Here is a 91,293-nt window from a genome sequence, read left to right as displayed (position 1 = left end):
TTTGCAGAAATCGCCCAAAAAGGTGCAGCAGTTTTTTGGGAAGGATTCTGTCAAATATGCCGCTTGATTCAAGTTGTTTTATTTCTAGTCAATAACGCCTCATTTCACCGGCGCCGGAGCCACAGGCGGAGGGCACCAATACTGGCAACTAAAGCGCCTCAGGATAGGCCAGTGTTGGCATCTAGGGATGTCCTGCAAAACCTCGCGATCAATCTGATAGATGCTGGTGAGTCATGGCATCCTCACATGCCACCTTTAGGCAACTGGCACATTACTTGTTGGCAGGCCAATGTCATGCTGAAAATGGCAAGCATTAATAACGAAATCAATATAATTAATTATTGATTTGATATAAGACCTAATATCACCAAGAGATAAATCAGATGCATCATCATTATGATGAACGATATTATTCCGCCGTGTAACTATTGCCTGAATTGAATCCTTCCATAATTCCCACTGGACTTTTTCCGCAGCCAATTCAATGCCAACCAGCGCTAACGCCTCCTTGGTTCGGTATACATTTCCTGAAACCAAGTCGTCGACTTCTTTTTTAGTCATGTTGATACTTAGTAGTTTTTTTGATATTAACGAAGAGTCTGATTTTTTCTTTTGACCTAATCGCCACTCTATTACCGACGATGGGATTGCGGCAGATGAAAGTCTTGCATCAATATCCTTTGCTATTTCAAAAACTATTTCTTTGATGCACATCTCCAAGTGAGCACACGCGGAAATTAGAAAAGATTTTGTGTAAAAGTTGACGTTATTGGTTATCAGAGGCGTTGTTTCGGCGCCACCAATAACTGCTAGTTCAGTCTTTCCAACCATGGCCTCGAGCTCACGAAGTCCATCCTTGAAAGTCTCGGATTTCTCGTTCAAGTCCATGATTACACCATTATTGGTTTAAGTAATTTCTCCCAAAGCTCTCGGCGTTTCAAAATTGAAACTTTATTTTGTATACCCCCTGATAGGGTTCGCTGGAATTCGCTATTTTTACATAGCTCCTCGAAGGCCTGTTGAATTTTCGCTTCCTTGCCGATTATCTTAGATTTTTTGTATTTATATAGACTATTCATGAGCAGATCATAGTGAACTATGCTCTGCAGCGGCCTGTCTTTGGTTGTGTCTGTAAATACAGTTTCTCCGAAAATTTGGTGGCAAATGCCAAGGGTGCTGATAAAAGATCCCCTTAACTTCCGTAGCTTTACCTCAGGCGCCTTCGCGTTTTCTCTCATGTATGAATCCAAAAACCGTGATAGACGCCCTTCATAGCCAGCGAGATCATCTTGCAAGGCGAAAAACCGTAGCACTAACTCCTCTCCTTCTCGAGAGTCTTTAGTAGTGTTACCAAAATTCGCGATGGCAGAGGTCTTTGCAAGCTCAAGTAGTAGATCGTTTAGTGAGCCAGGGTATATTGCATGTCTAATTTCCTGGTCTGAAAGTTTTACAGCACCTTGGTTTAGACGAGAAAAAATCTCTTGAATCAAATATTCTGGATTCTCTTTTCTTAGGATAATGCAACGAATTGTCGTTGCTTCCAGTTCAGCCCTATACCCCCCTAACTCTGAGAATTTTTTTCCTTCTAGCTCTTCGAAAGAGGTTAATCCCTCAAGGGAAAATTCATTATTAAAAAATTTCTCAATAGTGGTGAGTCGCTGCACTCCATCTATCACCAAATGCGTGCCATCTTCCTTTTCTGCAAAATAACATGCAGGCAGAGGAATTCTCATGAGGCATGATTCGATAAACCGAGAAGCTCTTTCCCACCCTTCTTTATCCCATTTATATTTTCTTTGAAAATCTGGATCTAGTTTTAGCTTTGGTGGATTTGCACGAATACGAGATGAAAGCGTCTCAAATGGGTAGTCAATTGGATATAGATTAAGCGTTTTATCTGCTTGATTTGATTTTGACATTTATTTTTTACTCATGTGTTTGCTGACTTGGATGGATTTATTTTTGATAGTCTCAATGAAGAAATCTGTTAATCCATTATTATGCCTGAGAATAAAGCGATTTTTATTTTTTCCTAAGCCACCAGCTGCAATGGCTGTTTTTGGAGAGGTCTCACATCAGTCTGCTTGAGGCCGAAATCCGTCTTACGCCAATATCACCATGCACCCCGCACACTGGTCAACCCCAAAATCAGCTTCTAGGGCCTGTCTGCCGTGCGCTACCAGCTACTGATTCAGTAGCAATCTCTCCCCCGCGCTACCCTTTCAACGCAGCACTGCACCAAACACCGGGCGCGTCCTGGGCGCAGACGGTGGTGTGGGCGCAAGTGCCAATCAACTCCTTTTTTGATAGCTGCTCGCGCTTACTGCACGAGCGCTGGAGACCTAAAACACCTCAAAAAAATCCTGCACTGAAATTCGGGAACCGCCTGCCCCCCCCTGTGGCGGCGATGGCGCTGCGGGTGGTGGCTTTTCCTGCCGTGGACGGGCCGCGTGGCGCGGCCACGGCCCAGCCCGGCGCAATTCTGTTCAATACGAACCCCGCGTGTCTCAGCACACTGGGCCTTTTGGACTGAACCGTCAGGGAGGTTTTTTGGTGACCGAGCTTTTGTTTGCGATGGCAACCTTTGCCCTTATCGGATCGATCACGCCCGGCCCGGTCAACGTTTTGGCGGTGCGCCACGGTGCCAGCGCCCGCTGGGGGGCCGCCATGGCGTATGTGCTGGGCGCCAGCCTGAGCTACACCCTGGTCGTCTGGCTCATGGGAAAAAGCAGTGAATTTCTGGTCAACGACCCGGCCATCGCCCAGGCCGCCCAATGGGGCGGTGCCGCTTACCTCAGCTACCTGGCCTGGCGCATCAGCACGGCGCCCTTGGTCAATTTGCAGGCCGATGCGGCGCCAGTGCAGCACTCTGCCCTGATGGCGTTCATGGAAGGGGGCATCACGCAATCGCTCAACCCCAAGGCCTGGATAGTGGCGCTGTCGGGCATCGCGCTGTTCGTGGTGCCACAAGCGGATGGGCAGACTGCGTACTGGCTTTTTTGCGGCGTCTCGCTGCTGGCGTGTTGCTTGGGCGTGGGCTGCTGGGCGGTGGCGGGCCGGGTGCTGTCGCGCTGGTTGGGCCCGGCCCCACGCCAAAAGGCATTCAACCAGATGATGGGCGTTTTGCTGCTGCTCAGCGTGGCCAGTATGCTGCGCTGAGTCCACACCGCCCTATGCCCCAGCACCGCCAGCACCGCATCCATCGCCACCCGGCAGCGCCGTGGGCCGAGCTGCGCGTCAGCACCCAGACGTTCGACTGCTACCGGGCGCACTCACACGCCGAATATTCGGTGGGTATCGTCGACCAGGGTTGCGCCACATTCCACCATGCGGACGGTTCGCACCCGGTCATGGCCGGATCGGTGGTGTTGATCGAGCCGGGCATCGTTCACGCGTGCAACCCCGTTGTCCGGCAGGCGTGGTCTTACCGGATGCTGTTTATCGATGCGGCGTGGCTGCACCACGCGGTGGCACAGGTGTGGGGCCGTGCGCTGCCTTGCGAGGGGCTGGCGTTTTTGTCACGCCACGCCAACGATGCGGCGTTTACGCAGGCGGTGGACGGTTTTTGCCAGCCGATCACGTCCGACTGCGCGGCCAGCGCATTGGCGGCCCAATTGCCGCAGTGGATTGCACGCCATGCCCGCCCAGAAGGCGCGGAACACCCGGCCACGGTGCCTGCCGATCTGGTGGCCGCCATAGACACCATGCACACAGAGATGGAGCGGCGCATTACAGTCAAAGAGCTGGCCCAGGCGTGCGCCATGAGCGATTCACAGTTCATTCGGCGCTTTCATGCGGCTTTTGGGATGACGCCCGGTGGCTATTTGCAGAACCTGCGCATCAATGGCGCAAGGCGGCTTTTGTCGCAGGGCATAGCCTTGGCGGATGCGGCGCACTCGATGGGGTTTGCCGATCAGGCGCACATGCAGCGCGCCTTCAAGGTTCACCATGCGATGACGCCCGGCACGTACCGGCGGCGGCGCTGACAGCGCGGCGGTCAACGGGTCACGGTGGGTGCCACCACGCTCGCGGCACCAGCCACCGCCCCAAAACGCTGGGCACACAGGCGCTCCAAAAAATCATTTTTTGATAGCTGCTTGCGCTCGCTGCACGGGTGCTGGAGGCCAAAAAGACTTGAAATTTTTCAGCAGAATGTGCTCAAGGCTCAAGAGCGCGGCGCGCTGTGGGCGCGCAGCCAGGCGGCAAAGTCTGCTTCGGAGATGTCGCCAGCGGCCACGGCCAGCATGGTGAGCACGCACGAGGCGTCGTCAGCGCGCAGCTCCTGGCCATTGAGGCGCAAAAACAGTTCTGCCGCCACAAAACCGGTGCGCTTGTTGCCGTCGATGAAAGGATGGTTGCGCGAGATGCCGTAGCCATACGACGCCGCCAGCGCCGCAGCATCGGGCGGTGGGTCGCCATAGGCCTGTAGTTGCAGCGGCTTGCCCAAGGCCGAATCGAGCAAACCGGCATCGCGCACGCCTGCGCCGCCGCCGTGCTCGGCCAGTTGCATGTCATGGATGGCCAGGATGACGGCGCGATCCAGCCAGACCCATTCGCGGGTCATTTGGCCAGCTCGTGCAAAACGGCGCGGCGCTCTTTCATGATCTCGCGCGCCACGCGCATCTGCGCTTCAAATTCGGGGTTGTGCGTGGTGATGCGCAGGCCGTCGGGGGTTTCGGTGACATACAGCTCGTCGCCTTTTTCCAGCTGCAAGCGCGCCAGCAACTCTTTCGGAAAGATGGCACCAACCGAGTTGCCGACCTGGGTGAGTTTGAGAGTGTGCATGGAATGCCTTTAAGTAATTACGCCAGTAATACTAAAACTTTATTTCTGGTGGGACAAGGATGTTTTTTGCCCACGGCCCTGGCCACCCACATTTACAGCCAATTCAGCCTCCAGCCCTTTAATTGCAGGTGCTAGTAGCTATTCATTCAGTAGCAAATTCTGTACGCCACCGGCCCTGCGTAGGCCGCGCGTGCAGCAACTAAACCCAGCCGCCTCACCCACCCTGCGTCGCCACCCCCGCCGCTTCAAAGCTGGCCATCTCGCGCAGAACAGCACAGGCCGATTGCAAGAGCGGCCAGGCCAGCGCGGCGCCCGAGCCTTCGCCCAGGCGCAGGCCCATGTCCAACAGGGGCTTGGCTTGCAACTGCGCCAGCATCAGCGCGTGGCCGGGCTCACCAGAGCTGTGGGCAAAGACGCAGCGCTGCAACACCGCCGGTTGCAGGCGCGCAGCCACCAGCACGGCAGCGCTGGTGATAAAGCCATCGACCACGATCACGCGGCGTTCTTGTGCTGCTTGCAGCACGGCGCCGGTCATGGTGGCCACCTCAAAGCCGCCCAGCGCGGCCAGTGCGGCCAGTGGCTCGGTGGCCGTGGCATTGGCGGCCAGGGCCTGCGCCAGCACGGCGCGTTTGCGCTCAATGCCTGCGGCGTCCAGGCCGGTGCCCGCGCCGGTGCAGTCTTGCAGCGATACGCCGCACAGCCGCGCCAGCAACAGCGACGCCACCGAGGTGTTGCCTATGCCCATCTCGCCCAGCAGCAGCGCGTTGCCGGGCAGCGCGCGCACCACTTCCATGCCGTTGTGCAGGGCCTGGGCGCATTGGGCGGCGGTCATGGCGGGGCCGACGCTGGCGTCTTGCGTGCCAGGCGCCACTTTGTGCAACAGCAGTTGCGGCTGGCCGGGGGTAGCCGCGCGCGGTGCGATGTCACGGGCCACGCCGCAATCGACCACCGTGAGGGCCAGGCCGTGCTGGCGTGCCAGCACGCTGACGGCGGCGCCCCCGGCGAGAAAGTTCTCCACCATCTGCCAGGTCACGTCGCTGGGGTAGGCCGATACACCCCGCGCGGCCAAGCCGTGGTCGCCTGCAAACACCACCATTTGCGGCGCTTGCAGGGTGGGCTGGTCGGTGCCCAGAATCTGGCCCAGTTGCAGGGCCAGGGCTTCGAGCCTGCCCAGCGCGCCCAGGGGCTTGGTTTTGTGGTCCAGCTGGTGCTGGAGCGTGCGGGTCAGCGCGGGGTCGGACAGATCGGCGGCGCGGGGAAGCTCAAAAGGCAGTTGCATGGGGATACCGGGGTTTCAGGAAAAAAGCGCAGGCGCCATTGTCCACGGCAGCCCCGGTCTGGCCGGGGGGTGTGGGCCGATCAATCGGGCTTGAGGTTCTGGCGCTCTACGGTCTTGCGGTAGATCTCGTATTCAGCGGCAATTTGCTGCGTGAACTGGGCTGGCGAGTTGCCCACCACCAGGGAGCCAGTGTCTTCGATGCGCTTGCGCACGCCAGGGTCTTGCAGCGCTTTCATGGCGGCGGCATGGACTTTGTCCACCACGTCTTTGGGCAGGCTCTTGGGGCCGTAAATGCCGTAAAAAGCCATGCGGTTCACCGGCTCTTGCCCCACTTCCTGGAAGGTGGGCACCTTGGGCAGCACGCTGGCGCGCGCGGGCGCAGACACCACGATGGGCACCAGCCGCCCTTCTTTGATGAACGGCAGGGCCGAGGGCAGGTTGTCCATGATGATGGGCACCTGGCCAGCCACCGTGTCGTTGAGGGCGGGGCCTGATCCCCGGTACGGGATGTGCGTCAGAAAGGTGCCCGCCAGGCTTTTGAACAGCTCCATTTGCAGGTGACCGATGGAGCCGGTGCCTGCCGTGCTGTAGCTGTATTTGCCGGGATTTTTCTTCAGCTCGGCGACAAAGCCTGCGTAGTCCCGCGCCGGAAACGAGGGGTGTACCGCAATCACATTGGGCGTGGCCGCCAGGTTGATGATGGGGGTGAAGTCGGTCAGCGGGTGGTAGGGCAGCTTGGGGTTGATGGCCGGGTTGGTGGCCGTGGCCGACACGGTGGCCATGCCCAGGGTGTAGCCGTCGGGGCGGGCGCGGGCCACCTCCAGCGCACCGATGGCGCCGCCACCGCCGCCCTTGTTGTCCACCACCAGGGGCTGGGTCAGGGCCGCGCCCATCTTGTCTGACACCACCCGCGCAATGATGTCGGTGGTGCCCCCTGCGGCAAACGGCACCACCAGACGCACCGCCCGCGAGGGGTAGGCATCGGCTTGCGCCAGGGCGGGCAGTGCCCCGCTCAAAAGGCCTGCGGCGGCCATCAACGACAAAATCAAACGCATGCTTGTCTCCTTGTAAATCGCGTCAAAAAAGTGCCTTGCACCGTGGGGAAAACCAAAAACCTTCAGCCCCGGCGCAGCAGTTGGCCCCGGTGCAGCTCGCCGCAGTGGTTCACGCCCAGCATGGCCATGTTGCGGTCCACCTCCTGGCGCAGCAGCTCGATGGCATGGGCCACGCCCGCTTGGCCCGCCACGGCGGCGGCGTAGTTGAAGGGCCTGCCCACAAACACAAAGCGCGCGCCCAGCGCCAGCGCCTTGAGCACGTCGCTGCCGCGCCGGAAACCGCTATCGACCATCACGGGCCAGTCACCCACAGCGTCCACCACGTCGGCCAGGATGCGCAGCGGCGCCACCGCGCCATCGAGCTGGCGGCCACCGTGGTTGGACAGGATCACGCCATCGGCACCGTGCTCGCGGGCCAGCAGCGCATCGGCCACACTGAGCACGCCCTTGACGATGAGCCGGCCTTGCCACTGGCGGCGGATTTGCGCCAGGTGCGACCAATTCAGGTGGTCGCGCGCAGAAAAGTCGCGCAGCACGTTGCGCGAGACGATGGGCGCGCCGCGCGTGGCAAACGAGTTCTCGAAGTGCGGCATGCCGTGTTGCACCAGCGTGCGCAAAAACGTGCCCGCCAGCCAGCGCGGGTGCGTGATGCCGTCCCAGGCCAGGCGCAGGCTGGGGCGCAGCGGTGTCGAAAACCCGGTGCGCACGTTGTTCTCGCGGTTGGCCGAGACGGGAATGTCCACCGTGAGCACCAGCGTCTCAAAACCGGCGCGGGCAGCGCGCTCGACCAGCGCGGTGATGCGCTGCGGGTCGCCCGGCAAATACGCCTGGAACCAGGTGCCGGGTGCGGCGGCAATCACCTCCTCCAGCGGGATCAGCGAGGTGCCGCTCAAGATGGCGGGCACCTGTGCAGCCTGCGCAGCGCGGGCCAGCGCGATGTCGCCCCGGTAGGTGGACAGCGCGCTGATGCCCATGGGCGCCAGGCCAAACGGCGCGGCGTACCGGTGCCCCAGCAGCTCCACGCCAGTGCTGCGGTGCGACACGTCCACCAGCACGCGCGTGGTAAAGCCGTAGTCGTCAAACGCGCTGCGGTTGTCTTGCAGCGAACGGTTGTCTTCCGCCGCACCCGCGATGTAGCCAAAAATGGGCCGGGGCAGCCTGCGCCGCGCCTCGGCCTCAAAGTCGTGCAAAGACAGCATGCGCTGCAAAACACGCGGCGGGTGCGGTGCAGCAGGGGTGTGGGCGGGGGCGGTGGTCATGGGCAGGCGCAAGGAAAACGGTGGTGGGCAAATGCCGGAAGCTGCAATGTAGTCCCGCCCAAAAATTCAAAAAAGCGAAATAATTAGAAATATCCATTTCGCCTTTATCGAAACCACCCCACCGTGCGCCCTGCCGTTTTGCCACCATGACCCTCAAACAGCTGGAAGCCTTTTACTGGGCTGCTACCTGCGCCAACTTCACCACGGCGGCGCAGCGGGTGCATTTGTCGATCTCGTCGCTGTCCAAGCGCCTGACGGAGCTGGAGCAATCGCTGGGCCGCACCCTGTTCGACCGCAGCGGCCACCGCGCCACACTCACCGAGGCGGGCCAGGCGCTGCTGCCCCAGGCGCGCCAGTTGCTTGAAGCCGCTGCCGCGCTGAAGGCGGGCACGGCGGCGCCGCAGGGCCTGTCGGGCCGCTGCACGTTTGGGGTGGGAGAGCTGACGGCGCTGACCTGGCTGCCCAAGCTGGTGGCGCTGGTGCGCCAGACCCACCCGGCCCTGGTGCTGGAGCCGCGCGTGGACATTGGCAGCGCACTGGAAGACGGCCTGGAGCGGGGCGAACTCGACTTTGCAGTGATTGCCGGACGCTCCTCGCGCAGCGGCATCGCCTCACAGTGGCTGACCGAGGCACGCTTTGTCTGGACGGCATCGGCCAGCGTGGTGGGCAACGCCCGGCGCATGTCACCCGCGCTGCTGGAGCACGCAGCCCTGGTCACGCTGCCTGCCGGTGCAGGCACCACGCGCATCCTGGACGACTGGCTGCTGGCCCAGGGCATTACCGCCGAGCAGCGCCTGACCTGCAACCACTGGGGCGCCATCGCCGGTCTGCTGGTAGAGGGCATGGGGATTGGATTTTTGCCCGAGGGCTGGGCCTGGGCGCTGGCGCAGCGCGGGCGGCTGCGCATTCTGGAGAGCAACCCGCCCCTGGCCCCCCTGCCCTACGCTTTCCAGTGGCGGCGCGACAACCTGCGCCCGCTGGTGCCCCTGCTGCGCGAGCTGGCGCTCCAAACGGCAGACTTTTCGGGTGCCAGCCAGTTGTTTTAGCCTCGCTGCCCACCCAAAAAACCACCCGCATCCTGCCAACGGGAGAAAACAAAGCGGCACCGGCCAGTACGGCACACACCGATGACCGCTCCCCCTCAGTCTTCGCTGATCGAATAAACGATGGCCACATCCTGGTCACACCGGCCCTGAAAACGGTACAGAAAGCGGCCTTCTGTGCGGGGCTGCGGCATGTCCTTCGACGCTAATCTCACCTCGTCGCCAAAGACGCCATGCAGTTTCACGCGCGCTCCCCGGTGCAGCACCACTTGCGAGGGCGAGTCATCCACTTCCAGGTCAAAAATGTCACGGTCGGCATCTTCACCGGAGCGCTCGCCACGGCGGGTCATGGTGACGCGCAACTCATCCACGATGTCCAGGCGGCTGCTGCTGATATTCAAGGCATCCTCGGTCGGGTTATCGATCAGGAGGCGACGCAGCATGATGGCCGAGTTCTGGAGATCGAATCCGTCATCACCAGAACCACGGCTGTACACCTCTGCAATGTTCCATTCGCAAAACCCGACGCCCATGACCGACACACCATCCAGGTCGTCCAATCCGTGGGCGTTGTCATGGCGGGCTTTGGCAGAACCATCGGGGGCATCACCGCGCCCCAGGTAGTACGCGCTCAACCGTTTGGCGCGAAAGAAAGACAGCGGCGTGGCGCGCGTCTTGCGAATTTGCATTCCGTCTTTGTCCGCGCGGTGGTGGGCACCGAAAAACCAGACGCCACCGTTGTCTGGGTGCTTTTGCGGTACACCATGGCGGTTGGTGGCGCGGATGCTCAAGCGCCTGGCCTGCAAACTTGATCCGGCATCAAAAATGAGTGCGGCGCGCTGAAGGCTGCCGCCGGGAACGCGGCCATTGATGATGCCGATAGATGCCCCGTCCTCTGCGGTCACAGCCACACCCGCCAGGACGTGCACCTGTTTTGTCACGAGATACAAGCAGCCGCGTCGCAACGTGAGGTGGGCTGTGATGTCATCGGCAATCCGATGCACTTGCTGGGTATTGCCCATCTGGTTGCGTCCTGATTCAAAGGGCGACTGGCGCACCGAATTTCTCCAGGTGCTGGGACGCTTGGGCACGGATATCGGCAATGGTGCGGCGCAGGCCGTAATAGCGGTGGATCAACGAGTCATCTACCCAGGTTTCATTGACCTCGGCCAGCATTTCGTCCAGTGCGTCAATGATGGTTTGTGCATCAGCGGCGTTTTCAATCAAATGCAGATCATCGTCAAGATCCCGAAGATCCTGCCAATAATCGTATATCCATTTGTCTGACGGGTAGTTTCGCAGCGACAAGGTTTTGCTGAACAGCGGCCACAAGATGGCAAAAATTGCCAACAAAATAACCCCCATGCCATCAATCACGGTAGCAACCCAGAGTGGAAAATACTTGAACACGGTTGGCATGCCACCGCCAAAATAGCGCTCTCCCACATCGCTGAGTGGAACTTTATGGTCTAAATACTTCGGAAAATAATCCGGCTTGGAGAAAAACTCATCCCGATTCAAACTGATATTTTCTGCCGCACGCAGAAAAAGCCACTGAATGGCCGGATGTATGTCCCGCTCTGTAACCAGCGTGACGGTGGATGCGAGCAACCTGGTCTCCTGTGGCGGGTAAACATTGGCAATGTCCGCAGCTCCACGCGGCAAGGTCACAATCTCCAAAAAAGGGATTTTCTTGATATAGGCATCTATCAAACCAAAATCGACGAGAGCGCGATCCTTCACCTTGAACAAGCGCTGAACCGTCTCTGCCTCAATGCCATCCACCAAGAACACGGCATCGATTTCTCCACTTTCAAAGCGCGCAACAGCCTCTCTGTGCGACAGCTCCAAATGGTTAGCTCCCACCTCAAACTTCATCCCGTGCAGGCTGAGTATTCTTTCCAGCAGCTTGCGGGTTGTGGTGTCGGGCAGGCCCACTGCCATCCGCCGCCGAAGCAAGTCGGCAAGGGGGTTCTGTGGATCGGGTGCAGCCCCACGGTAAAAAACCCATACCGGTGAGTATTTTTGGCTCCCGAAAGACACCAGATCGGGAGCCCGCTCCGATGGCACCGTACCGGCCATCATGAAACCCGCATTGACCTGGTTATTGACGTCTTGGATATCCCTCAGGCCTTGGTCCAGGCCCGGGGTCTCAACCAGCACCAATTCCACCCCATGCTGGCGAAAGTAGTTGGAGAACTTTTCTGCCAGCGCATAGTACGAGGAGCCTTGCTGCCCTGTGGCGAGATACACCTTTTTGGGCGGAAAGGGATCGATATAAAACACCAACCCCACCAAAAAAACCAAGCAAATGGGAATGTAAATACCAAAATACTGAAAAACCCGAACCCAACCATGCACTTCACGCCGGAAATCCTGGCGAAAGTAGTCGATGAAGTCAGGCCATACCCGGTCTGTGTGTCTGCGTTTGACGGCCATGGTGGATAGCTAACGGTAAAAATTGCCGCAATTGCACATTTGTTGGCTTATGGGTACATCCGAGACCAAAATGCACACCGGTGTTGGGCATAAGCGTCATAAGGCCGAATATCTCCAGGCGCCAACTGCTGCACAGTTGCGCCGCCGCTATACCGAGGCCAGGCAGGCAGCGGGGCAGCCTCTGGCGAACCTGTCCGTGCAAACCCAGACCAATACAGCACCATGTGGTCAGCAAGTTGCTGCGAGGCAAGAGAGAGATCCGGCCCATCTATCGCCGCCGTGTTAGACAGGTTGGGAAACAAATAATTGAGTTCCGAAGAGTGAACCGCACCCAGTGCAAATCCGGGGTCCATTCCCTTGGCAATACCTATGCCCAGCACAGGTGCATTCGGGTCTGCAAATTCAAACTGGTAAATCGCTGGCACCCAGGGAGAAAACGCCTGGGCTGTTTTGAGGTAAAGACAATGGTTGATACCCACCAATGGTGAAAAATCAGACGCCATGGAGCCCATCTTTGCACCGTCAAAGCCGTTGGCTGCACCGTACTCGGCAATGATGGCGTCGTAGGTGGATGCTTTGGGGCCATAGAAAGCGGGCAGCCAGACTTTCTTGAGCGTATCGACATCGAAACGCTGCTCTTTGGGTGGAAACAGCGTGGTGTAGGCCACATACAACCGAAGCTCATCGCGCGCACCACCCATCATGAGCGGAACACGGGCCAGCGCGCCAGAAGCAACCGCATCGGCGGCAGACCGCGGCACCGTGGCGTTGCCGGTGCTGGGGCCGAATGCCATGATCCCGTGGCTGGCTGCACCTTGGGCAGTCAGCAGCTCGTCAACACTTTTGCTGCGCATGCACTCCAGTGCGGCGGCACTGGCAGGGGCGGTATCGGTGTCGCACCCGACGGACCGCGCCACTTTCTTCCAGGTGGGTGGCTCCGCATCCAGCCCGGTCAAGGCTTGTTGCACGGTAGGCATTGCCTGCAAGCACCCACCGCTGATGACAATGGCCTTGTGAAACAAGCCACTGACGCGCTCGGGGCTGATCAGATGTTGGCAAATAGAGCCTGCGCCAGCGGACTCCCCCGCAATGGTGACGTTGCCAACATCGCCACCAAAGGCGGCGATGTTGCGCTGCACCCATGACAGTGCAAAGCGTTGATCCTCCAACCCCAAAGTGCCGTTGCTTGCCGCGTCGAATGCGGGATGGGGCATGAATCCGAACACGCCCAACCGATAGTTGGCCGACACCACCACCATCCGGCCCTCGCGGGCGAGCTTGTCCAGTCGATACAGGCTGGACGAACCACCCACAAAAGCCCCCCCGTGAATCCAGAAAAACACCGGCAGCTTCTCCCCCGGCCTGGCATCCAGCGGCGCACTGACATTGAGGCTCAGGCAGTCTTCGGCATTGCTTTCCTGGGTCAGATCAAACCGCTTTTGCTGTGCGCAGCTGGGTCCAAAATTGACGGCACTGCGCTCTGTCCAAGCCTGTGGAGGCTGGGGCATGACCCAACGCAATGCGCCGACAGGGGCTGCTGCAAACGGGATGCCGCGAAACTCACGCACACCGTGGCGCACCGCGCCTTGAACCGCTCCATACTCCGTTGCAACTGTGGGGCCGCTATCGACTGCGGCGCAAGCGGCCAAGGCCGTAAAACCCATGGCCATTGCCACCAGAAATCTGGCGTGCAGGGACGAACAAGATGGCGACGGAGCACGCACAGCGTGTTGGCTGGCTTCTGATAAAGTTTTCGGCATGGCGCGGGGTTCTGCTGCGGGGACACGGTGTCCGGTGGGGGTGAGTCTAGAAAGCGGCTCTACCGGTAACAAGGCTGTAACTCGACGAGTTCCGACATATTCCGACAGGACTGAATACGCCCATGGAGATCAAAAAGCTAGCGCAGCTTCTGCTTTGGATCTGTGCGTGCCTTGGCAGCCAGGCATGGGCACTGGAAATCGCGGTGGCGGCCACCAACGTCAGCGTGTCGCCGTTGGTGGAGGTGCTTGAAGACCCCACACATGCACTCTCTTGGGAGGAGGTGTCAGCGCCAGAAATGGCTGCACGATTCCAGCCGCAGTCAACCAATGGCGAAGACTTCAATGTCGGCATGAGCGCCTCCACCTATTGGCTCAGGTTTCGGTTGCAGCGCACCACCGACACCCCCAACCACTGGCTTCTGGAAGTGCCCTACGGCAATCTGACGTCGCTATCGTTTTATGCCCCTGGCCAGCCTGCAGTCCACACGGGCAGCCTGTTCCCATTGGCCAGTCGGCCCTACTTTCACCGCTATTTTGTTTTTCCGCTGGACCTGGAAGAAACCCCGGCGGATTTTTATATCAGTGCCACCTCCAGCTACGCACTCACGGTGCCTGTGCGCTTGCACGAAGCCGCAGCATTTGCACAAAAAGAACACCGCGACCTGGCGCTGCAATACCTGTATTACGGCAGCGTATTGGCACTGCTGCTGTACAACTTGTTCCTTTTTGCCGGGCTGCGCGATGTGCGCTTGCTCTTGTATTCGGGCTACGTAGCCACCTTCGGGATGGGCATCTACGCGGGCAACGGATTGGGGCGGCTGGTGTTGTGGCCCGACTCCCCGCGTTTTGATGAAATAGCCCAAGGTGCGCTGTTGTGCCTGGCCACGGTCTTTGCTGCCGAGTTTGCACGCGTGTTTCTCAAAACCCGCAGCCGCTTCAAGGTGGTGGACAAGCTTTTACTGTCCAGTGCGGTGGTGTGCTTGCTCATCTGCGCCGGACTGATCGCCTCCATGGGGTCGACCACGGCAGTCAGCCTGCTGAACCGGCTATTTGCTTCACTGACGGTCTTGACGGTGTTCATCATCCTGGTCGCTTGCGCCAAAGCGTGGGCATCAGGAGAGCGGGAGGTGCGGTTTTTTCTGCTCGCCTGGTTTGCCCTTTCGCTGGGGGGACTGGTCGCTGCCCTGCGTGCCTTTGGCTACCTGCCTACGAACGGCCTGACCGCCTATGCGCTGCAAATCGCTTCAGCCATTGAGATGCTGCTGTTTTCTCTGGCGCTGGCAGACAGCATGCACACAGAGCGCGAACGAATGCAGCAGTCATTGAGTGCAGCACTGGCCACGCAGAAAAAGTCCAACGACATGCTGCACCGCTCAGAAGAACGGCTCGAAAGAACCGTGGCCCAACGAACCCACGCACTGAGCGAAGCCCTGACCAGCCAGAAAGAAACGCTGGCCCAGTACGTGCGCTTCGGGTCATTGATTTCGCATGAGTTTCGCAACCCCCTGGCCATCGTGAGTGGTCAACTCAGCCTTTTGCGCAAAGAGGCCGAGCTGGGCACGCCCCGCTGGGAGCAGCGTTCGCGGGTCATGCTGGCCGCGCTCAAGCGCCTGGATGCCTTGTTTGAACAATGGCTGCGCAAAGGGCGGCTGGAGGGCAGCCTGGAAACCATCCACAAAGAGCCGATTGATCTGTGCCAGTGGCTGCGCCAGTGGATGGAAGACAACGCACTCGCTACCGACCACCAGATACGGCTGGAGTTGGCAGGTGGCATGCACACCATTTGGGCCGACCCGGGGCTTTTGGCCAATGCGCTGGGCAACTTGCTTGAAAATGCGTGCAAATACTCGCCCATTGGCACGGTGGTCAGCATCAGTATCCACCGCCGCCCCGGGCAAGTGGGGATTGCCGTTGCCGATGAAGGGGCAGGCATCGCGGACGATCAGCAGCAAAAGGTATTCGAAGCCTTCTACCGGGTGGCGCCGGAAGGGCCAGTCAACGGCATGGGCTTGGGCTTGAACCTCGTCAAACGCATTGTGGAAGCACACATGGGCGAGATCGAGCTGGCCAGCACCCTGGGCCAGGGCAGCCGCTTCTGTATTTGGTTGCCGCACGAACCCACGGCAGCGCAGGAACCATCAACGTGCACAGCAACAGCAAAGCCAGAATTCTGGTCGTAGAAGACGAAACCGACCTGCGCGAAGCCATGGTCGAGTTTTTCAACATGGACGGCTATGCAGCCGATGGCGTGCGCGGTCTGCGGGCCGCCGAGCACTGGATGCTGACGCATGGCTTTGATGTCCTCCTGCTCGACCTCGGATTGCCTGACGGTGATGGCCTGCACTGGCTCCAAAGCAGAACCGACCTGCTCGACAAGATCGTTCTGATCAGCACTGCCCGCAGCACGGGCAGCGACCGCGTGGCTGGTGTGCGGGCAGGCGCCCATGCTTATCTGGTCAAACCCGTAGCACTGGAGGAAATGAGCGCACTAGTGGCCAATTTGCTGCGCAAGGCAGGCAAGGCCCAGTCACCCGTGTGGCACCTCAATGCCACCGCCTGGACACTGACGGCGCCGACGGGCCAGGTCGTCAAATTGACCCATATTGAAATGAGCTTGCTGAGCTGCCTTGCTGGCGTGCCAGGCACAGCCGTTCAGCGGGACCGCTTGGTCGAATGCCTGGGCCAGTCGCCTGACCTCTACGACCCGCGCCGCATGGAAATCATTTTTCGGCGGCTGCGCAGCAAGGTCAAAACAGCCACTGCCGCCGAACTACCGGTGGAAACCGTGCGCAGCGTGGGCTACGCATTTGCCGGGTATATCGCCATGGACGGCAAGCCGTAGGCGGCGCACAGCACTGGGGGTTGCCCGCCGCCTTTGCATACCCTGGCCAGGAGGGTGGTTTGTTTTAATCCGCCACCAGCGCGTCCAGCACCCCCGCCTGGAAGTGGCGCGCCACATAGTCGGCCATCCCCTCGAACACGCTCTCCAGCGTGGGCACGGCGGCGCCGAACAGGGCTTGCAGCGCGGCGGGGTCTTCCAGCAGGCCGTGCAGGTACAGGCCCAGCACATTGCCCGCCGGGTTCTGCCAGGCCAGCCCCGGCAACACCTCGCGGGCCACATCGCCCTTGGCGGCCATGGCCGGGTGCTGGGCGGTCTGGCCATGGTGGATTTCGTAGCCAGACACCGTGGTGCCTGACAGCCCCGCCCACGGCCCGGCCAACACATCGCCAAAGCACGCCTGCGTGTGGCGCACGGTTTTGGCGCTCTCGAACACCGTGACCAGCGGCAGCAAGCCCAGACCGGGGCCGTTGCCGTCGATGCCATCGGGGTCAATCAGCGCCTCGCCCAGCATTTGCAGGCCACCGCAAATACCCAGCACGGCACCGCCCCGGCCTGCGTGCGCGGCAACGGCGCTGTCGAGTCCCTGCGCGCGCAGCCAGGCCAAATCGGCCGCCGTGGCCTTGGAGCCGGGCAGCACCACCCAATCGCCGGGTTGCAGCCCCCCCAGGTCGGCGGGGCTGCGCGCCCACAGCAGGCGCAGGCCGGGCACGTTCTTGAGCGGCTGGAACTCGTCGAGGTTGCTGATGCGCGGGTAGGCGATGACGGCCACGGTTTTGCACACCACGCCAGCGGCCACGCTGCGGTCGTCAAAAATGCCGTCTTCCTCTGGCAGACCATGCTGCCACCACATGGGCAACGTGGCCACGGTGGGCACGCCGGTCAGCTCTTGCAGCATCTGCGGCGCGGGCGCCAGCAAGGCCGCGTCGCCCCGGAACTTGTTGAGCACAAAGCCATGGATCAGCGCACGTTCGTCTTGGGGCAGCAGCGCCCAGGTACCGTACAGGTGGGCAAAGGCGCCACCCCGGTCGATGTCGGTCACCAGCAGGCAGCGTGCGCCCACATGGCGGGCCACGCGCATGTTGACGATGTCGCTGGCGTGCAGGTTGATCTCGGCGGGCGATCCCGCGCCCTCGATGACGACCACGTCGTTCTCGGCCCGCAGGGCGTCGAGCGCGGCGGCAATCTGCGGCCAGACTTTCTCGCTGCGGCCGCGCCAGGGCATGGCGGTGAGTTCTGCGCTGACCTGTCCCATCAGCACGACCTGGCTGTGCGTGTCGGCCTCGGGCTTGAGCAACAGCGGGTTCATGCGCACCTCGGGCGTGGCGCGCGCGGCCAGGGCCTGAAAGTATTGGGCGCTGCCGATCTCGCCCAGCGCGCCGCTCGGGCCGCCCCCCCCGGCGCCGGACGCGCTGCCGAAGCCGGGGTGCGCCCCCCCGGGGGGCAGCGCAGCACCCGCAGGGGCCAGCGTGGGGGCCACCACCACGCGGGCGTTGTTGCTCATGTTCTGCGCCTTGAAGGGCGCCACCTTGAGGCCCTGGCGCGCATAGTAGCGGCACAGCGCGGTGGTCAGCCAGCTCTTGCCAGCGCCGCTGGTGGTGCCCAGCACCATCACGCAGCGCGCGGGGCCAGGGGTGGTGGGATGCAGGGGTTCAGTGGCGGTCATGGGTTCAGAAGGCAAAGGGCGGGGCTGTCATTCCAGCAGCCCGCGGATCAGGGGCAGCGCCAGCTCGGTGGCGCGCTCGCCTGCCTCGATGGCCACGGCGCCCCGGTGGAAGTCCATCGCCGCCATATCGGGCAGGCGTGGGCGGATCATGGCGTCGGCAGGCTCACCGGCCAGGCGGCTTTGCGTGATGCGCACCTGCATGATGTTGAGGCTGGCGCTCATCACGCCCAATAAAGAGGGCATGTTGTGCGGCACCTGCGGGCCTCCAGCGGGCCGAAAGCGCGCCAGCAGCGCCTCCATCATGCCGCTTTGGGCCAGGGCTGCGGCGGCCTGTACATCTTTCACGGGGCGCCTGCGCCGTGCCACCAGCTCCCAGTTCAAATCCACCGCAATGACGATGTCGGCGCCCATGGCGCGGCACAGTGACACGGGCACGGGGTTGACCAGTCCGCCATCGACCAACAGGCGCCCCTCTTGCAAGGCTGGGGTGAACAGGCCTGGCAGCGCGATGGAGGCGCGCACAGCATCGATCACCGAACCTTCGCGCAGCCAGACCTCGCGGCCACTGGCCAGGTCGGTGGCCACGCAGCCAAAGGGCCTGGGCAAATGCTCTATGCCCGGATCGGCATAGCGCGAGCGGAAAAATGCTGCCAGCTTGCCGCCCGCCATCAGGCCACCGCCCATTTTCCAGTCCACCAGACCAACCACGGATGACCAGGTCAGGCCACGCACCCACTGCTCGAAGCGCTCGTGCTCGCCGGTTGCATAAGCAGCCCCAACCAGCGCGCCAATCGACGTGCCGCACACGATGTCGGGAACGATGCCCGCGCGCTCCAGCGCCCGGATCACGCCCAGGTGAGCCCAGCCGCGCGCCGAGCCGCTGCCCAGCGCCAGACCGATGCGAGGGTGTTTGGGGTGCAAAGTGGGCTCCTGTCTGGGTGGGGCTGCGGTGCTGGGCGGGCCGTGCAGCTTACTGTTGGGCGATCTTGACCATGGCACGGTACAGGTGGTGGGAGCCAAAGTCGATATTGCCGGGCGAGAGGCGGAACTTGTCGTGCGCGTTGGGCTGGTCACGGTACTTATCCGGCACCATGGACAAAAAGTACGGCGAGATGAAGCGCGCCCCACCCTGCTGAAAATCGCGCAGCACCTTGGCGGGCACCGTGGGGTCTTTCCAGGCCTGGGTATGGAACTCGGGCACGCCAAAGACTTCACCGGGCTGTAGATAGTGGCGCCGCAGCAGCGCCATGCTGGCAGAACCACCATACACGTTGATGCCTTTTTTGTAGCGCTGCGGGCCTTGCAAACTGGCATCGGAGGCAAACAGCACCGGATTCCAGCCACCCACCGTGGCCACAGCGATCTGGTGGCTGAACAGGCGGTCTGCGGGCAGGCCCACGGCCACGCTGGCGTCCAGCCAGTGCTCGTAAGCGCGCGTGACCTGCGCCGAGCGGAAGTCCAGCCAATCGCGCGCTAGCGGGTTGTAGAACACCGCCATCTGCTGGGCGGGGCGATCCAGGTAAAACTTCAGTCCCTTGGGCACACCGACGCCTGCGGGCAAGCTGCCCGGGATGGGTTGGATGGCCGCCTGGCTGTTGCCCATCACCGACAGGCTGGTGTGTGCCAGCTCGTAGCCCTTGGGGCCTTCCACCCTCACCTGCAAGGTGTGCTGTCCCCGGGGCAACTGGCTGAAGTCCAGCAGGTAACGAAAACCCACCTGCGCCGTCTTGAGGTCGGGCACCGCCTCGTACACATCCTGGCGGTTCAGGCCGTATTCGGCGTAGCCCAGCGCCACCCCGTTGAGGTAGACGCGAATCTGCTGCCCCGGTGCCAGGCGCTCCAGCCAGCCCTCGACGGGCACCACGCCGTGGGCATAACTGTCAAAGTGCTCGCTGAAATGCGCCAGCCGCTGCGATTGCAGGTTTTTGGACGGTGGCTGCACCTGCGCAAAATCTTGGAACTCGGCGCCCAGTGCCCGGTTCAGCGCCTGCACGCTGCCGTAACGCTGGCGCAACCAACCCTGAAAATCACGCACTACGGCAGGGCTGTAATCGGTGATGCGGATGTTGTCAAAGCGCCCCATGCCGGTCGAAAAATCATCGTAAAAATGGTGCAACTCGCCCGCCAGGGTGAAGGCGATGATTTTGTTGCGCGAGGACTGGGGCAGACCCCGGTACCACTGGCCCACCTTGGCCAGGGCTTTTTGCCGCTGCTGGTTGATGCTCAACCCCGGCTGGTTACTCAGGGTGATAGGGGCAATCTGGCGCTGGAAGTATTTTTCTACCGGCGCCGACTGGTCGGCAAACCGGGCCAGGGCGTCTGCCGCTATCGGAGGCTGTGCGGTGGTGCCTGCAAAGTGGTTGGCAAACAGGTAAATGACCACCGGGCGGTCGATAGCGCTCAGCGCCGTCGTCAGAAAACCAAAGGGGTTGAATTCGCCCTGCGCGGGTTGCTCCAGCAGGTTGATGCCCACGGTGTAACCCACCTGCACCGCCCCTTTGGCGCCGCCGGGCTCCAGCGCGTTCAGGGCGTTGGCCAGCTCTTTCACTCCGGGATCATTGCGCTGGGCACAGAGGGCCAGTGCCTGCTCCAGTTTGGGCGCCGCCTTGCCAGCCTGGCAGTAGCCCTGGCCTTCGATCATGGGTGCAATGATGAACGGTGCTGGCGACGCAGCCTGCACCAGACTGGGCGCCGAGATTGCAAAAAAAGCCAGGGAGGCGCACAGCGCGCGCAAACGAAATGGAGAAGTATTCACGGGTCTGGGGCACAACGGATGGAGATCAGGCGGCCAGGCAACGCCCAGCTATCCATCGGGGCGGCAGTGTAAGGGAATGCTTCAGCGGCAATGCCACGCCCGCCGCAGCGCTGCCTGCGCCTGCGGCGCCAGTACGCCCAGGCGCCAGTGGCCGGGCAAACCGAACGAGGCACAGTCGCGCACCTTGATGCCCTGCGCGCGCAGGTGCGTCAGCAGCGCGGACCAAGCTGGGGAGGAGGCTTCCGTGCCAGCCTCTGCACAGGCCAGGTCGCGGGCCACGGGCGCTAGCACATCGCGCACGCACAAGAAGTTGGCAACGCTGGGCAGCACCGTCCAGCCCAGTTGCTGGCACAGGGCGATCTGCTCGGCTTTCCAGGCGCGCAGGGTGTGCAGCGCGCTGGCCATCCAGTGCTGGCTGGCGTCGTCGCACCAGGCGTGCAGCATGGCGGCGCCGTGTGCGCCCAGCGGCCACGAGGGACACAGCGCTTGCAGCGCCTGCACCGCCGCCTCGGCGCCCACAGGAGCGATGGCGTAGGCGCCGCGCACGCCCGTCAGCCCCAGGGCCTTGTTGGGGCTGAAAAGCTGCCAGACACACTCGCGCTCGGCGCTGGTCAGCGCAGGCTGGCCCGACAGGCGCAGCGGCGCATAGGCGCAGTCGAGCACGCCCACGGCCTGCCCTGGCGCTGGCCCGCATGGCCCCGCCCACGCTGACAAGCCCTGCGGCGCGTGGCCCAGCGGGCTGGCCGGATCGCAGGCCCAGAGCAAGCGCGGGGCGGCGGGCGCAACGCCATCGGCCAGCGCAGCAGATGTAACGCTATCGGCTGGTTGCAGCCGCACCTCCAGCCCCCAGGCTTGCGCGGCCTGGCGGTAGTCGCCGTAGGCATGGGGCGGCAGCAGCACCTGGTGCACGCCCTGGCGCGCAGCCCAGGCGGTGATGCGGAAGATGAATTCACTGGCGCTGGCGGCCAGGGCAATGCGCGCGGGCGCCACGCCGTGGAAGGCGGCCAGCCGCTGGCGCAGCGCGGTGTAGGCCGGGTCGGGGTAGCGGCTGGCGTCGGCCTGCTGCACAGCGGCCAGCGCGTGCGGGCACGGGCCGCACGCGTTGCTGTTGGTGGAAAAGTCGTAGCGCGCCGCTCCCTGCGCATCCGTGCCGCCGTGGACGGGCAAAGCATCAAGCATGGCGCATTCCGTTCATAGCTATCAAAACAAGAGCTACCAGCGCGCACCCCGCCAGGGCTAGAGCCACTTTAGACACTATTTTTTGCGCCTGCTGGGCATCCTGCGGCGTGGGCGCGCGGCCCTCGGCGTGCAGGCAGTAGGTGCCCGGCTTGGACAGGCGCACGCCCAGCGCCAGCGCCATGGCGGCCATGGGCCAGCCGCTGTTGGGCGATGGCGTTTTGCGCGCCTCCTGCGCCAGCGCGCGCAGCGGCACGCCGCCCGCCACCAGCGCCAGCAGCAGCGCCGTGATGCGCGCGGGCAACCACGACAGCACATCGTCGGCGCGGGCGGCCCATTTGCCCGCCCATTCCCAGTAGCGGCCATCGCGCTGGCTGCGGTAGCCCCACATGGCATCGGCCGTATTGGCCAGGCGGTACAGCGCAGCACCGGGCAAACCAGCCACCACAAACCAGAACAGCGGCGCCACCACCGAGTCGTTCAAGTTCTCGGCCAGCGATTCGATGGCGCTCTGGCGCACTTCGTCGGCGCTGAGCTGCGCCACATCGCGGCTGACAAGCCAGGCCAGGCGGGCACGGCCCGCGTCCAGCGATTCGGCCAGCGCGGCCTCGACGGCGCGCACCTCGCTTTGCAGCAGCGCCAGCGCCATCAGCGGCTTGAGCAGCAGGCCCAGCAGCACGCTGGCCAGCAGCAGGCGCAGCACGTCCCGCACCAGCGTGGCGCCCAGCAGTCCCACGCCGGGGCCTTCCAGCGTGTCGCGCGTGCAAGCCATCAGGGCCAGGCCGGGTGCGGCGGGCAACGCGGCCAGCACCGCCGCTTGCAGCGCCACAAAAGCTATCAAAATAATAGCTGCAAGCGCGCACCACGCCAGCGCTCCAAGCCAAAAAGACTTCCAATCTCGCCCGGTGTCGGCAACCGGGGCCACGCGCTGACCTGCCCAGCCCAGCGCCTGCCCCATCCACACCACCGGGTGCCAGCGCACGCTGGGCTCGCCCAGCAGGCGGTCGGCCACCAGCGCCACCAGCAGCGCCAGGGGCACGGTGGCCCCGCCCAGCGCCCACGGGGGGGCGCACCAGCCCAGCCACTCAGACACCGGCGGCTCCGGCGGGTGGCTCGGCCCACAGCGCGCTGGCATGGCCCCAGGTGTTGTCAAACACCAGTGATTCCAACGGCGCGCGCTGCGCCCAGCGCTCGCGCTGCAACATCGGCTGGTCGTAAAACGCCTGCACCGGCCCCAGGCACAGCAGGGCGATGGGCTCGGCACCTGCGGGCAGGCCCAGCAGCTGCGCCAGCGCCAGCGGGTCAAAAATCGACACCCAGCCCATGCCCAGCCCTTCGGCGCGCGCGGCCAGCCACAGGTTCTGGATGGCGCAGCTGGCCGATGCCACATCCATCTGTGGCAGGGTGCGGCGGCCAAACACATGCTGCTCGCGGCCATCGGCCAGGGCCACCACCAGCAGCTCGGCAGCCTCCAGCACGCCCTGCACTTTCAGGCGCATGAATTCTTCCTGGCGCTGGCCCAGCGCCTGCGCGGTGCGGATGCGCTCTTGCTCGACCAGCGCGTGCAGCGGCGCGCGCAAGGTGGTATCGGTGATGCGGATAAAGCGCCAGGGCTGCATGAAGCCGACGCTGGGCGCGTGGTGGGCCGCCTCGAGCAGGCGGCGCAGCACCTCGGGCGCGACGCTGCCGCCGCTGAAGTGGCGCATGTCGCGGCGCTCGTGGATGGCGCGGTACACGCCGCGCTGCTCGGCCTCGGGGAAGGCGTGCGCGGGCGGTTCGGGCTCAGGGCAGGCCATGCCTCAATCCTCAATACCGCGCTGTGCCGGAATGCCCGCTTTGAAGGCGTGCTTGACCAGCGTCATCTCGGTCACGGTGTCGGCCAGTTCGATGATTTCTGGCGGGCAGCGCCGGCCCGTGAACACCACATGCACGTCCTTGGGGCGGTTGCGCAGGGTCTCGAGCACACCGTCCAGGGGCAACCAGCCGTAAATCAGCGGGTAGGTGATTTCGTCCAGCACCACCAGAAAATACTCGCCCGAGAGGATGGCGGCGCGGGCTTTTTCCCAGCCGTCGCGGGCCAGCTGGGCTGAGTGTTCGAGGTCTTGGCTTTTCCAGCTGAAGCCGTCGCCCAGGCCCTCGATGGGGATGCCGATTTTTTCGAACATGCGGTGTTCGCCAAAGCGTGCGGTGGGCACTTTCATGAACTGGTAAATCTTCACGGCCTTGCCGCGCCCGTGCGCGCGCAGCGCCAGACCAAATGCGGCTGTGCTTTTGCCTTTGCCGTCGCCGGTGTTGACGATGACCAGGCCCCGGCGCTCGCCTTCGGGTTTGTCGTAGGGCTTGTCTTGGGGTGGGGTTTCGATCTGCATGGGGACTCCAAAAATAGGTGCGTGTGCGGTTCAGTGCAATGCGATGCGGGTGCGTGTCGATTCAGGCCGACACAGGCGCTGCGGCGCTGGGCGCGGGCGCTGCTGGCCGCTCCAGCCGGGGCAGCGCCAGCCACATGCCGGCGGCCTGGGTGATGGCGATGCGCTGGTCAAACACCTGCTCCAGCGCGCGGTGGCTGGCGGCGTCTTGCGTGCTGCCGTGGTGGCGCAGGCGCCCGGCGGCCAGCACGGCCACGTCATCGGCTTGCAGGGCAAAAGAGACTTCGTGCAGCACGCTGACCACGGTGTGGCCGCGCGCTACCAGCTCGCGCACCAGCAGCAGCCAGTCGGCCTGGTGGGGCGGGTCGAGGTTGGCCAGGGGCTCGTCCATCAGCAGCACCTGCGCCTGCACGGCCAGGGCGCGCGCCAGCAGCACGCGCTGGCGCTCGCCGCCCGAGAGCTGGCCCAGCGCCCGCGTGCGCCAGTCCCAGGCCTGGGTGGCGCGCAGGGCCTGCTCGACGGCGGCGTGGTCGGCGCTGCTGGGCGGGGCCAGCCAGGCCTGGTGTGGCAGGCGCCCGAGCATGGCCACGTCGTACACGGTCAGGTCGTCGGCGGCGCTTTCGTTTTGCCCCAGCCACGACAGCGTGCGCGCGCGCTCGCGGCGGGGCCAGTCGGCCAGCGCGCGGCCCAGCAGCTGCACGCTGCCGGTGCAGGATTGCAGCCCGGCCAGCACGCGCAGCAGGGTGGATTTGCCCGCGCCGTTGGGGCCGACGATGCTCGTCCAGCGCCCCGGCGCCAGCGCCAGGTGGATGTCGTGCAGGATGGCGCACGGCCCCATGTGGGCCGTGATGGCGTGGGCGCTGAGGGCGCTGGCGGGCGTAGCAGAGGGGCTGCTCACCATGGGCGCCCCCGCAGGTACATCGCCGCGCCAAATTTTTGGATTTTTTGACCTCTAGCCCTTGTGTGGCGGGCGCCAGCAGCTATCAAAATCATAGTCGTGGTGTGCATTACAAGCCCCCTGCCCCGGTGCGCCGGTGCATCAGCCAGAGCAAATAGCCGCCGCCCAGCACCGCCGTGAGCACGCCCACGGGCAGCTCCTGCGGGGCGATGAGGCCGCGCGCCAGCAAATCGGCGCTGGCCAGCAGCACGGCGCCCATCAGGCTGGCCAGCACCATCAGGCGCTGGTGCGCTACAGGGGCCACGGCGCGCACCAGGTGCGGCGCGGCCAGGCCGACAAAAGCGATCAATCCGGTCTGCGCCACGGCAGTGCCGGTGGCCAGCGCCAGCACGGCCACCAGCGCGGCACGCAGCGGCGCCAGCGGCAGGCCCAGGCTGTGGGCGGTGGATTCGCCCAGCGCCAGCCCATCGAGCACGCGCGACAGCGCCAGCGCCGCCAGCAGGCACAGCAGCCACACGCCCGCCATCAGCAGGCACGATGTCCAGCCCACAAACCCCGTGGAGCCGAGCAAAAACGCCTGCATGGCCTGCATGGCATCGGGCGAGAGCAGCAAGATCAGCGACGTGAACGCCCCCAGCACCACGCCCACGATGACGCCCGCCAGCAGCAGGCGCAGCGTGTGCTGCACGCCACGCGCCAGCACCAGCGTGAGCAGCACGGCCAGGACGGCACCCACAAACGCCGCCCCGGTCAGCCCCAGGCGCACCAGCCAGTGGCTGGAAAACACCGACACGGCCACCGCCGCCCCCGCGCCGCCCACCAGCGCGTTGCCCCCACCCATCAACGCCAGCGCCGCCGCCACGCCCAGCGAGGCGCCCGAGGCGCTGCCCAGCAGGTACGGATCGGCCAGCGGGTTGCGAAACAGCCCCTGCGCCACCGCACCCGCCAGCCCCAGCAGCGCACCCGCCATCCACGCGCCCAGGGTGCGCGGCAGGCGGATATCGGCCACGATTTGCCAGGCCATGGCGCGCTGGGCGCTGGCGGCGGGATCGGCTGCATCGGCGCTGTGCGGCCACAGCCAAGGCCAGAGGTTTTCCAGCCCCATGCTGCCCACCGCGGTGCCCAAAGGAATCAGCAAGGCGCTGGCGCCCAGCAACACCCACACCAGCCAGCGCCCGCGCACGATCACGGGGTGGACGGAAACACCCGGTGCGCCCGTACTTGCCAGATGCGCACGCGCACTGGCACCACAGGACGTTGCGCCTGAACCAGCGCTAGCGCCCGAAGTGGCCTCGGCACGGGCGCCCTCGCCCAAGGAAAGAGGCTGGCTCATCGCGCAGGCACACCCGGGGCCGTGCTGGCAGAAGCCGCAGCGGATGCACCCTGCCCCGCTTGCACCGCTGCACCGGCACGCAGCGCCTGCGGCCGCGGCGCCTTGTCACTGAGGCAGCGGGCCATCAGGCGGGCGCCTTCGGCCATGCGCGGGCCGGGGCGCACCAGCACGTCGGATTCGGTGGGCGTGAACACGCACAGGCGCTCTTGGCGCAGGGCCGTGAGGGCATGCCAGCCGGGGCGCTCGGCCAGGCCCTCCACGCTGCGCGCGCCCACCATGATGATGTCGGGGTTGGCGCGCACCACAAACTCGGGGTTGAGCTTGGGAAACGGCCCCAGCGCGGCAGGCAGGATGTTGCGCGCGCCCAGGCGGGTAAGCGTCTCGCCAATGAACGAGCTGGCGCCCGCGCCGTAAGGCCCCCGGTTCACCTCAAAGTACACCCGCGCGCCGCGCGCTTCTGGCGGCACCGACTGCGCCGCCGCCTGCACCCCCGCATCAATCACGCGCCAGACGCGCTGGGCATCTGGCACACCCAGCACCTGGCCGACCTTGCCCAGCACGCGCTGCACATCGGCATGGCTTTTGGGCTCCAGCGCCACCACGGGCACGCCCAGGGCTTCGAGCCGCGCCGCTGCGCGCGAGGAGGTGGCCATCAGCACCACCTCGGGGCGCAGGGCCACGATGGCCTCGATGTTGGGGTCGAGGCCACCGCCCACCTGGGGCAGTTGGGTCAGGTGGGCAGGCCAGTTGGAGTAGCGGTCCACGCCCACCAGGCGCTGGCATTGCTCCAGCGCGCACACGGTTTCGCTCAACGAGGGCAGCAGACTGACGATGCGCTGGGGCGCGCGCGGCAGCACCACGGTGCGCCCCCGGTCGTCGGTGACGCGCACAGGCTGCGGGGCGGGCGGCTGGGCCGACGGCAGCGGCTGCGCATTGGCCAGGCTGAACATCAGCAGCAACAGACCCAGCAGCACGGCCACCACGATCAGGATGCGCTTGGGCGGGGTGGGCTTCATGCGGTGTCTTTCAGGGTCAGCGGCAGGCCCGCCGCCATCAGGGTGACGCGCGCGCACACCTGGGCCATCTGCTGGTTGAGCTGGCCCAGCGCATCGACAAAAGCGCGCACCTCCCGGCCCAGGGGGATGACGCCCAGGCCAATCTCGTTGCCCACCAGCACCACGGGGCCAGGGGCCTGCGCAATCGCTCCTGAAAAGAGAGCTGCTTGCGCTTGCCACGCGAGGGCTGGAGGCGGATTTGGCTCTGAATTCTCTGCCAGCGGCAGCGCTGCGCTATCGGCGGGCATCAGCCAGTTGGTCAGCCACAGCGTCAGGCAGTCCACCACGATCAGGGTATGCGGTGTGCTCTCGCGCTGGAGCACGGCGGCCAGGTCGAGCGGCTCCTCCAAGGTGGCCAGACCGGGCACGCGCGCGGCGCGGTCGCGCTGGTGGCGCTGGATGCGCGCGCGCATCTCGTCGTCCCAGGGCTGGGCGGTGGCAATCAACAGCGCACTGTGCTGCGGCGACTGGGCCAACCAATCGCGCGCCAGCAATTCGGCACGGCGCGATTTGCCGCTTTTTTGCCCGCCCAGAATCAGCTCGCTGCGGGCAATGGGGCTGGGGGTGGCCGTCATGCGAATGCGCCCAACAGCGCGGCCACGGCGCGCGGGTGGGAGGCAAACCAGGCGTGGAAGTAGCTGGCCTGCACGCTGGCGTGGCGGTACAGCGCTTCGCCCTTGTCGGCCTGCGCGGGCTGGCCCGGGCGGCTGCTGCGCGCCAGCTCGGGCATGGCGCTGTCCAGCCGCGAGTAATGGAAGGTGTGGCCGCGCAGCAAGCCCTGGTCGGTGGCCAGCTGCTGCATGCCCAGCCCGGCCAGGCGCGGCTGCAAGGTGGCGCGCCCGGGCAACAGGCCCCACAGCGGCTGGAACTGGCCGTCGCGGTCGGTAATGCCTTCGCACAGCGCCACCATGCCACCGCATTCGGCCCAAACGGGCAGGCCAGCGGCGATGTGCGCACGCAGGCCGTCTTGCAGCGTCTGGTTGGCGCGCAGGGCTGGCGCGTGCAGTTCAGGGTAGCCGCCGGGCAACCAGATGGCATCGCACACTGGCAAGGCATCGCCCGCCAGCGGCGAGAAAAATGCCAGCCGCGCGCCCATGGCCTCCAGGCAATCGAGGTTGGCCGGGTAGATGAAGCTGAAGGCGGCATCGCGCGCCACGGCCACGGTGCGCCCTTGCAGCCAGGGGCCGGGAGGCTCGTCGGCGGCCAGGTCGGGGCCGGGCGCGGGGAACTCCACGGCCCAATCCTGCCAGTCGGCCCAGGAGCGCTGGCCCAGCGCGGTGGCGTCCAGCGCATCGGCGGCAGCGTCCAGGCGCTCCAGGGCGTCGTGCAGCTCGTGTGCGGCCACCAGGCCCAGGTGGCGCTCGGGCAGCAGGGATTTGTCCGCACCCTGCTCCACCCGCGCCAGCGCGCCTTGCCACAGCGCGGGCTCGCGCAGGCCGGCGCGCAGCAAATCAGCGTGGTGCTGGCTGGCCACGCGGTTGGCCAGCACACCGGCCCAGCGCAGGCCCGGCTGGTAGTGCACCAGCCCATAGACCAGCGCGCCAAACGTTCCCGCCATGGCCGCCGCATCGACCACCGCCAGCACCGGCACACCCAGGCGCGCGGCCAGATCGGCGGCGCTGGGCGTGCCATCGAACAGGCCCATCACGCCTTCGATGAGGATCAGGTCGGACTCTTGCGCGGCGGCGTGGAGGCGCGCGGCCATGTCGGCGGGGCCGGTCATCCAGCCGTCGAGCTGGTGAACCGGCGCACCGCTGGCCAGCTGGTGCCAGTGCGGATCCAGAAAATCCGGCCCGCACTTGAACACGCGCACGCGCCGCCCCTGGCGGGTATGCAGGCGTGCCAAGGCAGCCGTGACGGTGGTTTTACCCTGGCCCGATGCCGGGGCGGCAATCAGCAGGGCGGGACAGCGGGGGGTGGCGGTCATGGTGCGGCGGTGCTTTGCGGGTTCAGGTCACTGGGGCGCCCACTTCAGGCCCACATAGAACGTGCGGCCTGCGGTGGCGTAGGTGCGCGCCAGCTGGTAGTCCTTGTCGGCCAGGTTGTCCAGGCGCACCAGCACGGTGTAGTCGCGCGCCAGGCGGGTACTGGCGTACAGGTTGACCAGCCCATAGCCGCCCAGCACCCGGGTATTGGCCGCTTCGTCAAAGCGCTGGCCCGATGCCTGCACCTCGGCACCCAGCGTCCAGCCAGCCCATTGCGTGTCGGCGCCCAGCGTGGCGTGGCGCTTGGCGCGGCGGGCCAGTTGCTTGCCGGTGGCGGTATCGCGCGGGTTTTGCAGGTCGATGGAGCCGCGCAGGTTCACCCCAGCGATGCGGTAGGCGCCCGCCAGCGTGACGCCTTCATAAACGGCGCGGGCGGTGTTGCCGTAGCAGCCCCAAGGAGAAACGCAACTGCCCGCAGCGCCGTAGGCAATCAGATTGCGCACGCGGTTGCGGTAGGCCACCACCGAGAAGGTGTTGCTGCCCTGGGCCCAGCGCAGGCCGATTTCCGCATTGCGGCTGGTTTCGGGCTGCAGCGATGCCAGGCCGTAGTCACTGAAACGGTGGTAGAGCGTGGGCGCCCGGAACGCCGTGCCCACCGAGGCCGTAGCGCGCCACTGTGGCGTGATGGCATAGCCATACGAGACGCTGCCCGTGCCTTTGCCACCGAATTCGCTGTCGGAGTCGTGGCGCGCGTTGAGCTGCACCGTGTGCGCACCGGCCTGGTAGCCATATCCCAGGGCCAGTGCGTCTTGCGATCGGCTGCGGTCAATGGGGGCGTTGGTGAGGTGGTCTTCGCGCCGCTCCAGCGCAGCGGTGAACTGGTGCGCGCCATAGCGCCATTCGTTCTGGAGCAGGTAGCCGCGCAGCTTGGTTTCGGTCAGGTAGGGCGAGGGCGAGGTTTCATACTGGTCACGCCCATCGGTGACGGACAGGCGGGTTTTGTAGTTGGCACTCCACTGCGCCTGCCAGTGCAGGCCCAGGGCATGCAGCCGGTGCTGGTTGCGGTCGTCCTTGCCCAGGCCGTTGTCGTAACCGCTGTTGATGTCGTTGGCCAGCAGCGTGCCCTCGATGCGGTGGGCAGCATTGATTTGCAGCCCCAGGCGCGCGTTGCCGGAGGTGGAGCGGTAACCATCGGCATCGGGGTTTTGCCCGGCGATGGGGCGGGCGTTGAAGCCATCACTTTCATCCCGTGCAATGCCCAGGGCGTAGTCCAGCGTGCCGTTGGCGCCGCTGATGCCAGCATCCATCTTGTACGTGCCCCGGCTGCCCACGCCCACGCCCACGTAGGGCGCTACACCCGCTTCGCCCCGGCGCGTGAAAATCTGCACCACACCGCCCAGCGCGTCCGAGCCATACACCGCGCCTGCCGGGCCGCGCAGCACTTCAATGCGTTCGATCAGCGACAGCGGAATGGCCTCCCAGCCAGCACCACCCGTGGACTGCGAATCGATCCGCACGCCGTCGATATACACCGCCGTGAAGCGCGACTCGGCACCGCGCAAAAACACGCTGGTAGTGGTTCCAGGGCCGCCATTGCGCGAGATTTCCACGCCGGGCAGGCGCGCCAGCACATCGGCCAGGCCGGTGGCGCCGCTGGCCTCGATGGTTTCGCGGTCCACGATGGACACATCGGCTACCAAATCGGCCAGGGGCTGGGGCGTGCGCGTGGCAGCCACCACCACATCGGCCAGAGACGGTGCGCGCAGGTTCTGCGCCAGCAAGGTTGCGCTGCCCTCTTGCGCCTGGACAGTGCTGGCGGTCAGGGCCGCCAGTGCCAGCACGCCAAGGCGCAAGTTCAAGGGCACGGCCAGGCGTGCGGGGAGTGGAAAATTCTTCATGGGAGTCAAAGCAGAGAATGACCCGTGCCGGCTTCCCCGCCGACATTGGGCAATACGACAGCACGGCCCCCAGGGGCACGCACCACCACCGTGTTGGCCGGTATCCGGGCTGGCGGCGCGCTCTCCAAAGCCTTCCCAGGCGCTTGTTCAAGGCACCCAGTGACTGTGTGATGGAGAGTGAATCAAAGGATTCGGCCGCTGACCGTTGCGGGGGCAGCGCAGGCTGGACGGTGACTGTGGCTGGCACTGGCACCGCGTCCCTGCTTCCCGTTGAACTGCGGCCTGTGAACCACGCCGCGAGCACCAACGGCGCGGATTCTACGGCGCTTTGGCCTGCAACCCTACAATTGCGGCCATGGCCTCTTTGCCCCCCATTGAACAAATCGCCGAGCGTGTAGAGCGGCTGCTACTGCGCCTGGCAGAGCTGCAACGCACCAACGCACAACTGGCACAACAGGTGGCCGCACTCACGCAAGAGCGTGATTCCCTCAAGTCGCGACTGCAAACGGCGCGTGCGCGCGTACAGGCCCTGACACCGCCCGCAACCCCTGTCCCGAAAGACGACGCCGAATGAAGCAAATTGAGGTGCAGATCATGCAGCAAAGCTACTTGCTGGGCTGCCCCGAAGGGCGCGAAGCGCGCCTGCTTGAGGCCGTGGAACGGGTGGACACCGCCATGACGCGCATCCGGGACGCAGGCAAGGTGCGCTCGCGCGAGCGCATTGCGGTACTAACGGCACTGAACATCGCCTTCGATCTGGCCGACCGCGAAGCCAACGACCTGAGCGCCGCCGCGCAGGCCGCTGGCGCCGAACATGCACAACAGCCCCCCGCCGATCCACCAGAGCACCAACAGCAGATAGCCGCATTGCTACAACGCCTGGACGATGCGCTGGGCGGTGCACCCCAGAACCCCTGACGACGGCACGGCTGCACGCCTGCAACACCGCGCCAAACCCCTACAATGGCTGCGTCTGCGGTGCTGCCGGGCTTTATATTTCCTTGAACCAATGCTCATTGAGCCCGGGCTTGGTACATCGGCTGGTGAGCGTGATCATCTCGCGTCAGATGAACCCAACGCCAGCCTGCCCTCGCCCACCTGAACCCCCGGTTCAGGATGCCGGTCCGGCGGCACTTGCAGACACCTGATTTACCGCTGGGCTGGCGCCGCTATTGGGCCGCAACGTCCCACGGGCCAACATTTCCTCCCCAGCATCTTCTTCAGGCCCCTGTGTGGCCCCTGCTCCATGCTCAGCTCTTTTTTGATAGCCCAACTCGTGGCGCTGGGTCTGGCTACCGGTTTTCTGGCAGGCCTGCTGGGTATTGGCGGCGGCATGTTGATGGTGCCGTTTCTGACCTACTTTTTGGGCCAGCACCAAGTGGCACCCGATTTGGCGGTCAAGATGGCGATCGCCACCTCCATGGCTACCATCATGTTTACCTCCTTGTCGAGCGTGCATGCCCACCACCGGCGCGGCGCCGTGCGCTGGGATCTGGCGCTGCGCCTGGCGCCAGGCATCATGCTGGGCAGTCTGGCTGCCAGCCTGGGGGTTTTTGCCTGGCTCAAAGGCTCTTTTCTGGCGATTTTCTTTGGCCTTTTTGTGGGGTTTTCTGCGTTGCAGATGTTCAAGGACCGCAAGCCTGCGCCCTCACGCCAAATGCCCGGCACCGCTGGTCAATTGGCCGCAGGCAGTGGCATCGGTTTTCTGTCGGGCCTGGTGGGCGCGGGCGGGGGCTTTGTCAGCGTGCCCTTCATGACCTGGTGCAACGTGCCCATCCACAACGCCGTAGCGACCAGCGCTGCGCTGGGTTTTCCGATTGCGCTTTTCAACGTGCTGGGCTACGTGGTAGCGGGGCAATCGGTACCCGGGCTGGCTGATCATGCTTTGGGGTATGTCTGGCTCCCCGCATTGGCTGCGATTGCCACAGGCAGCATCTTGACGGCTCCACTGGGCGCACGGGCAGCGCACCGCCTGCCAGTTCGCCAACTCAAACGGGTTTTTGCCAGCCTGCTGCTGTGCCTGGCGGCTTACATGTTGTGGAAAGGCTACGCAGCAGCCTGAATACCATGCACGTGGGCCAACCCACGCTCATTGGCACCACAGCTCGGGGCCGTGGACGGCGCCCAACCACAGGGCCCACACTGCCACACCGCACAGCAAAGCCCCTGCCAGGCGCGTGCCTCCACCATCGTATTTGGCATTCAGACGGTCACGCATCCGTAACCAGACCCAAGGCCCCGCCAACAGCCACAACCCGCTGCCCACAGCAAACAAGGCCATGGTGACTGCACCCTGGAGCGCTCCGCCGCTGAGCGAGGCAACCAGCAAAGCCGAATACAACAGGCCGCATGGCATCAGCGACCACAAAAAACCAGCAGCAAAAGCCCCCCCTGGCGCTGCCACCACTGGGCGTACACGGCCCCAGACAGCACGCCCGGCAGACTCTACCCAGGCGGGTTGGCGAGCCTGCGCCACCATCATCAAGCCCCACGCCAGCACCAGCACATGCAACATCGTCCAGGCTGGACGCAAGGCAGCTGCTTGCACCGTCAACCAGGCCAGGCTCTGCATGGCCATGGCGGCCAAAGCCCCGACACTGGCATATCCCAGCAAGCGGCCCAGGTGGTAAGCCCACAGCCGCCGTTGCTGTCCCCCCCGGGATAGTGGGCGCAGAGGCTGCTCTACTGGCGCTGTGCTACCACCTTGGCCAGTTACTACACTGCACGGCGCAGCGCACATGGCAAGACAATGGGGCCCACCCACGAGCCCCATGATCAAAGCAGTCCAGGCAACAGAAAAAAGCATGAGGCCTAGATGATGCGCGAAAACCGTGTACGGTTGCGGTCAGCCTGCAAATACCGGTCAAAGACCATGGCAATGCCGCGCACAAAATACCAGCCCATATCGGTAACGCGTGCACCCTCGGCATCCAGCACTACCAGCCCTTGGTCGGCCATGTCCTGCAACTGCGCCAGTTCCGCTGAGAAATACTGCCGAAAATCAATCAACCAAGCCTGCTCCATGGACTCGAACAACAGCTCACCCTGGCACATCAAGGCCATGATGGCTGCGCGGCGCACCAGATCGTCGCGCGTCAAGGCCAGCCCGCGCACGATGGGCAAGCGTCCTTGGTTCAAGTGGTCGTAGTACTCATCCAGTGTCTTGGCGTTCTGGCTGTAAGTAGCGCCCACACGGCCAATAGCGGACACCCCCAGGCCAATCAAATCACAATCGGGCTGGGTGCTGTAGCCTTGGAAGTTGCGGTGCAAACGGCCCTGGCGTTTGGCAATAGCAAGTGCATCCGTGGGCAACGCAAAGTGATCCATGCCCACATACACGTACCCAGCTTGGCTGAAAGCATCGAGCGAACTGGCCAACATGCCGACTTTGGCAGACGCAACGGGTAAATCAGCGCTGATGATGCGCCGCTGTGGCTTGAAGCGATCAGGCAAATGCGCATAGGCATACAACGCAATGCGGTCTGGACGCAACTGCGCTACCTGCGCCAGCGTGCGGTCAAACGAGGCGCTGGTCTGGCGTGGCAATCCGTAAATCAAATCAATATTGACCGACTCAAATCCCAAGTTACGCGCGGACTCTACCAACGCAAACACCTGCTCAGCAGGCTGGATACGGTGCACCGCTTTCTGCACTTCGGGATCAAAATCTTGGACGCCAAAGCTCAACCGGTTAAAACCCAACTGCGCCAGCAACGCCAGCCGCTGTGCGTCTACCGTGCGAGGATCGACTTCAATCGAATACTCCCCACCGGGCGCCAGCGTGAAGCTGCTTTTGAGCAGCGCCATCAGGTCGCGCAGGCCATCGTCCGACAAAAAAGTGGGGGTGCCACCGCCCAGGTGCAACTGACTGACGACCTGACCTTTGCCGCAGTGCGCCGTGTGCAAGTCGATTTCGCGTGCGAGATAGCGCAAATACAGATCCGCACGATCTTGGTGCTTGGTGATGATCTTGTTGCATGCGCAGTAGTAGCACAGGGACTCACAAAACGGAATATGCACATAGATAGACAAAGGCAGCGCTTTTGCAGCGGTTCCCAGTCTGCGCTGTTGCAGGGCGAGCACGTAATCGCCATCACCAAAAGCCTCGACGAACCGATCAGCCGTAGGGTAGGAGGTATAGCGCGGCCCGGGCACATCAAACCGGGTCAACAATTCAGGGGAAACAGCGGTCATTGGAACGTCCTTGTGTGCTGAAACACTGTGCCGGAAACCACCACCAGCCTCCTTGACCTTGATCAAGCAGCCTCCCAAAAGCGGATTGGCACTCACCGCCGAAGGGATGGGTGATAATTTGATACATGTCAGCCGCCCACCGCACTTCCATGGCCCTTCATCTTGGCGCCGTTGATGCGCTTGACCCTCAGCCTGATACTGGACACGTGTCTGCCCACATGACCCCACAAACCATCAAAGTCGCCTGCTCCAACTGTAATCTGCGAGAGCTTTGCATGCCACTGGGCCTCAATGACGATCAACTCAAACGCATTGATGACATCGTGGCCACACGGCGCAAGGTCAAGCGTGGGGGCACGCTGTTTCGCAATGGTGAGTCGTTCACGTCGCTTTATGCCATTCGCACCGGTTTTTTCAAAACCTGCGTGGCCACAGAAGACGGGCGCGACCAGGTTACGGGCTTTCAGATGGCCGGCGAGGTGATAGGCCTGGATGGCATCGTCAATGACCACCACACTTGTGACGCCGTGGCACTGGAAGATGCCGAAGTCTGCGTGATGCCGTTTGACCGCATCGAAGAACTCTCGCGCGAAGTCACAGCCTTGCAAAGCCATGTGCACAAGATCATGAGCCGCGAGATTGTGCGCGAACACGGCGTCATGCTGCTGCTGGGCAGCATGCGTGCCGAAGAGCGTCTGGCGGCTTTTTTGCTGAATCTGGTGCAGCGCCTGCATGCGCGGGGCTTCTCGCAATCAGAGTTGGTGTTGCGCATGACGCGCGAAGAAATCGGCAGTTACCTGGGCCTCAAGCTCGAAACGGTGAGCCGCACTTTCTCCAAGTTTGTCGAAGAAGGTATCGTCGAGGTCAAGCAGCGCCACGTGCGCATTCTCAGCACTGACGCACTCAAAGGCATCGTCAATAACCAGCAAGCCTGCCACTGACCATGCACGGCACGGCCAGCTACAGCAGCCGACGTGACAAGGTGACGCACAAAAAAAGCCATCCACAGCTTGGAAAGCTGTTTTTTTCCCAGTAGCATCGACCATGCCAGTGGAGAATCAGGTTTTCGCTGGTTCCACCGACTACTCCCAAAAAAGGAAAATCCAAGATGGCAACTGCAAAAAAAGCCCCGGCCAAGGCCGCCCCCGCCGCCAAGACTGTCGCCGTTGAAAAAGCCGCAGCTCCCGCCAAAAAGCGTGCGCCCAACGCAGCCTTCATGAAGGCCCTGACACCCAGTGCAGCACTGGCCGCCGTGGTGGGTGCAGCGCCATTGCCACGCACCGAGATCATCAGCAAGCTGTGGGTTTATATCAAAGCCAACAACCTGCAAGACGCATCTGACAAACGCATGATCAACGCCGATGCCAAACTGAAAGAAGTTTTTGGCAAGCCCCAGGTGTCCATGTTTGAAATGGCTGGCCTGATCGGCAAGCACGTCAAATAAGCACTTTCGCGTGTTTTCGCTTCAAGGCCGGCTTTGCCGGTCTTTTTTTTGCCCGGCCCCATAACAACTTGTTGTGGAGACGCATCAACGCAAATGAGAACGCCTATTATTTGATTTAACATTGCGTGCTTGACGATGCACAGCCAGTTTCACAGCCACTGCCTCGCGCCCCTGCCGACACGCTTTGCCGTGTCGGTTGCAATATTCCCAACCGATGGAGGCCAGATTGGCACAGAAACGCACCCACTCCCCGAAAAAACCGCTGTCCTGCGCCACGCAGCACACCACCCCGGCAGTCAACGCATCGTCCGACAAAGCGCTACTGCCCCTGGGAGCACTCATGCTGGCCGCCTCGGTTGGAAGTTGGGCACAGACCAGCGATGCGCCCAGTGCAACGCTTTCGACGGTGACGGTGCGCGAAAAAGCGCAAATCCAAAGCAAAGACACCTTGCAGGTTCAGCAAACGACCATCGGCAAAGGTAACCAGGCGCTGCGTGACATTCCGCAAAGCGTGACCGTGTTCACCGAGCGGCTGATGGCCGACCGCAACCAGGACGATTTCCGTGAAGTCCTGCGCACCACCTCGGGCGTGACCTTCCAGGCGGGCGAAACCGGCGAGGAAGATGTGCGTCTGCGCGGCTTCTCGCTGGGCCAGGCGGGCGACATCTACATCGACGGCATGAAGGATGCACCGTTGTATGAACGCGACACTTTCAACAACGACCGGGTGGAAGTGCTCAAAGGCTCGGCCTCCATGCTGTTTGGCAAGGGCTCTACGGGTGGGGTGGTCAACCAGGTGAACAAAGCCCCCTTGCTGATCGACCAGCACGAAGCCGCTTACACCCTGGGCAGCGGCAAAGAGCACCGGCTGACAGGCGACTTCAACTTCAAAACGGGTGAAGATGCCGCTTTCCGGCTCAACGCCATGGTGCACAACGCTGACAACCACGGCGCCATGCAGAAAAAACGCGGTATCGCACCCACCTTCAGCTGGGGCGTAGGCACCCGTGACGAATTCTCGGTCGGGCTGTACTACCTCGACATCCAGGGCCGTCCGCTCTACAACCACCCCTGGTTTCAGAGCAACGGCGTGATCGTGCCCTCGCTGCCAGCCAAAAACTACTACGGTCTCAACAGCGATTACCTGAATTCTTCGGCCCAGTACGCCACGCTGTCACACATTCACCGCTTTGACGACAACGGCGAACTCAAGACACGCCTTCGCCATGGACGCTACGAGCGCGATCTGTGGGCCAGCGTGATCCGCTTCGGCGCAGGCACCACCATCGACAACATCAACAGCAGCACCGTTGTCACCCGCTCTCCCAAGGGCCGTGTGGGGGTGAGCAACCTGACACAGCTACAAAGCGATTACACGAACAGCTTCCAGTGGGGCGGCAAAAAGCACGACCTGATCGCTGGCATCGACATCTACGAAGACGATGCCAAGCGCAACCAGAACTTTGCTGGCACGGCCAGCGGCATGGACACCACCGTGGGCACGCCCAACAACGGTGACTGGCGCCCCGACAACCGTGGCAATCCCACGTTCAACACTTTCAAGGCACGCAACGTCGGTTTGTATGCGCAAGACACCGTGGCCTTGACGCCGACACTGAAACTGGTGGGTGGACTGCGCTATGACCATTTCAAGGCCTCCTACTACAGCAGTGCTGACCTGAACCATGCGCGCTCAGATGGCCTGTGGAGCCCGCGCATCGGTGCGCTTTACCAGCCCGATGACAGCGCCTCGTACTACATCTCTTACGGCACTTCGTACAACACCTCGGGCGATACCTACCAGTTCTCCAACCCGAACGCAGGCACCGAGAAAACCGCCAATACCGATGCGGAAAAAAGCCGCAACTTTGAAATCGGCGGCAAATTCGAGCTGTTTGAAAAACGCGCCAGCCTGGGCGTGGCCGCGTTCTACAGCGAAAAATACAACGAGCGCAACACCGACCCCGACACCGCGGCCCAGCAGCAATTGCTGTCGGGCAAGCGCCACGCCGCCGGGATGGAGTTCAACCTGGCGGGCCGCATCACGCCGGCCTGGGAAATCTTCTACAACCACACCTGGATTCCCAGTGCCAAGATCGACGAAAGCAACGTCGTGCTGGCGGCCAATGGCGGTGGCGCGCAGGTCAAGGGCGATCGCCCTGGCCTGACGCCCAAGCACAGCGGCAGCCTCTGGAGCACCTACGCCGTGACCCCGCAAGTGCGCATCGGCGCTGGCCTGAACTACCGTGGCAAGCAAAACCCCGAGGGTTCGCGCGCCGTGGTGGCAGACAGCTTCATCACCGCCGATGCCATGGTCGAGTACAGCGTGGACGAGCGCACCTCGCTCAAACTCAACGTTACCAACCTGACCAACAAGCTGTACGCCGACACGCTCTACCGTGGTTTTTACGCGCCGGGTGCTGCCCGTACCGTGCAACTGACCCTGAAAACCCGTTTCTGATCGAAGCGTCCACGACCAAACCCACCCTGCTACCTGCTGGTGACTCCGTATGTTCTTGCACCTCAAAAACATTCTCACGCCCGAAGAAGTCCGGAGCGCCCGCAGCCTGCTGGGCCACGATGCACCCTGGGTGGACGGGCGCACCAGCGCAGGCGATCAGGCAGTGGCCGCCAAGCGCAACGAACAGCTGGCGCAAGACAGCACCCAGGCGCAGCAACTGCGCGCCCTGGTGCTGGCCGCGCTGCACCGCGATGCGCTGTTTTTCTCTGCGGCCCTGCCGCACAAAATCTTCAATCCGCTGTTCAACCGCTACAGCGGCGAGAGCAACTTCTACGGCAACCATGTCGATGGCGCCGTGCTGCGCTCACGCCATCCTGACCAATGGGTGCGCAGCGACATCTCCTGCACCCTGTTCCTGGCCGACCCGGCAGACTACGACGGCGGCGAGCTGCTAATCAAAGAGCCACAGGGCGAGCGCGCAGTCAAACTGCCTGCGGGCGACATGGTGCTCTACCCCAGTTCGACCGTCCACCAGGTGGCCCCGGTCACGCGCGGCGCGCGCATCGCCAGCTTTTTCTGGGTGCAAAGCATGGTGCGCTCCACCGAGCAGCGCCAATTGCTGTTTGACATGGACATGGATTTGCTGCGCCTGCGCAGCACCATCGGCGACCACGCCGACCCCGTGGTCGGGTTGACCGGCACCTACCACAACCTGCTGCGCATGTGGGCCGACGCCTGAATTTCGCATCCCTGCAAATCCATCAAAAAAGATAGCTGCTAGCGCACGCCAGTATTGGCACGGAGGCCATTTTGACCATAAAAAACGTGCCCCCACTACAGCGGCACGCCATCCCCCCTGGCACGGCTGCGCTGGCCGACCACGAAGCACTGGCGCGCCAGCACCTGAACGACAACGCCTGGGCGTATTTCAGTGGCGGTGCTGCCGATGAAATCACACTGCGCGCCAACCGTACGGCCTGGGACACGCTGGTGCTGCAGCCGCGCATCTTGCGCCCCCTGGCCGGCGGGCACACCCGTACCACGCTGCTGGGACGCACCCTGGAACACCCCATTTTGCTGGCCCCCATGGCTTTCCAGCACCTGGCACACCCTGATGGCGAACACGCCAGCGCCTTTGCTGCGGCCGCGTTGGGCGCCGGACTGGTGCTCAGCACCCAGGCCAGCACGCCACTGGAAGACGTGGCACAGCGCTTTCTGGCCGACCCGGCGCACGGCCCGCTGTGGTTCCAGCTCTACCTGCAACACGACCGGGGCTTTACCCGCGAACTGGTGCAGCGCGCTGAAGCCGCTGGCTACGAAGCGCTGGTGCTGACGGTGGACGCACCCACCCACGGCGCCCGCGACCGCGAGCGGCGTGCCCTGTTCCACCTGCCTGCTGGCATCAGCGCCGTCAATCTGGCCGGGCTGGCGCCACCGCCATCAGCCCCGTTGCAACCCGGAGAAAGCGCCCTGTTCGACCGCCTGCTGCACCACACCCCCACCTGGGACGATGTGCAATGGCTGCAATCCACCACCCGCTTGCCGGTGCTGCTCAAAGGCGTACTGCACCCCGATGACGCACGCCAAGCCGCCGCGCTGGGCGTAGCAGCGCTGGTGGTGTCGAACCACGGTGGCCGCACGCTGGACACCGCCCCTGCCACGGCGCACGCGCTGGCCCACATTGCCGACGCGGTGCAAGGCGCCTTGCCGCTCCTGGTCGATGGGGGCATCCGCCGGGGCACCGACGTGCTCAAAGCCCTGGCCCTGGGCGCCAGTGCGGTACTCATTGGCCGCCCGGCCCTGTGGGGGCTGGCCCACGCCGGCGCAATGGGGGTGGCACATGTGCTGCGCCTGCTGCGTGATGAACTGGAAATCGCCATGGCCCTGACGGGCTGCGCCACGCTGGCGCAAGCCACACCGGCTTTGCTGCAAAACCACGCCACAGGCCGTATGGGCATCTAAAATTCCACGCGACTGCTAATGCGACGGATTCTCATTTATAATCCATACACTTCTTCCATTACCCGCCCTGTGCGGCCCAATTCCCATGATCGTCTGCGTCTGCCGCCGGATTTCCGACCGTGAAATCGCCCGCCATGCCCATGCCGGTATGGGTTTCGATGAAATCCAGTTTGAGCTGGGCGTGGCCATGCAGTGTGGCCGCTGCGAAGGCTGCGCCCGCGACGTGGTTGCCCAATGCCACGCAACCCGCCCCGTCGCTGCCTTGCGCCAAGAGACAGCAGAGTCTGCCTCAGGCGCCTGCGCTGTGTGAATTGCCTATGCTGCTCTCTGCGCTGGTGGGCAGCATGTTTCTGGTGGCGTTGGCCGCGTGGTGGATTTTTCGCTTCTGATTTCAATCAAATCGGCTTGTAACCCAATGCTGGCAAGCGCTGGCAGCTATCATTTTTTATGCCTTCTACTGACCGTTTCACTGCACCCAGCGCCTGGGGCCGCTACGCGCTGATCTCTGGCGGCGTGGCGCTGCTGCACGGGGCTGCATTGTGGGCATTGCAAACGGGCCTGGTACCTACAGCGGCGCCCACCATCGTTCCCGCCGAAGTGATTGCAGAATTCATTGCGCCGCCCACCCCCGAAGTAGCTCCGCCGCCACCGGCACCGCCTGCCCCACCCACCCCCAAGTCGCCCCCTACACCGCGCCCCGCCGCAACCAAGGCACCCGCGCCACGCCCGACGCCTGCACCGCTGGCAGTAGCCAATGCCGCCCCCGATGCACCGCAAGTAGCAGCCGCAGCACCTGCACCCGATCCTGCCCCGGTATCAGCTCCCGCTGCGGCACCGACCGCTGCACCGGCCACACCCGCGCCGCCCGCACCACCGCGCATTGAACTGCCATCCAGCAACGCTACGCACCTCAACAACCCCTCTCCCGGCTATCCCGCCATCAGCAAGCGCCTGGGTGAGCAAGGCCGGGTCATGCTGCGCGTACTGATCGGCGCCGACGGACTGCCGCAAAAAGTCGAAGTCAGCCAATCCAGCGGCTACGAGCGCCTGGACCGCCAGGCCCAGGAGGCCGTCATGCGCTGGCGGTTCGTTCCCGGCAAGCGCGGTGGTGTACCCGAAGCCATGTGGTACGCGCAGCCCATCAATTTTGTTCTCGAATAATTTTCAGGAGTTCTCATGGAATCGCAATTTGGCATCGCCAACGTCTGGACGCAGGGCGACTTTGTTACCCGTTTTGTGGCCATCTTGCTGCTGGGAATGTCGCTGATCTCGTGGATCGTCATCATCGCCAAGGCGCTGGACATCGTGAAATTCAAAAAACACGCCCGCGCCGCACAGGGCTTCTGGCACAGCGAGGACTTTGCTGCGGGCCTGGAAAAACTCGGTGCTGATCCGCTCAACCCCTTTCGCCAACTGGCCATCGAAGGGCGCGAAGCCACCGCCCACCACCGCAACACCAAAGGCCAGCTGCACGACAGCCTGGACGTGAGCGACTGGGTCACGGGCTGCCTGCGCAACTGCATCGACGAATTCACCGCACGCCTGCAATCGGGTCTGGCGGTGCTGGCTTCGGTGGGCTCAACGGCACCGTTCATCGGCCTGTTTGGCACCGTGTGGGGCATTTACCACGCCTTGATTGCCATCGGCACTTCCGGCCAATCGACCATTGACAAGGTGGCCGGCCCCATCGGAGAGGCACTCATCATGACGGCACTGGGCCTTGCCGTGGCTATTCCCGCCGTACTGGGCTACAACGCGCTGGTGCGGGGCAACAAATCGATTCTGATTCGCCTCAACAGCTTTGCGCACGACTTGCACGCTTACTTTGTGACCGGCGCACGCGTCTCCAGCAGCACCGCCGCTGCCAACGTACACCCCCTGAAGAAAGGTGCCTGAGCATGGCCTTCGGTACCCAGGACGATGCCGACGAGGTGATGAACGAGATCAACATGACACCGCTGGTGGACGTCATGTTGGTGCTGCTCATTATTTTCATCATCACCGTACCGGTGATGAAGCACTCGGTGAACGTGGATTTGCCCAGCGCCGTGAACCAGCCCGAACGCATCCAGCCCGAAACGGTGCGCCTGAGCGTAGCGGCCGATGGCCAGTATTTCTGGAACGGCATGCCCATCGACGACAGTGCGCTTGAGGCCAACCTCCAGACAGAGGCGGCCAAAGACCCGCAACCCGATCTGCACATCCGCGGGGACAAAGCCGTGCGCTACGAGCGTGTAGCCCAGGCCATGGCGGCAGCGCAGCGTGCGGGCGTACGCAAGATCGGGTTTGTGACAGAACCGCAGCCGTGAGCCCTGCCATGACCATGTCCGCCTGCACTCCTGCCCCCCTTTCATGCAGCGCTGCTGCACACGCCGCAACACACAATGCGCCTGGTATGCCGCCTGCCAACCCCAGCGCGCTCCCGGCAGCCACGGTACACAGCCAGGATTTGCTGCAAGGCCACAAGAGCGTCACCATCAGCCACAACGGCACCCTTTACCGCCTGCAAGCCACGCGCATGGGCAAACTGATACTGACCAAATAGTTTTCATCGTGGGGCGACTCCCGGACTGGCCACCAGTCCGTCAGGGTCGTTTTGGCCAGCCAACGGGTCACACCCGCGTAGCCAGGCTTTTTTTGTGCGCCATGCCCCAATGGCGACCCACAGCAGCCACGCACCAAAACCCCTACCAAAATTAGGTAACGGTCACCTGGTCTTGTAAAGCCCCACAGGGGCACCACCTAAAATCTTCCAGCCTGCGCTGTGCAGGTCACTCAGGAGCAACATCATGAACGACCGTTTAACGGCCATCCACTCCTCTGCGGACTACGGCTACGGTATCTCGCAGGAGCAGCGCCACAAGGTGCTGCGCAATACTTACTGGCTCCTCGCACTGAGCCTGCTGCCCACGGTACTGGGCGCCTGGCTGGGCGTAGCTACCGGCATCACCCAATCGCTGCGCGGCGGCGTCGGACTGATTGTGTTCATGGTCGGCGCCTTTGGCTTCATGTATGCCATCGAAAAAACCAAGAACTCCGCAGCGGGCGTTCCCGTTCTGCTGGCCTTCACGTTCTTCATGGGTCTGATGCTGTCGCGCTTGATCGGCATGGTGCTGGGCTTCAAGAACGGCTCGGAACTGATCATGACGGCCTTTGCTGGCACAGCGGGTGTGTTCTTTGTCATGGCCAGCCTGGCCAGCGTCATCAAGCGTGACCTCTCGGGCATGGGCAAGTGGCTGATGGTGGGCGCCCTGGTGCTCATGGTCGGTGCGGTCATCAACGTGTTTGTGGGCTCCACTGCCGGCATGATGGCAATTTCAGTGGCCGCCATTGGTATCTTCAGCGCCTACATGCTGTACGACCTCAAGCAAATCCTGGATGGTGGTGAAACCAACTACATCAGCGCCACACTGTCGCTGTACATGGACATTTTCAACGTTTTCCAGAGCCTGCTGGCTTTGTTGGGAATCATGGGTGGCGAGCGCGAATAAGCAGCGCAACCGCAGCAAGAAGGCTCCGCAAGGAGCCTTTTTTGTGCCTATTGCCAAGGGAATAGCTCAACCCGCGTGGCGGGTTGCCGATAATGAAGAACATGTTCCAGAAAGACCCCACCATGCCGCAACGCCTCGCTGCCACTTTTGCGCTGCTTTTGCTTGCAGGCTGCGACATTCCAGGGCTGGGCCCCGACCCGCGCGCCGTCCAGCGTGAGGCCGAGGCCCAAGCCATAGGCGGCGCTTGCCGCCATGCGCTGCGCGGCCTGGAAGACTGCTACACGCTCAACCCCAAGTCCCCCAAAGCCGCTGTTTTTGCGGGCTGGAAAGACATGGATTCGTACATGCGTGAAAACAAAATCGAGGGCGCGCCTTCAGTGCTGGGCAAAGCGCCACCACCCAAAGCAGCCCGCGATGAGGCCGCCGAAACCGAAACACAGGGCACAGCCAGCACCAACCGCAGCTAAGCGCACGCCCCACAGAGTGGCCTGTTAGGGCGTCTGCGCCTTGGGGAAAGTCTTCAGGCGCGCTCGAACACCGCCATGCTCTCAACGTGCGCCGTGTGCGGAAACATGTTGACCATGCCTGCAGCCGTACAACGGTAGCCCGCCAGATGCACCAACAAGCCAGCATCACGCGCCAGCGTGGCAGGGTTACAGCTGACATAGACAATGCGCTGCGGCGGCGTCCAGCCTTCCGCACCAGCAGGCAGCGGGCCTGCGCCTTCGGCACCAATACGGGCCTGCTCCAGGTCAGCCAGTGCCTTGGCCAAGGCAAAAGCACCTTCGCGCGGTGGATCGACCAGCCATTTGTCGGCCACGCCATCGGCTACCAACATCTCAGGGGTCATCTCAAACAAGTTGCGCGCTACAAAATCTGTAGCTGCAAGCGCTCGTCCTGCGGGCATTTGAGCCTGATTTGATTCATAGTTTTCACGGGAACGCGCCACCAGCGTCTCGCTACCTTCGATACCCAGCACTTCACGGGCCTGAGTGGCCAAAGGCAGCGTAAAGTTGCCAAGACCACAGAACCAGTCAATAACGCGCTCGTTGTTCTGCACTTCCAGCAGACGCAATGCGCGCGACACCAGCACCCGATTGATATGGGGATTGACCTGGGTGAAATCGGTAGGCTTGAACGGCATGGTGATACCAAACTCAGGCAACGCATATGACAACTGCGCCCCACCCTCATCCAGCAATTTCACCGTATCCGGCCCTTTGGACTGCAACCACCACTGTACGCCATGCTCAGCGGCAAACGCACGCAGACGGGCCAGATCATCGCTCGACAAGGGCTCCAGGTGACGCAGCACCAGCGCCGTGACGCTGTCGCCGCAGGCCAGCTCGATTTGCGGGCAAGTATCGCGGGCATCCATGGCGGCAATCAGGGCGCGCAACGGCATCAGCATGGCACTGACGTGCGGTGGCAGCACAGGACAGACCTCCATATCGGCCACATAGCGGCTTTTGCGCTCATGAAAACCCACCAGCACCGTGCCTTTTTTAATGACATGGCGTACCGACAAACGGGCGCGGTAACGATAACCCCAGGCAGGGCCTTCAATGGGACGCAGCAAGGTTTCTGCCTTGACCTTGCCCAAATGCCACAGGTTGTCTTCCAGAACGCGCTGCTTCACAGCCACTTGGGCACCCACGTGCAGATGCTGCATTTTGCAGCCGCCACAAGCACCAGAATGCAGACCAAAGTGCGGGCATCCCGGACGAACGCGCTGGGGCGATTCACGGTGGACAGCGGTCAAGCTGGCCTGCTCCCAATTGTTCTTCTTGCGATGGGTGTTGGCAGTCACCCATTCAAAAGGCAAGGCACCGTCAATGAAGACCACCTTGCCATCGGGCCGGTGCGCTACACCTTGGGCGTCCAGATCAAGAGATTCCACCTCAAGCCAATCGGGTGGATACAGGCTTTGTTTGTCGTTCAGATCACTCATGCGCCTATTGTCTCAGGCTGGGATCACATTCATGCCTTGCAAGTAATGGGTATTCATAACCCCAACCACGCCAACCAGACCAACAAGGCCTGCCACCGCCTTACTGCGGCTGGTCTTTAGGTGGCGTGGCCGCATGGTTTCGCCCCTTCAATGCAGGCGTAAGGGCCTGCTCAGAGCTACCCAGCGTTTGATTGATTTCGACTCCCTTGCGGTAGTAATCATTGTCAATCACAGGATCTGGGGCACTAATGGCCAACCAAAGCGTATAAAAACCTGCCACCACCACCACCGCAGGCCCCGCAATAATCAACCATACATAACCAAACTTCCACCAGGGTGGAGTCGCAGAATTAGGAATAGGGGGCGACATCATCAGCGTATCCTGACCAAAAATAATATGTACTACTCGTCCGCGCGGAAAGGTTTAACGTGGAACCAGAAAAATAGATTTTTCAGTCACATGGGCACTGGTGCCGAGCGCTTGCACATCAAACTGCACGGCATGAGAACCAGCATCCGCAGACCCGTAAGGAATCTGCAACCTGACAGCGACCCAGCGTGATTGGGCAGCATCAATGGCAACCTCCGGTTCAGAAGCCAACTCCAGACCATCCAGACCACGCGCACTGATACGATAACGTTGCGGTGCTTCGGTTGCATTCATGATCTGTAACCGATAAATATTTTCCAACTTGCCTCCAGCCACAATGCGCGACAAGGCCGCCCGGTCTCGCTCCACATCCACCTTCAGAGGCGTACGCGTTACCAGACTGGCGAGCATGGCGACACACAAAGCCACCAGAATTCCGGTATAGACCAATACCCGAGGACGCAGCACACGACGCAATATCTCTGCCCTGCCCCAGCCTTTGGATACGGCACTCTGGGTAGAAAACCGAACCAAGCCACGGGGGTAATGCATTTTGTCCATGACAGTATCGCAGGCATCCACGCACAAACCGCAACCAATGCACTCATACTGCAAACCGTTGCGTATATCAATACCTACTGGGCACACCTGGACACACAAAGTGCAGTCAATGCAATCGCCTAATCCCTTGGCTTTGTAATCCGCAGCCTTGGTACGCGGACCACGGGGCTCGCCACGCTCTTGGTCGTAGGTAACGATCAATGTGTCTTTGTCAAACATGGCGCTTTGAAAGCGCGCATAAGGACACATGTATTTGCAAACCTGCTCGCGCATAAAGCCTGCATTCCCATACGTGGCAAACCCATAAAAAATCACCCAGAAAATTTGCCAACCGCCTTGCAATGCCATCAACTCAGTACCGAGTTCGCGGATAGGAACAAAATAGCCTACGAACGTGAACCCTGTCCAGATAGACAACAAAATCCAAAGAAATTGCTTAAGTGATTTTTTCCATATTTTTTCAGCCGTCCAGCTGCTACTGTCCAGACGCAACCGTGCACTGCGGTCACCCTCGACCTTGTGCTCGATCCACATGAAAATCTCGGTGTAGACCGTTTGCGGACAGGCAAATCCGCACCAAAGGCGTCCTGCTACGGCGGTGAACAAGAACAGCGATAAGGCTGAAATAATCAATAACCCAGTCAGGTAAATGAAATCCTGCGGGTAAAGTACCAAACCAAAAATATAAAAACGCCTTGCCCCAAGGTCAAACAGCACCATCTGGCGCTGTCCCCACTCCAACCATGGCAAGCCGTAAAAAATCAGCTGCGTGAGAAATACCATTCCCCAGCGCCAGCGTGCAAAAATTCCACTGATGGAGCGCGGGTAAACTTTCTTTTGCGCCTCGTACAGAGAAACAATGTCTTTGTCTGTCGCAGGCTCTGAAGCTACAGGCGCAATCGGGATAATCTTGCGGGGTTTCCCATCGGGGGAGTTCATGGTGAAAGCGCTTTTCAAAAAGTGGCCGACATGGCAGCCAAAAGAAGATGGCGCCGAAGCGCCATCTTTATTTCTCCAGTTTAGCGAGCAGAGCCCGGTTTGTTTGACATGCCCCACACATAGGCCGTCAGCACACCCAATTGGGCCTCAGTCAGTTTCTGAGATTGTGCAGGCATCTGATTAACCTTGCCATTGTTGATCATGGCTGTGATGGCTGCCTCACCCCAACCATGAAGCCAGATGTCATCCGTCAGGTTAGGGGCGCCCAAAGCCTGCATACCTTTGCCGTCGGCACCATGGCAAGCAGCACAAGCGACAAACTTGGATTTGCCCAAAGAAGCACGCAGGGAATCGTGTGGACTGCCAGAGAGGCTCAGGACGTAATGCGACAGGTTGCGCACATCCTCAGGCGATCCCACCGCAGCAGCCATGGGAGGCATGTTGCCGATACGGCCCTTTTCCAGGGTTTCACGAATTTTCTCGGGGGTACCGCCATGCAACCAATCGCCGTCGGTCAGATTGGGAAAGCTCTTGCTACCACGGGCGTCAGAACCATGGCATTGTGCGCAGTTGTTCATGAACAAACGCTCACCAATGGCCATTGCCTGCGGATCTTGGGCCACCTGCTCTGTAGTCATCGAGGTAAACCGCGCGTACAAAGGCTCCAACTCAGCCTTGGCTTGAGCCATTTCAGCATCGTAGGCACCGTACTGGCTCCATCCCATTTTTCCAGCAAACTTACCCAGACCCGGATAAATGGCCAGATAAGCAAAAGAAAAGATGATGGTCAGCACAAACAACCACATCCACCACCGTGGCATGGGATTGTTCATCTCAGTCAGGTCTTCGTCCCAGACATGGCCAGTAGTGTTGTTGCTATCAGATGCAACTTTTTTCCGTGCCGTAATCCAGAGCAGCAGCAAACATGCCACGATGCCAGCGATCGTGATACCGGCTACATAAACCGACCAGAAATTGCTAGTGAAGTCACTCATAGGGTGTTCTCGTTCTGGTGGTATTTAATCTTGTTGAAATGGGAGCTGGGCCGCCTCGTCAAACCGAGATCTGTTGTTGCGAGCGTAGGCCCACACCCAGATACCGACAAAACATGCGAAAGAAACCAGCGTGACCACAACGCGCATGACGGTGACATCCATGACAACCACCTTTCTTACTTAAGCGCACGGCCCAAGACCTGCAGATAGGCCACGAGCGCATCCATTTCAGTTTTTCCCTTGACCTCATCTGCCGCAGCAGCGATCTGCTCATCGGTATAGGGAACGCCCACTGCGCGCAACGCCTTCATACGCGGTGCAAGTACTGCGGGATCCAGCGTATTTTTTTCCAGCCAAGAATAAGCAGGCATGTTCGATTCAGGAACCACATCACGGGGATTGTTCAAGTGAATACGGTGCCATTCATCGCTGTACCTGCCGCCCACGCGGTGCAGGTCAGGACCGGTGCGCTTGCTACCCCACTGGAACGGGTGGTCATAGACAAACTCACCCGCCACAGAGTAGTGGCCATAGCGCAGGGTTTCTGCCCGGAAGGGGCGAATCATTTGCGAGTGGCAGTTGTAGCAACCTTCGCGCAAATAGACATCGCGCCCCGCCAACTGCAAAGGAGCGTAAGGCTCCACCCCCTTCACAGGCTCGGTGGTGGACTTCTGAAAGAACAAAGGAACGATTTCAACCAGGCCACCCACAGCAATTACCAAAACGATCAAAACGATCATCAGGAAGTTGTTGGTTTCCACCGTTTCGTGGGAGAACCCCGTCGAAGCATTGTTGTTATGTTGGGACATGAAATGGGACTCCTCGGGTCTCAGGCGTGCGCTGGTTTAGCGACAGGAATGGCCACAGTGACCGAGCGACCGGAAATACTGGTCATCCACACGTTCCAGGCCATCATGACCATGCCAGTCAGGTACAGAACACCGCCCGTGAAGCGAATCACGTAGAACGGATAAGTGGCCTTTACACCTTCCACAAAGGTGTAGGTCAGTGTCCCGTCTGCATTGATGGCACGCCACATCAGGCCCTGCATCACACCGGCAATCCACATAGCGGCGATGTACAGCACGATGCCGATCGTTGCCAGCCAGAAGTGAATTTCAATGGCTTTGACAGAGTGCATCTTTTCCTTGCCGAACAGACGAGGAACCAGGTAGTAAAGGGAGCCCATGGTAATCAGACCTACCCAACCCAAAGCACCAGCATGCACGTGGCCCACGGTCCAATCGGTGTAATGGCTCAAGGCATTGACAGTCTTGATGGCCATCATCGGGCCTTCAAAAGTGGACATGCCGTAGAAAGACAGCGAAACGATCAGGAAGCGCAGGATGGGGTCATCGCGCAGTTTGTGCCAAGCACCCGACAGGGTCATGATGCCGTTGATCATGCCGCCCCAGCTGGGAGCCAGCAAAATAAGCGAGAACACCATGCCCACCGATTGCGTCCAGTCAGGCAGCGCGGTGTAGTGCAGGTGGTGTGGGCCGGCCCACATGTAGGTGAAGATCAGTGCCCAGAAGTGAACAATCGACAGACGGTAGCTGTACACCGGGCGGCCTGCCTGCTTGGGAATGAAGTAGTACATCATGCCCAGAAAGCCTGCCGTGAGGAAAAAGCCCACAGCATTGTGACCATACCACCACTGCACCATGGCATCTTGCACACCGGCATAGGCAGAGTAGCTCTTCATGAAGCCCGCAGGAACCGCAGCGCTGTTGACAATGTGCAGCACAGCCACGGCCAAAATGAACGCACCGTAGAACCAGTTGGCCACATAAATGTGACGCACCTTGCGAATGCCAACCGTGCCGAAAAACACAACCGCATATGCCACCCATACCAAAGCGATGAGGATGTCAATAGGCCATTCCAGCTCAGCGTATTCTTTGCCTTGGGTGTAACCCAGAGGCAAGCTGATGGCGGCAGCCAGAATCACCAGTTGCCAGCCCCAGAACGTGAACGAGGCCAGCTTGCCAGCGAACAGCCGCACCTGGCAAGTACGCTGCACCACGTAGTAGCTGGTAGCAAACAGTGCGCTACCACCAAACGCAAAAATCACCGCATTGGTATGCAGTGGTCGCAAACGGCCGTAACTCAGCCAGGGAATACCGAAGTTGAGTTCGGGCCAAGCCAGCTGGGCGGCGATGAAAACGCCAACCAGCATGCCAACCACCCCCCACACCACGGCCATGATAGAAAACTGCCGTACAACGGTATCGTTGTAGTGCGCAGCATCTGCTTGTTTTGGTATATCCATCGGGCACCTCTTGATTTGAGCGAAAGTATTAACTGTAGAAAGGGTAGTGTTTTTGACAGTGGTCAATTATCGCGAAGAATGCGCTCACCTTCTTGCTCTACGTTCTCGAATTGACCTCGGTACACGGCCCACCACAAGCCCAGCAGAATCATCAGCACGAGCACAACCGACAAGGGAATCAACAGATAAAGAATGTCCATGTGCGGACTCCTGTATTTTTATGCAGCCACGGGTTCAGCGGAAGACGCACCAGCGACTGCCTCGCCCAGTTCGCCTTCTAGCGCAGGCAAAGGCAAAGAAAGGCGTGCCGCATTGAGCACCACCAGCAACGAACTCAGGGCCATGCCAAGCCCTGCCAGCCAAGCTGGCATATAGCCTGCAATGGCCAGCGGCACGCTCAATGCGTTGTACCCGGCGGCCCACCACAGGTTCTGGCGCACCACGCGCAACGTGCGACGCGCCAACAGCACCGCTTGCGGCACCAACCACAGGCTTTCGCCCAACACTACAAAATCAGCCTTCGATTGTGCCAGCGCTACCGACTTGCCAAAAGCGAACGACACGTGGGCACCCGCCAGCACTGGCCCGTCATTCAGCCCGTCACCCACCATGGCAACACGCTGCCCGCGCGCCTGCATGGCCCGCAGCGCTTCCAATTTGTCCTGCGGTGTGCAGTCTGCACGCCAATCGGCAATGCCAGCCTGCCCGGCCACCCGTGCCACAGACTTGGATCTGTCGCCCGACAGCAACTGCACCTGCAATCCGGCATGGGTCACGGCACGCACGGCGCCGGCTGCTTGTGCCCGCAGGTCTTCCGCCAGATCAAACCGTGCCAGCTCTACCCGTCCGGCATGCCCATCCTCTCGCACCAGAAACACCTGTTGCGCTTCGGTGCTCTCGTCAAGCACGGCACCGGTATGCCGCGATGAGCCCAGCAGCACACGACCAGCAGGCAAAGCGCCCTGCAAATCCTGCACCCAGGCGCTCAACCCACGGCCCACTTCCTCCTGCACTTGCGTCACTTGCCAGCGTGGCGCATGGCCGCTGGCGTTGCGTGCTGCGGCCATGACCACAGCGCGTGACACCGGATGCAGAGAGTGGCGCGCCAGCTCTGCCGCCAAACCCAATGCATCTTGCGCGGGCACGCCACCCACAGCATGGATGGCACTGACCACCATGCCATCACGGGTCAAAGTACCGGTTTTGTCGAAAACCACTGTATCCACTTCGGCCAACGCCTCCAGGCCCTGGAGGTTGCGCACCAGCACGCCGTGGCGTGCCAGCGTCCCCGCAGCGGACAACATGGCCACGGGCGTCGCCAGCGACAAAGCGCAGGGGCAGGTAACGATCAATACCGACACTGCCACCATGAGCGCATGGGCCGGATCGGTAGGCCACCACCACAGCGCCGCCAGAAAGGCTGCCAGCAAAACAGCGATCAAAAAAGGCCGTGCTACGCGATCAGCCACTTGCGCCAATCGGGGTTTTTGCAACGATGCGCTCTCCATCAGCGCCACGATCTGACCAAAACGGGTGGCTGGCCCCGTGCCTTGCACCAGCACCTCCACAGACGACTGCAGGTTGTAGCTCCCTGCCGTGACCAGACTTCCCGGTGTGCGCAGCACCGGCTTGGACTCGCCCGTCAACAGTGCTTCATCGGCCAGCGTCTGGCCAGTGACGATGCAGCCGTCGGCCGGAAAAGCTTCACCGGGCAGCACCCGCACGGTGTCACCGGCGACCAGTCGGCGCACGGCCACGCGCTCGAAGGTGCCGTCGGGGGCACGCCGCTCCACGCTATCGGGCAGTCGGTTCATGACAGATTCCAGCGCACCCGCCGTGCGGTCGCGCAGGCGCAACTCCAGCCATCGGCCCGTCAGCAAAAAGAAAACAAACATGGTGAGGGAGTCAAAAAACACCTCCCGTCCAAAGATTCCGGTGGGGTCAAATGTGCCCGCCGTGCTGACCACGAACGTGATCACCATGCCCAGCGCCACAGGCAAATCCATGCTCACCCGCCGCTGGCGGATATCGCGCAAGGCGCTGGAGAAAAACGGCCCGCAGGCAAACAACACTACCGGCAAGCTGATAACCCAGGAGGCCCAGCGCAGCAAGCGCTCCATTTCGGGGGTGAGGTCGCCGGGCAAGGCCACGTAAGCGGGCCACGCATACATCATGACCTGCATCATGCAAAAGCCTGCTACCAGCCAGCGCCACAGCGCGCGCCGGTGCTCGCGCTTGCGCTGTTCGCGGGCCATGGCATCCATGGCGGGCAAAGCGCCATAACCGGCTTTGCGCACCGCCGCCAGCCATTGCGACGGCAGCACCAGCCCAGGCTGCCAGACCACGCGCGCACGCTGGGTAGCAGCACTGACCTCAGCCTGCGCCACGCCGGGAACTGCACACAGCGCCTCTTCAATGGTCAGTGCGCAGGCTGCGCAGTGCATGCCCTCGATGACCACATGCGACTCCCAGGCGCTCTCGCCCCCGGCAGACGCACCATTTGGCGTACAGGGCCGACCAAAAGCCGCCCACTCCTGGCGGTCATCCAGCAGCTCTGGCGCCCCGGGGGCAGGCACCGTATCCGCCGGACGGCCCGTGGCCTGATCGACCGTGGAATTCATTGACATGCGGCAAGCTTACCGCTTTTGCATGCCATACTGACCCGCGTGCATTTTTTTCAGACAATGCCGCCCACCCCATTGATCTTTTCCCCAGAGAGGACCCCCATGTACAAGCGCATCCTGATTGCCACCGACGGCTCCGAGCTGTCCGATAAAGCCGTTCAAAGTGGCCTGTCGCTGGCTGCTTTGTCAGGCGCTTCGGTGGTGGCACTGAAAGTGGTGCCGCGCTACCCGCGCAGCTATTTTGAAGGCGGCATGCCCGTTGAGGCCAGCGACATCCAGCGCATTGAAAAACAATGGGACGAAGCTGCCCAGGCGCTGGTCGATGGCGTCAAGACCGCAGGCGACGCCCAGGGCGTGAGCGTCAAGGCCGTGGTGGCGAAATCCGACCTGGTGGCCGAAGCCGTGATTGCTGCCGCCAAAAAGCACAAGTGCGACCTCATCGTCATGGCGTCGCACGGGCGCAAGGGCATCAAGCGCCTGCTGCTGGGCAGCGAAACACAGCATGTCTTGACGCACTCGCACATCCCCGTGCTGGTGCTGCGCTGAACGCTGCGGACAGCGCATTCACTTCAAGCCAAATCAGGCTCTACGCCTTGCGCACCAAGCGCAAGCAGCTATCAATTCAGAAGCAAAATCGCCTCCAGCCATGCCATGCTGGAGGCGATTTTTGCGCCCTCCCCTCCCCTCCCCTCCTGGCTCAGGCAAACAAGCTCTGGTACTGCGCCCGCAGCAGGTTCTTTTGCACCTTGCCCATGGTGTTGCGCGGCAGTTCTGCCACCACAAAGCAGCGCTTGGGAATCTTGAAATTGGCCAGCTGGATTTTGAGCTGGGCCACGATGGCCTCGGCATCGGGCTGGGCACCGGGCCGGGCCACCAGCACGGCCACGCCCACCTCACCAAAATCGGGGTGTGGCACACCCACCACGGCACTCTCGGCCACGCCGGGCAGCTCGTTGATGGCAGCCTCCACCTCGGCGGGATAGACGTTGTAGCCGCCCGAGATGATCAGGTCTTTGCTGCGCCCGACGATGCTGACGTAACCGCGCGCGTCCACCAGGCCCACGTCGCCGGTCTTGAACCAGCCATCGGGCGTGAATTCTTCAGCGGTTTTTTCCGGCATGCGCCAGTAGCCTTTGAACACATTGGGGCCTTGCACCTGGATGTTGCCGATCTCGCCCACGGGCAGCGGCTGGTTGGCATCGTTGACCACGCGCAGGCCCACGCCGGGCAGCGCAAAGCCGACGGTGGCGCCACGGCGCTCGTCTTGGCCACCGTAGCGAGCGTCAGCGGCATAGGGGTTGGAGGTGAGCATGATGGTTTCACTCATGCCGTAGCGCTCCAGGATGGTGTGGCCGGTGCGCTGCTGCCACGCGGTAAAGGTTTCGATCAGCAGTGGCGCCGACCCGGAGATGAACAGGCGCATGTTCTGCACCGCCTCGCGGGTCAGGCCGGGCTCGGCCAGCATGCGCACGTACAGCGTGGGCACGCCCATGAACACCGTGGCGCGGGCCATGGCGGAAATGGCGGCTTTGGGCTCGAACTTGGCCAGCCAGATCATCTTGCTGCCATTGAGCAGCGCCGCATGGATGGCCACAAACAGCCCGTGCACATGAAAAATCGGCAGCGCGTGGATGAGCACATCGCCCGGCACCCAGCCCCAGTAGTCCTTGAGCATGACCGCGTTAGAGAGCAGATTGCCGTGCGTCAGCATGGCCCCTTTGCTGCGCCCGGTGGTGCCGCTGGTGTAAAGGATGGCGGCCAAATCGTCCGCCGTGCGGGCCACCGGCTGGTGCTGGTCGGCGTGGTGAGCAGCGCGCTCCAGCAAGGAGCCGGTGCGGTCGTCGCCCAGCGTGAACACCTGCTGCGTACCCGCCGTGAAGGCGATTTTGGACACCCAGCCAAAGTTGCCCGGCGTACACACCACCACAGCAGGCTCGGCGTTGCCGATGAAGTATTCGATCTCGCTGCTCTGGTAGGCGGTGTTGAGCGGCAAGAACACGCAGCCCGCGCGCAGTGTGGCTAGGTACAGCACCATGGCCTCGACGGATTTTTCGACCTGCACCGCCACGCGGCTGCCCTCGGGCAGCGCCAGCGAGGCCAGCAAATTGGCCATGCGGGCGCTGGCGTGGTCCAGGTCGCGCCAGGTGTAATTCAGCGCCGTGCCGTCGGGGGCGGTGGTTTCCACGGCCACCAGATCCAAGTCAGAGGGAAAGGCCGCGCGCAAGGCGGCAAACAGATTGTGTGAGCGCATAGGTTTCAAAAAACAGGGGGACGTTTGGCCAGAAAGGCCGTAATGCCTTCGCGGTGCTCGGCGCTGTCGGCGTAGGCGTAGGGGTCGGCGCTGCCGTTTACTATGGTTTCGATAGCTGGTAGCGCGCACCCATCAAGGGCTGGAGGCACTTTTAATGCCCGAAATGTTTGTTTGGTCATGCGTGCGGCTTGGGGCGCCAGCGCGGCGATGCGGCAGGCGCTGCCCAGGGCATCGACGGCCAGCTGCTCGTCTGCCACCACCCGGCTCAAAAAGCCACGCGCCAGCATGTCACTGGCGCTGAAGGTGGCCGCCTCCAGCAGCATCTGGCGCGCTGTGAGTTCACCGACCGCACCAGCCACCAGTTGTGCCTCGCGCGGCGCCATCGGAAAGCCCAGTTTGGCAATCGGCGCACCAAAACGCGCGGACGTGCCCGCAATGCGCAGATCGCAGCAGCTGGCAATCTCCACGCCCGCGCCCATGCAGGCACCCGCAATGTGCGCCACGATGGGCACATCGCAATCGAGCATGGCCTGCAGGCCGCCCCACACATCGCCCTCGTGAAAATCGCGCAGCTGCGCCGCATCAAAGCGAAACGCCGGGTATTCCGAAATATCGCCGCCCGCGCAAAACGCGCCGCCATCGCCCTCAATCAGCACGCAGCGCACGTCCTGGCTGCGCTGAATGCTCTCAAAAACAGAGCGCAGCTGGCGCCACATGGCGCGCGACATGGCGTTGAGCCTGCCGCTGTGGCGCAACGTGACGCGCACCACACCGGCCGCCGCCGGGGCTGCGCCGACCACCGGCGCAGCAATCACTTCTCCTGACATGCAATACCCTTTTCTGGATGAATTTCAACGCGCCCCGGGAGGGGTCACGGGCACAGGCTTTCAATGTCTTTGGAGGCGGGCACCTTGCCTTGTGCCAGCAAACTGCGGTGCTTGTCGATGCGCTTGAGGTCGTAGAGGTAATTGACCATCAGCCCGTAAGACTGTTTTTGCCCCTTGGAGGACGGGTCGCCCGCCCAGTTCAGGCGCTCCACGCGCGCGCCGTTGCCCAAATGGAAGCGCGCCACCGGGTCGATGGGCTTGCCGTCTGGCAGCTCGCGCGCCAGGTAGTGCGCGGCGCATTGCAGCAGCCACTGGCGCAGCGCCGATTTGGGCTCCAGCGCCAGCGCCTTGTCGGCAGCGGCCAGCAGTGCGGGGGCCTGGAGCGGCTCGGCGCCCACTTCGCGGGCCAGCTCGGCGCGTTGCTTGTCACTGAACCGATTCAGCATGGCCGGTGCGTTTTTGCCCAGCCAGGCGCGAAAGCCCGGAATGGGCGAGAGCGTGGCAAACGTGCGCAGGCGCGGAAACTCGGCGCACAGCGTCTCGACCACGTGCTTGATGAGCGAATCGCCAAAGCTGACGCCGCGCAGGCCAGTTTGCGTGTTGCTGATCGAATAGAAAATGGCCGTGGAGGCACGGCTGATGTCGGTGGGCGCAGCCGCCTCGTCCAGCAGCGGCGTGATGCTGCTGGAGATGCTGTCGACCAGCGCCACTTCCACAAAAATGAGTGGCTCGTTGGGCAGGCGCGGGTGAAAGAACCCGTAGCAGCGGCGGTCGCTGTCGAGGCGGTTTTTCAGGTCGGCCCAGCTGCGGATGTCGTGCACGGCCTCGTATTTGATGAGCTTTTCGATCAGCGAGGCGGGCGAGTCCCAGGACAGGCGCCGCAGCTCCAGAAAAGCCACGTCAAACCAGGTGGAAAACAGGTGCTCCAGCTCGGCGTCCAGCGCCAGCAGGCGCTTGTCGCTCTTGAGGTGGGGCAGCAACTCGGCGCGCAAGTCCACCAGAAAGCGCATGCCCTCGGGGAACACGGCAAAGCGCTGCAACAGGCGCGTGCGCGGCGACACCAGAGCGCGGCGCAGCGTGATTTCGGCCTGGCCCTCTTCCTCGGTGCCTGCGGCGGCCTCGTAGCGTTGGCGCGCAGATTGGAAACGCGTGGCATCGGGCGCGAACTGCTCGCACATCAGCAGCCACAGGTCGTGGCGCTCGGCAGGTTGGGCCTGGGCGTACCAGTCAGCCACCACCTGCGCACGGCGTCCGCCCTCCAACTCGCTGGTGCGCGGCTGGATCACGGCTTGCAGATCGGTCAGTACGCGGCGCAGTGCGCGCGGCGACAGTGCTTCCTGGCCCCGGCGCAGCGTGGCCTGCAAGCGGTCATGGGTGGTGCGCGGTGCGGCAGCGGCCTTGGCGCTGGCCGCTGGGGGCACGGTTTTATCGGCCGCGTCAGGCGGCGCAGAACGCAGGCGAGAGACGCTGCGGGCAATCCAGTCGGGGGCGTTTTTCATGGACTTAACCATACCAGAGGAAAACCACGGCCTGGCGTCAGAAAACAGCCCCAAAATCCTTGCATGGCGTGCAGTACGACAACACCAAACGCTATTAATTCAATGGCTTTTAGCGCCCTGCCTGTAAGGCTTTGATGCCAATTTGACTTGTTATTTTTGCACCGGCTGGCGCTGGGCCCACAGCCACAGGCCCACACCACCGGCCACCATCGGCAGGCACAGCCACTGGCCCATGCTCATGCCCAGCGGCAACAGGCCCAGGAAGCCGTCGGGCTCGCGGAAGAACTCGGCAATGAAGCGGAACACGCCATAGCCCAGCAAAAAGGCCGCCGCCACCTGGCCCTGGCGGCGCTCACGGCGCGCATACAGCCACAGCAGCACGAACAGCAACAGCCCTTCGAGCAAAAACTGGTACACCTGCGACGGGTGGCGCGGCTGCATGGAGCCGCTGTGCGCAAACACCATGCCCCAAGGCAAATCGGGGCTGGCAAAGCGGCCCCACAGCTCGCCATTGATGAAGTTGCCCACACGCCCTGCCGCCAGCCCGGTGGGCACGCAGGGCGCGACAAAGTCAGCCACCTGCAACCAAGGCCGCTGGCGCGAGCGGGCAAACCAGACCATCGCAGCGATGACGCCGAGCAAGCCGCCATGAAAGCTCATGCCGCCCTGCCAGATGGCAAAAATCTCCAGCGGATGGGTCGCGTAATAACCGGGCTTGTAAAACAGGCAGTAACCCAGCCGCCCTCCCACGATGACGCCCATCACGCCCAGGAACAAGATGTCCTCCACATCGCGGCGCGACCAAGCACCCGGCCCGGTGATGGCCGCAAAGGGCGGATGGCGCAGGCGCCGCGTGCCCAGAAACATGAACAGGCCAAACGCCGCCAGATACGTCAGGCCATACCAGTGGATGGCCAAGGGGCCGATCTGCAACGCAACGGGATCAATGTGGGGATAAATCAGCATGGCGGCGATTGTGCCCGGCACCCAATCCCGCGCAAAAAACCGGGTTGGCTGGATGGGCTGAATTTTAGGCAAAAAGTGCCTCTAGCGCTTACGCAGCAAGCGCTAGCAGCTATCAAAAACAAAGCAACCAAAAGAAAACCCGCTGGGGAGGGTGTCCAGCGGGTTCATGCACCAGGCGCCTGCGCGCCCGGTGGGGGCATCAGTCGCCCAGCAGCGACAGGTCGCGCACCGCGCCCTTGTCGGCGCTGGTGGCCAGCAGCGCGTAGGCCTTGAGCGCAGCCGACACCTTGCGCGGACGCGGCTTCACCGGCTTCCAGCCTTTGGCATCCTGCTCGGCACGGCGGCGGGCCAGCTCCTCGTCCGAGACCAGCACATCGATCGTTCGGTTGGGGATGTCGATGCGGATGCGGTCGCCCTGCTGCACCAGGCCGATGGCGCCACCGGCAGCAGCCTCCGGCGAGCAGTGGCCTATCGACAGCCCCGACGTGCCGCCCGAAAAACGCCCATCGGTCAGCAGCGCGCAGGCTTTGCCCAGGCCCTTGGACTTGATGTAGCTCGTGGGGTAGAGCATTTCCTGCATGCCCGGGCCGCCCTTGGGGCCTTCGTAGCGCACGATGACAACGTCACCGGCCTTGACGTTGTCGGCCAGGATTTCTGCCACGGCTTCGTCCTGCGACTCGGTCACAAAGGCCGAGCCTTCGAACACCAGGATGGACTCGTCCACACCCGCTGTCTTGACCACGCAGCCATCGACCGCGATGTTGCCGTGCAACACCGCCAGGCCACCTTCTTGCGAGAAAGCGTGCGTGGCCGAGCGGATGCAGCCCTCGGCGCGATCCAAATCCAGGCTGGGCCAGCGCGTGGCCTGGCTGAAGGCCACTTGCGTGGGGATGCCAGCCGGGCCTGCCATGTAGAAGGTTTTGACCGCTTCAGACGGGTTGCGCGCGATATCCCATTGGTCGAGCGCATCCTTCATGGTCTTGGCGTGCACCGTGGGCACGTCGGTATGCAGCTTGCCAGCGCGGTCAAGCTCTCCCAGGATGGCCATGATGCCGCCAGCGCGGTGGACGTCTTCGATGTGGTACTTGTTGGTGTTGGGCGCCACCTTGCACAGCTGCGGCACCACGCGCGAGAGGCGGTCGATGTCCTTCATCGTGAAGTCGATCTCGGCCTCCTGGGCAATGGCCAGCAGGTGCAGGATGGTGTTGGTGGAGCCGCCCATGGCGATGTCGAGGGTGATGGCGTTTTCAAAGGCCTTCAGGCCGATGGCGCGCGGCAGCACGGCCATGTCGTCCTGCTCGTAATGGCGGCGGCACAGCTCCACGATGGTGCGCCCGGCCTGCTTGAACAGGGCTTCGCGGTCGGCGTGCGTAGCCACCACGGTGCCGTTGCCGGGCAGCGACAGGCCCAGCGCCTCGGTCAGGCAGTTCATGGAGTTGGCGGTGAACATGCCCGAGCAGCTGCCGCAGGTGGGGCAGGCCGAGCGCTCGACCTCGGCCAGATCGGCGTCGCTGACGCTGCTGTCCACGGCCATCACCATGGCATCCACCAGGTCGAGCTTTTTGAATTCGATGGTCTGCGTGGTCGGGTTGGCCAAGCGCACCTTGCCTGCCTCCATCGGCCCGCCCGAGACAAAAATGACCGGGATGTTCAAGCGCATGGCAGCCATCAGCATGCCGGGGGTGATCTTGTCGCAGTTCGAGATACACACCATGGCATCGGCGCAGTGCGCGTTCACCATGTACTCGACCGAGTCGGCAATGATGTCGCGGCTGGGCAGCGAATACAGCATGCCGTCATGGCCCATGGCGATGCCGTCATCGACGGCAATGGTGTTGAATTCTTTGGCCACGCCGCCAGCGGCCTCAATCTCGCGGGCCACCAGCTGGCCCAGATCCTTCAGGTGAACGTGGCCAGGCACGAACTGGGTGAAGGAGTTGACGACGGCAATGATGGGCTTTTGAAAATCATCGTCCTTCATGCCAGTGGCGCGCCAGAGCGAGCGCGCACCTGCCATATTGCGACCGGCGGTAGAGGTTTTGGAGCGGTAAACAGGCATGGTGATTTTTCGTAAAGGGGTTAACTGGGGGGCGCAGGAATTATCCCCCAGCGATCTGCCACCCCAGCGCCAGCCAGAAGATGGCCGCGTGCCTGCTCAGCGCGGCTTGCGTGGTTGCATGCCCAAGGCTTGCTTTTGCTTGTCGAGGCGGTCTTTTTTGCGTTGGTCCATTTTTTCCATGGCCTTGCGTTTGGTGTAGCCCGTGGAATCAGCCCAGGCCCACCACAGTATGGTGAGGGCAAAAGGCGTCAGCACCCACCACCACGACCACTGCGCCACGGGCGCTATGTCCAGATACTTCAGCAACGACAGTGCAATTCCCAAAACCAGCATATACATGGCGCCCCCCAACGAACAAAACAAATCACCAGCAGCAGTCAACCCGGATCACTACAATGGCATCAAAAGCAATGTACCCCAACCAAGAGGAAAGACCATGATGAAACGCTCCCTGACTATCCTTGCCCTGACGCTGTCGGCTGCTGTCCCTGCCATGGCAGATCAGGCATTGGCCACTGCCAAAAACTGCATGGCCTGCCACGCAATCGACAAAAAACTGGTCGGCCCCTCTTACAAAGACGTAGCAGCCAAGTACGCTGGCCAAAAAGACGCGGTGGACAAGCTGGCTGCCAAAATCATCAAGGGCGGCGCTGGCGTGTGGGGCCCGGTTCCCATGCCGGCCAACGCCCAAGTCAACGACGCAGAAGCCAAGAAACTGGCTACCTGGGTTCTGACGCAAAAGTAAATCGGCAGTGGCGCCCAAGCGCCCTGTACGTTCGGCCACCGCACATTCCTCCTGTGCCGTGGCCGAAGTTGTTTCTGGCAGGCTCTGGTGTTCAACCCTGCCTGGGAGCGCGGCCGATTTGCTGCTCCAGTTGCCCGATGTAGGCAGCGGCACTGTTGTCTGACTCTTGGGCACGCGCCATCAGATGGGTCTCCAGGGCGTCCAGGCGTGCCATAAAGGCCTCTTGGGATTGAACCTGCTGGCTTTGCACAAAAGCGCGCAGTTCCGTAAAGCGCGAAGCCTCGGCCTTGTCGGCCAATTCGCGCTGCGCCTGCATTTCTTTGGCGTGGCGCCGCGTCTCCAGCAGCACCGAGCCCTGCAATGACAGCACATACGCCACGAAGAAAATCCCTAACAACACCGTCAGGCCCAGCATCAACACGCCCAGGGGTGCCTCGAAAGACAGCAAGCCCAGCGAGACTTCAGACGGCGTTGCCAGCGCATTCCAGTTGAATACGGCCAGCACGGTGATGAGTGCTACGGTCAACAACAAAACAAGGGTTCTCGGATTCATCAGGCACAGTTCCTTTCAGCGTTGAATTGCAGCCTCATTTCGACAAGGGTGAACCCTGAGGCACCGGGTGCGGGTCTGGCTGCTCTGCTTCCATGCGCGCCCCAGGCACCGACTTGCGCGCCAGCAGCGCATACATGGTGGGCACCACAAAGATGGTCAGCAAGGTGCCCAGGCTCATGCCACCCACAATCACCCAGCCAATTTGCATGCGGGTTTCAGCACCCGCGCCCTGGGCCAGCGCCAGCGGCACCGCACCCAGCACCATGGCGCCGGTGGTCATCAAGATGGGCCGCAGCCGCTGGGCCGATGCTTTGACCAGCGCATCCACCATCTCCAGCCCCTGCTCACGCAGCTGGTTGGTGAACTCCACAATCAAAATTCCGTGCTTGGTGATCAGGCCCACCAGCGTGATCAGACCAATTTGTGAATACACATTGAGCGAACCGCCACTCCACTTCAATGCCAATAGCGCACCAATCATGGACAGCGGCACGGACAGCATGATCACCAGCGGATCAATGAAGCTCTCGAACTGCGCCGCCAGCACCAGAAAAATAAACACCAGCGCCAGCACAAACACAATACCCAGCGCGCCTTGCGAGTTTTTGAACTCGCGCGAGGTGCCGTTCAGATCGGTGGTGTAACCCGGTTTGAGCACTTTGGCAGCCGTGGCATCCATAAAGACCAATGCCTCGCCCAGCGAATAATCCGGCGACAAATTGGCCGTGATGGTGGCCGAGCGGCGCTGACCGAAGTGATTCAACTCGCGCGGACTCACGCTCTCGCGCACGGTGACCAGGCTGGACAGCGGAATCATGGCGTCATTGCGCCCCCGGACGTAAATGCCATCAATGTCCTCGGGCGTAGTGCGTCCGGTGGCCTCGGTCTGCACGATCACGTCGTACTGCTCGGCGTCGCGCTTGTAGCGGGTCACGGTGCGTCCGCCCAGCATGGTTTCAATCGCTTTGGCGACGACATCCACATTGACCCCCAGATCGGCAGCGCGCTCGCGGTTCACATCGATACGCAGCTCGGGCTTGTTCAGGCGCAAATCCACATCGGGTGACGTGATGCCAGGGTTTTTGGCCATTTCAGCCAGCATCTGCTCGGCCACGGCACTGAGATTTTCGTAGCTGTCGGAGGTCTGAATGACGTAGTTCAGTGGCCGCGAACGAAAGCCCTGGCCTAACGAGGGTGGCGTGATCGGAAACGCATTCACCCCCGGCAGACTGGCCAGCCGAGGTTGCAGCTCACGGGCAATGTCCAGCGTGCTGCGGCTGCGGTTTTCCCAGTCTACGGTGCGATACACCACGCTGCCTTGCGACACCATGGGGTTGCCGATATTGGCAAAAATGCGGTCGAACTCGGGGTAGTCACGGCCTATCTTTTCCAGCTCCAGGGCATAGCGGTTGGTGAAGTCCAGGGTGGCGCCATCGGGGGCCGTGATATTGGCCAAAATAGTGCCCCGGTCTTCCAGGGGCGATAGTTCCTGCTTCATGGTCGGGTACACCATCACCAGCCCCACGCCACTGAGCACCATGGTGCCCACCACCAGCCAGCGCGCCTGCAACAGCGCACCGCGCACACCGCCACCGGCGGCATGGGCCGTCACCAGCCAGCGCAGCAGCCGGCCATACGCATCCGACAAAGCCGTCAGCCAGCGCTCCATGGAGCGATCGAACCAGTGCGGGTTGGGATTGTGCTTAAGCAGCAGCGAACACATCATGGGTGATAACGTCAGCGCCACAAATCCCGACACCAGCACGGCTCCCGCCAGCGCCAGCGCAAACTCGACAAACAGGCGCCCGGTGCGCCCCGGCGTGAAAGCCAGCGGCGCATACACCGCCACCAACGTGAGGGTCATGGCCACGATGGCAAAACCAATCTCACGCGCACCCTTGATGGCTGCTGAAAACGGGTCTAGCCCCTCTTCAATGTGGCGGTAAATGTTCTCCAGCATGACGATGGCATCGTCCACTACCAAACCAATGGCCAGTACCAGCGCCAGCAAAGTCAGGGTGTTGATGGAAAAACCGGCAAGCTGCATCAACGCAAACGTACCCACCAGACTGACGGGGATGGTGATGATGGGAATGATGGACGCGCGCAACGTGCGCAAGAACACAAAAATCACCAGCGCCACCAGCACCACGGCCTCGGCAATGGTGGTGTAAACGCTTTTCACCGAGCGGTCGATGAAGATGGAGTTGTCGTTGGCCACCTCCACCACCACGTCGGCGGGCAAATCGGCCTGAAGCGTGGGCAGCATGGCACGCACACCGGCAGACAGCTCCAATGGGTTGGCCGTAGCCTGGCGGATCACACCCACTGAAATGGCCTCGCGGCCATTCAGGCGCACCTTGCTGCGGTCGCTGGCGGGGCCTTCTTCCACCCGTGCCACGTCGCGCAGGCGCACCGGAAAGCCATTGACCGTGCGCACCACGATGTCAGCAAACTGGAGCGGCGTGAGCAGGCTGGTCTGCGATGTCACGCTGAACTCACGCTGCTGCGACTCAATGCGCCCGGCGGGCAGTTCCAGGTTGTTGCGGCGAATGGCGTCTTCCACGTCCTGCGTAGTGAGCCGGTAGCCGGCCATGCGCTGGGGATCGAGCCAGACGCGCATGGCGTAGCGGCGTTCGCCGTAAATAGGCACATCGGCCACGCCAGTGACGGTTTGCAGGCGGGGCTTGACGATGCGGTTGAGCAAATCGTTGATCTCCAGCGGCGTTTTGCTGTCGCTGCTGAAGGCCAGCCACATCACCGGGAAGGCGTCGGCTTCGACCTTGGCGATCACAGGCTCATCGACGGCATCGGGCAAGCGGTTGCGCACGCGCGCGGTACGGTCGCGAACCTCGGCGGCGGCGTTGTCGGCGTCTTTCTCCAGGCGAAAGCGCACCGATATCTGGCTGCGCTCAGCCCGGCTGATGGAGGTGATGACGTCCACACCATCAATGCCGGCAATCGAGTCCTCCAGCGGCTTGGTCACCTGGGACTCAATCACCTCGGCAGAGGCACCCGCGTAAGCCACGCTCACGGTAACCACGGGTTCGTCGATCTTGGGGTACTCGCGCACTGACAGGCGCGTGAAACTGACGGCACCAATCAGCAGCACCAGCAGCGATAGCACGGTGGCAAACACCGGGCGACGGATGGATATTTCAGCAATTTGCATGGCAAAGACAGTGCGTTGCGCCTGCGCACTCAGGCCGGCTGGCGCGCAGGGGCAGAAGTCGGCAGAGAGGCGGGCTCCGGCGCTGCTGGCACCACCACCCGCACCGGCGCACCATCCTGTTGCACCCGCTGGTGCCCGGCAGTGACGACCGTATCACCCAGCTCCAGGCCTTGCAACACCTCCACCTGACCAGCGCGGCGCAGGCCCAGTTGGACTGGTACACGCTGCGCGATGCGGCTATCCGGCGCTGCGCCCGGCACCACCTTGAGTACATAAGGCTTGCTGCCCTGGGGAACGATGGCCTCCTCAGGTACCACACGGGCATCGGCACGGGCACCAAACACCGCCGTGACGCGTGCAAACATGCCCGGACGCAACTGTAAATCGCGGTTATCAATGCTGCCACGCACCGCCACAGAGCGCCCGTTGGCATCAATCTGCGGATCGATGGCGCGCACCACGGCACTGAACGTCGCACCCGGCAACGCATCCAGCTCCACCCGGGCGCCCTGGCCCACACGCACCTGGGTCTGGTAACGCTCAGGCAGGCGGAAATCCACCCACACGCTGTCAATGTCTTCAATGTTGACGATGTCGGTGCCGTCTTTGAGGTAGTCGCCCACATGGACATTGCCGATGCCCGCGATACCATCAAAGGGCGCCACGATCTTCAGCCGCGCTGCCGTGGCCTGGGCCAGGGCCAGTTTGGCCTGCGCCACTTGCAGATTGGCCGCACTTTCATCCACCGAACGTTGGCTGATAAAGCCCTGCGCCACCAGCTCCTGGTTGCGCTGGTGGTTGGCGCGGGCAATCGAGAGTTCTGCCTGCGCCTGCTGCACCTGTGCGCGCGGCAACTGGTCGTCCAATTGCACCAGCAACTGGCCCTGGCGCACCCGCGCCCCATCGCGAAAATGCAGTTGCGTGACGCGCCCACTGACCTCGGGGCGCAGCACCACGCTGCGGCGTGACCGCAAACTGCCCACAGCCTGTACTTCGTCACTGATTGCCATGGCGCGCACGTGCGCTACTTCAACACTGATGGGTTTCGCTGCACCGGCACGCTGGGCATTGCGCGCCACGGCAGGCGCGGCATTCTGCGGCGCGGCAGCGCCCGGTTTTTGCAGCCACCAGGCTGCGGTACCGGCGCCGACCATGCCGATCACCGCAACGACAAGATAGATTGCTCTGGAGGCCATAACAATAGACGGGGGAGTTACCTGTAAGCAGCCTGTCAATGTAGCAGCGTAGCTGCCGCCCCGATGCCGCAGCCGCTTGCTGTGGGCCGCCCCAGCCCCAGTTTTACGCAGGCTTTACACAAGCCAGGTCGGCATCGTGCGTGACTGCGCACCCACCTTTAGTGGCGCCCGAGCGCCTGCTCCACTCCCCGGTTGGCCAGCGCATCGGCGCGCTCATTGCCCGGATCACCGGAGTGGCCCTTGACCCAACGCCAGTCAATGCGATGTCCGCCTGCGCTGACCAGCGCATCCAGGCGCTGCCAAAGCTCTACATTTTTTACCGGTTGCTTGGCCGCTGTACGCCAGCCCCGGGCTTTCCAGCCGTGGATCCATTCGGTAATGCCTTTGCGCACGTACTCGCTATCGAGGTACAACGTCACGGCACAGGGGCGCTTGAGGGCTGACAAGGCCTCAATCACGGCAATCAACTCCATGCGGTTGTTGGTGGTACCCAGTTCACCGCCAAACAACTCTTTTTCTATGGCACCGGCGCGCAGCAGCACACCCCAGCCACCAGGGCCAGGATTGCCCTTGCAGGCACCATCGGTATAAATCTGAATCTCGTTCACGCACTATTCCTGTCTGTTCACGGGGAATTACCCGCTCGATTGGCGACTGGCACCGATACGCCCACACGCTGCGATCTGCTGCGCCAGGCAGGCTCCAGCCGCCGCATGCCATGCACCCGCTTGACGGCCACCACAAAGTATGCGGCGCCGAGTATCGGCCAGCAGCGCGCGCCCATGCGGTCCATCCATGAAAAACGCTGCAACCACTGCTCGGTGCGCACTGCCGGGGCATAGCAGCCAAAATCGGCCGTCTCCACCTCGAAACTGAGCAGCCGCAACCAATCACGCAGGCGCCAATAACCGATGAACTCCCCCACATCCGGCAGGTACAGGCGGCCCCATCCCAGGCGCTGGTACAGGCGTGCGCGCTGCTGGCGCAGCCCCCACAAACTGACGGGATTCAAACCACTGATGACCACCCGCCCTTCCGGCACCAGTACGCGCGCCACTTCACGCAGTGCAGCGTGGGGGTCGTGGCTGAGCTCCAATGCATGGGGCAGCAGCAATAAATCCAGGCTGTTGTCGGCAAACGGCAAAGCCACTGCGTGGGTCAGAAAGTCAGGGGCGACGGCACCCGGCACCGGCCCAGACAACTCGCCCATGCCCCGCCAGCGGTGGGGCATGCGGTTGGCGCGCAGGCCATCGAGCAGCGGCATGCCTAGCTGCACACTGTGGTAACCGAACACGTCGGCCACCGCCTCGTCAAAGCGCGCCTGCTCCCACGCCAGCAGGTAGCGGCCTGGCGGGGAGTCAAACCAATGGTGCAAACCTATAATTTGAGCGCTCATGAATCTGCTACCACTGCCCGCTTTCTCCGACAACTACATCTGGATGTTGCACAACGCACACCAGGCCATCGTGATTGATCCGGGCGATGCACACCCGGTGCTGCAAGCACTCGACCGCCTTGGCTTGCAATTGCAGGCAATTCTAGTCACGCACCACCATGCAGACCATGTCGGCGGCGTAGAGGCGCTGCACTTGGCCACCGGCGCCAGCGTCTACGGCCCTGCGCGCGAGGCCATGCCCCATGGCACCACACCTGTACAGCAGGGCGACCAGATCCAAGCCCTGGGTACACCGTTTACCGTGCTGGACGTACCCGGCCACACTGTAGGCCACGTTGCATACTACGGCGCGCCGGCACAAGGCGCACCCTGGTTGTTTTGCGGCGACACCTTGTTCTCCGGAGGCTGTGGCCGCTTGTTCGAAGGCACGCCTGCGCAAATGCTGGCATCGCTGGACGCGCTGGCCGCACTGCCCGACGACACCCAGGTGTGCTGCGCCCACGAATACACACTTTCCAACCTTAAATTTGCCCGCGCGGTGGAACCCGACAACACCGCACTGCTCCACTACCAAGGCGTGTGCGAGGCCCTGCGGGCAAAGCAACAGCCCACGCTGCCCTCCCACATCGGGCTGGAGCGCAATATCAACCCCTTCTTGCGCACCCGTGTTGCGCAGGTGGCCGCTGCGGCACAGGCCCATGCCAACACGCCCCTGAATCCCCAGGATGCAGTCGCGGTGCTGGCAGCACTGCGCGAATGGAAAAACCAATTTTGATGAAACTACTTTCTACCGCCTGCCTCGCTGGCCTGCTGTTTCTTACAGGCTGTGCTACGCAATCGCCGTCCGGCGGCTTCTCGTCCGACCCCGACGCCCCACTCTCCAGCCAAAGGCACTCCTCCCCCGTCATCCCCGGCGGCCCACTGCAGCCCATCACCGCCACCAAAATGGGCAGCAGCCAGGTGGCTCCCCTGTTCACCCCTGCCGACCTTTGGGATCGCATCCGCCGTGGCTTTGCCATGCCCGACTTGCAGCACGAGCTGGTGCAAGACCGTGAGCAGTGGTATGCCAGCCGCCCCGACTACATGCAGCGCATGACCGAGCGCTCTAGCAAATACCTCTTTCACATCGTAGAAGAGCTGGAGCGCCGGGGCATGCCCACCGAACTGGCACTGCTGCCCTACATCGAAAGCGCGTTCAACCCCCAGGCCGTTTCTACCGCCAAGGCCGCGGGCATGTGGCAGTTCATGCCCGCCACGGGCAACTATTTCGATCTCAAGCAAAACGTCTTTCGCGATGACCGGCGCGATGTGCTGGCCTCGACCCGCGCGGCCCTCGATTACCTGCAAAAGCTGCACCGCATGTTTGGTGACTGGCACCTGGCGCTGGCAGCCTACAACTGGGGCGAGGGCAGCGTCAGCCGCGCCATTGCCCGCAACCAAAAAGCGGGCCTGGGCACCAGCTACACCGAGCTGAACATGCCTGCCGAAACCCGCATGTACGTGCCCAAGCTGCAGGCCGTAAAAAACATCGTGGCCGACCCAGAGGCTTTCAAAACCGAGCTGCCGCTGATCGAAAACCACCCCTACTTTCAGACCGTGGACATCACCCACGACATTGACGTGGCGCTGGTGGCACAGCTGGCAGGCATCCGCGAGCAAGACTTCCGGGCGCTCAACCCATCGTTCAACAAGCCGGTGATTCTGGCGGCGGGCACACCGCAAATTTTGCTGCCCTGGGACAACGCCAAGGTCTTCCAGCGCAACCTGGAAGCGCGCAGCCAGGGCCAGTACGCCAGCTGGACGGTCTGGACCGTGCCCAGCACCATGAGCGTGGCCGAGGTCGCCCAGCGCATGAGCATGAGCGAAGCCGATCTGCGCCACATCAACGGCATACCCCCGCGCATGCTGATCAAGGCCGGCTCGGCGCTGATGGTGCCGCGATCGACCACCACGCGCCAGGATGTGACCGAGCATGTTGCCGACCACGGCCAGATTGCCCTGACGCCAGAAATCATCACCCGGCGCACCACCGTGCGCGCTGGCAAACGCGACAGCGTGGCCAGCATGGCCAAGCGCTACCGTGTCAGCGCCGCCAACGTGGCCGACTGGAACAGCGTCAAGCCCGGCGCAGCCTTCAAGGCCGGGCAACAAGTGGTGCTGTATCTGCCTGTGCAGATGAAAACCGCTGGCGCCAAACCGACCAAGGCGGGTGCGGCACGCAACCAAAGCGCCAGCAAAAAATCTCCCACCATCAGCAAAGTAGCGCGCGGTGGCACGCCCACCAAAACGCGCCGACACTGAAAGCCCTGCGCTGCGTCACCATCGGGGGTGCAGCGCAGCCCCGGCGGCGCTTCAGACAAAAAACCGCTGTTTGGCCTTGCGGGCAAAGTCGTGGGTAAAAGTGCGCGCCAAATTCACGTGCTCCAGCCCCTGTGCGTTCTCGTGCAATGACGCCATGGTGCGCAGTGCCGTAGCGGGGCCATCGCTGGGCATCATGCCGTCGATGGAAATGGTTTCGCGCACCCGGGCAAAAGCGGCCAGATAGCCGCCCCGGTCGCCCTGCCAATCGGCAGCCGGAACGGCCTTGACCAGATCCCCCGGGCCTGCCGTTTGCAGCCACTTGAGGGCATGCACCAGCCCATAGACCAAGGCTTGCGCATCTGCAGCGCGTTGGTGCAAAAAACGCTCCGGTGCGGCCAGGCAGCCGCCGGGCAAGGCGCCGCCAAACACCGCCTGCGAGCCCCCCAGGGTACGGGCCTCACTGAGCAAGCGCAACTCGCCCTTGCTCTCCAATTGCGCCATCACCGGATCGCCGTGGCACAGCGCCTGCACGCGCTGGGCGCGCACCGCTGCCGCAGCAGAGGCACCTGCCCCCACCGCCACATAAGTCACGTCCTGCGGCCCCAGCCCGGCGCGCGCCAACACCAGCAAAGCCATGGCGTGCGACAAAGAGCCCAGCGCATCCACCCCGACCTTGCGCCCACGCAGATCAGCCAGGGTGTTCGACCGGGGCAGCGCCCGCGTGGAAACGCCCAAAGCCAGCTGCGCAGCGCGCCCCTGCAACACCAGCGAGCGCACCTCTGGCGCCCCCAGCGGCGGGCTGATCACATGCTCATAGCCGATGGCGCAGACCTGTGCTGCGCCCTGGCGCACCGCATCCAGGGCCAGCGCATCGCTGGCAAACTCGCGCACCGACACCGACAACCCCTCCTGGCGGAAAAAATCCAGCTGCAACGCCACCGTCAGCGGCAAATGCCGAAATGCCGACGTGGAGCGCCCCCCCACCGCCACCGTCAGCTGCGGCGCCAGCGTGGCCGACGGGGTGCGCAGCGCAGCACCCGCCAAAACCATGGCGGACAGAGCGCCAAAGGCGCGGCGACTGGGATTCATGGGCGGCACGGTAAAGAAAACTCCTGGGTGGGCGCCACAATTGGTGCAGTGCAGCAATTGTGCCTTCCCCGTGGCAGCAGCGCATCAGGGTCAGTCCCTGCGGGTTTCTACGTACCGCACGCATCAATAACGGCATTTTAAGCCTCCAGCCCTTGCTGGATGCGCGCTAGCAGCTATTAAATTAGAAGCAATGAACGCCCTCAGCGCCGGTCGGCCAGGGCGTGGGCAATGGTGCCCAGATCGACATATTCCAGCTCGCTGCCCACGGGCACGCCACGCGCCAGTCGTGTGGTGCGCAAACCACGGGCCTTGAGGGCCTCGCTGATGACGTGGGCGGTGGTTTCGCCCTCGGCGGTGAAGTTGGTGGCCAAAATCACCTCCTGCACCACGCCATCGCTGGCGCGGTCGAGCAGTTTTTTCAGGCCGATGTCTTTGGGGCCGATGCCGTCGAGCGGGCTGATGCGCCCCATCAGCACAAAGTACAGCCCCTGAAACGCCCCCGTGCGCTCCAGCGCCGACTGGTCGGCGGGGGTCTCGACCACACACAGCCGCGTGGCGTCGCGCTCGGGGTCTTGGCAGACCTCGCACACCTGGGCTTCGCAAAACGTGTGGCAGCGCTCGCAGTGGCGCATGCTGCCCACCGCCTGGGCCAGCGCCTGCGACAGCGCCAGCGCGCCCTCGCGGTCGTGCTGCAACAGGTGAAACGCCATGCGCGCCGCCGACTTCACGCCCACCCCCGGCAAGCGCCGCAGCGCCTGCACCAGGGCGTCCAGGGAGTTGCTGGTGGCCATGGCTATCGCCCCCGCGCAGTAGCGGCCATCAGAACGGGAACTTCATGCCACCGGGCAAACCGGGCATGCCAGCGGTGATCTTGCCCATTTTTTCGGACGAGGTTTCCTCGGCCTTGCGCACGGCGGCGTTGAAGGCAGCGGCCACCAGGTCTTCAAGCATGTCTTTGTCTTCGGCCAGCAGGCTGGGGTCGATGGTGACGCGCTTGACGTCGTGCTTGCAGGTCATCAGCACCTTGACCAGGCCCGCGCCCGACTCGCCCTCGACTTCGACGTTGGCCAGCTCGTCCTGGGCTTTTTTCAGGTTGTCTTGCATGGCCTGGGCCTGCTTCATGAGACCGGCGAGTTGTCCTTTGTTGAACATGGGATACCTTTCGTTGCGATGTAAATAAGGAAATTCAGAGGGGCTTGATGCTACCGGGCACGATTTTGGCGCCGTAGTCGCGCACCAGGGTCTGGACAAACGGGTCGTTGGCCACGGTGTCCTGCGCCACGCGCTGGCGTTCTTGCTCGGCGGCGGCGTTGCGCCGCGCGGGGGTATCGGTGACAGGGCCCACTTCCACGCTGATCTGGCTGGTGTGGCCGGCGGCCTCCAGCGCCGCGCGCAGGCGCTCGCGGGCCATGGGCTGGTTGAGCGATTCGCGCTCCACACGCAACCGCCAGTGGCCGCCGTCATGCGCCACCAGTTGCGATTGCAAAGCCAGTTCGCGCACCAGCGCCGTGATGGCCTCGCTGGCTGCCAGCGCCTGGACGGTGGCGTGCCAGAGATCGCCCTCGGGGGTGGCGGCCACCGTGGCGCTGGTGCGCTGGAGGGGCGCAGCAACTGCGGTGCCCTGAGAGGCGCTGACAGCAGGCAGATTTGCTATTTTTTCAATAGCTTGTCGCGCTGGCTGCGCAAAGGCAGGTGGCTGATGGGGGTCAAAATTTTGCCCCACAGCACCGGCTGGGCCTGGCGCCGGGGCTATCGTATCTGCTACTGGATAGATAGCTGCTGGCGCTTGCTGGGCGTGGCCTGAAGGCTGATTGACCTGAAAATTTGCACCCACGGCACCCGCCGGGGCTAGCGCCGCAGCGGCAGACGCGCTACTTGCTACTGGATAGATAGCTGCTGGCGCTGGCTGGGCATGGCCTGGAGGCTGATTTAGCTCAAAATTTGCACTGACAGCACCCACGGCGTCCACCGGAGCTGGCACTGAGTGAGAAGCTGCCGCATCTGCTATCGGATAGATAGCTGCTTGCGCTGACTGGGCCTGGGCTGAAAGCTGATTGGGCGTGAAATTTTCAGGCACCGCTTCAGGCCGCGTCAGTGTTTTTTTTTCTGCGCTGCCCGCAGGCTTGAAGGCCAGCAGGCGCAGCAGCACCATGGTCAGGGCGGCGTATTCGTCGGGGGCCAGGCCCAGCTCGCCGCGCCCGTGCAGGCAAATGCTGTAGAGCAGCTGCGTCTCGTCCGCAGGCATCAGCGCGGCCAGGCGGGCGATCTCCAGGGCATCGGGGTCGCTGGCATCGACGCTGGCGACCATCTGCGGCACCGCCTGCAACACGGCCATGCGCTGCAACACGGCGCTCATGTCCTCCAGCGTAGAGGCGGCTGAGAGCCCGTGCAGGCGCAGCACCTCGGCGGTTTCGACCACGGTTTTGCCGTCGCCCAGCGCCAGCGCGTCAATCAGGCGCAGCACGTAAGACCGGTCTACGCTGCCCAGCATCAGGCGCACACTGGGCTCTTGCAGCTGGCCGCTGCCAAAGGCGATGGCCTGGTCGGTCAGGCTGAGCGCATCGCGCATGGAGCCGCGCGCAGCCCGCGCCAGCAGGCGCAGTGCCTGGGGCTGGGCGGGTACGCCCTCGGCGGCCAGCACCCGCGTGAGGTGCTCCAACACCGTCTCGGGCGCCATGGGCCGCAGGTTGAATTGCAGGCAACGCGAGAGCACCGTGACGGGCACTTTCTGCGGGTCGGTGGTGGCCAGCACAAACTTGAGGTATTCGGGCGGCTCCTCCAGCGTCTTGAGCATGGCGTTAAAAGCCGTGTTCGTCAGCATGTGGACTTCGTCGATCATGAAGACCTTGAAGCGCCCCTGCACCGGCTTGTACACCGCTTGCTCCAGCAGGCTTTGCACTTCATCCACGCCCCGGTTCGATGCCGCGTCCAGCTCGGTGTAATCGACAAAACGGCCACTGTCGATGTCGGTACAGGCCTGGCACACGCCGCAGGGCGTGGCGGTGATGCCGCCCTGGCCGTCCGGCCCCTGGCAGTTGAGCGACTTGGCCAGAATGCGCGACACGGTGGTCTTGCCCACGCCGCGCGTACCGGTAAACAGGTAGGCGTGGTGCAGGCGCTGCTGTGTCAGGGCATTGGTCAGGGCTTGCACGACGTGCTCCTGCCCCACCATTTCCGTGAAATTGCGGGGGCGGTACTTGCGGGCGAGCACGATGTAAGACATGGGGCGTGATTCTATGTGCGAGCGGCGCAATGGCCTGCACGATGGCTTACAATGCGCGCTGACGGGCCTCCCCGCATGGTGAAGCAGCCAACCGGGTCAGGTGGGGAACCAAGCAGCCCTAACTGTAGAGCCAGTGCCGGGGGTAAGGCTCGTCAACTTCTTCTCTCCCAAGCGTTTGCACCCCAGCCACAGCCCCTGCACCACGGGGCCACATCGGCAAGCAACGTTTGCAGCACCCCGCACGCACCGGCTACGGCGCAGGCCAAGCCCCTTTCCCGACCAGCGTTTCTGGATTGGCCTACAGTGTTCTGTACGCCGTTGATCGGTGCTGCGCCTGCCCTGGATGGCCATCCCACCATGCGCGGGCAACCAGCCCACCGGCGCTCCCAAGGAAACCCCATGCTGCTGACCGATGAAGAACTGGCCCCGCTGATGCAACGCAAGGCGCAAATCCAGGCCACTTTGCGCCAAAACGCAGGTGCTGACAGCGCTTGCGCCACCACCTCCGGCACCTGCCCCAGCTGCCAATGTGGCAGCGGCTCTGGCAGCGCCACCGCCGCCTCTGCCCCGCCCCGGCGGGCCCTGACACTGGTGCTGGGCGCCCTGGCCCTGCTGGCGCTGGGCGGGTGGGCGGTTCGCGCGGGCTGGATAGTCCTGGGCGGCTGATCCGGCCAGATCGCTTTATTTGCCGTGGCGATGCTTCTTTTTCGGGTACGCGGGCGGGGTTTGTGCACGGGGTTCAACCCCGGCCTTGGCTTTGCTCTGCCCCAATTTGGACTCGGTGCCGCGCACCAGGCGACCAATGTTTTCCTGGTGACGCCAGACCAGAAGCGCCGCCATCGCCCCCATGGCGGCGGCCACGCGGTGGTCGGCGTACCACAGCGGCCCGCTGGCCAGCAAATAGAAAGCAGGCGCAAACAAGGCCGCTGCCATCGACGCCAACGATACATAGCGCGAGAGAAACACCACCACCAGCCAGGCCCCCAGCGTTGCCAGGCCCAGCCAGCCACTCACGCCCACGAGCACGCCCAGCGCCGTGGCCACGCCCTTGCCACCCTTGAAGCCGAAAAACACCGGCCAGAGGTGCCCGGCAAACGCTGCCAACCCCACCAGCGCCTGCGTGCCTTCTTCCAGACCATAGGGCGCGCCCCACCAGCGCACCAGCACCACCGGCAGCCAGCCCTTGGCCGCATCCAGCAGCAGCGTCACGATGGCGGCGGCCTTGCTGCCCGAGCGCAGCACATTGGTGGCGCCCGGGTTCTTGCTGCCAAAGGTGCGCGGGTCGCTCAGGCCCATGGCGCGGCTGACCAGCACCGCAAACGACAGCGATCCCAGCAAATAAGCGGCCACAACGGCCAGGGCAGAATAAACAACGGGCACAGGCAGATCTCCTGGGGGAATGATGGGGGGGAGGAAGGCAGCGCAGAACGCTTGCAGGGCGGTGCAAGACAGCCGCCCCGGCCCGGCCACAAATACAAGGGCGGCGGGCAGCGGCATTCTGCCAGCGCCACCGGGCTGCGGCCGCCAAAAGTCAGCGCCGTGTCAGGCGAGCGGGGGCCGATTCAGGCCGACTCGGTCAGCGCGCACTGCACGGGCCGCGCGCCCAGCAGTTGCACACACGCCTGCGGGTCGATTTGCACCAGAAAGCCCCGGCGCCCGCCGTTGATGGCGATGCGCGGCAGTTGCAGGATGCTTTCTTCGATATACACCGGCATCTCGCGGCGCGTGCCAAACGGCGAAGTGCCGCCCACCAGATAGCCGCTGTGGCGCTGGGCCACCTCGGGCGTGCAAGGCTCCACCGACTTGGCGCCAATCTGGCGCGCGAGGTTTTTGGTCGATACCTTGCAGTCGCCGTGCATGAGCACGATGAGCGGGCGGGCGTCCTGGTCTTGCATCACCAGCGTTTTGACCACCTGGTGCTCGTCAAAACCCAGCTGGCGCGCCGACTCTGCCGTGCCGCCATGCTCCACGTAGTCATAGGGGTGGCCGGTAAACGGCACCTGGTGCGCCTTGAGCAGCTGTGTGGCGGGGGTTTCGCTCACATGCTCGGTCTTGCGGTCTTTTTTGGCCATGATGTCCAGACAATGCGGGGGTTTTTGCAACCATTTAACAATCAAAATGATAGCTGCTCGCGCTTACTGTGCGGGCGCTGGAAGCTGATTTGACCACAATCATTTACCGACCACGCCACGTCCAAGTCCAGGGCGCGACAGCAGTGCCGCCCCATGCAGCGCACGGTGCGCCGTGCCATAGCCATAGCCATAGCCATAGCCATAGCCATAGCCATAGCCATAGCCATAGCCATAGCCATAGCCATAGCCGTAGCCGTAGCCGTAGCCGTAGCCGACGGTGCCTCAAATCGCCGGGTCGCCCAGCTCCCAGCGGATGGCGTCGATCTGCGCCAGCAGCTCGGGCGACAAGGTGGTGCCCCAGGCGTCCAGATCGTCGTCCAGCTGCGCCAGCGAGGTCACGCCGATGATGGTGCTGGACACCTGCCATTTGGTGTAGCAAAACGCCAGCGCCAGTTGCGCGGGCGTCAGGCCATGCGCGCGCGCCAGTGCGTTGTAGCGGCGCGCGGCGGCCAGCGCCTCGGGGCGGCCCCAGCGCTGCTGGCGCACCGAGGCATAGCTGGCAATGCGCGCGCCCTGCGGAGCGTCGGGGCCGTCGATGCCGCTGGCGTCGTATTTGCCGGTGAGCAGGCCAAAGCCCAGCGGCGAATAGGCCAGCAGCGACACGCCCAGGCGGTGGCAGCTCTCGTCCAGCGCGTTCTCATAGCTGCGGTTGATGAGGCAATACGGGTTTTGCACCGTGGCCACGCGCGGCAGGCCGTGCTGCTCGGCCAGGCGCACAAACTCGTGGACGCCATAGGGCGTCTCGTTCGACAAGCCGATGTGGCGCACCTTGCCCGCCTTGACCAGCCCCGCCAGCGCCTGCAATTGTTCGTGGATGGGCGTTTGCGTGGTTTCTTTGGCCGGGTCGTAGTACTTGATGCCGAACGCCGGCACATGGCGCTCGGGCCAGTGGATCTGGTAGAGGTCGATCACGTCGGTTTGCAGGCGACGCAGGCTGCCCTCGCACGAGGCCACGATGTCGGCAGCGGTCATGCCCGCGCCCTGCCGAATCCAGGGCATGCCGCGCGAGGGGCCAGCCACCTTGGTCGCCAGCACCAGCTTCTGGCGCGCGCCCGGGTTCTTGGCAAACCAGCGGCCAATGATGGTTTCGGTGGCGCCGCAGGTGTCGGCGCGGGCGGGCACGGCGTACATCTCGGCGGTGTCGATGAAGTTGACGCCGCGCTCCAGCGAGCGGCTGAGGATGGCGTGGGCATCGGCCTCAGCGACCTGCTCGCCAAAGGTCATGGTGCCCAGGCAGATGGGGGTGACGTGCAGGTCGCTGTGACCGAGGGGGATGGTTTTCATGGCGGACGCTCTCCGGGGTAACAAGAATGTAAAAGGCAATGGCGGGCCAGTTTACGGGGGGCTTTGGATGGCTACGGGCATAAGCATCCACCCTGCGCACCACCGATGTCCCAGCGTTGACTGACGCCCCCGGCGCAGCACCGGAATAATGTGCGCATGTACCAAACCCAACGCCCCTCTCGCTCTGAATTTGTCACCATCCGCACCCTGCAATACCACGTCCGGCGCTGGGGCGACGCCAGCGCCAGCCCCACTGGCGCATCGCTGGTACTGGCCCATGGCTGGATGGACGTGGGCGCCTCGTACCAGTTCGTCGTCGATGCGCTGAGTGAGGCGTTTTTCCAGGGCCGCCAGATCATTGCCCCCGACTGGCGCGGCTTTGGCCTCACGGCGGCGCCCACGCCCGCCGACCACTACCACTTTGCCGACTACCTGGCCGATCTGGACCAGCTGCTCGACCACTACGCCCCCAGCCAGGCCGTGGATCTGGTCGGCCACAGCATGGGCGGCAACATTGCCATGCTGTATGCGGGCGTGCGTCCACAGCGCATCCGCCGCCTGGTCAATCTGGAAGGCTTTGGCATGCCCGCCAGCCAGCCCAGCCAGGCGGCTGCGCGCTATGCGCAGTGGATGGACGACCTGCGCCGCCTGGAGCGTGGCGAGATCACCCTCAAGGGCTACGACAGCGCCGACGGCGTGGCCCGGCGCCTGATGAAAACCAACCCGCGCCTCTCACCCGACAAGGCGCAGTGGCTGGCGCAGCACTGGGCGCGCCCCGACGCCCAGGGGCAGTGGCACATTCTGGGCGACGCGGCGCACAAAATCGTCAGCGCGCAGCTCTACCGCGTGGACGAAACCCTGGCCATCCACAGCGCCATTGCCGCTCCCACCCTGGCCGTGCAAGCCAGCGACGACAGCATGGGCCAGTGGTGGAAAGGCCGCTACACGCTGGCCGAATTCCACGAGCGACTGAAAGTAGTGCCCGACTGCCGCACCGCCGTCGTGCAGGACGCAGGCCACATGCTGCACCACGACCAACCCCAGGCCGTGGCCGCGCTGATAGAGCATTTTTTATGGGATAAAAAGCATTAAACCCTTGCACAGCAAGCGCAAGCAGCTATTTATTTAATAGCACAACCGCATTCACACCATCAGAATCCCTGCCCCGGCAGCACGCCGCGCAGACGCTGCTACAGCAAAGGCCCGTCCTGCACCCCCAGCACGGAGGCTGGCAGCGCCGAGTCGGCAGGAAAAAAGCGAAATAGCTTGCAGAGGTGGGCGCGCAATGGCAGGACACGCGCCCGCACATCCCTGAAATTGGTGATTCACGATGGAAGGGGCGCAAATTACCCAATTTCAGGGATGTTGCAAACAAACACGTCCACTTACGATCAGTGGACAAGCACTCGACTGCCATCAAAACCAACCGCCAGCCCCTTCAGAGCAAGCAAGGGCAATCGCACATTGCTATTAAAAATGAAGCAATCGACGTCCATCCCTGTTCATGCCCCACAGGCTGCCTGACTACCAAAAGAAAAAAACGCGCATGCTCACTTTCCCCCATTTGCCAAACACGCCGATTGCGCTGCGCCATCCTTCAGGGCTTAGCCACGCTGCCAAATCGGTCGCGGCCTCCAGCCCGGGTGCCGCAGGCTTTGGCGGCAGCAGTGTCGCCAGCATCGTGGCCAGGCACGTCCCGAGCCTGGCCATACCCTTGGGGATCATCGTGGAGCACCTTTCCCCCCAGATTGGCACATGGCAGGTTTCGATTGACGAGGGGGCCAGTTGGCACACCATCCGCACCGACCTCATCAACCGACCAGGCAACACGGGGCTGGCCCTGGAAGGCACGGCACGACTGCGCGTTCTTCCGTTGACTGCCAGCGCACGCCATCCAGCGCGCGTGGTGCTGCACGCTGCACAACGCGCACCGGGCCAATCGAATGGCTGCTACCAGAACTACCCTCCCGATGACCGCTGCGAGGCCGCCCGGAGCATCACTCTGGTGCTGAGTCTGGATGCCATCAACGGCCGCCCACCCGCCGTGCCAACCACGCGCCCACGCAACAAGCGGGCCACCGCAGCACAGCGCTCATCGGTATAGGCGCCCCATCGGCGACGAGGTGTTATGGCCTGCCAGGGACGCAACCAGCCGCCAGCGCTTGCACTGCCCCTGCACTTGACCGCCAACACCTGCCCACGCCCCTTTTTTCATCGAATTTCAATGCCAACGTTCCTGCGGACTTCGATGGCCACGCCCTTCGGCCTGGCTGCGTTGGCGCCGGTCTACACAGCAGCGCGTGCCGACTGAGTGGCATTATTTTTGACGTTACCTAGCGCACCCCCAGCGCCTGTAACGTGCTTTGCGTCCCGTGAGAAAATCCCCGGTTATTTCACCCATTACCCAGGACACCACCATGGACGCAGAACAAATCAACCACATCGGCAACACCCTCACCGACCTGGCCCAGCGCACGCAAGAGTTACGGGGGTATCTTTGACTACGATGCCAAATTTGAACGCCTGCGCACGGTAAACGCCTCGCTCGAAGACCCCACCGTCTGGAACGACCCCAAAAAGGCCCAGGAGCTGGGAAAGGAAAAGAAGGCCCTCGATGGCGTGGTGCTCACGCTGGAGCGCCTCACCCGCGAGCTGGCCGACAACGCCGAGCTCTACGAGATGAGCAAGGAAGAAGGCGATGAAGCGGGCCTGGCCACCATCGCCCAGGAAGCGGCCAAGCTGCGGCCCGAGATCGAAGAACTCGAATTTCGGCGCATGTTCCGCAACGAGGCCGACCCGCTCAACTGCTTTGTCGATATCCAGGCGGGCGCCGGTGGCACCGAAGCCTGTGACTGGGCCAGCATGCTGCTGCGCCAGTACCTCAAGTACGCCGAGCGCAAGGGCTTCAAAACCCGCGTGGACGACGAAACCCCCGGCGACGTGGCGGGCATCAAAGGCGCCACCATCCATATCGAGGGCGAATACGCCTTTGGCCTGCTGCGCACCGAGACCGGCGTACACCGCCTGGTGCGCAAGAGCCCGTTCGACAGCTCGGGTGGGCGCCACACCTCGTTTGCGTCGGTGTTCGTGTACCCTGAGATCGATGACTCGATCGAGATCAACATCAACCCCTCAGACGTGCGCACCGACACCTACCGCGCCAGCGGCGCCGGCGGCCAGCACATCAACAAGACCGACTCGGCTGTGCGCCTGACGCACATCCCCACCGGCATCGTGGTGCAATGCCAGGACGGGCGCAGCCAGCACGGCAACCGTGACATCGCCTGGCAACGGTTGCGCTCCAAGCTCTACGACTTCGAGATGCGCAAGCGCCAGGAAGAGCAGCAAAAACTCGAAGACACCAAGACCGATGTGGGCTGGGGTCACCAGATCCGCTCTTACGTGCTGGACAACAGCCGCATCAAGGACTTGCGCACCAACGTTGAAATCTCGGCCACGCAAAAAGTGCTGGACGGCGATCTCGACGCTTTCATCGAAGCCTCGCTCAAACAGGGCATTTAAGGAGAACCATGTTGCGTGAAGGAAAAGCCACTGCGGTACACCGCAGCGACTACCAGGCACCTGCCTGGTGGATTGACACCGTCGAGCTGGCGTTCGACCTGGACCCGGCCAAAACCCGGGTACTCAACAAGATGCGCCTGCGCCGCAACAGCGCTGTGCCAGCACAGCCGCTGCGCCTGGACGGTGAGGAGCTGAACCTCTCGCGCGTACTGGTCAACGGCGCGGGCACCTCGTTCAAGATGGAAGGCAGCCAGCTGGTGCTGGAGAACCTTCCTGAAGGCGAGGAGGCCTTCGACCTGGAGATTTTCACCACCTGCGCCCCCGACAAGAACACCCAGCTCATGGGCTTGTACGTGAGCCAGGGCACGTTTTTTACGCAGTGCGAAGCCGAGGGCTTCCGGCGCATCACCTACTTTCTCGACCGGCCCGACGTGATGGCCACCTACACCGTGGTGCTGCGCGCGGACAAGGCCCAGTTTCCGGTGCTGCTGTCCAACGGCAACCTGGTCGAGCAAGGCGACCTGGACGGCGGGCGCCACTTTGCCAAGTGGCACGACCCGCACAAAAAGCCCAGCTATTTGTTCGCCCTGGTGGCGGGCAAGCTGGTGGCGCGCCAGCAGCGCATCACCAGCCGCGCAGGCACCGATCACTTGCTGGAGGTGTACGTGCGCCCCGGTGACCTGGGCAAGACCGAACACGCCATGCGCTCGCTCATGGCCAGCGTGGCCTGGGACGAGGCGCGCTTTGGCCTGCCGCTCGACCTGGAACGCTTCATGATCGTCGCCACCAGCGACTTCAACATGGGCGCCATGGAAAACAAGGGCCTGAACATCTTCAACACGAAGTACGTTTTGGCCAGCGAAGCCACCGCCACCGATGTGGACTTTGCCAACATCGAATCGGTGGTCGGCCACGAGTATTTCCATAACTGGACGGGCAACCGCGTGACCTGCCGCGACTGGTTCCAGCTCTCTCTCAAAGAGGGGCTGACGGTGTTTCGCGACCAGGAATTTTCCATGGACTTGGCGGGCAGCCCTTCGGCACGCGCCGTCAAGCGCATTGAGGACGTGCGCGTGCTGCGCACCGCGCAGTTCCCCGAGGACGCCGGCCCCATGGCGCACCCGGTGCGACCCGACAGCTACGTCGAGATCAACAACTTCTACACCGTCACCATCTACGAAAAAGGGGCCGAGGTCGTGCGCATGATGCACAACCTGGTGGGCCGCGACGGCTTTGCGCGCGGCATGAAGCTCTACTTCGAGCGCCACGACGGCCAGGCCGTGACCTGCGACGATTTCGCAGGCGCAATAGCCGATGCCAACCCGGACAGCGACCTGGCGCGCCTGCTGCCCCAGTTCAAGCACTGGTACAGCCAAGCGGGTACGCCGCGCGTGCGCGCCACCGGCCAGTACGACGCGGCTGCGCGCACCTACACGCTCACGCTGGCGCAAAGCTGCGCACCCACACCGGGCCAAGCAACCAAAGAGCCCTTCGTTATCCCAGTGGAGCTGGGCTTGCTGGCGCAAGACGGCAGCGCCCTGCCCCTGCAATGGCCGGGTGAAGATACACCGGGCGCGGCCAGTCGCACCGTGGTGCTGTCCGAGTCCAGTGTGCAGCTGACTTTTGTCAATGTGGACGAGGCCCCCGTGCCCTCGCTGCTGCGCGGCTTCAGCGCCCCCGTGGTACTGGACGTGGACTACACCGACGCCGAGCTGCTCACCCTGCTAGCCCACGACAGCGACGCCTTCAACCGCTGGGAAGCGGGCCAGCGCCTGGCCCTGCGCATCGCTATCAATACGATAGCTGATAGCGCAATTCAGACGGGCGCTACAGGCCAAATTGACCAACAAATCCTGCCCGACAGCTTTGTGCAGGCCATGCGCGCCGTGCTGCGCCACCCGCAGCTCGACGCCGCGTTCAAAGAGCTGGCGCTGGCCCTGCCCTCGGAGACCTACATCGCCGAGCAGCTGGAAGTGGTTGATCCGCAGCGCATCCACGCCGTGCGCGAGGCCATGCGCCTGCAACTGGCCACCGCGCTGCAGGCCGACTGGCAGTGGGCCTACGAGCAGCACCAGCACAGCGGCGCCTACCGGCCCGATGCCGCCTCAGCGGGCCGCCGCGCGCTGGCCGGTATGGCGCTGCACATGCTGTGCCTGGCCGCGCAGCACACGGGCGATGCCGTCTGGCCCGGCAAGGCGCTGCAACGCTTCAAGGATGCGGGCAACATGACCGACCGCTTCAACGCCCTCAACGCACTGGTTGGCAGCGGCCACGCGCTGGCAGCACCGGCGCTGGCGCGCTTTCATGCGCAGTTCAAGGACGAGCCGCTGGTGCTGGACAAATGGTTTGCCCTGCAAGCCGGTGCCTGCGACCGTGGCGGCCAGGTGCTAGCGCAGGTCAAACAGCTGATGAACCACCCCGACTTCAGCCTGAAAAACCCCAACCGCGCCCGCAGCGTGATCTTCAGCTACTGCAACGCCAACCCCGGCGCCTTCCACCGGGCCGATGCGGCAGGCTACGTTTTCTGGAGCGAGCGCGTCATTGAGCTCGACGCCATCAACCCGCAAGTGGCTGCCCGGCTGGCGCGCGCGCTGGACCGCTGGAAAAAACTGGCCGAACCCTGGCGCAGCGGTGCCCGCGAAGCCATCGCGCGCGTGGCTGCCCGCCCCGACTTGAGCAACGACGTGCGCGAGGTCGTCACCCGCGCACTGGCCGACGAATAAGGAGAAAACCATGGCAAAACGAATCAGCCTGACCCGCTACCTGGTCGAACAACAGCGCGTGGATGGCCTCATCCCCTCGCAACTGCGCCTGCTGCTGGAAGTGGTGGCCCGGGCCTGCAAAAGCATCAGCCAGGCCGTCAACAAAGGTGCGCTGGGCGGCGTGCTGGGCAGCGCCGACAGTGAAAACGTGCAGGGCGAAGTGCAGAAAAAGCTCGACATCATCGCCAACGAGGTGCTGATCGAAGCCAACGAATGGGGCGGCCACCTGGCCGCCATGGCCAGCGAGGAAATGGACGGCATCTACGTCGTGCCCAACCGCTACCCGCAGGGCGAATACCTGCTGCTGTTCGATCCCCTGGACGGCTCCAGCAACATCGACGTGAACGTGAGCATCGGCACCATCTTCAGCGTGCTGAAGAAACCCGAAGGCGACCGGGGCGTGGAAGAAAAAGACTTCCTGCAAGCCGGTGGCCAGCAGGTGGCAGCAGGCTACTGCGTCTATGGCCCGCAGACCACGCTGGTGCTGACGGTGGGCGACGGCGTGGCCATGTTCACCCTGGATCGCGAGCAAGGCTCCTTCGTGCTGACACAAGAGAACGTGCGCATCCCCGAGGACACGAAAGAGTTCGCCATCAACATGAGCAACATGCGCCACTGGGACGAGCCGGTGCGCCGCTACATCGACGAGTGCCTGCAAGGCAAGGAAGGCCCGCGCGGCAAGGACTTCAACATGCGCTGGATTGCCAGCATGGTGGCCGACGTACACCGCATCATGACGCGCGGCGGCGTGTTCATGTACCCCTGGGACAAGCGCGAACCGAACAAACCCGGCAAGCTGCGGCTGATGTACGAGGCCAACCCCATGGGCTGGCTGGTAGAACAGGCCGGGGGCGCCGCCACCAATGGCCGCCAGCGCATTCTGGATATCCAGCCCACCCAGTTGCATGAGCGCGTGAGCGTCATCCTGGGCTCCAAGAACGAGGTCGAGCGCGTGACAGGCTACCATTCGACGGTATAATCGCAGGCTTACGCCGGTGTAGCTCAGTCGGTAGAGCAGCTCATTCGTAATGAGAAGGTCGGGTGTTCGATTCATCTCTCCGGCACCAATACAGCAAAGGAAACCCCGCTATCTTTTTGGTAGCGGGGTTTTTGCTTTTCGCATCGGTGTAGCCACTGTGTAGCCACCGGTACAGGGTTTCTGCACTTTTTGGGGCTTGGCGGCCTGCACTTTTCTGGTGCTTGCACAGTGCTTTAACGTTGCTTGCACGGTGCTTTAACGTTGCTTGCAAGGGGCTTTGAAGGGGCTTGCACGGTGCTGGCGCTGGTCGTGGCGGCGGCGGGCCACCTGGCCAAGGGGGTCAGATTTGAAATCCACCCCCTTGCCATCGTTGGCTCAGAATTCAGCTGTGCTCATCGCAAGCTGTGTGCGGTGGGCCCGCTCCACTTTTTTGGTGAGCGGCTCGCCAGATGGTCCAGAACTACACCATCTTTTAGGTGTCGATGCTGGCTGGGCTGCTCTGGGCCATCGAGGGCTGAGAATTCAGCCGTGGTGCCAGCATTTGCCAGCAGCACGGTGAATGCGCAGTGAGCAGCAATGCCCGCTTGAACCATGACTTTTGATAACAGGCTTGGAAACCATTGGCAGCTTCGTGCAGACCTCTCGCGCGCGCGTACTGTTCGGAAAAATCGGGGCTGCGCGGCGCGCTGAATGCTAAGTTTTACTAAGTGCTGCGCGGCTTGCTTGGTGCTCTCCCCAACTGGATGCCCACCAGAGCGGGGCCACCCAAAGCGGGCAAAGCGGGGATCCCCGCCACGACCTGCCAGGCACAGCCACCAGCGTGGCGTGGCCCCGCCGAAATCAACCGGCTCAGTTTTCAGCCGGTCGGCTGCACATCCCGGGTTCCGTTCGTACCCGCACCACCCCAGTGCGTACCGCCCAAGATGTAAAGTTTTGACAGGTTCCCGTGGAAACCCCCTTCCTATAAACCTGCGGCTGGAAACTGAAGTTTTATGAGGTGGCTGTGGAAACTGAAGTTCCAGCAATGCGTGGTGCAGTGTCAAGGCATCCTGAACGCCAGCATTTGCCAGCAAACGTCAACTTTTGCCAACAGGCGAGGGGCCGTTTTCGTACCGCTCTGGAACCCCTGCCATAAAGCAAAACAGATGCGCGAATACTCGGCTGGCTAGGTTAACTGCGCTGAGTCAAGCGAACTGATCACTTACCGCCACAACCGGCAAGGCCGTTCTAACATTACTCGGTCATCAAACAGCGGGGAACACATGAATTATCAATTTCGGAATGATGCTCAAGTTGCTCTCCAGCGAGCCAAGGCTGAGATGGCCAGTGGAGAGGATCATCGACTCCGTTACGCGGCGCTAGAGCTTCGCATCGCCCTGGAGGCGCTGACTTATGACCGAGCACAGTTGTACGCAGAGGAAATCCCTCCTTCTGAATTCCACACTTGGCAGCCCGGAAAGCTTTTAAAAATACTCATTGAGATTGAGCCGCTCGTCAACCAGAACTCGGTCATTCGATACAAAAAAGAGGCGACATCCACCTCCCAAGAGGGAGACTGGAAAACCTTGGGTCATGACACCGTTATCCCTATGAAAACCGTTCACAAGCATCACAATGCCCTGGGTTCGATGTTGCATATGGCGACGATGAAGCAGTTGCTTGATATGAAAGCCTTGGACGCTGCACAGACAAGAACCAAATGCAAGGCAGTAGTCGCTGACTTAGAGGCTGCCCTTGCTTCCAACGTCCGCGCAAACCTTGGCAACTTCGGGATTTTTGAATGTCTGAAGTGTGGCGCGAATGTGCGAAAACGCCTCAGTGCAGACCGTTCCCCCATAGAGGCCGTCTGCTATGGAAAACAAAGCGAAGTTGGCTGCGGTGCTAAATACACATTGGCAGTAGTGGGCGACAGGGATTTCGAGGCAACGCCACATCGCTCGCTCTTTAGCTGTCTCACACAAGGCTGTGATCACGAGTTTTCTGTATGGCGCTCCGAGGTGCAAGAGGATGCCTCGTGGGTATGTCCAAAGTGCGCTACTGAGATACGGGTTAGATATGTTGTCTCAGCAGTGAGCAAACCTGCAGAGGTCAAGGCACTCGAATAGCTACGCTTGTCTCTCCGCTCTCCAGCCAGCGCGGCCAAGTAGGTGTCGTGCAGGTGCTGGCCGGTGGCGCAGCGGTCGGTGTGGCCGGTGGCAGCGGCCTTGCAGGCGGGGCACTGCCCCCAGTGCGCCAGGTAGGCGCTATCTGCCACGCGCCACGGCTGGGCCAGGGCTGACCAGCTCACGGGCACAGGCCGGCGCGGTACTGCTGCTGGTGCAGGGCGAAGCGGTGCGGGCGGCGCCGGTGGCAGTTGGGCGCGCAGGTGCTGGTACAGGTCGGCGCGCAGCTCGGGCGGGATGTCGGCAATGTCGCGCTGCCAGTCCTGGCGGGCCTGGTCACTGGCCCCCGTGCGGTCGCAGTACGCCATGGCCAGCGCCAGCAGTGCAGCGTGGCCGGGGTCGTAGGCGGGCGGTGCCGGTGGTGGCCGGGTCTGGGCCGCAGCCTCGGGCGTGGTGCCCGGCGCCAGCGTGGCGGGCTGGTGCTCAACTTCAGGTTTTTGCAGGTTTTGTGCCGGGTCGTTGGCGGCTTCGGCCAGCAGGCGCACCAGCTCGGGTTTGTGGGCCAGTACCTGGGCGCGCAGGTCAGGCGGCAGCCGTCCGGGCTGTAGCGCAATGCCCTTGCCGTCAGGCGTCAGCCGGGGCGCTGCGCCGCACGCCACCAGGTTGGTGATGATGGCGCGGGCGCTCATATCACCTCCCATTCGCCATCCCCCCAATCTGGGGCAAGGTTGGAATTTGAGGCCGTCGCCGGGCTGGCGCTTTCCGCAGGTTCTGGCAGCGAATCGCCCGAAGGTGGCGCCGAAGGTGGTGAAGGTGGCACGTTTTTAAAACGTGCAATCTTCGCTACCTTCGTGCCATCTTCGGCGCATTCTTGGGGTTCAAGCTCCCAAACCCAGCCCCCCGCCATGCCAGTCTTTCTGCGCTCAACGCCCATTTTTCTGGCAGCTCTTTGTATCTGGTCGCGTGAATAACCGGCACCGCTGGCTTCAGAAAAAACGGTCTTGGCTGGCACTGGGCCATCGGCCAAAACGCCACGTAAAAACCCAGACACGTCACCATCGCCGCCGTCGTCCGCATCCTCGTTGGGGTCGGTCAGCAGGTCGCGGGCACTGCCCTGCACGGCCTTGCCCCATGCGATGCGTGAGGCTTGCAGGCCGGGCAGCGGTTCGCACTGCTCCATGTGGTACTCGAACCCGCCATCGTCCGGGCCGATGTTGCTTTTGCCGCGCGCCAGGATGCGAGAGTCCTCGCCGTCCATGCCCTTGACCTTGGCAGCCACCAGCACAATGCGCGCCACAGCGGTGAACGCCACGCTGCCCACCACGCGCTGGGCCGGGTCGGTGATGGTCAGATTTGAAATCCAGCCAAGATTGCTGGGCCACCACAGTGGGGCCCGGTCACGGCGGTGTGGCCGACTGGAATCGACCCATTGCAGTCGTTCGAGATCGCCAATTTCACGCTGTACGATGAAAATATTTCCACCGAAGGTATCCATGACGAAAGATGAGCGATTCGACGATATTTCTCGAGACTTAAATACCTATGAGAAAAACGGTGCAACCCATTGCGAGCCTATTTATTTGATGCGAAATCGTAAGGGCGATGTACACAGCGAAAATACTGATAGTGCTACAGTTACCTACATCAAGTTCAAAACGCAATACTACGCTCTAACTTGTGCCCATGTGGCTGATGCACGCGAGGGCGGGGTTATAAATGGACCATTGCTGATACCAACCGTTTGGGGCCCTCGTGGAAAAGGGTTTGCTTTTCGAGCTGGTTCTGAAAATTTGTTGGCGGGTGAATTTCGCTGTGTAAATCGGCCTCTGCATCATAATCGAGAATTGGATATTGCAATTGCACCGCTAAATCCAGACTTCATTCGCCTTCACATGCAGGAGAAAAAGAAGGAGCCTATCGACTTGGATAAATGGGAAGAGCCAAATTGGGAATTGATTAGAACATGTGCAAATTTCGGATTTCCCAATCGAAAGAAAACGTCTTCCGGACTGACTGTCAGAGCAAAGCTGTTGACGGTCATTCTTGAGCTTCAGTCCAAATCGATGTCATTTGAGCGAGATGAGTTCTTGCTCGCTTCCCACATTCCTAGCGCAGAGGATGGTTCTTCTCTAAGCGGCCACAGTGGCTCTTTAGTCTATTGCCTTATTAAAGGGGGCGGTTTGATTCCAATCGGAGTCCTATACGAAGGCAGCCCTGGCGATCCTTCGTGCGAGAAAGCGGATGGCAGCTTCTACGGCCCATTTGATTTTCAAATCCATGCACTCGTTCTTAGTCCGGCTAAATTTGAATACTGGCTAGATAATCTCACTTCAACTCCTGCTGCATATTGACTAGAAATAAAACAACTTGAATCAAGCGGCATATTTGACAGAATCCTTCCCAAAAAACTGCTGCACCTTTTTGGGCGATTTCTGCAAAT

Annotated in this window: 85 protein-coding genes, 1 tRNA gene, 2 other RNA genes and 1 riboswitch; of the genes, 34 read left to right on the top strand and 54 right to left on the bottom strand. The window is 62.6% G+C overall.

The window, feature by feature from the left end; translation table 11 throughout:
* Nucleotides 1–255 precede the first annotated feature (255 nt).
* The gene (locus tag EV674_RS10145) at nucleotides 256–888 is read right to left on the bottom strand and encodes a HEPN domain-containing protein (protein ID WP_132750426.1); all 633 of its coding nucleotides are present in this window, start codon (nucleotides 886–888) and stop codon (nucleotides 256–258) included.
* Between the two features lie 2 nt (nucleotides 889–890).
* Nucleotides 891–1,919 carry a DUF262 domain-containing protein gene (locus EV674_RS10140; protein WP_119013342.1) on the bottom strand — a complete coding sequence of 343 codons (1,029 nt, stop codon included), beginning with the start codon at nucleotides 1,917–1,919 and terminating at the stop codon, nucleotides 891–893.
* A gap of 634 nt (nucleotides 1,920–2,553) precedes the next feature.
* On the opposite strand from EV674_RS10140, the gene EV674_RS10135 reads away from it, so the two are divergent.
* The gene (locus tag EV674_RS10135; protein WP_119013351.1) at nucleotides 2,554–3,159 is read left to right on the top strand and encodes a LysE family translocator; all 606 of its coding nucleotides are present in this window, start codon (nucleotides 2,554–2,556) and stop codon (nucleotides 3,157–3,159) included.
* A gap of 14 nt (nucleotides 3,160–3,173) precedes the next feature.
* The gene (locus EV674_RS10130; RefSeq protein ID WP_119013341.1) at nucleotides 3,174–3,986 is read left to right on the top strand and encodes a helix-turn-helix domain-containing protein; all 813 of its coding nucleotides are present in this window, start codon (nucleotides 3,174–3,176) and stop codon (nucleotides 3,984–3,986) included.
* A gap of 179 nt (nucleotides 3,987–4,165) precedes the next feature.
* Here EV674_RS10130 and EV674_RS10125 read toward each other — a convergent pair whose 3' ends face one another.
* The 5 genes from EV674_RS10125 to EV674_RS10105 form a co-directional block, all read right to left on the bottom strand.
* Nucleotides 4,166–4,564, bottom strand: a complete 399-nt coding sequence (locus EV674_RS10125) for a type II toxin-antitoxin system death-on-curing family toxin (protein WP_119013340.1) — start codon at nucleotides 4,562–4,564, stop codon at nucleotides 4,166–4,168.
* A complete protein-coding gene (locus EV674_RS10120; protein WP_086912047.1) occupies nucleotides 4,561–4,785 on the bottom strand; it encodes an AbrB/MazE/SpoVT family DNA-binding domain-containing protein in 225 nt (74 codons plus the stop codon). Before EV674_RS10120 ends, EV674_RS10125 begins: the two co-directional genes overlap by 4 nt.
* A 214-nt stretch (nucleotides 4,786–4,999) precedes the next feature.
* Entirely contained in the window at nucleotides 5,000–6,064 is a 1,065-nt protein-coding gene (cobT, locus tag EV674_RS10115; protein ID WP_119013339.1) for a nicotinate-nucleotide--dimethylbenzimidazole phosphoribosyltransferase, read from the bottom strand.
* An 80-nt stretch (nucleotides 6,065–6,144) separates the two neighbouring features.
* On the bottom strand, nucleotides 6,145–7,119 hold the full coding sequence (locus EV674_RS10110; protein ID WP_119013338.1) for a tripartite tricarboxylate transporter substrate binding protein BugE: 975 nt from the start codon (nucleotides 7,117–7,119) through the stop codon (nucleotides 6,145–6,147).
* 62 nt (nucleotides 7,120–7,181) lie between these two features.
* Nucleotides 7,182–8,378, bottom strand: coding sequence for an alpha-hydroxy acid oxidase (locus EV674_RS10105; RefSeq protein ID WP_119013337.1), 1,197 nt, complete (start codon nucleotides 8,376–8,378; stop codon nucleotides 7,182–7,184).
* A 146-nt stretch (nucleotides 8,379–8,524) separates the two neighbouring features.
* On the opposite strand from EV674_RS10105, the gene EV674_RS10100 reads away from it, so the two are divergent.
* The gene (locus EV674_RS10100; RefSeq protein ID WP_119013336.1) at nucleotides 8,525–9,424 is read left to right on the top strand and encodes a LysR family transcriptional regulator; all 900 of its coding nucleotides are present in this window, start codon (nucleotides 8,525–8,527) and stop codon (nucleotides 9,422–9,424) included.
* A 95-nt stretch (nucleotides 9,425–9,519) separates the two neighbouring features.
* Here the strand turns inward: EV674_RS10100 and EV674_RS10095 are convergent, their stop codons facing one another.
* The 3 genes from EV674_RS10095 to EV674_RS10085 all read right to left on the bottom strand — a co-directional run bounded on the left by EV674_RS10095 (nucleotide 9,520) and on the right by EV674_RS10085 (nucleotide 13,524).
* Nucleotides 9,520–10,326 (bottom strand): hypothetical protein, encoded by an 807-nt coding sequence (locus tag EV674_RS10095; RefSeq protein ID WP_132750425.1) that lies wholly within the window; start codon nucleotides 10,324–10,326, stop codon nucleotides 9,520–9,522.
* A 133-nt stretch (nucleotides 10,327–10,459) separates the two neighbouring features.
* Nucleotides 10,460–11,860, bottom strand: a complete 1,401-nt coding sequence (locus EV674_RS10090) for a TAXI family TRAP transporter solute-binding subunit (protein ID WP_119013334.1) — start codon at nucleotides 11,858–11,860, stop codon at nucleotides 10,460–10,462.
* Between the two features lie 47 nt (nucleotides 11,861–11,907).
* Complete coding sequence (locus tag EV674_RS10085; protein ID WP_119013350.1) at nucleotides 11,908–13,524, bottom strand: carboxylesterase/lipase family protein; 1,617 nt, start codon at nucleotides 13,522–13,524, stop codon at nucleotides 11,908–11,910.
* Between the two features lie 299 nt (nucleotides 13,525–13,823).
* Here EV674_RS10085 and EV674_RS10080 point away from each other — a divergent pair, with 299 nt between their 5' ends.
* On the top strand, nucleotides 13,824–15,800 hold the full coding sequence (locus EV674_RS10080; protein WP_165887089.1) for a sensor histidine kinase: 1,977 nt from the start codon (nucleotides 13,824–13,826) through the stop codon (nucleotides 15,798–15,800).
* Nucleotides 15,764–16,462 carry a response regulator transcription factor gene (locus EV674_RS10075; RefSeq protein ID WP_119013332.1) on the top strand — a complete coding sequence of 233 codons (699 nt, stop codon included), beginning with the start codon at nucleotides 15,764–15,766 and terminating at the stop codon, nucleotides 16,460–16,462. Before EV674_RS10080 ends, EV674_RS10075 begins: the two co-directional genes overlap by 37 nt.
* A gap of 64 nt (nucleotides 16,463–16,526) precedes the next feature.
* On the opposite strand, the gene EV674_RS10070 is transcribed toward EV674_RS10075, so the two are convergent.
* The 13 genes from EV674_RS10070 to EV674_RS10010 form a co-directional block, all read right to left on the bottom strand.
* On the bottom strand, nucleotides 16,527–18,125 hold the full coding sequence (locus EV674_RS10070) for a cobyric acid synthase (protein WP_165887088.1): 1,599 nt from the start codon (nucleotides 18,123–18,125) through the stop codon (nucleotides 16,527–16,529).
* 27 nt (nucleotides 18,126–18,152) lie between these two features.
* Nucleotides 18,153–19,046, bottom strand: a complete 894-nt coding sequence (locus EV674_RS10065) for a patatin-like phospholipase family protein (protein ID WP_241524939.1) — start codon at nucleotides 19,044–19,046, stop codon at nucleotides 18,153–18,155.
* A 49-nt stretch (nucleotides 19,047–19,095) separates the two neighbouring features.
* Nucleotides 19,096–20,880, bottom strand: a complete 1,785-nt coding sequence (locus tag EV674_RS17760; RefSeq protein WP_132750424.1) for a beta-galactosidase — start codon at nucleotides 20,878–20,880, stop codon at nucleotides 19,096–19,098.
* A gap of 81 nt (nucleotides 20,881–20,961) precedes the next feature.
* Nucleotides 20,962–22,059, bottom strand: a complete 1,098-nt coding sequence (locus tag EV674_RS10055; RefSeq protein WP_119013330.1) for an aminotransferase class I/II-fold pyridoxal phosphate-dependent enzyme — start codon at nucleotides 22,057–22,059, stop codon at nucleotides 20,962–20,964.
* The gene (gene cbiB, locus EV674_RS10050; protein ID WP_374761680.1) at nucleotides 22,052–23,149 is read right to left on the bottom strand and encodes an adenosylcobinamide-phosphate synthase CbiB; all 1,098 of its coding nucleotides are present in this window, start codon (nucleotides 23,147–23,149) and stop codon (nucleotides 22,052–22,054) included. Before cbiB ends, EV674_RS10055 begins: the two co-directional genes overlap by 8 nt.
* Nucleotides 23,142–23,852, bottom strand: a complete 711-nt coding sequence (gene bluB, locus EV674_RS10045) for a 5,6-dimethylbenzimidazole synthase (protein ID WP_119013328.1) — start codon at nucleotides 23,850–23,852, stop codon at nucleotides 23,142–23,144. Before bluB ends, cbiB begins: the two co-directional genes overlap by 8 nt.
* Nucleotides 23,853–23,855: 3 nt before the next feature.
* Nucleotides 23,856–24,425: a cob(I)yrinic acid a,c-diamide adenosyltransferase gene (cobO, locus tag EV674_RS10040; RefSeq protein ID WP_119013327.1), complete on the bottom strand. Its 570-nt coding sequence runs from the start codon at nucleotides 24,423–24,425 to the stop codon at nucleotides 23,856–23,858.
* Nucleotides 24,426–24,486: 61 nt separating this feature from the next.
* Entirely contained in the window at nucleotides 24,487–25,323 is an 837-nt protein-coding gene (locus EV674_RS10035; protein WP_119013326.1) for an ABC transporter ATP-binding protein, read from the bottom strand.
* A gap of 106 nt (nucleotides 25,324–25,429) precedes the next feature.
* On the bottom strand, nucleotides 25,430–26,653 hold the full coding sequence (locus tag EV674_RS10030; RefSeq protein ID WP_119013325.1) for a FecCD family ABC transporter permease: 1,224 nt from the start codon (nucleotides 26,651–26,653) through the stop codon (nucleotides 25,430–25,432).
* Nucleotides 26,650–27,669, bottom strand: a complete 1,020-nt coding sequence (locus EV674_RS10025; RefSeq protein WP_119013324.1) for an ABC transporter substrate-binding protein — start codon at nucleotides 27,667–27,669, stop codon at nucleotides 26,650–26,652. The genes EV674_RS10030 and EV674_RS10025 overlap by 4 nt, the downstream gene beginning before the upstream one ends.
* Nucleotides 27,666–28,283 (bottom strand): bifunctional adenosylcobinamide kinase/adenosylcobinamide-phosphate guanylyltransferase, encoded by a 618-nt coding sequence (locus EV674_RS10020; RefSeq protein WP_119013323.1) that lies wholly within the window; start codon nucleotides 28,281–28,283, stop codon nucleotides 27,666–27,668. Before EV674_RS10020 ends, EV674_RS10025 begins: the two co-directional genes overlap by 4 nt.
* A complete protein-coding gene (locus EV674_RS10015; protein ID WP_119013322.1) occupies nucleotides 28,280–29,635 on the bottom strand; it encodes a cobyrinic acid a,c-diamide synthase CobB in 1,356 nt (451 codons plus the stop codon). The genes EV674_RS10020 and EV674_RS10015 overlap by 4 nt, the downstream gene beginning before the upstream one ends.
* A 27-nt stretch (nucleotides 29,636–29,662) precedes the next feature.
* Nucleotides 29,663–31,531 carry a TonB-dependent receptor domain-containing protein gene (locus EV674_RS10010; RefSeq protein WP_119013321.1) on the bottom strand — a complete coding sequence of 623 codons (1,869 nt, stop codon included), beginning with the start codon at nucleotides 31,529–31,531 and terminating at the stop codon, nucleotides 29,663–29,665.
* A 78-nt stretch (nucleotides 31,532–31,609) separates the two neighbouring features.
* A riboswitch (cobalamin riboswitch) is annotated at nucleotides 31,610–31,854 on the bottom strand.
* Between the two features lie 32 nt (nucleotides 31,855–31,886).
* Between EV674_RS10010 and EV674_RS10005 the strand changes: the two genes are divergently transcribed.
* The 4 genes from EV674_RS10005 to EV674_RS09995 all read left to right on the top strand — a co-directional run bounded on the left by EV674_RS10005 (nucleotide 31,887) and on the right by EV674_RS09995 (nucleotide 33,593).
* Nucleotides 31,887–32,105, top strand: coding sequence for a DUF904 domain-containing protein (locus EV674_RS10005; protein WP_119013320.1), 219 nt, complete (start codon nucleotides 31,887–31,889; stop codon nucleotides 32,103–32,105).
* Nucleotides 32,102–32,449 carry a cell division protein ZapA gene (locus tag EV674_RS10000; protein WP_119013319.1) on the top strand — a complete coding sequence of 116 codons (348 nt, stop codon included), beginning with the start codon at nucleotides 32,102–32,104 and terminating at the stop codon, nucleotides 32,447–32,449. The genes EV674_RS10005 and EV674_RS10000 overlap by 4 nt, the downstream gene beginning before the upstream one ends.
* A 49-nt stretch (nucleotides 32,450–32,498) precedes the next feature.
* A non-coding RNA gene (gene ssrS, locus EV674_RS18015) (6S RNA) lies at nucleotides 32,499–32,678 on the top strand.
* A gap of 99 nt (nucleotides 32,679–32,777) precedes the next feature.
* Complete coding sequence (locus EV674_RS09995) at nucleotides 32,778–33,593, top strand: sulfite exporter TauE/SafE family protein (protein WP_119013318.1); 816 nt, start codon at nucleotides 32,778–32,780, stop codon at nucleotides 33,591–33,593.
* 27 nt (nucleotides 33,594–33,620) lie between these two features.
* Here EV674_RS09995 and EV674_RS09990 read toward each other — a convergent pair whose 3' ends face one another.
* Together EV674_RS09990 and hemN are read right to left on the bottom strand one after the other, a co-directional pair.
* Entirely contained in the window at nucleotides 33,621–34,337 is a 717-nt protein-coding gene (locus EV674_RS09990) for a sulfite exporter TauE/SafE family protein (RefSeq protein ID WP_119013317.1), read from the bottom strand.
* Nucleotides 34,338–34,342: 5 nt separating this feature from the next.
* Nucleotides 34,343–35,725: an oxygen-independent coproporphyrinogen III oxidase gene (gene hemN, locus EV674_RS09985; protein WP_119013316.1), complete on the bottom strand. Its 1,383-nt coding sequence runs from the start codon at nucleotides 35,723–35,725 to the stop codon at nucleotides 34,343–34,345.
* A 218-nt stretch (nucleotides 35,726–35,943) separates the two neighbouring features.
* Between hemN and fnr the strand changes: the two genes are divergently transcribed.
* From fnr to EV674_RS09925, 12 genes are all read left to right on the top strand, one after another.
* On the top strand, nucleotides 35,944–36,666 hold the full coding sequence (fnr, locus tag EV674_RS09980) for a fumarate/nitrate reduction transcriptional regulator Fnr (protein ID WP_119013315.1): 723 nt from the start codon (nucleotides 35,944–35,946) through the stop codon (nucleotides 36,664–36,666).
* 167 nt (nucleotides 36,667–36,833) lie between these two features.
* Nucleotides 36,834–37,169, top strand: coding sequence for an SWIB/MDM2 domain-containing protein (locus EV674_RS09975; protein WP_119013314.1), 336 nt, complete (start codon nucleotides 36,834–36,836; stop codon nucleotides 37,167–37,169).
* 340 nt (nucleotides 37,170–37,509) lie between these two features.
* Nucleotides 37,510–39,630 carry a TonB-dependent receptor gene (locus EV674_RS09970; protein WP_119013347.1) on the top strand — a complete coding sequence of 707 codons (2,121 nt, stop codon included), beginning with the start codon at nucleotides 37,510–37,512 and terminating at the stop codon, nucleotides 39,628–39,630.
* A 49-nt stretch (nucleotides 39,631–39,679) separates the two neighbouring features.
* Nucleotides 39,680–40,369, top strand: coding sequence for a Fe2+-dependent dioxygenase (locus tag EV674_RS09965; RefSeq protein WP_119013313.1), 690 nt, complete (start codon nucleotides 39,680–39,682; stop codon nucleotides 40,367–40,369).
* Between the two features lie 77 nt (nucleotides 40,370–40,446).
* On the top strand, nucleotides 40,447–41,592 hold the full coding sequence (locus tag EV674_RS09960; protein ID WP_119013346.1) for an alpha-hydroxy acid oxidase: 1,146 nt from the start codon (nucleotides 40,447–40,449) through the stop codon (nucleotides 41,590–41,592).
* 85 nt (nucleotides 41,593–41,677) lie between these two features.
* A complete protein-coding gene (locus tag EV674_RS09955; RefSeq protein ID WP_119013312.1) occupies nucleotides 41,678–41,902 on the top strand; it encodes a (2Fe-2S)-binding protein in 225 nt (74 codons plus the stop codon).
* A gap of 137 nt (nucleotides 41,903–42,039) precedes the next feature.
* Nucleotides 42,040–42,753, top strand: a complete 714-nt coding sequence (locus EV674_RS09950; RefSeq protein WP_119013311.1) for an energy transducer TonB — start codon at nucleotides 42,040–42,042, stop codon at nucleotides 42,751–42,753.
* Nucleotides 42,754–42,768: 15 nt separating this feature from the next.
* Nucleotides 42,769–43,488, top strand: coding sequence for a MotA/TolQ/ExbB proton channel family protein (locus EV674_RS09945; RefSeq protein WP_119013310.1), 720 nt, complete (start codon nucleotides 42,769–42,771; stop codon nucleotides 43,486–43,488).
* Nucleotides 43,489–43,490: 2 nt separating this feature from the next.
* A complete protein-coding gene (locus EV674_RS09940) occupies nucleotides 43,491–43,901 on the top strand; it encodes an ExbD/TolR family protein (protein ID WP_119013309.1) in 411 nt (136 codons plus the stop codon).
* Nucleotides 43,902–43,987: 86 nt separating this feature from the next.
* A complete protein-coding gene (gene hemP, locus EV674_RS17755; RefSeq protein WP_374761679.1) occupies nucleotides 43,988–44,137 on the top strand; it encodes a hemin uptake protein HemP in 150 nt (49 codons plus the stop codon).
* Nucleotides 44,138–44,381: 244 nt separating this feature from the next.
* A complete protein-coding gene (locus tag EV674_RS09930; RefSeq protein ID WP_119013308.1) occupies nucleotides 44,382–45,083 on the top strand; it encodes a Bax inhibitor-1/YccA family protein in 702 nt (233 codons plus the stop codon).
* A 101-nt stretch (nucleotides 45,084–45,184) separates the two neighbouring features.
* Nucleotides 45,185–45,550: a hypothetical protein gene (locus EV674_RS09925; RefSeq protein ID WP_193552688.1), complete on the top strand. Its 366-nt coding sequence runs from the start codon at nucleotides 45,185–45,187 to the stop codon at nucleotides 45,548–45,550.
* Between the two features lie 53 nt (nucleotides 45,551–45,603).
* Here EV674_RS09925 and rlmD read toward each other — a convergent pair whose 3' ends face one another.
* The 9 genes from rlmD to EV674_RS09880 form a co-directional block, all read right to left on the bottom strand.
* Nucleotides 45,604–47,034, bottom strand: a complete 1,431-nt coding sequence (gene rlmD / locus EV674_RS09920) for a 23S rRNA (uracil(1939)-C(5))-methyltransferase RlmD (protein WP_119013306.1) — start codon at nucleotides 47,032–47,034, stop codon at nucleotides 45,604–45,606.
* Between the two features lie 100 nt (nucleotides 47,035–47,134).
* Nucleotides 47,135–47,404 carry a FixH family protein gene (locus tag EV674_RS09915; protein WP_374761681.1) on the bottom strand — a complete coding sequence of 90 codons (270 nt, stop codon included), beginning with the start codon at nucleotides 47,402–47,404 and terminating at the stop codon, nucleotides 47,135–47,137.
* Nucleotides 47,405–47,458: 54 nt separating this feature from the next.
* The gene (ccoG, locus tag EV674_RS09910; RefSeq protein ID WP_119013304.1) at nucleotides 47,459–48,904 is read right to left on the bottom strand and encodes a cytochrome c oxidase accessory protein CcoG; all 1,446 of its coding nucleotides are present in this window, start codon (nucleotides 48,902–48,904) and stop codon (nucleotides 47,459–47,461) included.
* An 80-nt stretch (nucleotides 48,905–48,984) separates the two neighbouring features.
* A complete protein-coding gene (ccoP, locus tag EV674_RS09905) occupies nucleotides 48,985–49,899 on the bottom strand; it encodes a cytochrome-c oxidase, cbb3-type subunit III (RefSeq protein ID WP_119013303.1) in 915 nt (304 codons plus the stop codon).
* Nucleotides 49,900–49,923: 24 nt separating this feature from the next.
* Nucleotides 49,924–50,061: a cbb3-type cytochrome oxidase subunit 3 gene (locus tag EV674_RS09900; RefSeq protein WP_119013302.1), complete on the bottom strand. Its 138-nt coding sequence runs from the start codon at nucleotides 50,059–50,061 to the stop codon at nucleotides 49,924–49,926.
* A 14-nt stretch (nucleotides 50,062–50,075) separates the two neighbouring features.
* Nucleotides 50,076–50,708 carry a cytochrome-c oxidase, cbb3-type subunit II gene (gene ccoO / locus EV674_RS09895; protein WP_119013301.1) on the bottom strand — a complete coding sequence of 211 codons (633 nt, stop codon included), beginning with the start codon at nucleotides 50,706–50,708 and terminating at the stop codon, nucleotides 50,076–50,078.
* 20 nt (nucleotides 50,709–50,728) lie between these two features.
* Entirely contained in the window at nucleotides 50,729–52,171 is a 1,443-nt protein-coding gene (gene ccoN, locus EV674_RS09890) for a cytochrome-c oxidase, cbb3-type subunit I (protein WP_119013300.1), read from the bottom strand.
* 62 nt (nucleotides 52,172–52,233) lie between these two features.
* A complete protein-coding gene (gene ccoS / locus EV674_RS09885) occupies nucleotides 52,234–52,371 on the bottom strand; it encodes a cbb3-type cytochrome oxidase assembly protein CcoS (protein WP_119013299.1) in 138 nt (45 codons plus the stop codon).
* An 18-nt stretch (nucleotides 52,372–52,389) separates the two neighbouring features.
* Nucleotides 52,390–54,792 carry a heavy metal translocating P-type ATPase gene (locus EV674_RS09880; protein WP_119013298.1) on the bottom strand — a complete coding sequence of 801 codons (2,403 nt, stop codon included), beginning with the start codon at nucleotides 54,790–54,792 and terminating at the stop codon, nucleotides 52,390–52,392.
* Between the two features lie 105 nt (nucleotides 54,793–54,897).
* On the opposite strand from EV674_RS09880, the gene EV674_RS09875 reads away from it, so the two are divergent.
* Nucleotides 54,898–55,341, top strand: coding sequence for a universal stress protein (locus tag EV674_RS09875; RefSeq protein ID WP_119013297.1), 444 nt, complete (start codon nucleotides 54,898–54,900; stop codon nucleotides 55,339–55,341).
* A 151-nt stretch (nucleotides 55,342–55,492) separates the two neighbouring features.
* Here EV674_RS09875 and EV674_RS09870 read toward each other — a convergent pair whose 3' ends face one another.
* From EV674_RS09870 to EV674_RS09845, 6 genes are all read right to left on the bottom strand, one after another.
* Nucleotides 55,493–57,046, bottom strand: coding sequence for a malonate--CoA ligase (locus EV674_RS09870; RefSeq protein WP_119013296.1), 1,554 nt, complete (start codon nucleotides 57,044–57,046; stop codon nucleotides 55,493–55,495).
* A gap of 5 nt (nucleotides 57,047–57,051) precedes the next feature.
* Nucleotides 57,052–57,873 (bottom strand): enoyl-CoA hydratase/isomerase family protein, encoded by an 822-nt coding sequence (locus tag EV674_RS09865; protein WP_119013295.1) that lies wholly within the window; start codon nucleotides 57,871–57,873, stop codon nucleotides 57,052–57,054.
* Nucleotides 57,874–57,917: 44 nt separating this feature from the next.
* On the bottom strand, nucleotides 57,918–59,372 hold the full coding sequence (locus tag EV674_RS09860; RefSeq protein ID WP_119013294.1) for a malonyl-CoA decarboxylase: 1,455 nt from the start codon (nucleotides 59,370–59,372) through the stop codon (nucleotides 57,918–57,920).
* A gap of 150 nt (nucleotides 59,373–59,522) precedes the next feature.
* Complete coding sequence (gene lgt / locus EV674_RS09855; RefSeq protein WP_119013293.1) at nucleotides 59,523–60,338, bottom strand: prolipoprotein diacylglyceryl transferase; 816 nt, start codon at nucleotides 60,336–60,338, stop codon at nucleotides 59,523–59,525.
* A 199-nt stretch (nucleotides 60,339–60,537) separates the two neighbouring features.
* The gene (gene ilvD, locus EV674_RS09850; protein ID WP_119013292.1) at nucleotides 60,538–62,397 is read right to left on the bottom strand and encodes a dihydroxy-acid dehydratase; all 1,860 of its coding nucleotides are present in this window, start codon (nucleotides 62,395–62,397) and stop codon (nucleotides 60,538–60,540) included.
* Nucleotides 62,398–62,493: 96 nt separating this feature from the next.
* On the bottom strand, nucleotides 62,494–62,736 hold the full coding sequence (locus EV674_RS09845) for a TIGR04438 family Trp-rich protein (RefSeq protein WP_119013291.1): 243 nt from the start codon (nucleotides 62,734–62,736) through the stop codon (nucleotides 62,494–62,496).
* A 100-nt stretch (nucleotides 62,737–62,836) separates the two neighbouring features.
* Between EV674_RS09845 and EV674_RS09840 the strand changes: the two genes are divergently transcribed.
* A complete protein-coding gene (locus EV674_RS09840) occupies nucleotides 62,837–63,142 on the top strand; it encodes a c-type cytochrome (RefSeq protein WP_119013344.1) in 306 nt (101 codons plus the stop codon).
* A gap of 91 nt (nucleotides 63,143–63,233) precedes the next feature.
* Here EV674_RS09840 and EV674_RS09835 read toward each other — a convergent pair whose 3' ends face one another.
* From EV674_RS09835 to EV674_RS09815, 5 genes are all read right to left on the bottom strand, one after another.
* Nucleotides 63,234–63,695, bottom strand: a complete 462-nt coding sequence (locus EV674_RS09835; RefSeq protein WP_119013290.1) for a LapA family protein — start codon at nucleotides 63,693–63,695, stop codon at nucleotides 63,234–63,236.
* A gap of 34 nt (nucleotides 63,696–63,729) precedes the next feature.
* Complete coding sequence (locus EV674_RS09830) at nucleotides 63,730–66,867, bottom strand: efflux RND transporter permease subunit (protein ID WP_119013289.1); 3,138 nt, start codon at nucleotides 66,865–66,867, stop codon at nucleotides 63,730–63,732.
* A gap of 29 nt (nucleotides 66,868–66,896) precedes the next feature.
* Nucleotides 66,897–68,063, bottom strand: coding sequence for an efflux RND transporter periplasmic adaptor subunit (locus EV674_RS09825; RefSeq protein WP_119013288.1), 1,167 nt, complete (start codon nucleotides 68,061–68,063; stop codon nucleotides 66,897–66,899).
* Nucleotides 68,064–68,221: 158 nt separating this feature from the next.
* On the bottom strand, nucleotides 68,222–68,671 hold the full coding sequence (gene rnhA / locus EV674_RS09820) for a ribonuclease HI (RefSeq protein WP_119013287.1): 450 nt from the start codon (nucleotides 68,669–68,671) through the stop codon (nucleotides 68,222–68,224).
* Nucleotides 68,672–68,688: 17 nt separating this feature from the next.
* Nucleotides 68,689–69,459: a class I SAM-dependent methyltransferase gene (locus EV674_RS09815; RefSeq protein ID WP_241524938.1), complete on the bottom strand. Its 771-nt coding sequence runs from the start codon at nucleotides 69,457–69,459 to the stop codon at nucleotides 68,689–68,691.
* Between EV674_RS09815 and gloB the strand changes: the two genes are divergently transcribed.
* Both gloB and EV674_RS09805 read left to right on the top strand, forming a co-directional pair.
* Nucleotides 69,458–70,234 (top strand): hydroxyacylglutathione hydrolase, encoded by a 777-nt coding sequence (gloB, locus tag EV674_RS09810; RefSeq protein WP_119013285.1) that lies wholly within the window; start codon nucleotides 69,458–69,460, stop codon nucleotides 70,232–70,234. The two genes, EV674_RS09815 and gloB, sit on opposite strands and share 2 nt — an antisense overlap.
* On the top strand, nucleotides 70,234–71,760 hold the full coding sequence (locus tag EV674_RS09805; RefSeq protein WP_119013284.1) for a transglycosylase SLT domain-containing protein: 1,527 nt from the start codon (nucleotides 70,234–70,236) through the stop codon (nucleotides 71,758–71,760). Before gloB ends, EV674_RS09805 begins: the two co-directional genes overlap by 1 nt.
* 51 nt (nucleotides 71,761–71,811) lie before the next feature.
* Here the strand turns inward: EV674_RS09805 and EV674_RS09800 are convergent, their stop codons facing one another.
* The 4 genes from EV674_RS09800 to dnaX form a co-directional block, all read right to left on the bottom strand.
* Nucleotides 71,812–72,849, bottom strand: a complete 1,038-nt coding sequence (locus tag EV674_RS09800; protein ID WP_119013283.1) for an ABC transporter substrate-binding protein — start codon at nucleotides 72,847–72,849, stop codon at nucleotides 71,812–71,814.
* A gap of 200 nt (nucleotides 72,850–73,049) precedes the next feature.
* Complete coding sequence (recR, locus tag EV674_RS09795) at nucleotides 73,050–73,640, bottom strand: recombination mediator RecR (RefSeq protein ID WP_119013282.1); 591 nt, start codon at nucleotides 73,638–73,640, stop codon at nucleotides 73,050–73,052.
* Between the two features lie 28 nt (nucleotides 73,641–73,668).
* A complete protein-coding gene (locus tag EV674_RS09790; protein ID WP_119013281.1) occupies nucleotides 73,669–74,001 on the bottom strand; it encodes a YbaB/EbfC family nucleoid-associated protein in 333 nt (110 codons plus the stop codon).
* Nucleotides 74,002–74,035: 34 nt separating this feature from the next.
* Nucleotides 74,036–76,072, bottom strand: a complete 2,037-nt coding sequence (gene dnaX, locus EV674_RS09785; protein WP_119013280.1) for a DNA polymerase III subunit gamma/tau — start codon at nucleotides 76,070–76,072, stop codon at nucleotides 74,036–74,038.
* Between the two features lie 60 nt (nucleotides 76,073–76,132).
* On the opposite strand from dnaX, the gene ffs reads away from it, so the two are divergent.
* Nucleotides 76,133–76,229: signal recognition particle sRNA small type (ffs, locus tag EV674_RS09780), an RNA gene on the top strand.
* Nucleotides 76,230–76,471: 242 nt separating this feature from the next.
* Entirely contained in the window at nucleotides 76,472–76,738 is a 267-nt protein-coding gene (locus tag EV674_RS09775; protein ID WP_132750423.1) for a hypothetical protein, read from the top strand.
* A gap of 15 nt (nucleotides 76,739–76,753) precedes the next feature.
* Here the strand turns inward: EV674_RS09775 and plsY are convergent, their stop codons facing one another.
* The 3 genes from plsY to EV674_RS09760 all read right to left on the bottom strand — a co-directional run bounded on the left by plsY (nucleotide 76,754) and on the right by EV674_RS09760 (nucleotide 79,488).
* Nucleotides 76,754–77,452 (bottom strand): glycerol-3-phosphate 1-O-acyltransferase PlsY, encoded by a 699-nt coding sequence (gene plsY, locus EV674_RS09770; RefSeq protein WP_241524937.1) that lies wholly within the window; start codon nucleotides 77,450–77,452, stop codon nucleotides 76,754–76,756.
* A gap of 182 nt (nucleotides 77,453–77,634) precedes the next feature.
* On the bottom strand, nucleotides 77,635–78,144 hold the full coding sequence (ybaK, locus tag EV674_RS09765) for a Cys-tRNA(Pro) deacylase (protein WP_119013343.1): 510 nt from the start codon (nucleotides 78,142–78,144) through the stop codon (nucleotides 77,635–77,637).
* Nucleotides 78,145–78,426: 282 nt separating this feature from the next.
* Nucleotides 78,427–79,488 (bottom strand): aldo/keto reductase, encoded by a 1,062-nt coding sequence (locus EV674_RS09760; protein ID WP_119013277.1) that lies wholly within the window; start codon nucleotides 79,486–79,488, stop codon nucleotides 78,427–78,429.
* A 156-nt stretch (nucleotides 79,489–79,644) separates the two neighbouring features.
* Between EV674_RS09760 and EV674_RS09755 the strand changes: the two genes are divergently transcribed.
* From EV674_RS09755 to EV674_RS09730, 6 genes are all read left to right on the top strand, one after another.
* On the top strand, nucleotides 79,645–80,580 hold the full coding sequence (locus tag EV674_RS09755) for an alpha/beta fold hydrolase (RefSeq protein ID WP_119013276.1): 936 nt from the start codon (nucleotides 79,645–79,647) through the stop codon (nucleotides 80,578–80,580).
* A gap of 454 nt (nucleotides 80,581–81,034) precedes the next feature.
* Complete coding sequence (locus EV674_RS09750; RefSeq protein ID WP_132750422.1) at nucleotides 81,035–81,592, top strand: hypothetical protein; 558 nt, start codon at nucleotides 81,035–81,037, stop codon at nucleotides 81,590–81,592.
* A 313-nt stretch (nucleotides 81,593–81,905) separates the two neighbouring features.
* A protein-coding gene (prfB, locus tag EV674_RS09745) for a peptide chain release factor 2 (protein WP_119013274.1) occupies nucleotides 81,906–83,010 on the top strand; the annotation gives its coding sequence in 2 pieces (ribosomal slippage) (nucleotides 81,906–81,986 and nucleotides 81,988–83,010; 1,104 coding nt in all).
* 8 nt (nucleotides 83,011–83,018) lie between these two features.
* Complete coding sequence (pepN, locus tag EV674_RS09740) at nucleotides 83,019–85,733, top strand: aminopeptidase N (protein WP_119013273.1); 2,715 nt, start codon at nucleotides 83,019–83,021, stop codon at nucleotides 85,731–85,733.
* 10 nt (nucleotides 85,734–85,743) lie between these two features.
* The gene (locus EV674_RS09735) at nucleotides 85,744–86,751 is read left to right on the top strand and encodes a class 1 fructose-bisphosphatase (RefSeq protein ID WP_119013272.1); all 1,008 of its coding nucleotides are present in this window, start codon (nucleotides 85,744–85,746) and stop codon (nucleotides 86,749–86,751) included.
* Nucleotides 86,752–86,763: 12 nt separating this feature from the next.
* Nucleotides 86,764–86,839, top strand: a tRNA-Thr gene (locus tag EV674_RS09730).
* Between the two features lie 1,881 nt (nucleotides 86,840–88,720).
* Here EV674_RS09730 and EV674_RS09725 read toward each other — a convergent pair.
* Together EV674_RS09725 and EV674_RS09720 are read right to left on the bottom strand one after the other, a co-directional pair.
* Nucleotides 88,721–89,542 (bottom strand): hypothetical protein, encoded by an 822-nt coding sequence (locus EV674_RS09725; protein WP_132750421.1) that lies wholly within the window; start codon nucleotides 89,540–89,542, stop codon nucleotides 88,721–88,723.
* On the bottom strand, nucleotides 89,539–90,348 hold the full coding sequence (locus EV674_RS09720; protein ID WP_132750420.1) for a hypothetical protein: 810 nt from the start codon (nucleotides 90,346–90,348) through the stop codon (nucleotides 89,539–89,541). The genes EV674_RS09725 and EV674_RS09720 overlap by 4 nt, the downstream gene beginning before the upstream one ends.
* Between EV674_RS09720 and EV674_RS09715 the strand changes: the two genes are divergently transcribed.
* Complete coding sequence (locus EV674_RS09715; protein WP_132750419.1) at nucleotides 90,347–91,204, top strand: hypothetical protein; 858 nt, start codon at nucleotides 90,347–90,349, stop codon at nucleotides 91,202–91,204. The genes EV674_RS09720 and EV674_RS09715 overlap by 2 nt on opposite strands.
* Nucleotides 91,205–91,293 lie beyond the last annotated feature (89 nt).

Source organism: Simplicispira metamorpha (genome assembly GCF_004341365.1).
GTDB classification, from domain to species: Bacteria; Pseudomonadota; Gammaproteobacteria; order Burkholderiales; family Burkholderiaceae_C; genus Simplicispira; species Simplicispira metamorpha.
Note: the sequence above shows the minus strand (reverse complement) of the source record. Positions and strands in the feature narration are given on the sequence as shown.

Coding starts and splice junctions, on each gene's coding strand:
- EV674_RS10145 (WP_132750426.1), bottom strand. CDS start 888: ATGGACTTGAACGAGAAATCCGAGACTTTCAAGGATGGACTTCGTGAG.
- EV674_RS10140 (WP_119013342.1), bottom strand. CDS start 1,919: ATGTCAAAATCAAATCAAGCAGATAAAACGCTTAATCTATATCCAATT.
- EV674_RS10130 (WP_119013341.1), top strand. CDS start 3,174: ATGCCCCAGCACCGCCAGCACCGCATCCATCGCCACCCGGCAGCGCCG.
- EV674_RS10125 (WP_119013340.1), bottom strand. CDS start 4,564: ATGACCCGCGAATGGGTCTGGCTGGATCGCGCCGTCATCCTGGCCATC.
- EV674_RS10120 (WP_086912047.1), bottom strand. CDS start 4,785: ATGCACACTCTCAAACTCACCCAGGTCGGCAACTCGGTTGGTGCCATC.
- cobT (WP_119013339.1), bottom strand. CDS start 6,064: ATGCAACTGCCTTTTGAGCTTCCCCGCGCCGCCGATCTGTCCGACCCC.
- EV674_RS10110 (WP_119013338.1), bottom strand. CDS start 7,119: ATGCGTTTGATTTTGTCGTTGATGGCCGCCGCAGGCCTTTTGAGCGGG.
- EV674_RS10105 (WP_119013337.1), bottom strand. CDS start 8,378: ATGACCACCGCCCCCGCCCACACCCCTGCTGCACCGCACCCGCCGCGT.
- EV674_RS10100 (WP_119013336.1), top strand. CDS start 8,525: ATGACCCTCAAACAGCTGGAAGCCTTTTACTGGGCTGCTACCTGCGCC.
- EV674_RS10090 (WP_119013334.1), bottom strand. CDS start 11,860: ATGGCCGTCAAACGCAGACACACAGACCGGGTATGGCCTGACTTCATC.
- EV674_RS10085 (WP_119013350.1), bottom strand. CDS start 13,524: ATGGGTTTTACGGCCTTGGCCGCTTGCGCCGCAGTCGATAGCGGCCCC.
- EV674_RS10070 (WP_165887088.1), bottom strand. CDS start 18,125: ATGACCGCCACTGAACCCCTGCATCCCACCACCCCTGGCCCCGCGCGC.
- EV674_RS10055 (WP_119013330.1), bottom strand. CDS start 22,059: ATGCTTGATGCTTTGCCCGTCCACGGCGGCACGGATGCGCAGGGAGCG.
- bluB (WP_119013328.1), bottom strand. CDS start 23,852: ATGGCCTGCCCTGAGCCCGAACCGCCCGCGCACGCCTTCCCCGAGGCC.
- cobO (WP_119013327.1), bottom strand. CDS start 24,425: ATGCAGATCGAAACCCCACCCCAAGACAAGCCCTACGACAAACCCGAA.
- EV674_RS10035 (WP_119013326.1), bottom strand. CDS start 25,323: ATGGTGAGCAGCCCCTCTGCTACGCCCGCCAGCGCCCTCAGCGCCCAC.
- EV674_RS10030 (WP_119013325.1), bottom strand. CDS start 26,653: ATGAGCCAGCCTCTTTCCTTGGGCGAGGGCGCCCGTGCCGAGGCCACT.
- EV674_RS10025 (WP_119013324.1), bottom strand. CDS start 27,669: ATGAAGCCCACCCCGCCCAAGCGCATCCTGATCGTGGTGGCCGTGCTG.
- EV674_RS10020 (WP_119013323.1), bottom strand. CDS start 28,283: ATGACGGCCACCCCCAGCCCCATTGCCCGCAGCGAGCTGATTCTGGGC.
- EV674_RS10015 (WP_119013322.1), bottom strand. CDS start 29,635: ATGACCGCCACCCCCCGCTGTCCCGCCCTGCTGATTGCCGCCCCGGCA.
- EV674_RS10010 (WP_119013321.1), bottom strand. CDS start 31,531: ATGAAGAATTTTCCACTCCCCGCACGCCTGGCCGTGCCCTTGAACTTG.
- EV674_RS10005 (WP_119013320.1), top strand. CDS start 31,887: ATGGCCTCTTTGCCCCCCATTGAACAAATCGCCGAGCGTGTAGAGCGG.
- EV674_RS10000 (WP_119013319.1), top strand. CDS start 32,102: ATGAAGCAAATTGAGGTGCAGATCATGCAGCAAAGCTACTTGCTGGGC.
- EV674_RS09995 (WP_119013318.1), top strand. CDS start 32,778: ATGCTCAGCTCTTTTTTGATAGCCCAACTCGTGGCGCTGGGTCTGGCT.
- EV674_RS09990 (WP_119013317.1), bottom strand. CDS start 34,337: ATGCTTTTTTCTGTTGCCTGGACTGCTTTGATCATGGGGCTCGTGGGT.
- hemN (WP_119013316.1), bottom strand. CDS start 35,725: ATGACCGCTGTTTCCCCTGAATTGTTGACCCGGTTTGATGTGCCCGGG.
- fnr (WP_119013315.1), top strand. CDS start 35,944: ATGACCCCACAAACCATCAAAGTCGCCTGCTCCAACTGTAATCTGCGA.
- EV674_RS09975 (WP_119013314.1), top strand. CDS start 36,834: ATGGCAACTGCAAAAAAAGCCCCGGCCAAGGCCGCCCCCGCCGCCAAG.
- EV674_RS09970 (WP_119013347.1), top strand. CDS start 37,510: ATGCTGGCCGCCTCGGTTGGAAGTTGGGCACAGACCAGCGATGCGCCC.
- EV674_RS09965 (WP_119013313.1), top strand. CDS start 39,680: ATGTTCTTGCACCTCAAAAACATTCTCACGCCCGAAGAAGTCCGGAGC.
- EV674_RS09955 (WP_119013312.1), top strand. CDS start 41,678: ATGATCGTCTGCGTCTGCCGCCGGATTTCCGACCGTGAAATCGCCCGC.
- EV674_RS09950 (WP_119013311.1), top strand. CDS start 42,040: ATGCCTTCTACTGACCGTTTCACTGCACCCAGCGCCTGGGGCCGCTAC.
- EV674_RS09945 (WP_119013310.1), top strand. CDS start 42,769: ATGGAATCGCAATTTGGCATCGCCAACGTCTGGACGCAGGGCGACTTT.
- EV674_RS09940 (WP_119013309.1), top strand. CDS start 43,491: ATGGCCTTCGGTACCCAGGACGATGCCGACGAGGTGATGAACGAGATC.
- hemP (WP_374761679.1), top strand. CDS start 43,988: ATGCCGCCTGCCAACCCCAGCGCGCTCCCGGCAGCCACGGTACACAGC.
- EV674_RS09930 (WP_119013308.1), top strand. CDS start 44,382: ATGAACGACCGTTTAACGGCCATCCACTCCTCTGCGGACTACGGCTAC.
- EV674_RS09925 (WP_193552688.1), top strand. CDS start 45,185: ATGTTCCAGAAAGACCCCACCATGCCGCAACGCCTCGCTGCCACTTTT.
- rlmD (WP_119013306.1), bottom strand. CDS start 47,034: ATGAGTGATCTGAACGACAAACAAAGCCTGTATCCACCCGATTGGCTT.
- EV674_RS09915 (WP_374761681.1), bottom strand. CDS start 47,404: ATGTCGCCCCCTATTCCTAATTCTGCGACTCCACCCTGGTGGAAGTTT.
- ccoG (WP_119013304.1), bottom strand. CDS start 48,904: ATGAACTCCCCCGATGGGAAACCCCGCAAGATTATCCCGATTGCGCCT.
- ccoP (WP_119013303.1), bottom strand. CDS start 49,899: ATGAGTGACTTCACTAGCAATTTCTGGTCGGTTTATGTAGCCGGTATC.
- EV674_RS09900 (WP_119013302.1), bottom strand. CDS start 50,061: ATGGATGTCACCGTCATGCGCGTTGTGGTCACGCTGGTTTCTTTCGCA.
- ccoO (WP_119013301.1), bottom strand. CDS start 50,708: ATGTCCCAACATAACAACAATGCTTCGACGGGGTTCTCCCACGAAACG.
- ccoN (WP_119013300.1), bottom strand. CDS start 52,171: ATGGATATACCAAAACAAGCAGATGCTGCGCACTACAACGATACCGTT.
- ccoS (WP_119013299.1), bottom strand. CDS start 52,371: ATGGACATTCTTTATCTGTTGATTCCCTTGTCGGTTGTGCTCGTGCTG.
- EV674_RS09880 (WP_119013298.1), bottom strand. CDS start 54,792: ATGAATTCCACGGTCGATCAGGCCACGGGCCGTCCGGCGGATACGGTG.
- EV674_RS09875 (WP_119013297.1), top strand. CDS start 54,898: ATGTACAAGCGCATCCTGATTGCCACCGACGGCTCCGAGCTGTCCGAT.
- EV674_RS09870 (WP_119013296.1), bottom strand. CDS start 57,046: ATGCGCTCACACAATCTGTTTGCCGCCTTGCGCGCGGCCTTTCCCTCT.
- EV674_RS09865 (WP_119013295.1), bottom strand. CDS start 57,873: ATGTCAGGAGAAGTGATTGCTGCGCCGGTGGTCGGCGCAGCCCCGGCG.
- EV674_RS09860 (WP_119013294.1), bottom strand. CDS start 59,372: ATGAAAAACGCCCCCGACTGGATTGCCCGCAGCGTCTCTCGCCTGCGT.
- lgt (WP_119013293.1), bottom strand. CDS start 60,338: ATGCTGATTTATCCCCACATTGATCCCGTTGCGTTGCAGATCGGCCCC.
- ilvD (WP_119013292.1), bottom strand. CDS start 62,397: ATGCCTGTTTACCGCTCCAAAACCTCTACCGCCGGTCGCAATATGGCA.
- EV674_RS09845 (WP_119013291.1), bottom strand. CDS start 62,736: ATGTATATGCTGGTTTTGGGAATTGCACTGTCGTTGCTGAAGTATCTG.
- EV674_RS09840 (WP_119013344.1), top strand. CDS start 62,837: ATGAAACGCTCCCTGACTATCCTTGCCCTGACGCTGTCGGCTGCTGTC.
- EV674_RS09835 (WP_119013290.1), bottom strand. CDS start 63,695: ATGAATCCGAGAACCCTTGTTTTGTTGTTGACCGTAGCACTCATCACC.
- EV674_RS09830 (WP_119013289.1), bottom strand. CDS start 66,867: ATGCAAATTGCTGAAATATCCATCCGTCGCCCGGTGTTTGCCACCGTG.
- EV674_RS09825 (WP_119013288.1), bottom strand. CDS start 68,063: ATGGCCTCCAGAGCAATCTATCTTGTCGTTGCGGTGATCGGCATGGTC.
- gloB (WP_119013285.1), top strand. CDS start 69,458: ATGAATCTGCTACCACTGCCCGCTTTCTCCGACAACTACATCTGGATG.
- EV674_RS09815 (WP_241524938.1), bottom strand. CDS start 69,459: ATGAGCGCTCAAATTATAGGTTTGCACCATTGGTTTGACTCCCCGCCA.
- EV674_RS09805 (WP_119013284.1), top strand. CDS start 70,234: ATGAAACTACTTTCTACCGCCTGCCTCGCTGGCCTGCTGTTTCTTACA.
- EV674_RS09800 (WP_119013283.1), bottom strand. CDS start 72,849: ATGAATCCCAGTCGCCGCGCCTTTGGCGCTCTGTCCGCCATGGTTTTG.
- recR (WP_119013282.1), bottom strand. CDS start 73,640: ATGGCCACCAGCAACTCCCTGGACGCCCTGGTGCAGGCGCTGCGGCGC.
- EV674_RS09790 (WP_119013281.1), bottom strand. CDS start 74,001: ATGTTCAACAAAGGACAACTCGCCGGTCTCATGAAGCAGGCCCAGGCC.
- dnaX (WP_119013280.1), bottom strand. CDS start 76,072: ATGTCTTACATCGTGCTCGCCCGCAAGTACCGCCCCCGCAATTTCACG.
- EV674_RS09775 (WP_132750423.1), top strand. CDS start 76,472: ATGCTGCTGACCGATGAAGAACTGGCCCCGCTGATGCAACGCAAGGCG.
- ybaK (WP_119013343.1), bottom strand. CDS start 78,144: ATGGCCAAAAAAGACCGCAAGACCGAGCATGTGAGCGAAACCCCCGCC.
- EV674_RS09760 (WP_119013277.1), bottom strand. CDS start 79,488: ATGAAAACCATCCCCCTCGGTCACAGCGACCTGCACGTCACCCCCATC.
- EV674_RS09755 (WP_119013276.1), top strand. CDS start 79,645: ATGTACCAAACCCAACGCCCCTCTCGCTCTGAATTTGTCACCATCCGC.
- EV674_RS09750 (WP_132750422.1), top strand. CDS start 81,035: ATGCTCACTTTCCCCCATTTGCCAAACACGCCGATTGCGCTGCGCCAT.
- pepN (WP_119013273.1), top strand. CDS start 83,019: ATGTTGCGTGAAGGAAAAGCCACTGCGGTACACCGCAGCGACTACCAG.
- EV674_RS09735 (WP_119013272.1), top strand. CDS start 85,744: ATGGCAAAACGAATCAGCCTGACCCGCTACCTGGTCGAACAACAGCGC.
- EV674_RS09725 (WP_132750421.1), bottom strand. CDS start 89,542: ATGAGCGCCCGCGCCATCATCACCAACCTGGTGGCGTGCGGCGCAGCG.
- EV674_RS09715 (WP_132750419.1), top strand. CDS start 90,347: ATGACGAAAGATGAGCGATTCGACGATATTTCTCGAGACTTAAATACC.
- EV674_RS09720 (WP_132750420.1), bottom strand. CDS start 90,348: ATGGATACCTTCGGTGGAAATATTTTCATCGTACAGCGTGAAATTGGC.